Origin of the sequence: Nitrosovibrio sp. Nv6 (assembly GCF_900110495.1) — a bacterium.
Lineage (GTDB): Bacteria > Pseudomonadota > Gammaproteobacteria > Burkholderiales > Nitrosomonadaceae > Nitrosospira.
Window position 1 is genome coordinate 1 of record NZ_FODX01000005.1, and the last position, 115,343, is coordinate 115,343.

Sequence of the window (115,343 nt, forward strand, 5' to 3'; positions counted from 1 at the left end):
TATCGCCACCGCCAGCATGGTGATCAGTCCAAACTTGTACCACCTTGAGTCATACCACAGCGACATGTCGTAATCCCGACCGCCCGACTTCGCCTGGCTTGACGTTCCTAGTGTTGTTGCCATTATGTTTCCTCCTGCTTCTTTTGTGTTAATCAAGTACTGCGCTCCCAACCCGGCGAGTGGCTTCCTCCCTTCTTCCCGCCCGGCAGCAAGCTTCGCCCATCTCTTCTGCTACCAACTATCTGCTGCTACTGCAATCCTGTACCGCTTTGTACTTCAGTATCCTTACTCCAGATATCCTTCTACCTCGGTTATTGCCAAGTTGCCGCTCAACCTCGGTTGCTGCTAAATTGCTGCTCAGTTTCTTCTCAGTTCCTTTTGTACTTCTGAGTTTGCTGCTGAGTTGTTCCCAAGTTGTTTCTGCAATATTGGTACTATCAGTAACAATATTGGTACCACCAATTTTGTTGCTACCAGTACTTTACATACCCACAACCCCGCAAAGACTATCCCCGAAGATTCTCCAAGTCAAGCAGTTTGTCAGGTAACAGGCAGGGCAACTTCCGTGCCAGGTTTACTTCTCTTTTGCCTTTCAATGCCCAAACCTGATGAACGTTCTTTAACCCGTTGACCCATTGCTTCTTCTGGGAAAATTATTGTAATACAAAATCCATATTGTTAAAAAGGTTATGTTGGAAGAATATTCCAACTACGAGTGTCAAAATGGCCCGGATGAGTTGGATGATGAATTATCCTCACCAATTTTTCTGTTTCCATACACTGTTCGGAAAGTGCCGAACAATCCGCTAATGCCACCTCTTGCTGATCATATATACGGTATTAATCCGTTGAGGTTCACCGGCCATCTCGTTATTTGAATATACTAATGGCAGGGCAAATCCGATTGCCAGTGACTGAAGCCTTGCTACGGAGAATATTGCCAACCAGGGCGAGACAATATTTTTGGGCAAATCCTTAATATTAACCGGTGACTTGTAGTCAACCTACTTCCTCGGCTTATCGTGGCCGCTTCGCTCCATCTCCGACCGGACCGCTGCATTTCGGCTCACTTGTCGCTGCCGTAGGCAGCTATCTGGAAGCCAGGTCGCGCCATGGTGAGTGGCTCGTCAGGATCGAAAATCTGGATCCATTGCGCGAAGTTCCGGGGGTGTCAGGCGAAATCCTGAGCATACTTGATGCCATGGGAATGGAATGGGATGGTGATGTGGTCTATCAGAACAAGCGACACAAGTTATATAAGGCGGCGCTCGCTACACTTGAAAGGCAACATTTGATTTATACCTGCACCTGTAGTCGTAAGGAAATTGCCGATTCCACAATTATGGGAATAGATGGGCCGGTTTATCCAGGCACTTGCCGTGGGCGTTCCCTCCATAAGGGACGCCTTGGAGCGAAGCGTCTGCGAACGGATAACAAACCAATTGAATTTAATGATGCGTTGCAAGGCCGGGTTCGACAACGGTTGGAGAGTGCCATCGGCGATTTTGTATTGCAGCGCGCTGATGGCGTCTTTGCTTATCAATTGGCGGTGGTGGTGGACGATGCCGAGCAAGGGGTCACGCATGTGGTGCGCGGTGAAGATTTGCTCAGTTCTACTCCCCGCCAAATCTATCTGCAGCAGTTGCTGGGTTACCCGATTCCATCCTATTTGCATATTCCGGTAGCGGTTGACGCCCAAGGGACGAAGCTCAGCAAACAGACTTGCGCAGCGCGGCTTAATGCGTATGATCCAGTGCGGCAATTGATGAAGGCCATACGATTTCTGGGTCAAAGACCGCCGGCAGAGCTGATTAATGAGGACATTGCGTCATTCTGGAAATGGGCAACCGAAAATTGGAAGCAAGAGATGATTCCTCGGAAAACAGCGGAAATCTGCTGAAGACATCGAATTCGAGCCAAATGCGGCGACTGATTCAGACGGCGGTGTGCTACGCTGTTCCCCTGACTGTCTTGACTGCATAATAAATGAGCCATCTCGCAGCCTGTTGAGACGTAACGTCGTGTAGCACGCTGAAATCTCGAAAGGGCCAGCGATAATTGACCAAATACCGAACTGATCCGCATCGCGAAGGAAGCATCATGCCTTTTCTGCCATTTTACATACCTAGGCATAAGCAACTCAAAATCGTCATTGTAGGCGGTGGTTATGCGGGAGTCGCAGCATTAGTCACGCTCCTGCGTCATATGCCCGAAGCGCGAATCACCATAGTTGACCCCAAATTGCACCACCTCAAGATCACCCATCTACACGAAACTTTCAGATATCCGTTGGAGGATTTTCTGATATCGTTTTCCGCCTTGGAAAACCGGTTTGGTTGCCGCCATGTCTGTGGGAAGTTGATCCTGGACGAATATATTCTCCAGCAATGGCAGAATGACAGATTTCTTGCCGTCGACAATGAAATTCTGGAATTTGATTATCTCTTGATTGCTTCCGGTGCGCCGGTGGCGCGGATGGCTAAATCAGACAACATATTCGACCTGCACGATTTAATGACCACCCCGGGCTCCAGTCTTCTGAATGGTCGATTCAACGCAACTGACGAAAGTGAAAGAACCATATCGGTAATAGGCGGAGGCGCCACTGGAATTCAATTTCTTTTTGAAATTGCTCATTTTCTCAGACGGGGGAAAATCGAATGTAAATTGCGTTTAATTCATGGGGAGGACCGGGTACTTACACAGTTTCCGGCAGATTTTTCCATCTATACTCAGACGCGCATGGCTGATCTGGATATTGATTTCTACCCCGGTACCCGTTATTGTGGCCAGCAAACGGACGAAATTCTATTAGCGGAAAGTGAAACGGGCCGTCAATTCAACTTGCCATCAACGGTCTCGTTCCTGTTCGTCGGCAAAAAACCTGAAACGCTGTTTGACGCGAATGCATTCGGCCAGGTGATGGTCGAGCGGAGGCCGCTGCAGAATATTTTCACCGCGGGCGATTGTTCCATTTACAATGCTGCCGGTTCAAATACCATGACAGCGCAATCCGCTGTGCGCAAAGGAATGCTGGCTGCAAGAAATATCTTGCGTCATTCGGGTGCTCTTAAATTGCTTGAGCCCTATTTTCATCGGGATTTAGGCTACGTTGTCAGTCTCGGGCCGACCGACGCTGTAGGCTGGCTGGCACTGGAAGGTAACGTGGTGGGGGGTTTGCCTGCGCTGGTGATTAAGGAACTAGTGGAGGCTCAATATGATTTATTGCTGACAGGTATCGACACTTACCTCGTTTGACGTCACCTCCAGAAAAAGGTATACCGTGATCCGTTCAATGTTGCCCTTGTAGTTCAAAGAGCGATTTCGGTTAGCATCTTTTGAAACGGGACTTCAAGGCCTTTTGAGGATGGATGATACAACCAGTCCCTCCCGACACCATCTTTCGATCACATATTCGTAGAATTCCTGGTTGCGTTTTGCATCGCAAAACGCAACCAGTGCTTTTCCTTTAGCAGTCAGGAGAACATGGCCAAGATCAAGCTGGTTGTTCGCTTCCCTGGGAAATTGAATTTTCGTCGGCCTGCCAAAGTAAAACAGGCGAGTGTGTTTGCCGAACTTTCTTTTCACATATCCAGCTGCTTCCAGGGAAATCAGGCCAATCGCCTGCAGGTATTTTAAAACAGGCAAATTGATACCCTGCCTTGCATAAATTGGATGCTGCACATCATAAATCAACGGCAGCGGTTCTCCCTGAACCCATACAAACTGGCACAGAGATATAAAAAGCGCGACGTCTTTCTCATCAAGGGCAGGTGCGTCAATATTTTTATCTGGCACCATTCTGGGACTGGATCAATCAGGATTAATTTTCGAGCTCAAGCATTAACCTGCCTGATAAATCTATCAAGGCCGGGAGTGACAAAGCCGTTGCTAAGATTTATGACCACGACGCGAAAGTTCCTGATCCAGTTTCTCCAGAAAACTTATATTCTTTTTCCGCTGCTTGTCACCCTTGTACCAGGAAACGCACGCTAGAATTCCGAGCACGACCAGGAGCACGTTCGTAGCATTGGGCCCGCCAAAGAAAATATCGGTAAGACCCGTGAGAAATGCGAAAGCACCTACAAATCCCGTCCAATTCAGGAATTTATTTGCCCAGGTAGGCTCCTGACGTTTGATACACCAAGCGTGAAGCTTCTCCCGTATCGAAATAAGTTCCGCATCAGTCCAATTTGCCAGATCCATCAAAATAGCCCCATTTGAACTAAAGAGTTTCCTGAGCAGCAATTTGCCGGAAGCTAGAATGCGCTCAGGTTAATAAAGGTCATAAGTAAAGATTTTGAAAGTGGCCATTAATTGTTAATGGCGGATCAACTTTTTTTAAGCGGTGATATTGCTGATAGCTGCCAATAAGAATTATAAACTTATCGGATAAGAAAAAGCCGGGATAACCCGGCTCTTTTTTACTTCCGCTTTGCTTCTACAGTCACAACGTCTAGGACTCGGCTTTCGCGGATCCTGCAGTCACCTGCTCGGGACGATCCAATAATTCTACCAGCGCCATTGGCGCGTTATCGCCCTTTCGGAAGCCAAATTTAAGAATACGCAAATAACCGCCATTGCGCGTCTGATAACGGGGGCCCAGTTCACTGAACAATTTACCGACCATATCTCGATCGCGCAAGCGGTTGAATGCGAGACGCCTGTTCGCCAGTGATGGTTTTTTGCCTAGCGTAATCATTGGCTCAATTGCGCGGCGTAACTCCTTGGCCTTGGGTAAGGTTGTTTTAATAACCTCATGCCGCAACAGCGAATTGGTCATATTACGCAACATGGCCAGCCGATGACTGCTAGTGCGATTGAGTTTTCTTAATCCATTATGGTGCCGCATGACTTGTTTCCTTTTTACCTTTATCTAGATTGGAAGGTGGCCAGCTTTCCAGCTTCATGCCTAGCGTCAATCCACGCGACGCCAACACTTCCTTGATTTCATTCAACGATTTTCTGCCCAGGTTGGGCGTTTTCAGCAATTCCGTTTCAGTACGTTGAATCAAATCACCAATATAGTAAATATTTTCCGCCTTTAGACAGTTGGCAGAACGCACCGTAAGTTCAAGATCATCCACGGGTCGCAGTAACACCGGATCAATCTGAGGTAATTTTGGCTGTTCCACCGGTAGTGGCGTGCCCTTGAGGTCCGCAAATATAGAAAGCTGCTCCACCATTACTTTTGCGGCATACCGAATCGCTTCCTCCGGATCGACAACACCGTTGGTCTCGATATCCATAACCAGTTTATCGAGATCGGTACGCTGTTCGACACGCGCACTCTCCACCGCGTAACTTACGCGCCGCACTGGACTGAAAGAAGCATCCAGCAAAATGCTGCCAATAGCACGTCCTTCATTTGCCAATTGCCGCACTGTTCCCGGTACGTAACCGCGTCCCAATTCAACCTTGATCTGCATATCCAGTTTACCGCCTGCGGTAAGATGTGCTACCACATGCTCCGGATTAATAATCTCCACATCGTGTCCAGCTTCGATATCGCCGGCGGTAACCGTGCCTTCACCCTTCTTTTTAAGGATCAGGATGGCCTCGGTCCGATTATGCAGTTTCAGAACAATACCCTTGAGGTTAAGCAGGATATCAACCACATCCTCCTGCACGCCATCCAGAGCGGAATACTCATGTACCACACCGCTAATCTGGACTTCAGTCGGTGCAAATCCCGGCATTGACGATAGCAGAATCCGGCGCAGCGCGTTCCCCAGAGTGTGCCCATAACCGCGTTCGAACGGTTCCATGGTGATCTTGGCGTGCAACGGGGAAATATTCTGAACGTCGATAATGCGCGGCGTAAGAAATGTGTTACTTGGCATAGCCTGATCCTTTTGCGGAAAGCTTGGTAGTTGATTACTTGGAATACAGTTCAATCACTAACGATTCATTGATGCTTGACGGTAACTCCGATCGCTCCGGCTTGGCCTTGAATGTTCCCTTCAGGGCTTTGGCGTCCATCTCTATCCATTCTGGAAACGTGCGCTGCTCCGCAGCTTCCACCGCCGCTTTGATGCGCAGGTGTCCTTTTGCTTTCTCCGCGACCTCTATTACGTCACCCGGCCTGACTTGATAGGAAGGGATGTTGATTCTCCGGCCGTTTACCATAATGGCATTATGACGCACAATTTGACGCGCTTCCGAACGCGACGCACCAAAACCCATGCGGTATGAAACAGTATCAAGACGGCATTCCAGCAATTGCAGCAAATTCTCGCCGGTAATGCCCCTCTGCTTGTCAGCCAACTCGTAATTATTGCGGAACTGGCGCTCCAATATACCGTATATCCGGCGCAGCTTCTGCTTTTCACGCAGTTGCACCCCATAATCCGACAGTCGCGCGCTTTTCTGACCATGTTGACCGGGAGCATAATTTCTACGCTCAATCGCACATTTGTCGGTAAAACACTTCTCGCCTTTCAGGAACAACTTCTCCCCTTCTCGTCGGCATTGGCGACATTTAGGATCAAGATTTCTGGCCACTATCTACTCCCTTAAATACGGCGTTTCTTCGGTGGACGACAGCCATTATGCGGAACTGGCGTCACATCCGAAATACTGGTAATTTTAAAACCTGCTGCGTTCAATGCCCGCACTGCGGACTCCCGTCCCGGGCCAGGGCCTTTGATGCGCACTTCCAAATTCTTGACTCCACATTCCTGTGCGACTTTGCTCGCTTGCTCGGCCGCCACCTGAGCAGCGAATGGCGTGCTTTTACGCGATCCTTTGAAACCGGCTCCCCCTGAAGTCGCCCATGATAAGGCATTGCCCTGCCGGTCCGTGATAGTCACAATAGTGTTATTAAATGACGCATGAACGTGGGCAATACCCTCCGCTACGTTCTTCTTGATTTTCTTGCGTACCCGCGTGGCTGCTTTAACCATATTGAATTATTCCTTTTCGCTACCGTTCAGTTGGCTTGAATACTATTTATCGTGCCGCTGCCTTTCCACTCGACGCCCGAACTGCCTTGCGCGGACCTTTCCGCGTCCTGGCGTTGGTTCGGGTACGCTGGCCTCGCACAGGGAGTCCACGGCGATGACGCAACCCCCTGTAACAGCCAAGGTCCATCAAGCGCTTGATATTCATTGAAACTTCACGCCGCAAATCGCCTTCGACGGCAAACTTTGCTACGTTATCCCGCAGCTTGTCCATTTGAACGTCGGTGACATCCTTAATCTTCGTGGATGCGCCAATGCCAGATGCCGCACAAATCTCCCGCGCCCTGGCGCGACCTATGCCGTAAATCGAAGTCAATGCGATTTCGGCATGCTGATGATTTGGGATATTTACTCCAGCGATACGGGCCATACCATTTTCCTACGAAAATTTTGAATTATAACATCGAAAGTAGTGCTTATCCGACTATCCCTGGCGCTGCTTATGTCTTGGATCCGTGCAAATGACTCGCACTACCCGGTTGCGCCTGATAATTTTGCAATTACGGCATATCTTTTTTACTGAGGCCAATACTTTCATGTACGCTCCTTTCCCACTATTTAGCGCGAAACGTAATTCGCGCCCTACTTAAATCGTACGGCGTCAGGTCTACGGTTACCTTGTCACCCGGCAAAATCCGGATGTAATGCATGCGCATCTTGCCGGAAATATGACCCAGCACTATATGCCCATTTTCCAGCTTGACCCGGAACGTTGCGTTTGGCAGCGTTTCCAGTATCTCACCTTGCATTTGTATCGTTTCTTCCTTGGCCATCCTATCCTTGGTTGCAACTATCTTGCCGGCAATCCACCGCCGCCTTTGAAGTTAGTTTTCTTCAGTAAACTCTCGTACTGGTGCGACATGATATATGCCTGTACCTGCGCCATGAAATCCATGGTAACCACCACAATAATGAGCAGGGAAGTGCCGCCAAAGTAAAATGGCACGTTCCATTTCAAGATTAGAAACTCCGGCAGCAAGCACACGAGCGTCACATAAATCGCACCCGCTAAAGTAAGCCTTAACATAATGCGCTCAATATACCGGGCGGTCTGCTCACCAGGGCGAATACCTGGTATGAAAGCGCCGCTTTTTTTCAGATTCTCGGCAGTTTCCCGGGGGTTGAACACCAGCGCGGTATAAAAAAAACAGAAAAATATAATCATTGCCGCGTACATGATCACGTAAATCGGCTGACCCGGAGATAACGCCCCGCTCATATCCTTGAGCCAGCTCATCGACTCCCCAGTGGCAAACCATCCTGCCAGCGTGGCCGGAAATAATATGATGCTGGAAGCAAAGATCGGCGGAATCACGCCGGACATATTCAGTTTCAGCGGTAAATGCGAGCTCTGTCCGCCATAAACTTTTCGCCCAACCTGACGCTTCGCATAATTTACCAGTATCTTGCGCTGACCGCGCTCAACGAAGACGACGAAGGCTGTTACGGCCGTAGCTGCCACAAAGATTCCCAGTGCCACCAGAAAATGCATCGCTCCGGTTCGCACGAGCTCAAGCGTGCCCCCGATTGCGCTCGGGAGGCCGGCGGCAATGCCGGCAAAAATAATCAGGGATATACCGTTGCCGATACCACGCTCTGTGATCTGCTCACCCAGCCACATGAGAAATATCGTGCCGGTAACCAACGTTATTACCGTCGTCAACAGGAACATGGGTCCCGGTTCGATCACCAGTCCGGCCTGGGCCTGCAAGGCTATGGAGATGCCATAACCCTGTACGAGCGCCAATCCAAGGGTGCCATATCTAGTGTACTGGGTAATCTTTCTGCGTCCCGATTCGCCTTCCTTCTTCAGCGCTTCCAGGGTGGGAAATGCCACGGTGCCTAACTGCATGATGATCGAAGCCGAAATATACGGCATGATGCCCAAGGCAAAAATCGAAAAGCGAGAGAGAGCGCCCCCGGAGAACATGTTGAACATACCCAGAATGCCCCCTTGCTGCGACTCGAACAAGTCTTTCAGCACTACTGGGTCAATACCTGGCACCGGGACATGCGCCCCGATGCGGTAGACAACTAATGCGAGCAGTAGAAACCACAGCCGGCGTTTCAAGTCGCCGAGTTTCCCGGACAGTCCCCGTAGGGATTCGCTAGCGGCCAATATATGTCCTCTTGAGCTTATTCAACACTGCCACCAACAGCTTCGATGGCAGCTTTCGCACCTTTTGTTACCGCGATGCCCTGCACCTTTACAGCACGCTCGATCGTTCCCGAAAGTATCACCTTCACCGTCAACGCAGAACTGGGGATGACTCCCGCCTGCTTCAGTGCCAGCATATCGATGGCGTCTCCCGCCATCCGGTCCAAAGCCGACAGCCGCACTTCCACTGTGTCTTTTCTGGTCAGGGAAACAAAACCGCGCTTGGGCAAGCGGCGTTGCAAAGGCATTTGTCCGCCCTCGAAACCTACCTTGTGAAAGCCGCCTGCACGGGATTTTTGTCCCTTGTGCCCCCGCCCGGCGGTCTTCCCCAGACCCGAGCCGATTCCGCGGCCCACGCGCCGCCTGGAAGGATTGGCGCCAGCCGCCGGTTTAATGGAATTTAGCCGCATCTACGCCTCACTTTTTACGAGGTAATAAATGTTATTGATCATGCCTCGCACCGCCGGGGTATCTTCCAGCTCAACACTACTGTTAATCCCGCGAAGTCCTAATCCACGCGCGGTGGCTCTATGTGACTGTTTCGTGCCGATCAGGCTTTTGATCAAGGTTACCTTGACCTTCTTGTCATTACTCGTCATTTTTCCAATCCCATGATTTCCTCTACGCTCTTGCCGCGCTTCGCTGCAATTTCCGATGGAGTATTCATCGTTTCTAAACCGTGCAATGTGGCGCGCACGACATTATAAGGATTGGTCGAACCGATACACTTGGCAAGAATATTATGGACACCCATCACTTCAAATATCGCACGCATGGGACCGCCGGCGATGATGCCAGTACCTTCAGATGCTGGCTGCATATATACTTTGGCTGCGCCATGTCTGCCGATGACAGGATGGTGCAGTGTGCCGTTCTTGAGATTTACCTTGATCATCTTGCGGCGCGCTTCATCCATCGCTTTTTGTACCGCCACTGGCACCTCACGGGATTTGCCCTTGCCCATCCCTACACTGCCGTCTCCATTTCCAACCACTGTCAAAGCGGCAAAACCAAGGATGCGACCTCCTTTGACTACCTTGGTAACACGATTTATCGCTACCATTTTTTCCTTGAGCCCGTCTCCGCGATCATCGCCTTGCGGTATCTTTCCCTGCATCCGTCCCTGCATCTTAGCCATTGTCTTTCCTCACTCAGAATTTGAGGCCATTCTCACGAGCAGCGTCGGCCAGAGCCTTCACGCGCCCATGATATTTAAAACCTGAACGGTCGAATGCAACCGTCTCGATACCCAACCCCCTGGCCTTCTCCGCAACTCTCTTACCCACCGCCGCTGCCGCGCCAATGGTGCCACCATTGGTTATTTCCTTGCGAAGATCCGGTTCCAGAGTCGATGCGCTGGTCAACACCTTTGCGCCCGAACCGTCTATCAGCTGAGCATAAATATGGGAATTGCTGCGATGCACGGCTAAACGGACTACTTTCAATTCGACGATCTTCGCACGGGTTCGACGAGCACGGCGCAAACGGGATTCTGTTGGATTTGGCATATCTACCCTAATTATTTTTTCTTGGTTTCTTTCATGACGATTACTTCGTCGGAATAACGCACACCCTTGCCCTTATAGGGTTCCGGCTTACGATAGGCGCGTACATCCGCCGCCACCTGGCCGACCTGCTGCTTGTCCATTCCCTTGATAACAACTTCCGTTTGACTGGGAGTCTCAACTTTAACGCCCTCAGGCATTTTATGGCTGACCGGGTGTGAGAATCCCAACGTCAGGTTCAGGACATCATTCGCCGCCTGCGCGCGATACCCTACGCCGACCAGCGTCAGTTTTTTTTCGAAACCGCTGGTTACACCCTTGACCATATTGGCAAGCAGCGCTCGCGTTGTTCCGGACATTGCATTCGCCTGCTTGGAATCGTTGGCGGCTTTTACCAGTAAATTATCGCCCTCCCGCTCAATGGCGATGTCCGAAAAAAGATCACGTCGCAGTGTTCCCAGGGGTCCCTTAACAGACACCTCGGAAGCTGACAAGGTTACTTCAACATTTGCCGGGATTGGCACAGGATTCTTACCGACTCGAGACATTTTTATACCCTTACTTAATCCTTAGGCCACAATGCATAACACTTCACCGCCTACGCCACTGGCGCGGGCCTTACGTTCGGTCATTACACCTTTTGATGTCGATACTATCGCTACTCCAAGACCATTCATCACATTAGGCAGCTTGTCGCTGGCCTTGTAAATCCGCAAGCCAGGACGGCTGACACGTTCGATTTTCTCAATTACCGGACGGTTGGCATAATATTTCAGACTGATATCCAACACGGGCTTGCCATCAGCGTTATGAACAGCAAAATCCTCAACATAACCTTCTTCTTTCAATACCTTTGCGATGGCCGCTTTAAGCTTGGAAGCGGGCATTACAACGGATGCTTTTTCAGAACGCTGCGCGTTACGAATTCGCGTCAGCATATCAGCGATGGGGTCACTCATGCTCATCTAGGGATACCTCTAGAAATCCAATTTCCATAACAGACAAGTACGTATATGTCTGAAAGTTAAATTGCTCATAATGATCTGCTTTCATAATACGGCTGGGTTTCGTTCCATATTTCGGAGTTGAAACTCATCCGCAACAATTCGCTTCTTATCAGCTCACCAGCTTGCTTTGATCATGCCCGGAATTTCCCCGCTCATAGCGATATCGCGAAGTTTTCCGCGGCCCAGCCCAAATTTGCTGTAAACACCACGAGGACGGCCAGTCAATGAACACCGATTACGCAGCCGAACTGGACTTGCATTTCTCGGCAGCATTTGCAACTTGATCCTGGCAGAGTGACGGTCCTCATCGCTTGCATTGGCATCATTAATAATGAGCAGTAATTCAGCACGCCGTGCGGCAAACTTCTTCACTGTCTCCCGACGTTTCAGGTCCCGGTTAATTACAGCTACTTTAGCCATGCGACTCTCAATTTTTGAATGGAAATTTAAATGCTGCCAACAATGCCTTCGCTTCCGCATCGGTTTTTGCGGTAGTGGTTATCGTAATATTCATTCCCCTGAGCGCGTCGATTTTATCGTATTCAATTTCCGGAAAGATTATTTGTTCCTTCACGCCCATATTGTAATTTCCCCTTCCATCGAAGGCTCTGCCGGAAATGCCCCGAAAATCACGGATACGCGGGATCGCCACGCTCACCAGCCGGTCGAGAAATTCGTACATGCGAATGCGTCGCAGCGTCACCATGCAGCCAACCGGATAACCATCACGAACCTTGAAGGTAGCGATGGATTTTTTCGCTTTGGTCACCACCGGTTTTTGGCCGGCAATCTTTTGCATGTCACTTACCGCACTATCCATGATTTTCTTGTCAGCGACCGCCTCACCCACACCCATATTGAGCGTGATCTTCTGGATCCGCGGCACTTCCATCACAGACTTGTAGCCAAACTGCTCCATCAGCTGTTTCACTACGGTGCTGCGGTAATACTCTTGTAAACGAGCCATATATCTTCCCTTTACCTTCTCAGGCGTCAAGCAGCTCGCCGCTCGATTTGAAGTAACGAACCTTGCCCTTGCCTTCTAGTATTCTGAAGCCCACACGATCGGCTTTCCGCGTAGCGGGATTGTAAATCGCCACGTTTGAAACCTGAATGGGATTTTCCATCTCGACGATTCCGCCCGCCGTTCCCTTACTAGGATTAGGCCGCTGATGTTTCTTGACCTTATTGGCCCCCTCGATTACCACCAGATCAGCATTCACTATGCGTAAAACGGTGCCGCGTTTGCCCTTGTCTCTACCGGTAATGACGATTACGTCATCTCCTTTCTTTATTTTTCGCATATTCCACTCCTTATCGCATGCTTACAAAACTTCTGGCGCAAGCGAAACGATTTTCATGAAGCGTGCATTACGCAATTCACGCGTAACCGGGCCAAAAATACGCGTACCGATCGGCTCCAGCTTGGCGTTCAGCAGCACTGCAGCATTGCCGTCGAACTTGATCAATGAGCCATCGGTGCGCCGCACTCCCTTCGCAGTGCGGACCACCACGGCGTTGTATACTTCGCCTTTTTTAACTCGCCCCCGAGGCGCTACATCCTTGATGCTAACCTTTATAATATCGCCAATACCAGCATAACGCCGCTTGGATCCGCCCAATACCTTGATGCACATGATTGAACGCGCGCCCGTATTATCGGCGACTTGCAGAATCGATTGCATTTGGATCATTATTTACTCACTCTCTCCAACTTTTCCCGCCTAAGCCGAGGCATGGATAGTATTGGAACCCGTCCGGGTTATGATGCCGCCAGAACCAGCAGGCTGCAAAAAATTAAAGTACTGAAAAATGAAGAGGGCGAATTATAAGGTAACCTTGCAAAAAATGCAAGGTAGAAAAAATCTTCCAGTACCTACTCGCCACTGATCAAATGACTTGACTGCCCTTCTCTACCAACTTGACTACACGCCAGGCTTTTGTTTTAGAAAGAGGCCGGCACTCCTCAATTACCACCATATCTCCTGCATGAAATTCATTACTTTCGTCATGCACGTGATATTTTTTTGAACGAACCATAATCTTGCCATAGAGCGGATGCTTGACTTTGCGTTCGACCAAAACCGTGATGGTCTTATCCATTTTATCGCTCACTACTTTTCCACTGAGAGTGGCACTAACGGTGCGGTTTAAATTGGCTTCGCTCATGACTGCTTCGCCTTTTGGCTAAGGATGGTTTTTGCGCGCGCAATATCGCGCCGCACATTACGTAATTGAGAGGTGTTGCTTAACTGCTGAGTTGCGTGCTGCATGCGCAGACCAAATTGCGCCCTCAAAAGTTCCAATAGCTCCCGCTGCAGCTCCGCTGGATTCTTGGTCCTCAAGTCTTTGACTTTTGATTTCATGGTTAACCGCCCACCTGTCTTACAACGAATGTCGTCAGGATCGGCAGTTTGGAAGCGGCCAAACGAAAGGCCTGCCGCGCCAGCACTTCATCAACACCGTCCATTTCATACAACATCTTGCCCGGCTGAATTTCTGCCACAAAGTACTCCGGATTTCCCTTGCCATTACCCATACGAACCTCAGCAGGTTTATGGGAAATCGGCTTATCAGGAAAAATACGGATCCAGATGCGACCACCGCGTTTTATGTGCCGAGTCATCGCGCGCCGCGCGGCTTCAATCTGCCGAGCCGTTAACCGGCCGCGGCCAACCGCCTTGAGCCCATACTCGCCAAAACTGACTTTGGCGCCACGGGTGGCAACACCCTTGTTACGCCCTTTTTGCTGTTTGCGGTACTTCGTTCTAGCTGGTTGCTGCATCTTTCACTCCTGGCTTTACTGTCTTTCTGGTTGCAGACTTGACGGAAGTGTCCTCAGCCGTGATGTCAGGTTTCCTCGTTTTCGCTTCGGTTCTGGCATCAGTTCTTCCGGCAGGTTTTCTGGCTGGACGCCTGCCTTCAGGCTCACCCGTGGGGGCCGGGACTTGCGTTGCTGACCCTGCTGCCCCTGCCTGCTCACTCCGACCTATTACTTCGCCCTTGAATACCCATACTTTAATTCCGATCACGCCATACGTGGTCTTGGCTTCGGAAACACCGTAATCAAGATCCGCACGCAAGGTATGAAGCGGTACACGGCCTTCCCGGTACCACTCGGTACGAGCGATTTCGATGCCATTCAACCGCCCGGCGCTCATGATTTTGATACCCTGGGCGCCAAGACGCATAGCGTTCTGCATCGCGCGCTTCATGGCACGGCGAAACATGATACGTTTTTCCAGCTGCTGCGCAATGTTGTCCGCAATCAATTGCGCATCGATTTCGGGTTTTCGGATTTCCTCGATATTGACATGTACCGGCACTCCCATGAGCTTTTGCAGCACGCCTCGCAGAACCTCTATGTCTTCACCTTTCTTGCCGATTACCACGCCGGGCCGGGAGCTGTAAATGGTGATGCGCGCATTCTTGGAGGGCCGTTCAATAATCACGCGACCGACAGATGCATGCGCCAACTTCTTTTTCAGATATTCCCGAACCTTGATATCCTCGTTCAACATTCCAGGAAAGTTTTTTCCGTTGGCATACCATTTCGATGACCAGTTCTTCAGTACAGAAAGCCGAAAACCTGTCGGATTTATTTTTTGTCCCATAATGCCTGGTACGTCCTTATTTTTTGTTGCCAGCTTTGTCGCCGACAGTAAGAAGAATATGACAAGTCGGCTTTACGATACGATTGCCCCGCCCTTTGGCACGCGCGCTGGTACGCATCATTGAAGGTCCACGATCCACATAAATCGTGGATACCTTCAATTCATCTATGTCCGCCCCATCATTATGTTCAGCATTCGCAATTGCCGATTCAAGCAGCTTACGAATGATGACGGCGCCCTTTTTCGGACTGAACGCAAGCAGGTTAAGCGCCCGGTCCACTGGCAGCCCACGAATCTGGTCCGCCACGAGGCGCCCCTTTTGCTCGGATAATCTGACGCCACGTAATACAGCAGTTGTTTGCATAATTGAGTGTTCCTATTTCCTCGATCCCGTCGTAGCTTTCCTGTCGCCGGAATGACCCTTGAAAGTACGGGTGTGTGAGAATTCTCCAAGCTTATGTCCAACCATGTTCTCGGTAACATACACTGGAATATGCTGCTTGCCATTGTGCACTGCGATAGTCAAACCAATGAAATCCGGTAGAACGGTCGAGCGCCGGGACCAGGTTTTGATCGGACGCTTGTCGTTCGTTGCCCGCGCGGTCTCTACCTTCGCTATCAGGTGCAAGTCAACAAATGGGCCTTTTTTTACGGAACGTGCCATGACTCCTTATCCTTTACTTGAATAACGACGCCGTACGATCATACCGTCGGTACGTTTATTGGCGCGAGTACGGTAACCTTTCGCGGGTGTGCCCCAGGGGCTGACGGGATGACGCCCCGCAGCGGTTTTGCCTTCGCCACCACCATGAGGATGGTCTACAGGATTCATCACCACACCGCGTACCGTTGGGCGTATTCCGCGCCACCTCTGTGCACCTGCTTTACCAATCGATCGGAGATTATGTTCCTCGTTTCCGACCTCGCCCAAGGTGGCTCGGCAATTCACGTGTACTTTTCGAATCTCGCCCGAACGCAGGCGTAGCTGAGCATAGTCCCCCTCCCGCGCAAGGAGCTGAACGGATGTGCCAGCTGAACGAGCCAGTTGGGCGCCTTTGCCAGGCATCATTTCCACGCAGTGGATGGTGCTGCCCACCGGAATATTGCGTAACGGTAGCGCGTTGCCATTCTTGATGGGAGCATCCACTCCACTCATCAACTGCATGCCGGCAACAACACCGCTCGGTGCGATAATATAACGGCGCTCGCCATCAGCATAACAAAGTAGCGCCAGATTCGCGCTGCGGTTTGGATCATATTCCAGCCGCTCAACCCTGGCAACGATACCGTCCTTGTTACGGCGAAAATCCACAATACGATAATGTTGCTTGTGGCCGCCTCCCATATGACGTGTAGTAATCTGGCCTTTATTGTTGCGCCCGGCGGTATGATTTTGCTTCTCCAACAGCCTGGCATAGGGCTCGCCTTTGTACAAACCCGAATTAACGACCTTGACTACTGCGCGACGGCCCGGAGAGGTTGGCTTGACTTTAACCAGTGCCATTACTTGACTTCTCCTTGAGCAATTTCAGAAAAATTTATTTCCTGGCCAGCCTTGATGCTGACATAAGCTTTCTTCCAATTGCTGCGACGTCCCATGAAACGGCCAAAGCGTTTTTCCTTTCCCTTGACGTTCGCCACCTGCACGCTCTCGACCTCGATATTTTGCGCCTTCCACATCAGCTCAACAGCTGCTTTGATCTCGGGCTTCGTAGCGTCCTGCACCACTCGGAAGATAACGTGGTTATGCTTTTCAGCTACATATGTCGCCTTTTCCGATACTTGAGGCGACAATATCACTTGCATCAGACGTTCCGGGTTGAATGTTTGCGCACTCATGCAAGCAGCTCCTCCATTTTGGTCAACGCGCCGCGAGTTATCAGCACATTGGCAAAGCGCATAAGGCTGACCGGATCCGCGTGACCGGCTTCCACTATCTTTACGAGAGGCAGGTTGCGCGACGAAAAATAGAGATTCTCATCGATGCTATCAGTAATAATCATGACCTCATCCAATCCCATATCCTTCAATTTACTTGCCAGTGCCTTGGTCTTCGGCGCATCCACGGAAAAATTTTCCACCACTGACATCCGGTTTTCCCGGACCAACTGGGACAAGATAGCGCCGATACCGGCTCGATACATCTTGCGATTGACCTTGTGACTAAAATTCTCCGCCGGACTATTAGGAAAAATCTTGCCGCCGCCCCGCCATATTGGACTGGAGGCCATTCCGGCGCGTGCACGACCAGTACCTTTTTGCCGCCAAGGCTTGCGAGTGGATTTGGAGACATCCGAGCGTCCCTTTTGAGCGCGATTTGCGCTACGAGCATTGGCAAGATAAGCCGTCACCACCTGATGCACCAGGGCTTCGTTGTACTCGCGGCCAAAAAGGGAATCAGGAACAGAAACGCTCGCAGCTGACTGGCCGTTATTATCGATGAGTTTAAGTTCCATCAGGCACCCGCCTTTTTGCCTGATTTCGCAGCCGCTTTGGCATCAACCTTAACGGCGGGCTTCGCGCCGATCCTGCTGATCTTCAGGCTAGGATGCACTACCACGTCTCCACCTTTTGATCCCGGAATCGCGCCCTTGATGAGCAATAACCCGCGCTCGGCGTCAATCCGCAGCACTTCCAGATTCTGAGTAGTACGCTGTACGCTTCCGAGATGCCCCGACATGCGTTTTCCAGGAAATACACGGCCTGGATCCTGTGCCATTCCAATCGAACCCGGAACATTGTGTGATCTTGAATTACCGTGACTGGCACGGTTGGAGGAAAAGCCGTGACGCTTGATTACACCGCTATAACCCTTCCCGATGGAAACACCGGTCACATCCACTTTCTGTCCCGGCTGGAATATCTCCAATCCTATCACTGCGCCCGGCTTGAGGCTATCGATTACCTCCGGGGTGACGCGGAACTCCTTGAGCACATGGCCCGCCTCCACCGCAGCCTTGGCGAAATGCCCTGCCGAAGGTTTATTAACGCGAATGGCGCGACGTTTTCCGAAAGTAACCTGAATGGCGGAATAGCCGTCTGTGGCTGGCGTCTTGATTTGTGTAACACGATTGTTAGACACGTCAAGCACCGTGACTGGATGGCTATCGCCATCGTCGGTGAAAATACGAGTCATGCCAACCTTGCGGCCGACGAGCCCTAAACTCATTTTAATTACCCTTTTTAAAAGGTGCCGATTGCAATTGATCGGCAAAATTTACATTCATCTTGAATCAGAAGTCCACGTTATTCGCTGGGGGAACGATTAACCGAAGACTTGACTTCAAAAACTCATAGCTTTATTTCGACATCCACTCCGGCAGGCAGATCCAACTTCATCAGGGCATCAACCGTCTTATCGGTAGGGTCCATGATATCCATCAGCCGCAGATGGGTTCGAATTTCGAATTGGTCGCGCGAAGTCTTGTTGACGTGAGGAGACCGAAGCACGTCGAAGCGCTCGATACGGGTCGGCAGCGGCACGGGCCCCTTGACCACGGCACCCGTCCGTTTGGCGGTTTCAACAATCTCCATCGCTGATTTGTCTATCAATCGATAATCAAACGCTTTCAGACGAATACGAATTTTCTGGCTTTGCATAATCAAACCTCAGGTTGAGGATTCGGATTCCGAATTGACGATTCGATGCTGCTTGGCATTAAATCTTAAATCCTATCCTTGATCCTGTTATTACTCGATAATCTTTGCCACCACGCCTGCGCCGACGGTTCTGCCGCCCTCGCGGATGGCAAAACGCAGACCTTCTTCCATCGCAATCGGCGCAATGAGGTTTACCGTCACAGAGACGTTGTCCCCCGGCATCACCATCTCGGTCCCCGCCGGCAGTTCAATCGCGCCCGTGACGTCGGTGGTACGGAAGTAGAACTGGGGACGGTAGCCCTGGAAAAAGGGTGTATGACGTCCCCCTTCTTCTTTGCCCAGCACGTAAATCTCGGCGGCAAACTTGGTATGCGGGGTGATGCTGCCCGGCTTGGACAGAACCTGGCCTCGTTCGACTTCTTCGCGTTTGGTGCCGCGCAGCAATACGCCCACGTTGTCTCCGGCCTGTCCCTGATCCAGCAGTTTCCTGAACATTTCCACACCCGTACAGACCGTCTTGATTGTAGGCTTCAAGCCTACTATCTCGATTTCTTCGCCCACTTTGACAATGCCCCGTTCCACCCGGCCGGTTACGACCGTACCGCGCCCGGATATGGAGAAGACGTCTTCCACCGGCATCAGAAAGGTGCCGTCTATGGCACGCACCGGTTCCGGTATGTAGCTGTCCAGCGCATCCGCCAGCTTGTAGATGGAGGGCTCGCCTATGTCGCTCTGGTCGCCTTCCAGCGCCTTAAGGGCAGAACCGATGACAATGGGGGTGTCATCCCCTGGAAAGTTGTATTTGGAGAGCAGTTCGCGCACTTCCATTTCCACCAGTTCCAGCAGTTCGGCGTCATCCACCATGTCCGCTTTGTTCATGTAGACGATGATGTAGGGCACGCCTACCTGGCGTGCCAGCAGTATGTGTTCGCGCGTCTGCGGCATCGGCCCGTCAGCAGACGAAACCACCAGTATCGCGCCGTCCATCTGCGCTGCCCCGGTTATCATGTTCTTGACGTAGTCTGCGTGACCCGGACAGTCTACGTGCGCATAGTGCCGGCTCGTCGTCTCATATTCAACGTGCGATGTGTTGATGGTGATGCCCCGCGCTTTCTCTTCCGGCGCAGAGTCAATCTGGGCGTAACTCTTCGCCTCCCCTCCAAACTTCTTCGCCAGCACCATCGTGATCGCCGCCGTCAATGTGGTCTTGCCATGATCCACATGTCCTATCGTCCCTACGTTCACGTGCGGCTTCGTCCGCTCAAATTTGCTCTTTGCCATGATGATTCCTTTTACTTGATAACGGTTATTTCTTATTAATAATCGCTTCAGCTACGTTTTTTGGTGCTTCGGAATAATGCTTGAATTCCATGGTGTAAGTCGCGCGGCCTTGAGTCGCCGACCGCAGCGAAGTCGAGTAGCCGAACATCTCCGCCAACGGAACCTCAGCGCGTATTACCTTGAGGCCGGGCAAATCGTCCATGCCTTGAATCATGCCGCGCCGGGACGATAAATCGCCTACCACATTACCCATGAAATCAGCCGGCGTTTCTACCTCCACTGCCATCATGGGCTCCAATAGCACCGGACTGGCCTTGCGCATGCCATCCTTGAAGGCAATCGAGGCAGCCATCTTGAAGGCATTTTCATTGGAATCGACATCATGATAAGAGCCATCGAACAGCGTAACCTTGACATCTACTACCGGGAAGCCTGCCAGTACGCCATTTGGAAGGGTCTCTTGCAGACCTTTTTCCACCGCAGGGATATATTCGCGCGGAACGGTTCCGCCCTTGATTGCATCAATGAACTCGAAACCTTTACCCGCCTCATGTGGTTCCATCTTTAGCCAGACATGACCATATTGACCACGCCCGCCGGACTGCTTGATAAATTTGCCCTCGATCTCCACCTGTTTCTTGATAGCTTCACGATAAGCTACCTGCGGAGCGCCGACATTGGCTTCCACGCCAAACTCCCGCCTCATCCGATCAACAATAATCTCGAGATGCAGCTCCCCCATGCCGGAAATGATAGTCTGTCCGGATTCCTCGTCGGTACGCACCCGGAAAGATGGGTCTTCCTGGGCCAGGCGATTCAACGCAATGCCCATTTTTTCCTGGTCCACCTTGGTTTTCGGCTCTACCGCAACGTGAATCACCGGCTCCGGAAATATCATCCGCTCCAGCGTGATGACTTCGCTGGGATCGCATAGCGTATCGCCGGTAACCGCTTCCTTCAAACCTACCGCCGCCGCTATGTCTCCAGCACGGACTTCCTTGATTTCCTCGCGTTGGTTGGCATGCATTTGCAGCAATCTGCCAATTCGCTCCTTTCGTCCTTTAATCGGGTTGTAGATCGTATCGCCTGAAGCCACCACTCCGGAGTAAACACGAAAAAAGATCAATTGGCCAACATAGGGATCAGTCGCTATCTTGAATGCCAAACCGGCGAACGGCTCTTCGTCCTTTGCATGACGCTCCGCGTGTTCGCCATTTTCTTTCTCTCCATTGATGGATTCGATATCCACGGGCGAAGGCAAGTAGTCCAGCACGGCATCCAGCATGGCTTGCACACCCTTGTTCTTGAAAGCCGAGCCGCAAAGCATGGGTACGATCTCGTTGCTGATAGTGCGGATGCGCAGCCCCTGTTTAATATCCTCTGCGGACAGATCTCCTTCTTCAAGGTATCTGTTCATCAACTCTTCATTTGCCTCGGCGGCGGTTTCCACCATTTTTTCACGCCACTCCCTGGCCTTTTCAAGTAAGTCGGCGGGAATATCACGCTCCTCAAACCGCATTCCCTGGCTGGCGTCATCCCAGTAGATGGCCTTCATCTTGACGAGATCGACCACGCCCTCGAATTTATCTTCTGCGCCGATCGGCAATTGCACGGGTATCGGCTGAGCTTTCAGACGGGATTGTATCTGCTCGTAAACGCGCATGAAATTGGCGCCCGCGCGGTCCATTTTATTGACAAAAGCCAGACGCGGAACTTTATACTTGTTGGCCTGGCGCCAAACCGTTTCGGTCTGGGGCTGTACTCCGCCAACCGCGCAGAATACGGTGCAAGCTCCATCGAGAACGCGCAAGGACCGCTCTACTTCAATAGTGAAGTCAACGTGACCAGGCGTGTCGATAATGTTGATACGATGATCGGGATAATTATGGTCCATCCCTTTCCAGAAGCAAGTGGTAGCGGCGGAAGTGATGGTGATGCCACGCTCCTGCTCTTGCTCCATCCAATCCATGGTAGCTGCACCATCGTGTACTTCGCCAAGCTTATGCGACACGCCGGTATAAAACAGTATGCGTTCCGTGGTCGTAGTTTTGCCGGCGTCGATATGCGCCATTACGCCGATATTCCGGTAACGCTCTATGGGTGTTTTTCTTGCCACAATCATTAAACCTTAAAATTTTAACAGTCGGGGGGCTAAACACCCGAACGACTAAAGAAATGGTATTCTGGAAACAGCTCAGTCAGGAACCTGCGTTGCCACAGTCCATGTGCCGTTAAAACCGGTAATGTGCAAACGCCTTATTGGCTTCCGCCATGCGATGAACTTCTTCCCGCTTCTTGACCGCGCCGCCGCGGCCCTCGGCCGCTTCCGCCAACTCGCCGGCCAAACGGGCGCCCATGGATTTTTCAGCACGCTTACGGGCAGCGTCGCGCAGCCAACGCATTGCGAGCGCATTACGACGAATGGACCGTACCTCTACCGGGACCTGGTAGTTGGCCCCGCCAACACGACGGCTTTTTACTTCCACCATCGGGCGAACGTTGGATAGCGCCTGCGTAAATACGTCCACCGGGTCTTTGCCCGTTTTCTTCTGAATTTGATCCATCGCGCCGTAAATGATTCGCTCCGCCACCGATTTCTTGCCCCGCGTCATCAGTACATTGACGAACTTCGCCACCTCGGTATTATGGTACTTTGGATCCGGCAAAATCTCGCGTTTTGGAACTTCTCTCCGTCTTGGCATTTTCTGACCTTGGCGTAATTATTGGGCGTAAGTGAAAAAGGTTTCAGTTTGATTTCTTCGGCATCAGACGATCATCAGGCGATCAAGCGGCGTTTAAGCCGATTTCGGCCTCTTGGCGCCGTATTTGGAGCGACTCTGCTTGCGATCCTTTACGCCAGCGGTATCCAGACTGCCTCGCACCGTGTGATAGCGAACGCCAGGCAAGTCTTTAACACGGCCACCACGAATCAGGACTACCGAGTGCTCCTGCAGATTATGTCCCTCGCCACCAATATAACTGGATACTTCAAAACCATTCGTCAGACGAACCCGTGCGACCTTGCGTAAAGCCGAGTTGGGTTTTTTCGGCGTAGTGGTATAGACCCGGGTACATACTCCCCGCTTTTGGGGACTGTTTCCCAACGCCGGAACCTTACTCTTCACACGTCGTGCCGCACGAGGCTTACGTACTAACTGACTGATTGTCGGCATTTTATTTCCTAAAAAAACGGGGAATGGCGATATCGCTCCCCGCTGTCGCTATTAATTTTATGATTTCGGCTACGCCAGAGGGTTTTAACCAGGGGCGGCTAAAAAACAGCGAATTCTATGGGGTTTATCATGCCCTGTCAAGTTAAAGTCACTCTTGAACTCCTGTCGAACTCCTGTCCAAAAAGGCCCAAAATCGTCCGCTTCAAACTGATTTCCCTGGCATTTTCCCGGACTGCCTGACTTACTGACAAAGGGCGGCTACAGAAGGATCACTAGCGAAACATTTTTTTGTAATGAAACCACGACAGCACGATAGGAATTAAAACAGCCAACAATCGAACCCGCACGGGTAACTACGGTAGCTACCAAAATAGCGGTATCCGCCTATCCGACCAGGATCTTTTGGCAACGCAGCGCGGCTATCTCAAATATCCCGCAGCACTAGTCGGGTAGACCCGGGCACCTGCTTTCAGTTTTTTGAATTGCGTGAAACTGCCCGGATCAGTCGGCATTCAACGTCAGACAGAGGCAGCGCGGGTCTCCCGTCGCTTGGCGGTGAGTGCATGATTGCCCAACTTCTTCAATACTTCCCAAGCGGGACCGGGAAACTTGTGCAACTTTACCAGCACGTCCTCAAGCGCTTCCAGGAACCAATCCACATCGGTTTCGCTGATATTAAGAGGTGGGAGGATTTTCACAATAGGCATGGCGTGGCCCGCGACCTGCGTAAGGATATGATGATCATCCAGAAGCGGGAGAACAATTGCCTGAGCGAAAAGGTTTTCATCCATCTTGTTGACCATAGCCCAGGCCGCTCTGAGAGACATCGAATCCGGCTGGCCAAACTCAATGGCGATCATAAGGCCACGCTGACGCACCCCCTTCAAAAACTCGAAGCGCGGCACCATCGCCTCGATACCGTTTCGAAAGCGCGCACCAAGCTCGATGGCTCGTTCCATAAGCTTCTCGTCATCCAGGACACTTAGTGAAGCCAGACCTGCCGCCATCGCCATATTACCCATACCGAAAGTCGAGGCGTGGACAATCGCACGGTGCATGCTGTCGTAAACGCTGTCATAAACCGCACGGCGCGTAATGGTTGCGCCTACCGGAATGTAACCTCCGGAAAGGGCTTTCGAGAGACAGATGATGTCGGGTCGCAGGTCCTCAATCCAGTGGCTGGCCAGGAAACGTCCCGTCCGTCCCATGCCTGATTGAACTTCGTCGCAGATCATTAGCGTACCGTATTTCCGGCACAGATCCTGCGCGCCCAGCAGGTACTCGTTACTTGCAATATTAACGCCTTTACCCTGGATTGGCTCAAAGACGAAGGCAGCGACATCACCTACGGCAAGACGCGCCTCAAGACCGACGAGGTCGCCAAGCTTCACCTCCGAACTGCCCGGAAGCATTGGCTCGAAACCTCTTCGGAAACTTGCTTCTCCATTCAGGGACAAGGCGCCCATCGTGAGGCCATGGAAAGCTTTCGCAAGATGAGCGGTACAGGGCCGTCCGGTATAGCCACGGGCAAATTTGATGGCTGCCTCAATGGCTTCTGTTCCCGAGTTGCTGAAGTAAACAGTGTCCAGACCGGTCGACATGCGCCCTACCAATTCACGAGCCAGTACGGCAGCAAGCGGGGGGGCATCGAAACCCACCCATCCCGGAAAATCGGAGTCCAGCACCTGTTGTAATGCTTGGCGGATGGCGGGATGGCGGCGGCCAAAATTGAAGACCCCCCAGTTGGTCAGGAAATCCAGATAGCGTGTACCCGCCTCGTCCCAGAGATAAGGACCCTCGCCCCTTACCCAGGTGCGATTGAAACCAAGGGTCCTCAATACCTTGACAAATACCGGATTTACATGATCTTCGTATAGCTCGAAGTTTTTGCCACGGGTCTCGGCAATTATGGCGTTGATATCAATTGGCATAATTTTATCGCTCTTCCATCAGACGCCTGTATGACAGGACCACTGCCCTGCATGACAATGGCTGCTCCGGTCCGGCTACGTTAGACCGTGTATCCGCTATTTCTCATTTCTCCGACATCCTCCTCGCCAAGGTCCTGGTTCTCCGCGGTGATTGGCGACAGCCTCTGCTTCTTGCGGGTATTATGAAACGTCAGGCCGGTACCGGCGGGGATGAGTCGTCCGACGATGACGTTTTCTTTCAGGCCTCGCAGGTCATCCTTCTTACCCATAATGGCGGCCTCGGTCAGCACACGCGTGGTTTCCTGGAAGGAAGCGGCAGAAATGAACGAATCCGTGGAAAGCGACGCTTTAGTGATACCCAGCAGCATGTATTCGTATGATGCCGGTTTTTTATCCTCGATAACCGCCTGTTCATTTTCTGCCAGCATATCCGCCCGTTCCACCTGCTCACCCGGAATGAAACGCGTATCGCCGGCGTCCACAATTTGCACACGACGCAACATCTGACGTACGATGACTTCAATGTGCTTGTCGTTAATCTTGACCCCTTGCAGCCGATATACATCCTGCACCTCGTCAGTGATGTAGCGTGCAAGCGCTTCCACCCCTAACAGACGGAGAATATCATGCGGATCGGCGGGCCCATCGACGATACTCTCTCCCTTGTTGACGACCTGGCCGTCATGGGCGGTCACGTGCTTGTCTTTGGGAATCAGGTATTCATGGGACACCCCGTCCAGGTCGGTAATAACCAATCGTTGTTTACCTTTAGTATCTTTGCCGAAGGATACGATACCGGTGACTTCCGCCAGCACCCCGGCATCCTTCGGGGACCGGGCTTCGAACAATTCCGCAACCCGAGGCAGGCCTCCGGTAATGTCGCGGGTTTTCGAACTCTCCTGCGGAATACGTGCCAGCACTTCGCCTACACTCACCTGCTGCCCGTCCCGCACCGTAATAACCGACCCTATCTGAAAGGTGATACTGACAGATAAATTACTGCCCGCCAGACGCACTTCTTTGCCATCTTCATCCAGAAGTTTCACCATCGGTCGCAAGCCTTTGGTTTGCACCACACCGCGCCGCTTCGGATCTATTACGACAAGTGTGGACAAGCCAGTAACTTCGTCTATCTGCTTGGCCACGGTTACGCCTTCTTCCACGTTCTCAAAGCGAATTTTGCCGGCGTATTCAGTAATGATGGGACGAGTATGCGGATCCCAGGCGGCCAGCACCTGTCCCGCCTTCACTACTTCACCGTCACGAATCAAGAGCGTTGCTCCGTAAGGCGCTTTGTGACGTTCGCGCTCGCGGCCATTATCGTCATGCACCACTACTTCGCCGCTGCGGGAAATTGCTATGAGCTCATTGCGCGCGTTGGTGACATAACGCATGGTAGGCGAATAGCGGACAGTACCATTGGATTTGCTCTCGACCTGGCTTGCTACAGCCGTTCGAGATGCGGCGCCACCTATGTGGAACGTGCGCATGGTCAGCTGAGTACCAGGTTCACCTATTGACTGAGCAGCAATCACACCCACGGCTTCGCCCACATTTACCGGCGTACCGCGTCCCAGGTCACGCCCATAACATTGAGCACATAGACCATAACGAGTTTCACAGGTAAGCGGAGTGCGCACCTTAACTTCATCAATGCCCAGCGCTTCGATGGTATCCACGGCGCTCTCGTCAAGTAGGGCTCCTGCCGAATAAATCACCTCTTGATGCTCCGGATCAATGATATCGTTGGCGCATACTCGACCAAGTATGCGTTCACGCAGCGCCTCAATCACTTCTCCGCCCTCGACCAGCGCCTTAATTACGGCGCCGTTACTGGTCCCGCAATCGTCCTGCGTCACCACGAGATCCTGCGTTACGTCAACCAGCCGGCGAGTAAGGTAGCCGGAATTAGCGGTCTTCAGCGCCGTATCGGCCAGACCTTTACGCGCTCCATGCGTGGAAATGAAATACTGCAGGACGTTCAGTCCCTCGCGGAAATTGGCCGTGATGGGCGTCTCGATGATAGAGCCGTCGGGTTTGGCCATCAAGCCGCGCATACCCGCCAACTGACGAATTTGAGCGGCGGAACCGCGTGCACCCGAGTCTGCCATCATGTAAATCGAATTGAAGGATTCCTGCGTCAGCGGCTTGCCTTTCTTGTCCTTCTGTACTTCTGCAGTCAACGGATCGAGAACCGGCTCAACGCCTAGCTGATCCATCATCGCCTTGGCAACCTGGTCGCCGGCCCGGCCCCATATATCCACTACCTTGTTGTAGCGTTCGCCTTGAGTCACAAGGCCGGAAGTATATTGAACTTCAATCTCCTGCACTTCCTTCTCGGAGGAACTGATGATGTCGTCCTTCTGCGCCGGCGTGAGCATATCATCCAGACAGATCGAGATGCCGGCGCGAGTCGCGTAACTGAAGCCGGCATACATCAGTTTGTCGGCAAAGATTACCGTCTCGCGAAGCCCGCAGCGACGGAAGCTGGCATTGATGAGCTTGGAGATCTCCTTTTTCTTGAGCACTTTGTTAATCAGCGGGAAAGGCAGCCCCGCGGGGAGAATTTCAGACAGCAGCGCCCGTCCCACCGTGGTGTCATAACGGGTGACCTTCTCGCGGCGCTCGCCGTCCGCGTCCACCTCATATTCCCTGATCCGCACGGTGATTCTGGCATTCAATTCAATGATGCGGCTCTCATAAGCTCGCGATACCTCGCTCATGTTGGCAAAAAACATACCCTCGCCGCGAGCATTGATCTTCTCCCGCGTAGTGTAGTACAGCCCTAACACGATATCCTGCGACGGTACGATGATGGGTTCCCCATTCGCAGGTGACAACACATTATTGGTCGACATCATGAGCGTACGGCATTCCATTTGCGCTTCCAGCGATAGTGGCACATGTACCGCCATCTGATCACCGTCGAAGTCGGCATTGAACGCTGCGCATACCAATGGATGCAGTTGAATTGCCTTGCCTTCGATCAGCACCGGCTCGAACGCCTGAATGCCCAGTCGGTGCAATGTCGGCGCCCGGTTAAGCATTACAGGGTGTTCGCGAATGACATCTTCCAGTATGTCCCATACCACCGGAGTCTCATTTTCCACTTCACGCTTGGCCGCCTTTATGGTGCTGGCGATACCCATTATTTCGAGTTTGTTGAAGATAAACGGCTTGAATAATTCCAACGCCATTTTCTTCGGCAAGCCGCACTGGTGCAGTTTAAGTTGTGGACCTACCACAATCACTGACCGGCCGGAATAATCCACTCGTTTGCCCAGCAGGTTCTGGCGGAACCGTCCACCCTTGCCCTTGATCATATCCGCAAGTGATTTCAGCGGCCGCTTGTTGGCGCCAGTCATGGCTTTGCCACGACGGCCATTATCAAGCAACGAGTCCACCGCTTCCTGCAGCATGCGCTTCTCGTTGCGCACGATAATTTCCGGCGCTTTCAACTCAAGCAGACGCTTCAGGCGGTTGTTGCGGTTTATGACGCGACGATATAAATCATTAAGATCGGACGTGGCGAAGCGTCCGCCATCCAGGGGTACCAGCGGACGCAACTCGGGCGGCAGTACAGGCAGCACCGCCAAAACCATCCATTCCGGCTTGATGCCGGATTTGCTGAAAGCCTCCAGCACTTTCAAGCGCTTGGAGATCTTCTTCATCTTCGTTTCGGAGCCGGTCGTTCCCATCTCACGCCGGAGGTTATCGATTTCAACACGAATGTTCAGGTTGCCCAGCAAATCGCGTATGCCTTCCGCACCCATGCTGGCCCGGAAATCATCCCCGTATTCTTCTGTCTTGGCGCGATAGTCGTCGTCTGTCAGCAGCTGGCACCGCTGGAGAGGTGTCATGCCTGGATCGGTTACCACATAAGCCTCGAAATAGAGCACGCGTTCTATATCGCGCAAGGTCATATCCAGCACCATCCCCAGGCGCGATGGCAGCGATTTCAGAAACCAGATGTGAGCCACCGGCGAGGCCAGCTCGATATGACCCATACGCTCGCGCCGAACCTTCGACAGCGTAACTTCAACCCCGCATTTCTCGCAGATCACACCGCGATGTTTCAACCGCTTATATTTTCCGCAGAGACATTCATAATCCTTTACGGGGCCGAAAATTTTTGCGCAGAAGAGCCCATCCCGTTCCGGCTTGAAGGTACGGTAGTTGATGGTTTCCGGCTTCTTCACCTCACCATAGGACCAGGAACGTATTTTCTCGGGAGAGGCCAGACCGATCTTGATCGAATCGAACTCTTCTTTCTGGGTAACCTGTTTGAATAAATCAAGCAGTGCTTTCATTTGTCACTCCTGTTGATCAGGCGTCGATACAAAAAATTATCCGGTGAAAAAGCAGGGAAGAAAATATGTTTAATTGTTCGCACCTTTACATGAATTTACTAATGTCGATCCAAATCAATGTCCATCGCCAGCGATCGGATTTCCTTCACCAATACGTTGAATGATTCCGGCATACCCGCGTCAATCTTGTGATCGCCCTTGACAATGCTCTCGTACACCTTGGTACGCCCATTCACATCATCCGATTTGACCGTCAACATTTCCTGCAGGGTATAAGCGGCTCCATATGCTTCCAGTGCCCATACCTCCATTTCGCCGAAGCGCTGACCACCGAACTGGGCCTTGCCACCGAGCGGTTGCTGAGTTACCAGGCTATAGGGTCCGGTTGACCGCGCATGCATTTTGTCGTCCACCAGATGATGCAGTTTCAGCACATGCATGTAACCCACTGTAACAGAGCGGTCGAAAGCCTCGCCCGTTCTGCCATCATAGAGGGTCACCTGCCCGGATCGAGGGAGACCGGCGAGTTCAAGCATATCCTTGATTTCCTGCTCGGTGGCTCCATCAAACACAGGAGTCGCGAAAGGAACGCCGTCCTTGAGATTTTCCGCCAGATCCAGGATCTCCGCATCGGTAAGCGATGCAATATCCTCCGGCTTGCCGCTGGTGTTATAGATCTTCTCAAACAGATCCCGGATCTCGGCCGTCCGACTGCCGGCGCGCAGCATATCGCCGATCTTCCGTCCCAACCCTTTCGCCGCCCATCCAAGGTGGGTTTCCAGAATTTGGCCCACATTCATGCGCGAGGGCACGCCCAGGGGATTCAGCACCACGTCAACCGGCGTGCCGTCGGCCATGTAAGGCATATCTTCCACAGGCACAATTTTGGAAATGACGCCTTTATTGCCATGACGCCCTGCCATTTTGTCTCCCGGCTGCAAACGCCGCTTTACCGCAACATAAACCTTGACCATTTTCTGCACCCCGGGCGGCAGTTCATCGCCCTGGGTAAGTTTCTTTTTCTTCTCTTCAAAGGCCTCGTCAAACGCCCTGCGTTTCTGCGCCAGACCTTCCTCGATCTGTTCGAGCTGCCGGCTTGTCTCCTCGTCGGAAAGCCGGATGTCAAACCAGTGGTGCGGATCAACACTATCCAGATATTCCTTGGTAATGGGTGCGCCCTTGACGAGTTTCTTTGGCCCGCCAGTTGCAACCTTGCCCTTGAGCAAACGCTCGATACGCACAAATGCGTCAGCTTCCACGATCCGCATCTGATCAGCCAGGTCTTTCTTGTATCGCTTCAGCTCATCCTCAATGATCTGCTGCGCACGTTTATCACGCTCTATACCCTCGCGGGTAAAAACCTGCACGTCTATTACTGTTCCCGAGATGCCGGATGGCACACGCAGTGATGTATCCTTTACATCCGAAGCCTTCTCGCCAAAAATTGCGCGCAGCAGCTTTTCTTCAGGCGTCAACTGGGTTTCCCCTTTAGGGGTGACCTTTCCTACCAGCACATCGCCGGCTTCCACTTCGGCGCCAATATGAACGATGCCGGATGCGTCCAGGCGCCCGAGCTGCACTTCCGACAGATTCGAAATATCTCCCGTAATTTCTTCCGTTCCCAGCTTGGTATCACGGCTCACTACCGATAGCTCTTCGATATGGATGGACGTGAAACGGTCATCGGCAACAATACGCTCGGAGATGAGAATCGAATCCTCAAAGTTGAAACCGTTCCATGGCATAAACGCCACTAACATGTTTTGCCCCAGCGCGAGCTCACCCTGATCCGTGGAGGCTCCATCTGCTACCACGTCGCCACGCGCAATGACGTCTCCCACTTTCACGAGTGGACGCTGATTGATATTGGTGTTCTGGTTGGAGCGCGTGTACTTGATCAGATTGTAGATATCCACGCCTACTTCGCCGGCGCGTGTTTCGATGTCATGCACCCGCACCACGATACGGCTGGAATCAACATAGTCGACCACCCCGCCCCGCACAGCCTTTACCGCGGTTCCAGAATCTACAGCCACTACCCGTTCGATACCCGTACCGACCAGAGGCTTCTCCGCACGCAGGCAGGGAACCGCCTGCCGCTGCATGTTAGAGCCCATCAGCGCGCGATTGGCATCATCATGTTCCAGAAACGGAATAAGTGATGCGGCCACCGACACAATTTGCGCAGGCGCTACGTCCATGTACTCGATCCGGTCTGGCGTCGCCAGGGTAAATTCGTTCTTATGACGACAGGAAACGATGTCGTTGGTAAATCTGGCATCTCGGTCCAGTTCGGCGTTTGCCTGGGCAATTACATACTGACCTTCCTCAATGGCGGAAAGATAGTCAATTTCATCGGTTACACTGCCGTTTTTTACCTTGCGGTAGGGTGTTTCCATGAAGCCATATTCATTGGTCCGGGCGTACAGCGCCAACGAATTGATCAAACCAATATTCGGGCCTTCCGGTGTTTCAATCGGACATACCCGGCCATAATGAGTAGGATGCACATCGCGCACCTCAAACCCAGCCCGTTCGCGGGTCAACCCGCCTGGTCCCAGCGCGGACACTCGGCGTTTGTGAGTGATTTCCGATAGCGGATTGGTCTGGTCCATGAATTGGGACAGTTGACTGGAACCAAAAAACTCCCGCACCGCCGCCGATACCGGTTTTGCATTAATCAGGTCATGCGGCATCAGGTTATCCGACTCAGCCTGACTGAGACGTTCTTTCACCGCTCTTTCAACCCGCACCAGGCCGGAGCGGAACTGATTTTCCGCCAATTCACCAACCGAGCGGACGCGACGATTGCCCAGGTGATCGATATCGTCTATCTCGCCGCGGCCATTGCGCAGCTCGACCAGAATCTTGATCACAGCAATAATGTCCTCATTCGACAATGTGGTCGACCCGTCCAATTCGGTCTTGCCCACACGGCGATTAAACTTCATGCGGCCCACTACTGAAAGATCGTAGCGTTCGGGCGCATAAAATAGTCCGTGGAACAATGCTTTGACTGCCTCCTCGGTAGGGGGTTCACCAGGACGCATCATGCGGTAGATGGCAACCTGCGCAGCCATCTGGTCCGTAGTCTCGTCTATTCTCAGCGTTTGCGAGATGTATGCGCCCTGATCAAGATCGTTTGTATAAATGGTGTGAATCTGTTCTATATTCGATTCATTCAGTTTGGCGAGCAGAACTTCTGTAATCTCATCGTTGGCAAGCGCCAGAACTTCACCTGTTTCCTTATCCACCACATTATGGCCCAGCACCCGCCCCAACAGAAAATCTTCCGAAACCGCGAGCTTATCTATACCCGCCTGCTGCATTTCCCGGACATGCTTTACAGTTATGCGTTTGTCTTTCTGGACAATTACCTTGCCGCTTTTGGAGACGATATCGAAGCGCGCCGTATCACCACGCAGTCGTTCCGGTATCAGTTCAAACAGAATACCTTTCTGAGACAGGTGGAAGGCATCAAACGAAAAGAAACCTTCCAGAATTTGCTCCGGCGTATAACCTATTGCTTTGAGCAACACAGTAATTGGCATTTTCCGGCGCCGGTCGACGCGGAAGTAAAGATAATCCTTGGGGTCGAATTCGAAATCAAGCCAGGAACCGCGGTACGGGATAATGCGCGCGGAAAAAAGCAATTTCCCGGATGAATGTGTTTTACCCCGGTCATGCTCGAAAAATACACCCGGGGAGCGGTGCAATTGAGACACAATCACGCGCTCGGTACCATTTATGACGAATGAACCTGTGTTGGTCATGAGCGGAATCTCACCCATGTAGACTTCCTGCTCCTTCACCTCCCGCACGGTCGGCTTGGAAGCTTCCTTATCCATGATCGTCAACCGCACTTTCGCGCGCAGCGGAGAAGCATAGGTCAGGCCGCGTTGCTGGCATTCCTTGACATCGAACGGGGGCGCGCCAAGTACATAATTGACAAAGTCGAGGCGGGCATTCTTGGAGTGACTCTCAATCGGGAAAATCGACATAAACGCCGCCTGCAATCCCTCAGTGGCGCGATGATCAGGCTCGACTTGAGCTTGCAGGAAAGCTGCGTAAGATTCGATTTGAGTAGCGAGAAGAAAGGGGATCGGCAAAACGCTCGCGCGCTTTGCGAAACTCTTACGAATACGTTTTTTCTCGGTAAACGAATAGCTCATGGAATCTCTCCGGGAGGTCAGAAGACAGATGGATAGAAAATTGGAGCAGAGTACCTGATTTTAGCTACCGTGCTGAGTGTTCTGCCGCACAAAAAATGCGGGAATCCAAACGTTAAAAAAGCCAGAACTGACAGCATTTTTCATGCTGTCAGCTGGTCTCATTGCTTTATTTTTATTTAATCTCGGCAGTTGCACCGGCTTCAGCCAGTTGTTTCTGAATGGCCTCAGCATCGGCTTTGGCAATTCCTTCCTTGACCGCTTTGGGTGCGCCGTCCACCAGATCTTTCGCCTCTTTCAGACCCAGCCCGGTAACGGCACGTACCACCTTGATCACATTAACCTTGCTTTCACCCACGGTTGTGAGCATGACGGTAAATTCAGTTTGCTCCTCCGCCGGAGCAGCAGCAGCACCGGCAGCGGGCGCTGCCGTCGCTACTGCCGCGGCGGCAGCGGAAACGCCGAATTTTTCTTCCATTTCCTTGATCAGCTGGGAAAGTTCCAGCACGGTCATATTTGCAATCGATTCCAAAATTTCTGCTTTGGCTACAGCCATGATTTTCTCCTGATAATTAATGTATTACGGTTTCAAAGTTACTCGAAAACCGGATTAAGCGGTTTCTTTCTGATCGCGAATGGCGGCAAGGCCTCGGACAAAACGAGTTGGCACTTCGTTGAGTGTCCGAACAAAGTTGGCGACAGGCGCCTGCATCGTACCCAGCAACTTTGCAAGCAGCTCTTCGCGACTTGGAAGAGAAGCCAGGTTCGCGACGTCCTTGCTTGACATGACCAGATTGGCCATGGCACCAGCTTTGATTACCAGCTTGTCGTTGCTTCGGGAAAACTCATGCAGCACTTTTGCCGCCGCGACTGGATCACTTCCAATGCCATAAGCCAGGGGTCCCACCATATGCTCGGAGAGACCGGAAAATGGCGTATCCGTCACAGCCCGGCGGGCAAGCGAGTTTTTTAGCACCCGGAAATATATCCCGGATTGACGCGCTTTGGCCCGCAACTGGGTCATGTGCCCGACTCCAAGCCCACGGTACTCGGCAATGATGATAGCCTGGGCTTTCGCCACTTGAGCACTGACGTCAGAGACTACCGCTTTTTTCTCTTCTAAATTTAGACTCAAGGCAAGTTCTCCATCAGTTAAAATGCGATGCTGAGCTATGGTATCGTAGGTATTGAGGAAGCTGATAAAACTGAAAACTCCGCTCAAAAACTCGCAACCGGACTCAGTACCGCGAACCGGCGACCTTAAATCAGGAGTTAAATCTTTTCCTGTTCTTGGGCACGCCATCTGCGCGGGGTGCTAGAGATAGATGGTGGAAAGCGAAAGCGAAGCTGATAAAAGGCGTCGCTCATACTTTTTCCATTTCAATTTTGCAATTAAGTTATTCAGTAGTGACTTACTCGGACTCAGCCAGCAAACCGACTTGCGGCTTATCGCCCTTGGCCTGTCATTACGTAACAACCCCAGCGGTCTTTGATAACCCACCGGATTGACAGGATATGTCTCTCCGATGGCCCAAAGTCTTATAAATGCTTTTCTTTACAAATATTCCGCACAATCCGTTAAATGCTTACCGCATGCTGGTCTGATCAACCCGGACCCCGATGCCCATGGTGCTGGAGACCGATATCTTTTTCAGATAGACTCCTTTGGATGCGGCGGGCTTGGATTTATTGAGCGCATCCAGCAGCGCCTGCAAATTTTGTATCAATGCATCTACAGTGAAGGACGCCCGTCCGATAGTGCACTGAACGATCCCTCCCTTGTCGGCACGATACTGCACTTGTCCTGCTTTGGCATTCTTTACCGCACTCGCAACATCCGGCGTCACTGTGCCCACCTTGGGGTTGGGCATCAGGCCGCGGGGGCCGAGTATTTGCCCCAATTGCCCCACGATACGCATGGCATCGGGGCTGGCGATGGCTACATCAAAGTCGATATTGCCTCCTTTGATCTGTTCGGCCAGATCTTCAAACCCGACGATATCGGCGCCCGCTGCGAGCGCCTCCTTAGCCTTGTCACCCTGGGCAAATACCGCCACACGCACAGTTTTGCCAGTACCCGAGGGCAGCACCACTGAACCGCGTACCGCCTGGTCGGATTTTTTTGCGTCAATACCCAAATTGACAGCCACATCAATTGACTCGTCAAATTTCGCCGTGGCTGTTTCCTTGATGATCTTGAGCGCATCCTGCAGGGGATAGAATTTACTTCGATCAGCCTGACCGGTAATTGCCTTGAAACGTTTGGATACATGCGCCACGTTATACGCCCTCCACTTCTATACCCATGCTATGGGCGCTGCCGGCAATCGTGCGAACCGCAGCGTCCATGTCTGCCGCCGTCAGATCGGGCATCTTTATTTGTGCAATTTCTTCCGCCTGCTTCCGGGTCAATCGGCCTATTTTATCCGTGTGGGGCTTGGGGCTACCCTTGCCGACTCCCGCTGCTTTCTTTATAAGCACGGTCGCAGGCGTGGTTTTCATGATAAAGGTGAAGCTCTTGTCGGCATAGGCGGTAATGACAACCGGCACGGGCAGCCCAACTTCCATTTTCTGAGTCGCGGCATTGAATGCCTTGCAAAACTCCATGATATTAAGTCCCCGCTGACCAAGTGCGGGACCTATCGGCGGGCTAGGATTGGCCTTGCCTGCCGGCACTTGCAATTTGATGTAGCCGACTATTTTCTTTGCCAAAATAATTCTCCTCTCGGGTACTAGTGAACGTGATTACGCTCTCCCCGGTTAACAACAAACACGCGGCGCTTCCAATACTGCCGGAGCCCGCTCTACCCACTACTCAAGCTTTTTCAACCTGGCTGAAATCCAGTTCCACCGGGGTGGGGCGGCCAAAAATGGAAACCGATACCCTGATTTTGCTTTTGTCATAATTGACATCTTCCACGTTGCCATGGAAATCCGTGAATGGACCTTCCTTGACGCGTACTGCCTCGCCCGCTTCAAAAAGAACCTTCGGCTTGGGTTTCTCGACCCCTTCCTGGATCTGATGGAGAATATTCTGAACTTCCTTCTCGCTGATAGGCGTCGGCTTCATGGCTGAACCCCCAATAAAGCCCGTGACCTTGGCGGTATTTTTTACCAGATGCCATGTCTCGTCAGTCATCTCCATCTCGACCAGCACATAGCCAGGAAAAAATTTCCTTTCGCTGAGATTTTTCTGACCACCTTTCATTTCAACGACTTCTTCTACTGGAACCAGTATCTGCCCGAACTTGTCCTGCATTCCGGCGCGATTGATTCTCTCCTTCAATGCGCGTTGCACGCTCTTCTCAAACCCGGAGTAGGCATGAACCACATACCATTTCTTGTCCATCACCCCTCCTGTCCCATCAGATATTTCACGGCCAGCAATAACCCCGCGTCTACCATCCATAAAAAGAGGGCCATTACCACAACGAAAGCAAAAACAATGCCGGTAGTCTGCATCGTCTCCTTGCGGGTTGGCCATACGACTTTCCGGGTTTCTTCAGACGATTCTCTGCTGAACGCATAAAATTGTTTGCCTTGGGTGGTGAACCAGACCACTACCGACGCCAAAACAATACCTCCCAGTACCGAAAGAACGCGAATTACCATCGCACTATCGCTCAGGTAATAGAAACCGGCGATACCCGCGATCAACAGCAGAAGCGCGAATCCCAACTTGATCTTGTCCACTACTCTATCCCACTCTGCCTTTAATGCTTTCAGTAAATGAAGCGGTGCGGAGGCACGATTATGCAAATTGCAACCTAGGCCCGTGATTTGATCTCAATATATCGATGGTACGCGAAGCTTTGCTTCCCCTCGAAAAGCATGATCTGGACGACATGCCTGGGGCTGGCAGGCCAGGAGGGCATCGAACCCCCAACCTTCGGTTTTGGAGACCGACGCTCTGCCAATTGAGCTACTGGCCTGTATTTCTAAGTATGAATGCAACGCTTCAACGCTTGAAATGGATGCTCGGCGACATTACTCGATAATCTTTGCCACCACGCCTGCGCCGACGGTTCTGCCGCCCTCGCGGATGGCAAAACGCAGACCTTCTTCCATCGCAATCGGCGCAATGAGGTTTACCGTCACAGAGACGTTGTCCCCCGGCATCACCATCTCGGTCCCCGCCGGCAGTTCAATCGCGCCCGTGACGTCGGTGGTACGGAAGTAGAACTGGGGACGGTAGCCCTGGAAAAAGGGTGTATGACGTCCCCCTTCTTCTTTGCCCAGCACGTAAATCTCGGCGGCAAACTTGGTATGCGGGGTGATGCTGCCCGGCTTGGACAGAACCTGGCCTCGTTCGACTTCTTCGCGTTTGGTGCCGCGCAGCAATACGCCCACGTTGTCTCCGGCCTGTCCCTGATCCAGCAGTTTCCTGAACATTTCCACACCCGTACAGACCGTCTTGATTGTAGGCTTCAAGCCTACTATCTCGATTTCTTCGCCCACTTTGACAATGCCCCGTTCCACCCGGCCGGTTACGACCGTACCGCGCCCGGATATGGAGAAGACGTCTTCCACCGGCATCAGAAAGGTGCCGTCTATGGCACGCACCGGTTCCGGTATGTAGCTGTCCAGCGCATCCGCCAGCTTGTAGATGGAGGGCTCGCCTATGTCGCTCTGGTCGCCTTCCAGCGCCTTAAGGGCAGAACCGATGACAATGGGGGTGTCATCCCCTGGAAAGTTGTATTTGGAGAGCAGTTCGCGCACTTCCATTTCCACCAGTTCCAGCAGTTCGGCGTCATCCACCATGTCCGCTTTGTTCATGTAGACGATGATGTAGGGCACGCCTACCTGGCGTGCCAGCAGTATGTGTTCGCGCGTCTGCGGCATCGGCCCGTCAGCAGACGAAACCACCAGTATCGCGCCGTCCATCTGCGCTGCCCCGGTTATCATGTTCTTGACGTAGTCTGCGTGACCCGGACAGTCTACGTGCGCATAGTGCCGGCTCGTCGTCTCATATTCAACGTGCGATGTGTTGATGGTGATGCCCCGCGCTTTCTCTTCCGGCGCAGAGTCAATCTGGGCGTAACTCTTCGCCTCCCCTCCAAACTTCTTCGCCAGCACCATCGTGATCGCCGCCGTCAATGTGGTCTTGCCATGATCCACATGTCCTATCGTCCCTACGTTCACGTGCGGCTTCGTCCGCTCAAATTTGCTCTTTGCCATGATGATTCCTTTTTTTAAAGCACTTTTTCTATATTAACGCCTATGGAGCCCATGGCCAGGATTGAACTGGCGACCTCTCCCTTACCAAGGGAGTGCTCTGCCACTGAGCTACATGGGCAAGCACCTTTCTGCCTGAAACCCGCCCTGAAACAAAAAACCTGCAATACTCTGCTCTGCCGATACTTTTAACTTTTCTTCCGCCCGAATCTGGAGCGGGTGAAGGGAATCGAACCCTCGTCGTAAGCTTGGAAGGCTTCTGCTCTACCATTGAGCTACACCCGCATCTCACAATCGACTGATTGAAGTAATCAATCAGCGTATCAGAGAAAAGGCATCGCGCACCACCCAACCTGCGCGCCCTTCGCCACCTAAAACCAGGCTCGTCAGGGTCACGGATATTATAGCGCCCGCGCCCCCCGGAGCTCCGGCACATATGATCACCCTGATTTGGTGGAGGGGGAAGGATTCGAACCTTCGAAGGCAGAGCCGTCAGATTTACAGTCTGATCCCTTTGACCGCTCGGGAACCCCTCCGAACGAAACTGCTAATTGTGAATGGTTAGGATATATAAGTCAACGTCCATTTAAGGGTTTTTACTTGCCAACCGCAAATCTCCCGCATAGCGGGATGGCGATTTCATTCAGCTATGACTGAAGATTTTCAAATTGACAGCGGGATCTCTTCGCCCGGGATAATCGGTGCGTATCAGTGCGTAGATCCTTGACGCAATCCTAATAGCTCAACATCGAAAATCAATGCCGCATTCGGTGGAATTACGTTACCCGCGCCCCGTGCGCCGTAGGCCAATTCCGGAGGAATAATCAAAGTGCGTTCCCCACCCACTTTCATGCCGGCAACACCCCGGTCCCAACCTTTAATTACGCGTCCCGCGCCGAGGAGAAATGAAAACGGGGTGCCACGATCGCGAGAGCTGTCGAATTTCGCCCCCTTTTTATCAGGAGCACTTGCATCGTAAAGCCAACCGGTATAATGCACTTCAACTGCCTTGCCGATGGTTGCTTCTTCCCCGGTTCCTACTTTGGTATCCTTCTTTATGAGTTCGGTCACGCTGGACGCTCCTTGCCTGGTTTCGGAAAATGCTATTTGGGGCAATAGAACCATGCCCAGTATCAATACGCTCAAATTGATCAGTGTGTTTACTTTAGACATGATGACCTCGACAATTAAATAAAATTTGCCCGCACCCAAACGTTTATATTATACCGGTCACCTGCATCACCGCGATAAAAGGATTATCAAATTTAAGAACCCTGGATAAATCAGAACAAACCTATCCCCATGCAAGAGCACCTGAACGAAGAGATGCGCCGCAAGCCCCACAGTCCTTTATTGCGGCTACATGATTCGCGCGTCGCACGCTCTCTGTACCTGGCGGCAGGATTCGCTGCCCTTATACTGGCAGTCGCAGGTATAGTGCTGCCGGTGCTGCCTACGACCCCTTTTGTGCTGCTTGCCGCGGCTTGCTTCGCGCGCAGCTCAAAACATTTTCACGACAGGCTCCTGGCCAACCGCATCGCCGGCCCGATTATCCGCGAATGGGTCGAGCACCGCAGCATTCCTCGCCGGGTCAAGCGCTGGGTATACCTGCTGCTGGCGCTGTCATTCGGCAGTTCCATCCTGATGATGCCGTCGGCCGCACATCAGGCCATGCTGGCCGTGCTGGGTATAGTCCTGGTTGCGTTTATCTGGCGCATACCTGTGAGAGATTCTCATACCAGACCCTGACACGAGTTATCGCAACTCATATTCACCTATGCCCGGCTGGCGCAGATCGTTTGCCCATGAGAACGAAGGGCGGAGTTCCGCCTGGCCTGATGCGCTTGCGGTGACCCGATACTGATCTTACTGTGAGGCGGCCTGTGGTTCAGCCACAAAGATCTCGACACGGCGGTTTTTTGCTCTGTTTGCCGGAGTATCGTTGGCAACAATAGGTTCACGGGAACCACGCCCGTCAACACTTATACGATTTGAAGAAACACCCTGGTTTACCAGGTAATCACGCGTGCTGGCTGCACGGTTGAGCGATAGTGGATTATTCACCGCATCGCTACCCGAACTGTCCGTATGCCCGATAATCGTTACCCGGGTACCCGGATTATTGCTCAGGCTTGTCGCGAAGCTGTCCAATATCTGTCTGAAATTGGATTTGATTTCCGCTCGGCCGGTATCAAACGAAATATCGCTTGGGATATCCAGCTTCAGGCGATTATCAAACGTTTTTACCACTTCGACCCCCGTACCCGCGGTAGCTTGTTCCATCTCCCGCTTCTGCTCTTCCATTCTTCTGGACCATACATTTCCGGCAATAGCACCGACACCGGCGCCAGCCGCCGCACCGATTGCCGCACCTTTGCCTTTACCCGCAATCGCGCCAATTATTGCGCCCGTGCTTGCGCCAATCCCTGCGCCGATAGCTGTATCTCTGGTTCTGGTGCTCTGCGTTTCAGGTGAACTGGCACAGCCACCCAATGTCAAGACCATCGCTATGGAAATAACGGATAATTGGTTACGCATGATTTTCTCCTGATTGTTGTTAGGGTGGTAGCAGCAATTTCTTGATTTTACTCGTATTAACTTTAGCAGAGGCGTTAACAGATGCAATATTCAATATTCGCAGTCAGAATGTACAGCCGATGTCGGAAATTGGCAGCGTTGGAATATAATCGTTCCGGCAGACAAGAGGATTTTTTATCCCCCGTGTGACTTGAAAATATTTTCCATTATCCCCTGGGATGATGCATGGCGTGCAGGCGCTTCAACCGCTCGCGGGCCACGTGGGTATAAATTTGCGTGGTGGAGATATCGGCATGGCCCAGCAGCAATTGTACGACGCGCAGATCAGCGCCGTGGTTGAGCAGGTGCGTGGCAAAAGCGTGGCGTAACGTGTGCGGCGACAATGGGGTGGCGATACCAGCCTGCCGCGCATAGCGTTTGATCAGATACCAGAAAGCCTGGCGTGTCATGGCCGAACCACGGGAGGTAACGAACAGGGCGTTACTCAATCTCCCACCCAACAAGCTGGACCGGATTTCTTTAACATAGCGGCTTACCCACTCCAGTGCCTCTTCACCCAAGGGCGTCAGGCGTTCTTTTCCGCCCTTGCCTATCACTCTTACAACGCCCATGTTCAGGCTGATTTGTGCGCTCTCGAGACTGATGAGTTCGGATACGCGCAATCCGCTGGCATATAACACTTCGAGCATGGTGCGGTCACGTAATCCCAAAGGGGCGCCCACATCTGGTGCGTTAAGCAGCGCTTCCACATCCGCTTCGGTCAGACTTGCAGGCAAGCTGCGGGGAAGCCTCGGCGCATCTATGTTGAGGCTGGGATCAACCCGAATTTTTCCCTCGCGTAGCAGAAAACGGTAGAAACGCTTCAGGCTCGACAGCTCCCGGCTGGTAGTGCTGGCCTTGACCCTGACGGAAACCTTATGGGCGAGAAAAGTGAGCAGATCGGAATGAGTCGCGGCTATCAGGATGTTATCGTACTGCTTTTGCTGTTTTTGCTTTGCAAGCCACTGGCCGAACTGCTCCAGATCGCTGCGGTAGCTTTCCAGCGTATTATACGAAAGGCCATCTTCCAGCCATAATGAATCACAGAACGCATCCAGCACATCCGAACCAGGCTCAGACCCCCTCATGCCGCAATAACCAGCGCTTGATCGTGAGCGGATTTCCGTCGCTTGCGTTCATAAAACCTCCCAGCCCGCCATTTTTGGCAATAACGCGATGACAGGGTATGACAATCGGGAGCCGGTTGGCGCCGCATGCCTGTCCCACTGCACGCGGAGCGGAATGCAATTCTGTAGCGATGTCCGCATAACTGCGGGTTGCGCCATTTGGAATATCCTGAATGGCGCGCCATACCCTGCGCTGGTGAATGGTACCTCCAATGTGCATTGATAAGTCAAATACAAAACCCGGGTCGGCCAGATACGCCTGCAATTGATTGCAAACTTCCTTGGCCAGAGGAGTTTTCGGAGCAAGCGGCGGCGTATCGAGAGGGAGGTATTCGATATCTGTCAGCCAGTCTTCCTCGATCCGAAGACCTAGGACAGCAAACGGAGTGGCAATCTTCGCCTGATAGGCGTCTGCCAATTTTGCTTTGGGAACAACCTTCGATTTGATCATGACAGCATTTTGTCCGCTTAATCAGCACCCGCGCTCACCGCTGGTTAACGCAAGGAATTCCGCCGGGCAGGTTTTCATCCAATTGTGTCCTGTCCACTTTGACTTTATGCGAACAGTCCGGCGATAATCGGTCATTATCCGATTTGAACAACCTGGCGGCAAGACCCTAGTGAAGGAGCAAGCGGTGAAATTTAGCATAAAAAGCGGGAACCCTGAGAAGCAGCGCAGTGCGTGCATCGTCGTGGGCGTATTCGAGCCACGCAAATTGACAAAAGCCGCCGAAGCGATTGACAGGATCGCCGATGGGTATATCAAAGGCATATTGCGTAGCGGCGACATGGAAGGCAAGGCGGGCTCTGCACTGGTGCTGCATGGCGTACCGAATACCTTGTGCGAGCGGGTTCTGCTGGTAGGGCTTGGCAAGGAACAGGAATTCAGCGATAAAACATATCGCGATGCGGTACGCACTACTTTCAAGACATTGCACGAAACCGGCGCTACGGACGCGACGCTTTTCTTGACGGAAGTTGATGTAAAAAATCGTGACACTGCGTGGAAAGTCTCACAGACCGCAATCGTCGCGATGGAGAGTGCTTATCGCTTCGATCGGCTCAAAAGCAAAGTCGAAGACAACAAACCGCATCTGCGCAAAGTCACCCTGGCCACCATGAATATGAGCCCCGGCGCGGAGTTGACCGCCAGCGAAGAAGCGCTGCAGCAGGGACTCGCTATCGCCGACGGCATGAATCTGGCCAAAGATCTGGGAAATCTTGCGCCCAACATCTGTACCCCAACCTATCTGGCGGAGCAGGCGTCGGATATTGCCAGGACTCATAAGCTCAAAGCCACTATCCTGGAGCAGAAGGACATGGAAAAGCTGGGCATGGGGGCATTGCTGGCGGTTGCCCGCGGCAGCCGCCAGCCCGCCAAGCTGATCGTACTGGAATACTGGGGGCAAGCAAAAGGGGAGAAAAAGGAGAAAAAGGGAAAGCCTGTTGTGCTGGTGGGCAAGGGCGTCACTTTTGATACTGGCGGCATTTCCTTGAAGCCCGCGGCGGAAATGGATGAAATGAAGTACGACATGTGCGGCGCAGCCAGCGTACTTGGCACGATTACAGCAGTTGTGAAAATGGGCCTGCCGATCAACTTGATCGGCATCATTCCGACCACCGAAAACATGCCCGGTGGCAACGCTACCAAGCCTGGTGACGTCGTTACCAGTATGTCAGGGCAAACTATAGAAATTCTCAATACCGATGCTGAAGGACGGCTAATCCTTTGTGATGCGTTGGCATATGCTGAGCGTTATGAACCGGAAACCGTAATCGATATTGCCACCCTTACCGGCGCCTGTGTCATTGCGCTCGGCCATGTCGCTTCGGGTCTGCTCAGCCCTGATGAAGAGCTGGCGGAGGAACTGCTGGACGCCTCCACACGTGCCGCGGATCGCGCGTGGCGCCTGCCCTTGTGGGATGAGTACCAGGAGCAATTGAAAAGTAATTTTGCCGATATGGGCAATATTGGGGGACGCGCGGCCGGAACCATTACCGCTGCCTGCTTTCTGTCGCGTTTTACCAAGAAATATCGATGGGCCCACCTGGATGTAGCGGGAACCGCCTGGAAATCCGGCAAGGAAAAGGGCGCGACAGGCCGGCCCGTGCCGCTGCTAACGCAGTTTCTAATAGGACGAGCCAGGAAAAAAACGCCTCCTGGAAATAAACCGGCATGACGGAAATCGACTTCTACTCTGGCGGCGACAAACTTCACACTGCTTGCCGCCTTGTCGCCAAGGCAGTGCGCAAGGGCCTCAAGGTAATGATTTACACGTCGGACACATCAATTGTCGAGCGGCTCGATAAGCTGTTGTGGACTTTTTCCTCGATTGATTTCATCCCTCACTGCCATGCGGACGACAAGCTGGCTGATATGACTCCGGTCATACTTGCCGACAAGGCTACGAAACTTCCACATGATGACGTGTTGCTCAACCTCGACGTTGAAAGCCCGTCTTTCTTCAGCCGCTTCAAGCGTTTGATCGAAATAGCTGGAACTACACCAGAAGATACGGAGGCGGCACGCAAGCGCTACCGCTTCTACCAGGACCGGGGATACCAAATCCGCCATCACAACCTGGGAGCAGCGTAATCAACACAGGCTCAAAAACAGGATCTCAGGCACTCTTCAAGCTGGAATTTCACCCTCCTCCATCTCACGTATTTCTCAAATCCGGGGACTTTCATGACAAATAACAGCGATGAAGCGCCGTCAGAACCCGAGTATGATGAAATCCTGCGCAAGCTGGACGCCTTGTTACGCAAGCACCAGAGCAGGTCTTCCGCCTCCGCACCGGTTGAAGCAAATGATGGCTTGGGTTCTCTTCCACCCTCCTTTTCCGGAGCACTGGATCAGACATCACTGAGCGCGGCCGATAATATACCTACGCTTAATGAAATAGTATATGTGACACCACCTATGCTATCACCACAGTCTGATATTACCCTCCTGCTGGAGCAAGTCCTGGATTCCGCGCTCAAGGACGCTGGGATTGATCTGGAAGCCGGAGCACGCAAAGCATTGGTCCAGGCGCTGGAATCCCACTTATTCGGTCTTTGATCGCGTTGTCAGCCATCGCCCGTATCGAAATTCATAACTTTCAAAGAGCTCCCGCAATTCCAGAATAAGTATCTCCGAGTCCACAATAGTCCTGCCGCCTGTCTCTGCGCCTTCCGCTATAATTGCCGGTTTCCGGCCATCCCGATCAGTATCCATGCAACTCGAAAAAAGCTTTAATCCCCGCGAGATCGAAGGCCGCTGGTATTCGCGATGGGAATCCGCCGGCTATTTCAAATTCATGCCCGGCGAAACAGCCGCGGGCACAGTTCCCGCCTATTGCATTATGCTGCCTCCGCCCAACGTAACTGGCACGCTGCATATGGGGCATGCTTTTCAGCACACTTTGATGGACGCGCTGACGCGTTATCACCGCATGTGCGGCGACAATACCCTCTGGCAACCAGGTACTGACCATGCCGGGATTGCTACCCAGATCGTAGTGGAACGCCAACTGGATCAACAAAACATCGACCGCCGCGATCTGGGACGCGAAGAATTTCTCAAGCGGGTGTGGCAATGGAAGGCGGAGTCCGGCTCTACCATTAGCCGGCAGATGAGGCGATTAGGTGCCTCCTGCGACTGGTCGCGCGAACGCTTCACCATGGATGCGGAATTATCCCGAGCGGTTACCGAGGTTTTTGTGCGGCTTTATCGCGATGGCCTCATCTATCGCGGCAAACGCCTGGTGAACTGGGACCCAGTGCTGCAAACCGCCGTTTCCGATCTGGAAGTGGTATCGGTGGAGGAAGATGGATCTCTCTGGCATATTTTGTACCCGCTCGAGAAGGAGAATAAGGCAGGGATGGATCCGGAGGAAACGGAGCCAGAAGGATTGATTGTCGCCACGACCCGTCCCGAAACCATGCTGGGCGATATGGCAATCGCGGTGCATCCGGATGATGCGCGATACCGGCACCTGATAGGACGCCATGTGCGTCTTCCCTTGTGCGAACGAAGCATTCCCGTAATTGCCGACTCCTATGCCGATCCGGAATTTGGTACAGGTTGTGTAAAAATCACCCCTGCCCATGATTTCAATGACTATCAGGTAGGACAACGACACAAACTCGTTCCGCTCAACATCCTTACACCGGATGGAAAGATCAATGATCTTGCGCCTGCGGAGTATCAGGGGCTGGATCGTTTCGACGCCCGCAAGAAAATTATCGCGGATCTGAAAGCGCACGGTCTCCTGGTTGAAACCAGGGCCCATAAACTGATGGTGCCGCGCGGCGACCGGACCCACGCAGTGATCGAGCCTATGCTTACCGATCAATGGTATGTTGCAATGGAAGGCATGGCGAAGCGTGGACTGGAAGCAGTGGCGGGCGGCGGGGTTAAATTCATTCCTGAAAACTGGAGCCACGTTTACAACCAATGGCTGGAAAACATTCAGGACTGGTGCATTTCTCGCCAACTATGGTGGGGACACCGCATTCCGGCCTGGTATGACGATGAGGGCAACATCTACGTAGCTAAAACCGAAAAAGACGCGTACGAGCAGTATTTCGAGCATCTGAAGAATGATGCCGGGCGCCAACTCACACGCGACAAGATTCTGGTTTTTAATACACTTGTTGAAATCTCCGAGGAGATTGAGCAAGTCGTAAAGTATTGCGGAATTCCTCCTCTGCGCCAGGATGAAGATGTTCTCGATACCTGGTTTTCGTCCGCCCTATGGCCATTTTCCACGCTCGGCTGGCCCGAGGAAACATCGGAACTGAGGACGTTTCTGCCGACCTCGGTTCTGGTCACCGGCTTCGACATCATTTTCTTCTGGGTAGCACGCATGGTGATGATGTCGCTCTATTTCACCGGCAAGGTGCCGTTCGAGGAGGTATATATAACGGGCCTGATACGCGATGCGGAAGGCCACAAGATGAGTAAATCCAAGGGAAATGTGCTGGACCCGCTGGACCTCATCGACGGCATCGCCTTGCCGGATCTGATTTCCAAGCGTATCACCGGCTTGATGAATCCCGGACAGGCCGAATCTATCGAAAAAATCACGCGGAAACACTTCCCCGAGGGTATTCCTGCGTTCGGCGCCGATGCCCTGCGTTTTACGTTCGCCAGTCTCGCCTCCCATGGCCGCGACATAAAATTTGATATGCAGCGCTGCGAGGGTTATCGCAATTTCTGTAACAAGCTGTGGAATGCGACCCGATATGTGCTGATGAACTGTGAAGGCAAAGATACGGGGTTGACAGAATCAAAACCATTGGAATATTGCGATGCTGATAACTGGATCATCAGTCGCTTGCAAATGGCAGAAAGCACGATAGCCCAGGCTTATCGCGATTACCGCTTCGATACCGCGGCACGGGAAATCTATGAATTTGTTTGGGATGAGTATTGTGACTGGTATCTGGAGTTCGCCAAGGTACAGTTGAATAACGGCAATGACGCAGTACAGCGCGCCACCCGCCGCACCCTCGCACGGGTATTGGAAACCATATTGCGGCTTGCCCATCCCATCATTCCCTTCATTACTGAAGAATTGTGGCAGAGCATCGCCCCGCTTGCCGGCACGCAAGGCGCGAGCATCATGTTGCAGCCGTATCCCAAAGCTGATCTAGGGAAAATAGATGAAGACGCAACCCGCCGTATCGTTGCACTCAAGGAAATGATCAATGCCTGCCGGACGCTGCGCGGCGAAATGAATTTGTCTCCAGCACTACGGGTTCCACTGCTGGCTGCGGGCAATGAGCAAACTCTTACCACCTTTTCCCCCTACCTCACAGCGCTGGCTAAATTATCAGGCCTTGAAATCATGCAGGACAGCTTGCCTCATGCCGAAGCGCCGGTAGCGATCGTCGGCGAATTCAGGTTGATGCTGAAAATTGAGGTAAATATTGATACGGAACGCGCCCGGCTGATCAAGGAGATTGCTCGTATTGAAGGCGAAATCACCAAGGCGGAAATCAAGCTGACCAATGGCAACTTTGTCGAACGTGCTCCGGCCAGGGTGGTGGACCAGGAAAAAGAACGGCTGGCCAATTTTTGTGCGACGCTTGGGAAACTGAAAGAGCAACTACTGAAACTGGACAACTTGAAACCTTTAGACGGGCTCCCAAGCTAACCAGAAGGGCTATCCGGCGCGTTTTTACAGGACCGATGCGGCAAGGCCGGGGAAACCGGGGATGCGAATGGTCCCTTACGATAAAGGCTGAGGAGAAAGGGCTGGCAAGTCCCGTTGCTACCAAGCATTCCTCCCCCACCTCATTGGGTCACAGCAGAAGCGGGCACTCACCCCAATGCGCTTCCCAGCGTCGCCGTTTTGGAAGCCGGCTACGATCATTAATGGGCCCCTTATAATCATCCCCAGCACTTTCTGCATGTCCAACTCACAGGCTCCCGGCCCGTGACCTGGAGTAAAAAGTTCAAGTATGGTGCCTGGCTGCGCTATAATGCCGAACCATTTAAATCCTCTCACTCTCTGCCGCACCGGCTAAGTTTTTATAAAAAGGGGGAATAATCATAATTGTTCTATTAGGCGGCCCCGGCGCGGGAAAAGGGACGCAGGCCAGCTATATCAAGGAATATTTCGGCATTCCTCAGATTTCCACGGGAGACATGCTGCGCGCGGCCGTCAAGGCGGGGTCCGACCTGGGCGTCATGGCCAAAAAGATCATGGACGAGGGCGGACTTGTTTCCGATGACATCATTATCAGCCTGGTAAAGGCTCGCATCGCGCAGCCGGACTGTGAACGAGGTTTTCTCTTTGACGGTTTTCCTCGTACCATTCCCCAGGCGGACGCAATGAAGGCTGCGGGCGTACCAATCAACTTCGTGATTGAAATTGACGTGCCCGATGAAGAAATCATCGTGCGTTTGTCGGGCCGGCGCGTGCATCCTGCTTCGGGCCGTATTTATCACATGACATTCAATCCACCCAAGACGGATGACAGGGACGATGTAACAGGCGAGCCGCTGATACAGCGTGATGATGACAAAGAGGAAACCGTAAGGAAACGGCTCGAAATTTATCACGCCCAAACCAAACCATTGGTAGAATACTATGCCAGATGGTCAGCTAGTGGCGGAATCGGCGCCCCCACGTATGTAAAAATAGCGGGGACCGGTTCGGTGGAAAACATCCGCGACGCCATTTTCGCGTCGCTGAAATAACTTCAGTCAAAACTCCTGGCGGGCTCAAGCTTCATGGTATCACCGCCGTTTTAATTCGCGAACAGAGCAATGCCGAAGCGGCAGGAGTTCCAATATTGCCGTGTGAATGATGGCGCGCCCGACTTTAGCGCCATGGGAGAAAGTGCGCGGGCGTATTGGCTAGTGCAATAAAAGGAAGAAAGGATTTAGATAATCAGGGGAGAAAAATGGCAGCAAAAAATGCTTTTTATGCTCAGTCCGGCGGAGTTACCGCCGTCATAAATGCCTCTGCCGCCGGCGTCATCGAAACCGCGCGCCAGCAAGAGGGAAAGATAGGCAAGATTTATGCGGGCCGCAACGGTATCATTGGCGCCCTTACCGAAGATCTGATCGATACGGGCGAAGATTCCGACGCGGCGATCCGGGCCTTGCGACATACTCCGTCAGGCGCGTTCGGGTCTTGCCGCTACAAGCTGAAGAGTCTTGAACAAAACCGGCGAGAGTACGAGCGTCTGATCGAAGTATTCAAAGCACATAATATCGGTTACTTCTTCTATAACGGCGGAGGTGACTCAGCTGACACCTGCCTCAAGGTCTCCCAACTGGCCGGTACCCTGAGCTACCCCATCCAGGCCATCCATGTACCGAAAACGGTAGATAACGACCTTCCCATCACAGACTGCTGCCCGGGCTTCGGCTCAGTCGCGAAATACATCGCGGTATCCACCCTGGAAGCAAGCTTTGACGTAGCCAGCATGTGTGCAACATCGACCAAGGTATTCGTGCTGGAAGTGATGGGTCGCCATGCCGGGTGGATCGCAGCGGCGGGAGGTTTGGCGTCCAGCAGCGACGGTGAAATTCCGATCGTCATCCTCTTTCCCGAGATCGCTTTCGACAAAGCGAAATTTATCGCCAAGGTGGACAGTTATGTCAAACAATTCGGCTACTGCTCGGTAGTGGTATCCGAAGGCGTGAAGGGAGATGACGGGAAATTTCTCTCCGACCAGGGAGTTCGCGACGCTTTCGGGCATGCGCAGCTTGGCGGCGTAGCGCCTGTTGTGGCAAACATCGTCAAGGAGGAGCTCGGGCTGAAATACCACTGGGGCGTAGCGGACTATCTGCAACGGGCTGCGCGTCATATCGCATCCGAAACCGATGTGGAGCAGGCTTATGCAATGGGCAAGGCTGCGGTGGAGTTCGCCGTCCAGGGGCACAATTCGGTAATGCCCACGATAGAGCGCATTTCGAATAAGCCATACAAGTGGAAAGTCGGCATGGCGCAGCTTTCTCAAGTCGCCAACGTTGAAAAGATGATGCCCGAGAATTTCATCAGCGAAGATGGTTTTGGCATCACCGACAAATGCCGCGAGTATCTCGCGCCGCTCATCCAGGGAGAAGATTATCCCCCTTACACGGATGGGTTACCGAACTACGTGCGGCTGAAGAATGTCGCAGTGGCGAAAAAACTCGGCGACTTCACGATTTGAATCCCTTCAGATCTGACGTAATTGAAAGCGCATAAGTAGTATTGGCAGCATTGTTTACTTGATGTTTGGATACACCAACGGATGCTTCACGCGGAATTCCGCGATTGGAATTCCCGGTAGGTGTTCTTGGATAATCCGACTTTAACTGGAGATTTAAATGGCTACTGGTTTAATCATCGCAATTGGCTGTGCGATGGCTGCGCTCCTCTACGGAGTGGTTTCGATAAGATGGATTGTGGCTTTGCCAACCGGCAACGAACGCATGCGCGATATCGCCGCTGCGATCCAGCAGGGTGCTTCGGCTTATCTGAATCGCCAATACACCACCATCAGCATAGTGGGCGTGATTCTGCTGATGGCCATTTTCATGGCACTGGGCTGGCAAACCGCAGTGGGCTTTGCCCTCGGTGCATTCCTGTCCGGCCTCACCGGATATATCGGCATGAACGTGTCTGTGCGCGCCAATGTACGTACTGCGGAAGCTGCTCGTCAAGGACTCAACGCCGCGCTTGATGTGGCATTCAAAGGCGGAGCCATCACTGGCATGCTAGTGGTGGGCCTGGGTCTGCTAGGCGTGGCCGGCTACTTTGCGGCGCTTACCGGCATGGGTGCTACCCAGGCGGAGGCAACTCATGCATTGGTCGGCGTGGCCTTCGGCAGTTCGCTGATTTCCATTTTTGCCCGTCTTGGCGGCGGTATTTTCACGAAGGGCGCCGACGTCGGCGCCGACCTCGTGGGCAAGGTCGAAGCCGGCATCCCTGAGGATGATCCGCGCAACCCGGCGGTGATTGCTGATAACGTCGGAGACAATGTCGGAGACTGTGCCGGTATGGCTGCGGACCTGTTTGAGACTTACGCCGTTACCATTATCGCGACCATGCTGCTCGGCGGGTTGCTCATCACCGACGCTGGCCCGAATGCGGCGCTCTATCCGCTGGTGCTGGGCGGAGTCTCGATTATTGCCTCCATCATCGGCTGCTACTTCGTCAAGGCGCGTGAGGGCGGCAAGATCATGAATGCGCTTTATCGCGGGCTGGCGGTCGCCGGCGGACTGGCGGCACTCGCCTACTATCCCATCACTACCATAATGCTGGGCGACGGCGTAATGATTGAGGGCAAGCTGGTTTCATCGACAAATCTGTATCTCGCCGGGTTGGTCGGCCTGGTCCTTACCGCTGCCATGGTCTGGATTACCGAGTATTACACCTCCACCGAGTACAAGCCGGTGCGGCATATCGCTGAAGCCTCCAGCACCGGCCATGGCACCAACGTGATTGCGGGCCTTGGCGTTTCCATGAAATCCACCGCGGCCCCGGTGCTGGTCGTTTGTCTCTCTATCTGGTGCACATATGAGTTGGCAGGACTATATGGCATTGCCATTGCTGCCACGTCCATGCTGTCAATGGCCGGAATTATCGTGGCACTCGACGCCTACGGTCCGATTACCGACAACGCCGGGGGCATCGCGGAAATGGCTGGCCTGCCGTCAGAGATACGGGATATTACCGATCCGCTGGATGCCGTGGGCAACACCACCAAGGCGGTGACAAAAGGTTACGCCATTGGCTCTGCCGGTCTGGCTGCGCTGGTGCTGTTTGCGGATTACACCCATGCGCTCGCCAGCGGCGGCAAATCGGTGAGTTTCGATTTATCCGACCACATGGTGATCATCGGTTTGTTTCTGGGTGGGATGGTTCCCTACCTGTTCGGCGCCATGGCAATGGAAGCGGTCGGCCGTGCCGCGGGGTCCGTAGTGGTGGAAGTGCGCCGTCAGTTCAAGGAAATTCCCGGCATCATGGAAGGTACTGCCAAACCGGATTATTCCAGAGCAGTGGACATGGTAACAAGGGCGGCTATCAAGGAAATGATCCTTCCTTCGTTGCTGCCGGTAGCCGTGCCTCTGCTTGTCGGCCTCCTGCTTGGTCCGGTAGCCTTGGGCGGCGTTCTGATTGGCGCCATCATCACGGGTATTTTTGTGGCAATTTCCATGACCGCCGGGGGCGGAGCCTGGGATAATGCCAAAAAATACATTGAAGACGGCAACTTCGGCGGAAAGGGCTCTGAAGCACATAAAGCGGCCGTCACAGGCGACACGGTCGGCGATCCCTATAAGGATACCGCCGGTCCCGCGATCAATCCGCTCATCAAGATCATGAACATCGTCGCGTTACTGGTCGTACCGCTCCTGTAAATTTGCACCTCCCAAAAGCACGCCTGGCAGTTCCGGCGTGCTTTGTTTTTTTCGGAGATTAAATCTCCTTCATGTATCATCTGCACTCAATCTTTCCCCGATTCCAATATTCCTTATGAATAACAAGATCAGTCTCACTCTTGCTGACGCCAAAATCGTCGCTGCGGCGGCGGAAGCGGAAGCCGGACGCAACAACTGGCCGGTTGTGATTGCCATTGTTGACGACGGCGCTCACCTGATTAGCCTGCTGCGCCTCGACAACGCACAATTCGGGAGTATTGATGTCGCAATCCAGAAGGCACGTGCCGCCATTGCTTTTCGTCGCCCTACCAAGGTGTGGGAAGAACATATTACTGATGGTCGCATGCGTTATCTCGGCCTGCCCGGAACCCTGCCGATTGAAGGAGGCTTGCCCATCGTAGTGGATAGCCAGTTCGTAGGCGCTGTGGGGGTAAGCGGTGTGAGATCCCATGAGGATGCGCAAATTGCACAAGCGGGATTGGATGCGCTGCTGGGAAAGACCTGAAAAAAAGCTGTTTTTTGCCAGGCCCGGTTACTACATGGGCTCCGGTGGGGCAGAAACAATGATTACCGGAATCAGCCTGGTCTCGGTGGTCCGGGATGAAAATCGCGACCAGACGCGTGCGCTGTCTGGCTGCAACTCCCGGTTTCTCTTCCATCGCGCCACCGCATACTGCACAATGTAGTGTGAGATCGGTGTTTCCCGCGTTCTCGTAAACCCTTCTCCGCACCGTCGCCTCCCCTTTTCTCATCGTCGCTATCCAACTTGAGGCTGAGTTAAGGTAGGATTGGGCTGCAAATCGATGAATGCCCTTACTGAGCCCTCAGGATTATATGAATAACTCGGAGCTTCAACAAAAAACGTTTCTTCTCATGTTGATTGCCGTCTCCGTGGCATTCGTCTGGATTCTCTTGCCATTCTACGGCGCGGTATTCTGGGGCTCGGTTCTTGCCATTATATTTACCCCGTTTTATCGCCGGTTGCTGGCTGTCATGAAACATCGCCGAAACCTTGCCGCGATCACCACTCTATTGCTCTGTCTAATTGTGGTGATTCTCCCGATTACAATAATGACAATTTCAATGCTGCAGGAAGGCGTAGTTGTCTACCAGAGGATTCGATCAGGAGAATTGAATTTCGGCGCATATTTTCAACAGATCATGAACGCCTTACCGCCCTGGCTAGTCAATCTGCTGGACCGCTCCGGACTCACAAATATTTCCGAACTGCAGGAGATGCTGTCAACCGGCGTTTTGCAGGGCAGTCAATTTGTCGCAATGCACGCGCTTAGCATCGGCCAGAATACTTTTGAATTCGTTGTCAGTTTCGGCATCATGCTGTACCTGCTTTTTTTCCTGCTGCGCGACGGCGCCGCGCTCTCGTCGAAGATCAAGCAAGCCATACCGCTGAGCATGGAGCATAAGCGGCATCTGTTCGGAAAATTCACTACTGTTATTCGCGCCACGGTAAAAGGCAACGTTGTCGTTGCCGCAATTCAGGGCGCACTGGGTGGCGTGATGTTTTCGTTTCTCGGCATTCAGGGAGCACTGCTATGGGGCTTCGTGATGGCCTTTCTTTCCCTGATACCAGCGGTTGGAGCCGGGCTGATATGGTTGCCGGTCGCAATCTATTTTCTGGTTACCGGCGCTATTTGGCAGGGCGCTGTCCTCATCGGCTTCGGCGTGTTTGTAATTGGGCTCGTCGATAACCTTTTACGACCCGTACTCGTCGGGCGGGACACCAGAATCCCCGACTATGTGATCCTCATCTCCACGCTCGGAGGCCTCGTTCTTTTCGGCCTTAACGGTTTCGTTATCGGGCCGGTCATCGCAGCGCTGTTCATTGCTGCATGGGATCTCTTTTCTTCGTCGACGGAAGCACCCGTGGATTGACCGGAACGCGCGCCTTGGCTCGTGTTGGAGTCAAACAGTACGTACATCAAGTCCGTATATCAAGTCCTCGAAAACCGCATCTGGAGCCGGACCGCCCAAGCGAATATGCGATCCCCCAATAACCATCTGGCGGCGACGGACATCTTGGAATCGAGAGGGAGCGCATGCCTTACGGGGGGATTGGAGGCGGTAACAGCGTCGACGACCGCCTTCGCGATGATTTCCGGGCCGGGCGCCTTGGGTTCTCCGGCGACCAGGTTACGCACACCGGCAAGAAGCCTTTCGTAGCCTGGGGGGTGCTCAACCGCCTCCAACGTTCTTAACTGATTAGGAACGAACTCCGTCTTTATCAAGCCGGGTGCAATGAGCACAACATCGATCCCGAACTCCATCACTTCACCGCGCAGGGCATCAGTCAGCGCCTCAATGGCATACTTCGAAGCGGCGTACCAGCCGAAGCCAGGAACGGATATCCTGCTCAATATGGAAACGATATTGACAATACATCCTGATTTCTGCTTTCGCATATGCGGAAGCACCGCCTGCATGAATCGCGCGTAGCCAAAAACATTGACCTCGAATTGTCTATGGGCCGCCTCCATGGAAACACATTCGATTGCGCCGAGCTGACAGAATGCGGCATTATTCACCAGCACATCAATCCTTCCCTTGGTCGATATCACGTGACTTACCGCCCTATGAACGGCTTCTTCATCGGTAACGTCCAACTGGATCGGCTCTATATGGTCAGACCGTATCTGTTCCAGTCTGTACATGCGGCGCGCCGCGGCAAATACGTAATAACCGTTTTGGGCGAGAAGCTCCGCCGTGGCCCTTCCGATACCGCTGGACGCGCCGGTAACCAATGCAATTCGTTGAGTCATATCTTCGCTCCTTTTATGATTGCCATTCGTTTAGCTTTTTATACATAATGAACGAGTATTAGAAAACCTCTCAACAGACTGTCAAGGAACGCTCGCTAATAACTGCTGGCAAATGGGCTTTACCCGAAGATTTCCTCAGGTGAAACACAACGTATCGTTATGTGCGAATTCATCCTCTAACACTACTTTATAGCATCAGGCAATTCAGCACGCCGGTTTTAATCTCGGAGAAATCCGGCCAATTGCAAGCAGTAAGGAGAGAAATATGAAAACTACATTGATCACAGGAGCCAACCGGGGGATCGGGCTGGAATTTTGCAGGCAATACGCCGCAGATGGGTGGCGTGTTTTTGCGGGCAGCCGCCACCCGCAAAAATCAGATGAACTCAACGCGTTGGCGGCCCGTTATCCAGGTCAGGTTACGGTGCATGCGCTTGATGTTGCGGATCATGCCCAGATCGAAAAACTGGCGCAGTCACTAGCCAGTGAACCCATCGATCTGCTGCTTAACAATGCCGGCGTTTATACCGGCTCTCATGCAGGCGGCACTTTCAGTAATGCGGACTACGAGGCCTGGGAGTATGCATTTCGCATCAACACAATGGCTGCCCTGAAGATGGCCCAGACCTTTGCGCCGCAAATTGCCCGAAGCAGCCACAAGATAATCGTGACTATCAGCAGTAAAATGGGCAGCATTGCGGATAACAGCGGCGGCGGCAGTTATATGTACCGTTCCAGCAAGGCGGCGGTAAATATGGTTGTTAAAACGCTTGCTATCGACCTCAAACCTGCAAGCGTCATTGCGGTGGTATTCCATCCCGGCTGGGTAAAGACAGATATGGGAGGCCCGAAAGCATTGATCTCGAGATCTGAGAGTGTCTCCGGCATGCGCCACGTCATCAGCGGACTCACGCTGGCAGATTCCGGTAAATTCATCGCTTATGACGGCCAGGCGATTCCATGGTAACCGCTCGGCCTGCTATTTTGGGCCATGGCCAAGTAGCGAACCTGACAGGTGGAGGATGCCTGGAGCTTCGGCCAGTCCGCGCCGCAATCGAATCAATCCAGTTAAACCTGATTAATCCGGACGGTTCACCCAAGCTACCTTATTCAACAATTACGGCCGTCCCACTAGCCGAAACCATCAGCATCCCGTTGTCTTTTCCCATTATCTCGTAATCGATATCAATGCCGATGACGGCGTTTGCGCCAAGATCCTGCGCGCGCTGCCGCAGTTCTTCCAGCGCAATCTCCCGTGCCCGCTGCAACTCTTTCTCATAGGTTCCAGAACGTCCTCCCACCAGGTCGCGGATTCCCGCAAACAGGTCCTTGAACAGGTTGGCGCCGAGAATTGCTTCCCCGGCGATGACGCCACAGTATTTCGTGATGCGCTTTCCATCAATGCTCGGGGTAGTGGTAAGTTGCATATTCCTCCATCCAAAGTTTCGTCAATAAAAAACCTGATGACTTTTCATTGCCAATCACAATAATAGTTCGTTCATGACTGCACCTGTCATTCGCTATGGCGTGTTTGGTTTCGGCCTCTTGCGAAGCTTCTTCAACGGGCGTTTTCCCAGTGTTCCCTGTGCTCCTTGCGTTCCCTGTGCCCCATCACGGGGTTTGAATTGCTCAGCAGGCGCAGGGACCGGCTTGCGCCGAACATTCCGCTCGGAAGTTATTGCCCGGTTGATGGGCGTAAGCGTAATCTCAAGCTCATTGATCTCATCCCACTGGGCTTCGGTGCGTTGCCTCTCAGGAATCGCAAGAAGCTTTTGCAGGCGGTCATAAGAGGGGGTCGGTTCAGGTTTATCCATGGTATATTATTGCGACGCTTCTGATAATTATTATCATTTATAATATGATTATGACTGGTCCCGCTGTTGATATGGAGTAAATAATAATGTCGAACGCCCGCTTCAACCATTATCTTACCGTAATGTTTTGTTGTGTCACCCTGTTTGCCGCCAGCGCATCTCGCGCTGAGCAGGTCGTTGTCTATTCCGCCCGGATCGAACAACTCATCAAGCCCATGTTCGACGCTTTCACAAAAGAAAGCGGCATCGACGTAAAATTTGTCACGGATAAGGAAGGCCCCCTGCTCGCTCGCCTCAAGGCGGAAGGAAAAAACACTCCCGCCGACATGCTGATCACCTCGGACGCGGGCAACCTGTGGGAGGCTGCGCGGGAAGGATTGTTGCGCCCCGTCGAGTCAAAAACGCTGGAAGCCAATATTCCCGCCCATCTGCGTGATCCACAGAAACAGTGGTTTGGTTTGTCGGTACGCGCTCGCACTATTATATACAACACAGACAAAGTGAAGCCCTCGGATCTTTCTACCTACGAAGCGTTGGCCGAGCCCAAGTGGAAGGGACGGCTGTGCCTCCGTACTTCCAAGAAAGTATACAACCAGTCGCTGGTGGCGATGATGATTGCTGAGCACGGCGAGGCGAAGACCGAACAAATCGTGAAAGGTTGGGTGGATAATCTGGCCACTGATCCTCTGTCCGATGACACCAAAGCAATGGAATTTGTCGCCGCGGGCAAATGCGATGTCACCATTGCAAATTCCTATTATTATGGCCGCCTGATGGAAAAGAACCCTGCACTGCCACTGGCGATTTTCTGGCCTAATCAGGAAAGCAGCGGCGTGCACGTAAATATCTCCGGTGCAGGTGTTACCAAATATGCCCGTCATCCAGACGCTGCAGTCAAATTGCTGGAATTTCTGTCGTCGGAGAAAGCGCAAAACCTGTTCGCCGACGTAAACATGGAATATCCGGTCAACCCAAAAGTGAAAATCGATCCGGCGGTAGCCGCCTGGGGGACCTTTAAACAGAATACGATAAATGTGAACAAAGCGGGAGAGTTACAAGCCGAAGCGGTAAAGCTGATGGACCGTGCTGGCTATCGATAGGCGCTGAACCTGAACGCGGCAGCTGATCGCCTTTTTTTCGCTTGGCATCATGACTCATAAATTTTTTTCGTTACATGACCTTCAGCTTTTCGGCGAAATCGCTACCAGGCGAAGTGCGTATGCCCCTTTCCGTCAACTGCCGGATTTAGGTTAAAGTGCGTGAAAGATGAGGCGCTTCACCCAACGGAGAATGAGACAGGCACGAGAAAAGCTTTTTTCGGCTTCTCGACTTCCACTCAGCGTACTTCAACAGGTTGGCGCCTGATCCCATTCTTAGTTGCCGCTTTAGTGCTGGCGCCCATCGGCACGGTCGTCTCATCACTTTTTGCTCCAACTGGCGATGTCTGGGAACATCTGGTTGAAACGACACTGGCCAGCCTGCTGGTCAACACGTTCTGGCTCGCTCTGGGGGTGGCGTCCGGCTCCGCCCTGATAGGAGTAAGCCTGGCATGGTTCACGGCGGTTTGCGAATTCCCTGGCCGCAAATTCTTTTCCTGGGCGCTATTACTACCGCTCGCCATTCCCGCCTATGTCACCGCATTCGTCGCACTGGGTCTATTCGATTATATTGGCCCAGTGCAAACAGCGCTGCGCGCTTGGCTAGGGTCGGATTTGCCCTGGTTTCCGAATGTGCGCAGCAGGCTGGGTGTCATCGTTGTCATGGTTCTGGCCTTTTATCCGTATGTGTATCTGCTGACACGCAATGCATTTCTCACTCAGGGCAAACGCTCTCTGGAGGCTGCGCAATCGTTGGGCTTGAATCGCACGCAAGGATTTTTCAAGCTGTCGCTGCCCATGGCGCGTCCATGGATTGCAGGCGGCACGATGCTGGTGCTGATGGAAACTCTGGCTGATTTTGGCACGGTAGCCGTCTTCAATTACGACACCTTCACCACCGCCATTTATAAAGCCTGGTTCGCCATGTTTTCCTTGCCTGCAGCCTCTCAGCTCGCCTCGTTGCTGATTGTGATCGTCTTCGCCATGATCGTCCTGGAACAACAATTCCGTTCGCGCATACGCTATGCCGAAGTCAGGCAGAGTGCAAGGGCCGACCGCATTCCACTCACCGGCTGGCGTGGATGGGCCGTCGCTGGCTTTGCCTCGGGCGCGCTGTTTTTTGCATTTCTCTTGCCAGTGATGCAACTGAGCATTTGGGCGGCGCGTGTTTTCGCACGTGCCTTCGACCAGCGATACCTGGAATTTCTCTGGCATTCGCTGCTGCTATCCGCTTTCGCCACCGTACTCACCTGCTCCGTCGCGCTACTTGTGGTCTACGCGGCACGACGTCATTCTGATCCGGTTACTCGCGCTGCGGTGCGCATTTCCACTATCGGCTATGCTTTGCCTGGCGCCGTTCTGGCAGTTGGCGTTTTCATTCCGATAGCGTGGCTGGATAACCAGTTGAGCGAAATGGCTATGCAACTGTTTCATATAGAGACAGGACTGCTCATCCAGGGCACTCTCGTCACCATGCTGATCGCCTATATGACGCGTTTCCTCGCAGTAACCCACAGCCCCATCGACAGCGCCATGCAGCGTATCACGGGCAGCATAGACGAGGCCGCCCTGGGACTTGGCTTGAGCGGATGGGCCGCGCTGCGCCGCGTACACCTGCCTATTCTGAAAGGCGGGATATTCACGGCCGCCACGCTGGTTTTCGTGGATGTAATGAAGGAAATGCCCATCACCCTGATGACCCGACCCTTCGGTTGGGATACCCTTTCGGTGAGAATTTTTGAAATGACTTCGGAAGGCGAATGGGAACAGGCTGCGCTACCCGCAGTGGCTCTGGTGGTGGCGGGTCTGCTCCCCCTGATATTTTTTGTGCGGCAAACTGAAAGATAATTTTAACTTAAGGCAATGAACGCGCTGCTTGAGCTCAGGAATATCCGGCATGCCTATGGCCTGCAAAGGGTGGTGAACGATTTATCGCTTATACTGAAAAAAGGCGCGATCGGCTGCCTGCTGGGCCCCAGCGGATGCGGTAAAACGACTGTATTAAGATGTATTGCCGGGTTTGAATCGGTTTCGGCTGGCGCAATTTTACTCAACGGCGTCATGATAAGTAACGCAAGTTTCTGTTTGCCGCCCGAACAGCGCCATATCGGCATGGTATTTCAGGACTATGCATTGTTTCCTCATTTGACAGTCCAGGCCAATATTGGCTTTGGCCTCCATCGCATGCAAAAAACGGAGCGCGCGGGACGTATTGCGGAAATGCTGCAGACCGTCGGCCTTACCGACGTGTCGGAAAAATACCCTCATCAGCTGTCGGGAGGCCAGCAGCAACGCGTAGCCCTCGCGCGAGCGTTAGCTCCACGGCCCGATTTGCTGCTGCTGGATGAACCTTTCTCCAACCTGGACGTGACCCTGCGCGGGCGTTTGAGCGTGGAAGTACGCGAGATTCTCAAGAGTCAGAACGCCACCGCTATTTTAGTGACGCATGACCAGGACGAGGCTTTTGCAATCGCGGATGAGATCGGCGTCATGCATCTTGGCGAAATCCAGCAATGGGATACCGCGTATAACCTCTATCACAAGCCCGCCAACCGGTTTGTCGCAAATTTCATTGGCCAGGGGGTTTTTCTCCCCGGCAAGATGCTCGACCCGAGCCATGTTGAAATCGAGCTTGGAACGCTGGCAGGAGTTATCCCTCATCAATGCATTCAGGATTGCCAGCTATGCCGTGAGGGAAATTCAGTGGATGTGCTGATTCGACCGGATGACATCGTGCATGATGATGACAGCCCGCTTCGAGCAGCGGTGATAAACAAGGCTTTCCGTGGCGCCGATATCATGTACACCTTGCGCCTGCCCGGCGGTAGCACTGCACTATCACTGGTACCCAGCCATCACAATCACGCCATAGGCGAAAAAATAGGCATCAGGCTGGAAACAGATCATGTTGTGGCATTCAGCCGATCCGCATCGTAGCCGCTGCCCCTATTTGTAATGGCTCGCGTTTGAAGTCAGCCGGGCTCGCATTTTGACGCTTTTTTGGGTTTAGCTTAACTGCAAATAACGGAGCGCTCATGCTCATGCTATCTGCAAAAGAGCTTGCATCTACCGGCACCGTAGATGTTGAAGAGCGGGAATCGGGTGCCGGCCGCCGCGAAGACGAACACCAGCGAGGCAGGCCGAGGCGACAAACGCCACCCCAGCGGAAGGCACCGGGTACGCGGCGCGGTGCGGTCTGGCGGCAGTCGACATGCTCATGGCACAACAGCGCCTTGCAGCTTCGTCGTAGGCCGTCTGGCTTCGACCGTCGCTATACTGTCTGGCCACCGTCGACAACGATGGCGCTCCCGACGACGAAGCTAGCCGCATCCGAACACAACCATACAACCGTCGCAGCGATCTCCTCGGGCCTACCCGTTCTCCCCACCGATTCCTGCGCAATCACCGCCTGCCGTCCCTCAGCGGTCGCACCACTGAATCGATCCATCATCGGCGTGTCGATGATCCCCGGGCACACGGCGCTGATACGGATGTTCGACTGCGCGTAGTCGAGAGCCGCCGACTTGGTCAAACCAACCACGCCGTGCTTCGCGGCGACATAGGCCCCGCCCCCTTTGAAACCTCTAATCCCAGCGCCCGAAGAGGTGTTTACGATGGCGCCGCCCCCTTGCTCGAGCATCAATGGGATTTCATGCTTCATGCACAGAAACACACCCCGCAGCGTCCACAGCAGCTTCAGCGTTGCACCAGGCTTGAATATCCTTGATCTTGCGTGGTGGTAGCGATCCGCTAGTCAGACAGGGTAAAGCCAAATCTGTTGCGGACCAGAAGCTGCACGCAATGGAACAGGTAATAACGTATCTACATTACATTACAATATATGAGAGAGAGCGATGCAGGATGCGCACTACGACCCCGAGAAGCCGCGAGTTAAATCAGGATACCCAGCGAACGCCAGGAAAGCAGCAAGATAGGCTATGTTATGTATTCACATCCGGTTGGGGCAGTACCCCGCTACTGCTGATCTAATGAATACCAGAAGCGGACCGGCAGATCAAGGTGTATTGTGATCTTGCCTTCGATGCGGGAGATGAAAGGCTTCGAGCTAGTAAGGCAATACTGTCGCAGGGCCACGACCATGTCGCCATTGCGACATGGTCGACCGTGTTATTACCGGCCGCCTGTTCCGATCAGCCATTAAATTTTGGAACTGGAAACAGGTGCGCTCCTGGCAGAGCAACCGAGTTGGTACGAGATGTCATTCTTCGAACTGGTTGGTCTGTTATGTTGCCAATACAGTGCGCACCTACGCCTTATAGAGGACTACGGAACTTCAAATCTGATCGTTGGAGTCTGATCCGACCCTGGCATTATTCTTGAGGTTTCGCCCACTCGGTATTTCCGCTGAAGCGGTATCACCGCGCTCGGCGAGTTCCAAGGCCATTTTCTGGTGAAAAGCCGCCTGCTTCATGGTTTCCTCCGCAGTTCGCTCGTATTTATGCAATAAAGCCAAAGTATGCGATTGCTTGTCTTGTGCCTGCCTGCCATAAAGATAGCTTTTTTCTTCATAGTGCTGAAGCAGTTTCTTTTGCTCCTCCGCCTTTACCAGCATTTCTTTGGCGGTACGTTGATATTGCTTCACCAATTTATCATGGTCGGCATAGGTTCTCGCATTCGTTGCAGCCGTACGAATATTGTCATTCTGCGCTTCCATAGGACCCATTTGCGCGCAGGAAGCCAATAGGCCAAGCATAGCCAAGATTCCAACAAATGTTCCCGATTTTGTTTTCATAATAGTAATGAACCCAAATAGAATGAGAGTAGCTTCATCCTAACTCAGTCCATACTATTGAACTATTGGGGAAACCCTGGTTTTTAACTAAGGGAAACCCTTATGTAACATTTATATGTCGGAAGTGGCTAATAGAATGTTGATAATATTGGGGACCCGGCGGCTGTATAAAACCGCTCAGAAAGAATTCCGGCCCTGACATAAAACGTATGGCAGCGTTCATTATTGCGCTTTCGTCCAATGGGTGGCATAACGTATCAAATCGGCGCCGTCTTTCAAGTTCAATTTGGTACGAATGTTGAAGCGATGCGTTTCGATAGTTTTAATACTGCGGTTAAGCAACTTGGCAATTTCCTGACTGCTATGTCCGGATCCAATCAAATGCAGTACCTCAAACTCACTGGGGGTCAGACTGTTAATCAACGGTTCAGGCTTCGAGTTTCCGGTCGCGACCCGATTCAACAGCCTGGCGTGCATCGGCTTGCTCAGATAAATATTCCCCTTTAACACCTCGCGGATAGCGGTTACCAGCACTTCACCCGGCTCCTGCTTCATCACGTAGCCGCGCGCGCCAGCCCGCAAAGCGCGTTCGGCATACACGCCTTCGTCGTGCATGGAGACGACGAGTACGGGTAATGCCGGAACCTGGACGTGCATGCTTTTTATGACCTCGAAACCGGAGAGGGTCTTGAGAGACACGTCCATTAACACGATGTCGGCCTCATGTCCCGCTTTGAGTGCGGCCAGCGCCTCCTCGCCGTCGCCCGCCTCGGCAAATACCTCCATATCCGGCTCTAGATTGATGAGCATCGCCATGCCGTGCCGCAACATGGCGTGATCGTCGACCAGCATTACTTGTGCTTTCAAGGCTGACATAGCGGGAAGCTCCTACCCTGTTCGCATTTCCAGCCGCATTTCCAGCCGCACTTCCATTCCCCCTTCGGAGTGCGACAGAAATTCCAATATCGCGCCAAGCTGCCTGGCACGATATTGCATGATTTTAATGCCCATTCCGGGCGATGCTCCGTATTTCGTGTTAAAACCGGCAAAGCCGCCGCCGTCATCGCGTATCGACAGGCAGAGCTTTCCTCCCTCGGAAACCAGCGAAATTGTCACGTGTTGCGCGCGGCCGTGGCGTATTGCATTATTGGTAGCTTCCTGGGCAATCCGGTAAAGATTAAGCGAGAGATTCTTATCCTTGATAATGACTTCATTTTTGCATACGAAATCACAAGTAATCTTATAAGTGATTGAAATTCTCGATGCAAACGCCCGCAACGCACCCATCAGACCATTGGTCTCCAGTTCAAATGGAAGCAGCCCCTGAGCAAGCTGCTTGCATTGCATCACGGCGATCTGCGCCTGGGTTGCGATGGAAGCTGCGACGGTTGCCGCATCCACACTCCCCGATGCGGATATTTTTTTCTCCAGCGCCTTGGCTTGATAACCAATCGAAGCAATCTGCTGGCCGAGATTGTCGTGCAATTCCTGACCAATCGAACGCTGGTGTTCTTCTGCAATGGAAACCAGCGTCTGCTCCAGACGCTTGCGATCAAGCCAGCTCTCCAGATCACTCGCGACAGCGTCGATAAGCCGCTGCTCTTCCGGCACCAGGAATGGTTTGTCCTCGGGATAGAAGACACACAACCGGCCGCAGGGTTTGTTGTTGGCCTTAATCTCCGATTGCAGCTCGTGCGTACGATACCGGCCATGATTCTCGGAAGTAAAGCGCCTGCCATCGAGCTCGATCATCGCGGTAGCAATTTCCGGGAATTGCATGGCCGGAATCAGGTGCTCAAAAATCTGCTGACAGACATTATCCACCGACAATTCCAGCCCCATGCCATGGCGGATCTCGTAGAGACACGTAATTTCTTTCAGACGCTCGCGCAGCGCCTCATCGATCTGCTTGCGCTCGAACCACCTCTCCAGATCACTGGCGACAGCGTCGATGAGCCGCTGCTCTTCCGGCACGAGGAATGGTATATCTTCGGGATAAAAGACACATAACCGCCCGCAGGGTTTGTTGTTGGCCCTGATCTCCGATTGCAGCTCGTGCGCAGGACCTTGGCCGTGATTCTCGGAGGTGAAGCGACTGCCATCGAGTTCGATCATGGCGGTAGCAATCTCCGGAAATTGCATGGCCGGTATCAGGTGTTCGAAAATCTGTCGGCAGACATTCTCCACCGATAATTCCGGCCCCAGGCCGCGGCGAATCTCATATAGGCAGGTGATTTCCTTCAGACGCTCGCGCAGTGCCTGACCTGCGCTTGCAGGCTCATCCATAGAAGGATGAGCTGCGTCCGCTTGGTTTTTTTCCTGGCTGATCATTGAAGACTTCATCATTCGTTTGCAGCGGCACGAGCAGTGCTGGAAGATGCTAAAACATGAAATCCAAATCGGCAAGCGCTCTTATTGCAAAGTCAAATTTCTCGCCGCACGTATTTCCGCTGCCAGTTGTAATACTGACATCGCGTAATTCACGCTGCGGTTATAACGGGTAATGACAAAGAAGTTATTGAAACCCAACCAGTGCTCGTTCCCGCCTTTGTTCTCCAGCTCGATCAGCGTCACTTGACGGTCGCCAGATATAGGCGCTTGCGGCGCGACACCCAATTTTCTCATTTCCTTGACTGTATAGAACGGCTTGCTCCCCGAGTACACAGCCTGACGATAGTCTTCACCGTTAACCAGCGCGGGAACCGCTACCGTCTGTTCCGTTTCCCAGCCATAGCTCTTCAGATAATTCGCGACGCTGCCAATGGCATCTGCCGTGCTACGGGATAAATCGGCTTTACCATCATTATCAAAATCCACCGCATATCGGCGATAGCTGCTGGGCATGAATTGTGGGATACCGATAGCACCGGCATAAGAACCCTTGATGTTCAGTATGTCTGCACGCTGTTCCCGTCCCATCAGCAGATATTGCTCCAACTCGTTGCGGAAGAATTCGGCGCGCTTCGGATAATCAAACGCCAGCGTAGTAAGTGCGTCCAGCACGCGATGCCTGCCGCTCTGTACGCCATAATTTGTTTCGATACCGATCACCGCGGCGATGATTTCCTCGGGAACGCCGAATTCTCTGCGCGCCCGCTCCAGCACTATGGCATGACTATCCCAGAAGGCAACGCCGTCAGTAACACGCTGAGGTGTCACGAGGAGCGGCCGGAACTCATGCCACGGCTTTGAAGTAGCCGGCTTGGAAATCGCATTGATTATCGACGGCTGAAACTGCGCTGCACGGAGGACCTGCTCAAGTTCAGTCTGGGTAAATCCGTGCCGTTCCACCATCTCACCGATAAAGGTTTCGATGTCCGGCCGCAGCTGCGCCGGCGCGGCGGTGGAACCCGTCGCACCGATCGCGGCACATCCGGCGAGTGCCAGAAGCCCAAATGCATACAGGCGCAACCATCTGATTTTTCCGGACAAGAAAGCGCGGACAACCACCGGCCTCTTGCCACTATCGATACGCACGATCAAAAACCGGATAGATATTTCCCTGAATCTTTTCAATAAGCTCATCGCTTTCTCACTCCCGCTCAGCTTCTTTCACTCCTCATTGGCTTCTTCACTCCTCGTCACCCCATTCCCGCCATCCCTTGAGCAGCGGGAAATATAGTCCCCGCCTCACCGGCCGCCCATCGAGCATGCGCATAAGCGCGGCGTACCGGTCGAGTTGAATACGGTAGCGCTCCTGTTCACGGCTGAGAAATCCTTCCAGGTCTGCGCCTTCATGGCTGCTGGTTTTGTAATCCACGACCCAGCGCCGACCATCCGCATCGCGAAAAGTGCGATCGATAACGAGGTCCATATATTCTCCCCCGACAATCGTTGTCATGCGCAGTTCACTGCGAGCGTCCTGCTGTGGACCAAGCAGCCATTGCCCGCGCGGATCGCTCACCGCATGGACAAGCGCTGTCATCACGCGCTTGATTGCCGCGTCCATATCGCTCCCGTTATTGACCATACCGCACGCAAGCAGTTGACGCCTGAAAGTGTCGCGCAAAACCTGAATCCGTTCCACGTTCCAGTTCGCCACCCCGTCCTCGGCAATACGCTGCAACCAGCGATGTACAACGTTTCCGATAAGACGCGCCGTTTCGCCAGCCCACGAATATTCTACATCTCCCTGGGCTGGCGCGATTTTCACCTCAGCCTTCCACTGTACAGGTGGGGGGGCGACAGGCAGCGCCCAGTCGGATACAAGGCGCCGCAGCGACTGATCGATCATATATTCTCTTCCTTTCCTCTGTGCGCTGCCATCTTCGTTGCCATCTTCTTTACCATCCGTGTTGGCAATCGACATATCCGAAGATATTGCTCGTGCCGCGGCTTCTGCATAGACCGGTTCGACCACGGGCCAGATTTTGCTCAGCAATGTTTTTCGCGCGGGCGGCTTCAGTTCAAACCCGCCCTCCTGTCCATGAGCAATACCCGCACTGCCAAGCAGATGCAGGCGCTGCCGCGCGCGTGTCGCGGCCACGTAGAGCAGACGCCCGTCCTCAAGATCAGCTTTTTCGTCATCCAGTTTTTCCAGCCAGGAATAGATGCGATCGGCGTCCGCTCCGGTTTCCTGAATCGGTGCAAGCAACAAGTCCTTACCTTCGTTTTCTCCTTCCCTCTCTCCAGCAAGCGACTCACCCCGTAAATGCTCCATCCACATGAAGAGTTTCTTGTCATTACTGCGCGAGGAACGGCCCAGGCCAGGCACGATGACGCAATCGAACTCCAGCCCCTTGGCCTTGTGAATGGTCATGATCTGTAACGTTTCGTCGGCTTTCACGTCGGGTAATGCGAAAAGCCTGGCGAGTCCTTCCTCCAGTGCAGCCAGGCTGAGAACTCTCCCGGTATTTTCGTACGCTTCAAGGTAGTCAAGATAGGCTGCGGCGTCTTCCGAGTCTGTTGCATCATTTAGGCACGCGGGACCTCCCAGCGCAAGCCATGCTGCCTCAACAGTCGACCGCAGAGACTGGCGACAGCGATTGGCCATACACACCTTCAGCACTTCACGCACACGCAGCAAGCGGGCATGCCCATCGGAGGAGATCCGTGCCGTGCATGCATCATCGTTGATCAATTCCCACACTGTCCGGTTGCCTGCCCCCGCGGTACTTTCTCCCCTGGTACTTTCTCCCCCGCTTCCTGCTGCATTGACAGCAGCCACATCATCCGTATCGTCGGAGGCGGGCTCCGCTTGCGTTGAAGCGAGCGCGTGCATGTCCAGAAGCGTGAGCCCGCACCATGGCGCGCGCAGTAGCGCGAGCCATGCCACTCGGTCCGCCGGATGCGCTAGCGCCCGCGTCAGGGCCAGCAGATCCTGCACAACCTGGCGGTTGCCCAGTCCTTCGATTTCAATCGCGCGAAAACGTATTCCTGTTTCCTTGAGCCGGGGGACGATCTGGTTGAGATGGCTGCGGTTGCGCACCAGGATTGCGGTTGTCGAGGAGGGATCAGCGTTCCGCGCTTGCATGGCAATCTCTACCACTTTTACCGCCTCGGCGGCATGGTCATCATCGAAAAACGGGTGTACGCTGACCGCCGCGCCGTCAAGCAAGCTGTGCATTGCAATGGACGGTGTATAACGCACGGCGCCAATCGAGATATTCTCCCGCTCTGGCATCACCTCCGCGAACGTGTCGTTGACCCAATCCACGATGCCGCGCTGCGAGCGAAAATTGGTGGAAAGGGAAACCGGGTGCAGTATGACGTTGCCAATTCCGCCGGCACGGGCGCGAAGGAATAACCCGACCTCGGCCTCGCGAAAACGATAAATGGATTGCATGGGGTCGCCAACGGCCAGCAAACTGCGACCATCCTCCGATTCCCATCCTGCGGTAAGTTTCGCAACCAGCTCATATTGACTGATCGACGTATCCTGAAATTCATCTATCAACAAATGCCGGATACGATAGTCGAGCGCGAGAGCAAGATCAGTAGGCATCTCGGATTCGCCGAGTGCTCGCAGCGCGCCTTGCGCGACCTCGGTAAAGTCAACCTTGTTGCATGACTGAAACACAAGCTTGAGCTGTCCCGCCGCCAGCGGCAGCAGTTGCGTGATCGCGCCGAGTACTTCCCATTGCTTTTCGGTATAAGCCGGCGGCGGCAACAGACGAACTTCGTGCAGCGCCTGGCGAAGCGCGCCCTCATCATTTGCGGACAACAGCGAGACGAGTGCACACGCCCTGTCTTTCCATACCTTCGCGATGTCTTTACTGGCTTTGGCCTTGCCAGGCGGAAATCCATCTCTTACGGTATGCTGCTTGCGCCACGAGCCGTCTTTTGTGAGCAGCAGTTCGGCGATGGCGTGCCAGCAGCCGACGTCCTGCTCTCCGTCGCCAGGCATTCTGCTGAGCCTGCCGAATTGCTCGTACCCGGCAAAAGCCGAACCCCTGTCGTTATCCGCCAAGTTGTCAGCCACATACTGCACAATCTCAACCGTTTCGTCTTGCATCGAGGCTGGATATGACGTGCACAAGCGCTTAAGCGCGTCCTGCCGCGTGTTCTTCAACGCGGCTTCCAGCTCATCGCGGTCTCTGCCATGAATATGGCGCAGCCATTGGTCGCGCCGCGCGAGCATTTCAACGAGCAATGTTTCGACCCGTGCCACGTCGTTATCGAGATGTTCCAGCAAGCGCTGCATATTCTGCGCCTGGGCGTCTCCCCCCTCGACCAGATCGATGGTTGCACGCGCCGCTTGAAGGTATAAATCGGACGCGTCCTCGACGGTTTCCGGCTGTGAGCCGAACGCCGATAACATGGGCATCTGGCGCGTAAGCGAGGCGCATAATGAATCGAATGTTTGAATACGCAAACGTGCCGGATTATCGAGAATATGCCAGCCAGCGTGACTATCGCGCCGCAAGACTGCTTCAGCGAGCTCGCGAGTTAGTCTTCCATGCTCGGTCTCCTGTCCGGTTTGGGGTCTTACGGACGGATTAAATTTTTTGTCGGCCTGCGCAAGCGCCGCCATCAGACGTTCCCGCATCTCCGCAGCGGCTTTGCGCGTGAATGTAATCGCAATAATCTCTTCCGGCTCTTCGACAGTCGCAAGCAGCGTGAGATAGCGCTGAATCAGAAGGCCGGTTTTGCCCGATCCGGCTGGCGCCTGAACAATAAAAGAACGCGTGGGATCGAGGGCACGGCGGCGCTCATCAAAGTCCGGCACGATGTCGGACGCAAGGTCAGGCGCAAGTTCAGCCGTAGGAACCGGCGTATTCAGCATGGACGAGGCGTTGCTCACCCCCCGCCTCCCTGCTCTGTAAACTCGCCCCCTGCCCGTTCATGAATCCGGCAGAGCGACCGCACGTCACAGTTGCGGCAGGTATGTGGATATTTCTTGGGATCGACTTTCGCATGGCCCGCAATGAAATCGACAGCGAGGCGCTCAAGCGTCGCGCCCCAGGCTGCGACGAGGCCCTCCCATGAGCCGTATGCATCGCCGTGGCGTGACTCTGAAAACGCCTTGGCGCCGGGCAGCAGATCGCTGTCGCGCACAAGCAGAGTGAACCGCATCTCGCCTGTCTTGACCTGCGCAAATGCGACTGCCACGGCATCCGGCTCGGCAGCTACAAGATACAGGGGCAATTGCGGTTCCTCCGGACGATCGCCAAGCATGGTGCTCACCGATGGAGCCCGCGTCTTGTAATCGATAACAAGGCGGCGCCCGTCACCGAGTTCATCTACCCGGTCGAGCCGGGTCGCCAATGCAAGCCCGCCTATGTCGATGTTGCGTTTGTCTTCAATCGCCACGACCGTGAAGTCATCGCGCTTTTTGTCTTCGTTGAGCCATTCCCGCCCTAGGCGCATCAGGCGCCGTTGCTCAATCGCTGCTAAACGTCCTATAGCTGGACGATCGCGCTGAATGCGTGCGACTGCGGCTTCCGCGGCACGCATAAGTACCGCTTCAAGGTCTTCATCACTGATGGTATCGAGCGCACTTCTGGTCTTGAGTCGGCCCCATGCCTGGGCGAGTACATGATGCACCAATGTGCCGCGCTCCATTGCATCCAGTCCCGGGCGAGGCGCTCTAACGCCTTCCGCGCCCAATCGATGCACCGCCAATGCTCGAAATGGGCAGACCGCCTGATCTCTTATCACCGCCATGCCGCCCGTAACGCCTTTGGCACTGTCCATACGCATCGGTGGCGCTTCGTCATCTCTCAAGCGCTCAAGCCGGCGTGCATCATGGATAAAATCATGGTGGCTGGCATAATCAGGCAACACAAGCTTGCAAACAACAATATCCGCTATCAACGGGCTGGGCGAGAGTTCGCGCGTATCGTGGTCGCCGCCATGCCGCGGATGACTCAAAATAACCTCTTTCGCCGCCGTCAGCCATGCGTCAGTGAGCCGGCGCGCGAGTTCGAGAGACGAATCCGCCGAGCCTTGGGGTAACCGCTCGGCTCGTTGTAGTTCGATTGGCAGAAACGGATTCGGTCGTGGCTGCGGCGGCCATGCTTCATCAGATAACCCCATAACCCAAAGATGATCGAACGCCATGCCCGCGGCCTCGAAAACCCCCAGTATCTGGATGGGAACATCCGGCGTCTCGGGTTGAAACAGCGTATCGGCCGCCATATGGCGCAAGCGCGACAACGCTTCGCCGTAGCCGGTATGTTGCATGACGTTGTCAATGACAGCGAAATCGGCAAGCACTTCCTGCCACTTTTTGACTGTCTGATATTCAACTGAATCCAGGTCGCGCTCGCCGGGAAAACCTACGATCCGGAGGACTTCCAAAATCGCTCTGGCCAGCATTGAGGGCGCTTGTGAACCGAGCAGCTTCGTCTTGCGAAATTCGTCATAAACAGACAAGCGGCTCACAAGGACCGGACAGTTTGTACTGCCCGGTTCACGCTCGATCAGGGCGAGCAATCGTTCGAGCGTAATCATGGGCGCCGCGCGTTTGCGTAGCTGGGCGTCGAGCCGGGCACGATGGATCATCTCGGTCTCGCCACCTCCGATGAAAGGTGAGCGGAGCAAAATGCTTGCGCGTTCAAACTCGATTTCCCCCGCACCCAGTTCGAGTATGAGGAACGCGGCGTTTACCAGAGGATACGAGGTCAGAGCCAAACCCAGCGATGCATTGAACGGTGGAATGCGCCCTGCCGTACCTGGTAATGATCGCTGAACGTCCGGCTCCATCACGGAGTTGAATATCCGCATGATCGTACTTCGATGCTCTGAAAATCCTGGAACCACGACACCGATGCGAACCTGGCCGTCGGCTTCGATTCGCTCTCGTGCCCATACTGCCGCATGGTAAATCTCCTCGCTGCGGTCATCATATGCCACACGCCGGATGGGGTTGCTCGACTCGGGTGGCGATGCGCCCTGAGACGGCGGAGCAAGCATTACTTCACAACCATACTCCTCGAGCTTGATCAGTAACGCTGCCAACTGGGGTGTGACAATATCGAAACCGTAGCAAATCAGGCGCTTCGGTTTGCTCACTTCCGGATACTGGCATAACTCCGATACCAGATCGTGAAGCCGCGCGCGGTCGATCTGGCGCGCTCGGGCGGTTATTTGCTCGTAAAATTGCGACCAATCACGAAATGCTCTGCCATCTTCGTTCAGCGGAAAGTTCCTGAGTCGTGGAATGAGGTTCCAAGCGTGAGCGAGCTGCCACGCTTCCCGGGCAAGCCGCGCGGCTTCCGCAACAGAATGCAGGACCGCGCCCGCTGCCGAATGGGAAATGGCCTTCTCCCACAACACCTGCTCCTGAGCAGGCGTAAGCAGAATGGGTAAATGAGGCGCTCCATCGGAGTAAAGCGCGTCCTCGTAGAGACGTTCGACGAATGCGGTGACCGGCAGAATATCCGCGGAATCCCAGACAGATACTCCCTTGACAGTCTGAACCCTGTCGAACTCGCGCTTCAGTGCTGTCGCGAGCCGACGGTTGGGAGTAACAATCGTCATGACATCGATTTTTATACCGAGGTCATAGTCCGCAAGAATCTCACTGAGAAGAATTTGTGGAAAATTCAGAATGGGTGACATGCGGCAAAAAGCGACCGCTGCCGGATCAGCGTTCGAGTTTGTCCAGTTTTTCTGTTACCTTTGCCCAGTCGTCCGCATCTGCCAACGCGTCCTTTTTCTCAATAATGGGTTTCCAGGCTTTGGATAATTCGGCGTTCAGTGCAGTGAAATGCTGTTGATCCGTGGGCACATCGTCCTCGGAGAAAATTGCCTCCACTGGGCACTCAGCCACGCATAAAGTACAATCTATGCATTCGTCCGGATCAATCACCAAAAAATTGGGCCCTTCGCGAAAGCAATCCACCGGGCACACATCCACGCAATCTGTGTATTTGCATTTAATACAACTTTCGGTTACTACATAGGTCATGATGGATCCTTGCTGGGCTCTTTTGAGAATTCTCAATTTTACCAGAAATTTTACGAACGCCGCTATAACTCTACAACCCAAACCAGGCTGCCAGTATGGGTTTGAGCCGAAAATCAGGCTTGAATAGGAACACCGGAACTCTAGCCATACAATGATGACGTCCCGTATCGCCTTGATCCTGCTTACTGCATTGCGCGGCTCGTGTATGCAATTCTGCCTGTTGCCGCCGCGCTGTCGGCAATTATCCCGGCACGGCGTTTTGCTTTTGGATTAATTGCCAAAGAAATAAACACTTCCCCAGCCATCACCGGCCACTCCAGTATCAGCGTCACAGCCTGCATGATTTTTTCGAAGCCCTCCTCCGACTGCGAAACGGAATAACAGGGTTGCGCCCTTAATTCCACCGGAGATGAAACTTTCAGCTCAATACTCCCCGCCAGTGCATCGTCTTCCAGTGTTATGCCGGTCATGGCGAATAATTCAAGCGGCTCACCGAAACCACAAGGAATTTCATCCTGATAAATATAGCGCCCGCTCCAGCCGTCACAACTCGGCATGGCCAGATTGATCTCGGTACTGAATATGCCTTGGGCTTCGTCTGCGAAAAGATACGACACTTGCAGCTGATTATCTGCAAGCCCGATGCTCTTTTTTACGTGAAGCGAAAATGCTTCCGCCTGGCAAAGCATATCATCAGCGGCCAACGCTTCATGCTCATAGCTTATAAATCCCCCATTCAAACGGTCTACGAACAACCCCCGCGCATGGTCATCAGCCACTAAATCCAAGGCATCTATTTTATGCTTGAAACTGACTCGCTCGTGCGCCGAAGCGATACCGGTGCCGCCGTGCCCATGTGAGCCGTACACACTTTGATCAATTTTTTGATAATAATGTTCCGTCTGGCGCTGCAATGTATCGCCAAAATTATGCTTCAATACATAGGAATCCAGTTCGCAAACACTGGCGCCCCCATCCAGCTTCAACACGGCCTGAATCACGCCGTTCTGTAAATACATTTCCTCCGTCCCGTCAAGATCGGTATCTTCCAAAAATCGTGCCGGGCGCGGCCCGTACGCATCGAGCATCGCTTCCAGTTCCACAATTGCCCTGAATACCGCCCGGCGCAAATGGGGCAAATACAAGCCCCCGAACAAACCGTGCCAGTATGCATCATTGGCCTGGGACTCATAGAGCTTATCCCTCATGGCGTTGCTCTGTTGTGGCTGTGGCAGCGATGCGAACCGCGTGGAAAGGCCCAACATGCGTTTGTGCATCCAGTTGGATTCAGGATAACGAGAAAAGAAATTTTTCCAGATTCCGCCGCGCAGGAACGCCTTATTGTCCTCATACCATCCAGACGCCTTCCCCTGCCGCACCAGGTGCGCATAAATATTGGCGGGCTCGGCAGGGAGAGTCCATTCGTTCATTTCAATATAGGAAGTGGTTGGCAGATACACTACACCGCGGGTTCTTCCAGCAATATGGTAATCGCCGTAGTGCTGGGTGCGAATCATGGGCGAGGCCAGCACATTTTGAATAAAGCTCTCCAGCCAGCCTTTTCCATACACCCACTCGTAAGTCTCCGGCCAAATGCCAAATTTTTCGATATCATCAAAATAGACCGCCGCATTGCCATGTCCGGGGGCGCTGTTCCCAGCGAGAGACTCGATATAAGCTACCGCGTCCTCAGCCGGCGAAAACGGCAACCGGTAGCGCAATGCTTCGGAAATGGGAAACAGATCGAGTTTACGTCCGTCCTCCTCGGTAGTGAAATAGCCGTCCAGTTCCGCCAGGGTTTTGCCGGCACAGAGAAAATGGTAATCGTCCACGATAACGTAGCGGATACCGCAATCCGCTAACGCCGGAACAACGGTTGTTTCCCACACGCGTTCCGTCAGCCACGCACCTCGCGGTCGTTGCCCCAGCTTCCTCTCCAGCTTATCGGAAAACGTCTGGATCTGTCCGATCCGGTCACGATTGGGAATGGCCGCCAATACTGGCTCTGTATCCCCTGCACCAAATAGCTCGACCTGTCCGCGCGCCACCATTTTCCTCAGCAATGCCATGTCTTCGGGATAGTGATAAATCAGATAGTCCAACAGCCATCCGGAAATATGCATTGCAAAACAGAATTCCGGGTAGCGATAAAGTGCTTGCAGGAAGGGTTTATAGCAGCGCATGTGGGCATCGGCAAGAACCTCTGGGAAGTTACCGACCGGCTGGTGAGCGTGAACGCCAAAAAGCAGCGAGATGGGCCGGGTCATCGATACCCCTCGAGAAAAAAACTTAGCCAAGAATTTGCGCAGATCCCAACCAACATAACGTCGGCGCCGATCAAGCGAACCGCATCATAGCTATATCCCTCTCGTCACGAAACGGCCATTTCAGCGAGAGAGATGTGGCCGAAACCGTTTCGGCTTGCTTAAGCAATAAAGATATCAGTTGGAAAATAGTCAGTCGGGGCTGATAAGCGCCATTTGGGATCCTGAATAAATCCCTAAACCCCTGTAGCGCTCATTTGCCCGCCGGACAGCAAAATTACGAATGCTCAGAAGTTCGCTACGAAGCGCGCCGCATGGCGCCACCCAACTCATGAGCGTCTCCACCCTGGCTGATAGGTTCGCGTACGGTTTCGGGTACCGGCAATTTCAGCAGGCCGTATAGATTAGCCAGATTATCGCGGAACAACTGGTCGAAACTCGATACCACATATGGCGGATTATAATCGCCTAGCCACCAGAACCAGTCAGAGCTTTCGCAGGAAGCCAGCTGCCGCTCGGCTTTAGCCTTTTCCTCATCAGTCAGACGGCCGCTTTGCATAACAAGGTCATAACTGTGCTTGGCCGCACAGAGCAGATCCCAGGCGCAATTTTTGTCCCGATCGCCTATCCAGGTGGAAAATGATCCGTATACCCAACTGCCCGCCGCCAGTACCGGCAAAGTGACAACGTCGACTTGCTTTGCGGTGGCAAGATAGTCCTGATAAGTGGTAACCCGGATCGAATCGTGGTTTTCGAGAATTTCATAAAGATCGTTGAGAAAATAATATCCGTTGTAGGGGTAATATTCCCAGGCATTTTCGCCATCGAGGATTACGCTCACCACCGGATTCTCACCCGGAGTCGCATTACGGCCAATGTCCTCGAGAGAGTGCACCAAATGCTCCGCAGCGTCACGCCCAAACCATTTCGAGTATTCGAAGCCGATCATGTCCGACAATTTCTCGTCGCGAAAGAAGCATGTGACACCGCCGGCCCCGCCCTCTACCCGATATGGGCGGTAAAGATAGCGCCCTCGTTCAGGCAGGGGTTCGGGTGCATTCGACATTTGTAAGCTATTGGCCAGCACACCCTCCCCGCTGGCGCTCCATTGACAGCCGTGGTCGGCCAGAATTTCCAGTAATGGCGCGGAGATTGCGCCTTCCGCAGGCCATATCCCGCGGGGGGTAATACCAAAGCGGCGCACATGACTTTCGATGGCTGAATCCAACTGACGCGCCACACGGCTTTTTCCCCCCGGATAAATGGTTTCCATTGGCAAATTCGAGCCGGGCTCGCTATCACGCGCGGACGAAAAATCGATCAACAGCGGCGCAAGCGGATGGTAATGCGGTGTGGTGGAAAGTTCGATCTGACCTGATTCAGCCAGCTTGCGATAGCGGGGAATCAATCCCTGTATCAGTTCCCCAATCACATCGAGCAACTGCTTCCGATCGGCGTAGCTGAAACCCCTGCCTTGCGTCATCAGTCTCACCACGGCCTCATTGTCCCTACGCACGCTCTCACCGGTCCATGCAAGGTGGTACCAGACGAGCAGGTCCGACAAATACTGGCCTGAAAGATAAGCCAGCTCGGCCTCGCCACGTTCCCGCAACGCCTCGTGCATATCGTGCAAGCGTTTATACGCGGGATAGGGCTGCATCATGGTCACATGATTGCTGCGGAAGCAACTGTCAAATGCTCGCAGACGATCTCTTGTGGAGACCTGTTCCAGATCGGGCGTGGCCAGCAAACGCAAGAGCGGATCCCGTAGTTGCCCCATGGCGAACTGCGCCGCATAATCCTCCAGCTGATCCAGTAGCACCGGCACAAAATTAACCACCGCCTTCATGGAGGGATGTGCTTCCAAATGGGATACCATGTCGCTGTAATCCTTGATGGCATGCAGATACACCCATGGCAGCATAAACTCGCCAGTTTCGTAATTGCGGTAATCCGGCTGGTGCATATGCCACAGCAGGATAAAGTTCAATGGTTGCATTATCTTGACCTGATGGAAAGGAACTCTGAAAGCTCCGTGCGACTGCGACGCTCTTCGTTTATACCCTGGCTATCTTGCCGCCCCTCATTCCTCACCTGACATAATGTATTTTCTGTCCGAGCATTTCCGGAGTGATAAGAGTAATACCATTTTCAGTGACATGAAACTGCTTACGATCTTCTTCCGGGTCAAATCCCACGGTCAGACCAGGGGGAATCAAACAGTTCTTGTCCACCACTGCCCGTCTCAGTCGGACGTGCCGGCCGATATCCACATTGGGCAGTATCACCGAGTCTTCAATACTGCTATAGCTGCGTACCTGTACATTGGAAAACAATAAAGAACGGCGCACCGTTGACCCGCTGATGATGCAACCGCCGGAAACCATGGAGTCCAGTGCCTGGCCCCGCCGATCGTTGTCATCGAAAACAAACTTGGCGGGTGGCAGCTGTTCCTGATGAGTCCAGATCGGCCAGTCCTGATCATATAAGTTGAGATCAGGTGTGACGTGAGTAAGGTCGAGATTCGCCTCCCAATACGCATCAACCGTACCCACGTCCCGCCAGTATGGCACACCTGACACCATGTTGACACAGCTGTCAAGAAATCGGTGAGCGAATACCCGGCGGCGAGGTACCAGATACGGAATCAAATCCTTCCCAAAATCATGCGACGAGTCTTTGTCATCATGGTCATGAATCAGCTGTTCGAACAGGAACGATGCTTTGAACACATAGATGCCCATGCTTGCAAGCGCGTACCCGGGCTTACCGGGTATGGAAGCAGCCGTGGCGGGCTTCTCCGCGAAACTGGTGACACGCAGATCCTCGTTCACGCTCATGATACCGAAAGCATTCACTGTCTCCAGGGGCACATCAACGCATGCGACAGTCATGTCAGCGGATTTCTCAACGTGATCGGCCAGCAGCTTGCTATAGTCCATTTTGTAAACGTGATCGCCGCCCAGGATCAGCACGTACTCCGGATTATGAACGCGAAGTATGTCGATATTCTGATACACCGCATCGGCGGTTCCCTGGTACCAGGTTTCCTCGATTCGCTGCTGAGCCGGCAGCAACTCAACAAATTCATGGAATCGCCCATCCAGGAAACCCCATCCATGCTGGATATGACTGATCAGACTCTGCGACTTGTACTGAGTAGCGACGCCAATACGGCGAATCCCGGAGTTAACGCAATTGGAAAGCGGAAAATCAATAATGCGGAATTTGCCGCCGAAGGGCACCGCGGGCTTTGCGCGCCAATCCGTTAACTGCCGCAAGCGGCTGCCGCGGCCGCCTGCCAGAATCATTGCTATCGAGTTACGCGTAATCTGACTGTGGAAGCGCAGGTCAGCCTCTCCTTTCATCTGGAAAACCCTTGAATAAGTCTTGCGTGGAGCGCTATTTCCGCTATTTCATTTGCCCTCAGAGCGGCAAATCGGATGATTATAATGCGCGAGGCGAAGATCGTAGCTTACTATTGTACGACAAGGGATGCCAGGAAGTGCAACCCTTGAACGCGGGATATTGCCGCAACCTCAAGAAGCTTCCCGTTTCATCCCCATATCCGTGCAGTGCGATGTTTTCTACCGCCAGGTTTGATCATTCACGATCCTGCCCCCCTTGGCCTTGCGCGAGCTATAATCGCCGCATGCATCCCGATCTGATAAAACAAGGCATGCCTGTCGAGGTCAACCCACTGCTGGAAGCGCTGTTGGCCGCACGGCTGCATGATCCTTTCAGTTACCTGGGTGCCCGCATTGAGCATAATTATAGCTTGGTGCGGGTATTCTATCCGTATGCCAGAAAGGTATGGGTTGATACAGGAGGCAGTTTTGAGCCGATGACGCGCATGCATCCCGTCGGAGTTTTCGAATGGCGCGGCGCCGCTTTACCGCCCCTCCCGTATCTCTTGCGTGTCGAAGATGGCAACGCGGGACCGGAGGGACCGGTATACGAAACCTATGACCCCTATGCTTTTCTGCCGCAAATCTCCGATTATGACCTGTATCTGTTTAATGAAGGCCGATTGCGCCAGGCTTATCGTACGTTAGGCTCCCATGCCATGGAGAGCCACGGTATCGACGGTGTGCTTTTCTCTGTATGGGCCCCTAACGCCGAGCGTGTCAGCGTCGTGGGCAGCTTTAACCGATGGGACGGGCGGATGCATCCGATGGCGGTTCACGGTTTTAGCGGGGTGTGGGAATTATTCATTCCCGGTATTCCGCCAAATTCACTCTACAAGTACGAAATACGCAACCGCGATAGTGGCGCGGTCCTCCTCAAAACCGACCCCTACGCCACACATTATGAGCTAAGACCCAATAATGCGGCGCGTACGCCAGATTTGGGCGAGACAATCTGGGAGGACGCCGAGTGGATGGCAAACCGGAGAACAAGAGATTGGCTACAGGCCCCGCTGAATATTTATGAAATTCATGCCGGATCCTGGAAACGGCATCCTGACGGACGCTTCTACTCTTACCGCGAACTTGCCGGGCATTTGATTCCCTATGTACGGGACATGGGCTACACCCATATCGAGTTGATGCCTGTTTCCGAGCACCCGCTTGACGAATCCTGGGGTTACCAGACCACCGGCTATTTTGCCGCCACCAGTCGCCATGGCTCACCGGATGACTTGAAATTTTTCATTGATGCCTGCCATCGGGAAGATATCGGCGTAATTCTCGACTGGGTGCCGGCGCACTTTCCACAAGATATATTTGCCTTATCCCGATTTGACGGCAGCGCACTATATGAACACGAAGATCCGCGCATGGGGCTGCATCAGGATTGGGGTACGCATATTTTCAATTTCGGGCGCAACGAGGTGAAATCGTTTCTACTGTCGAGCGCTCATTTCTGGTTATCCGAGTTTCACATGGACGGATTACGGGTGGACGCTGTTGCGTCCATGCTCTACCTGGACTATTCACGAAAGCAGGGCGACTGGTTGCCCAACAGATATGGCGGCAGGGAAAATCTGGAAGCCATCGATTTTCTGCGCGAACTGAATATCATGGTGCACGAGGAATTCCCCGGCGCATTGACACTGGCGGAAGAATCCACCTCATGGCCAGCCGTATCCCGTCCTGCCCATCTTGGCGGCCTTGGGTTCTCCATGAAATGGAATATGGGCTGGATGAACGACACGCTATCCTATATGAGGAATAATCCGGTTCATCGCCGTTTCCACCAGGACCAGCTCACGTTCGGCCAATTGTATGCCTACAGCGAAAATTTTGTGCTGCCGTTTTCGCATGATGAGGTGGTGCATGGCAAGGGATCGCTGCTAGGCAAAATGCCGGGGGATGCCTGGCAGCAATTTGCAAATGTGCGTCTATTGTTTACCTACCAAATGACTTATCCCGGTAAAAAACTTAATTTCATGGGAAACGAATTCGCTCAGGGACGTGAATGGGACTCCAGGCGAGAACTGAATTGGGATCAGCTACAACACGAACAACACCGTGGCGTAAAGGCGGCGTTGCGCGACCTCAATCACTTGTACAGCAGTATCCCCGCACTGCACGAACGCGATTTTTTACCTGAGGGTTTCGCATGGATAGACTGTCACGACGCTGACAACTCCGTTATCAGCTATTTGCGCTACGCATGCGATGGCTCATTTGTAGTGGTGATACTCAATTTTACACCCGTGCCTCGCGGGCGCTACCGTATCGGCGTTCCTGCCGGAAGCGCATATAACGAGATATTCAACAGCGATTCCTCGTATTATGGCGGCAGTAATCTGGGTAACATGGGCGTCATCGATACGACAGGCAAACCGTGGATGGGGCGGCCCGATTCAATCGTTGTCAACCTCCCGCCACTTGCAGGGATCATTCTTTCGCTCGAAATATCGAGTGGTACACCGGTGCTGGCGGATGCGATGGATAAGGTTCGCACTTGACCATAACGGGAACGCGACCGGGAAGCCATTCCTGCAAATGAAGTAACGCTGGATGGAAACCTGAAGTGTAAATGCACCCGAGCGCTTCACGTTTTCGCTCCCCCGCCGGACAGCAGCAAAATCAATGTAGAAAATATAACCAGCAGATTACCATGCCACTTGCTTCATCACATTACGACCCACGCGTTCTGTTTGTTACGCCGGAAATTTATCCTTTAAACAAAACCGGAGGCCTGGGTGATGTGAGCGCAGCGTTACCTGCAGCGTTGCGAGAATTGGCCGTAGATGCACGGATACTTATTCCGGGCTATCCACAAATACTGGCGGGACTCAAAAACAAACAAAAGATAGCCGAATTCGCCGCTCGGCCTCCATTCCCGCCATCGACCCTGCTATCCGCAAAGCTGGCGGTGGATGCGTCCACACGCGTTCCCATATTCGTCATTGACTGCCCCGCGCTTTACCGGCGCGAAGGCGGACCCTATGCGGATGCAGCCGGCCGCAACTGGCCGGACAATGCATTGCGTTTCGGCCTTTTCTCAAAGGTTGCCGCGACGCTGGCTAGCGATGCGAGCCCGCTCGTCTGGCGCGCACAGGTTGTTCACTGCAATGATTGGCAAAGTGGCCTGGCGCCCGCATATCTACATTTTCACAAAGGCAAAAAAGCGGCATCCCTGATGGCAATTCACAATCTCGCGTTTCAGGGGGTTTTTCCACCTGAAACCGTAACTCAACTGGGTCTACCCGTCGAAAGTTTTCATATAAACGGCGTGGAATACTATGGAGGCATGTCGTTTCTAAAGGCCGGGCTCTATTATTCCCGCCACATCGCTACCGTAAGTCCCACTTACGCCAGAGAAATTCAGACGGCGCCGCTTGGTTTTGGCATGGAAGGCCTCCTGGCCGGGCGGCATGCGCATATCAGCGGTATTGTCAATGGCATTTCCGCGGAGTGGAATCCCGCTACTGATCCTGATCTTGCAAAGAATTACACAGTTGCCAGCCTGGCGGCGAAAAGCGCCAATAAAACGGCGTTACAGCAGCAGCTAGGGCTGGCTGTCGATCCCGACATTCCGCTGTTTGGCTCCGTCAGCCGGTTTACTTTCCAGAAAGGTTATGACCTGTTGCGGCAAGTCGCCGCTCAGTTAATTGAAATGCCGGCGCAACTGGCGCTTTTGGGCAACGGCGAAGCCATGCTGGAGCAGGAGTTGACCCGGCTGGCAAAAAATCACCCTGGGAAAATTACGGTACGTATTGGATTTGACGAAAAACTTGCGCACTTGATAGAAGCGGGTGCGGACAGCTTCTTGATGCCTTCCCGCTTCGAGCCTTGCGGACTGAACCAGATGTATAGCCAGCGCTATGGAACGCCTCCGTTAGTTCATGCTACAGGCGGCTTGCTTGATACGGTTGTCGATTGCACAACAGAAACGTTGGCCGACGGAAGCGCCAGCGGATTTTTGTTCCACGACATGACTCCCGTCAGTTTTCTCAGCGCTATCCGGCGTGCCATTGCTGCCTACCATGATAAATCCATCTGGCGCCAATTAATGCGAAATGGCATGGCCAAGGATTTCAGCTGGCGCTCGAGCGCGGATGCGTATCGAAAAATCTACCTGTCGCTACTCCCCTGATCTATAATAAGAAGTCTGAATAACCTGTCCATGAACACAGGCTGCTCCAACCTGATGGAAAGTGGTTATGCCTATAGCCAAATCATCATGCCCATTTCAAATGGATGCGTCAGCAGAGGCTGATGGGGATAAGCGCGAATGTAATAGTCCAGCCTACCGCATAAATCGGGGACAAGATTCAATGCGAACAGATGTTCTCCCGATTCTTCCATGCCCGTAAACTCAAATCTGAAATGTTTGTACTCATATGCGCTACTCTTCTTGAACTGACGGCCGACCAGCAATTCCACTACCACATCCTCAGGCTGTAAACCGTTCAGCCGCATAGCGACATCGAAATGTAGCGCATCGCCAAAGTTGATACGTTTGAGGGGCGTATCCAAACGGCGAATTGTTACGCCTCCCCATGCCCTTCTCACAAAATCTTTCCAGACAGCGATTTTTTTCGCGCCGCTGAAATTGTCGTCAGAATAAAGCGCTCCCTGCCTGCTGGCGGGCACATAAAAGTTCTTGATGTACTCGGTCACCATGCGGGTGGCATTGTAGCGCGGCAGGAGCGACATCATGGAGTTTTTGGCCATTTTCACCCATCCTGGCGAGTAACCCAATTTATCGCGACTATAATAGAGCGGAACCACATGGTCCTGCAGCGTTTCGTAAAAATCCTTACTCTCTTCCTTGTCGCGGAGCGACGGCGACATATTCTCCGGCCCCGGTTTGATAGCCCAGCCATTCTTGCCGTTATAGCCTTCTCCCCACCAACCATCCAGTACACTCAGGTTGAGCGTCCCGTTTATACCTGCCTTCATGCCTGAGGTACCGCTTGCCTCCAGCGGATATATTGGACTATTGAGCCACACGTCCACCCCGGAAACCAATCGGCGCGCAAGACGTAAATCGTAGTCTTCGACCAGCAGAAGTTGCCCTTCAAATTCCGGTAGACGCGCGATCTGGCTGACACGCCGGATCAGATCCTGTCCCGGAACGTCGGCGGGATGTGCCTTGCCTGCGAAAATCAGCATAACGGGACGGTCGCGCTGAAGCAGGATTCTTCGCAACCAGTCGAGGTCCTCGAATAGCAGCGTCGCACGCTTGTAGGTGACAAAGCGACGGGCAAAACCGAGTGTCAGTATATTTGGATTGATGGGGTCGGCGAATCTGAGCAAGCGATCAAGATGCGCTTCAGAGCCATGATTCCGGGAATTCTGGGTGCCAAGACGAGCGCGTATGCCATAAAACATCTGCGACTTCAGCGTTTGCCGCACACTCCAGAACAAGTGATCCGGTATCGCTTCAATACGTGACCAGTACTCTTCATCACACATATTGCTGCGCCACTCATGGCCGAGATAGCGATCGAATAAATCAGTCCATTCCTGAGCCAGAAAAGTGGGTACATGCACACCGTTTGTGATGTAGGCCATCGGGTTTTCTTCCGGCTCGATCTGAGGCCATAAATCCTTACATATGCGTGCTGATACGTCGCCGTGTATCTTGCTTACTCCGTTATGAAAACGTGAACCGCGAACGGCAAGGCCAGTCATATTGAATTCGTGATTGCCCGGGACGCGTCCCAACTCCATGAACATTTCCCGGGTAATCTTGAGTTCACGGTAAAACTCCTCAAAATATGCTAACATCATATCATCACTGAAGTGATCGTGACCTGCAGGCACCGCCGTGTGGGTAGTGAAAACGGTACTCGCCGCCACTGCCTCCAGCGCGCTGGCTAAATCCAGCCCCTGCTGTACCAGATCATGCATGCGTTCCAGCATCATGAATGCCGCATGGCCTTCGTTGATATGCCATATCGTCGGCTTAATTCCCATTTCTCGCAGCGCGCGGGCGCCGCCAATGCCGAGTATGATTTCCTGCTCAATCCGGTTTGCCCTGTCGCCGCCGTAGAGCTGATGGGTTATATCGCGGTCGCCCACGGAATTTTCCGGCAAGTCGGTATCAAGCAGATAAAGCGTGACATGGCCTATTTTCGCCCGCCAAACCTTCACCACCACTTTGCGTTGCGGCAACGCCACTTGGACTCGCACTTCCGCCCCATCGTCGCGTAGCACGGGCGTCACGGGCAGGTCTTCAAAATCCGAATCGGTATACGCAACCTGCTGATTGCCGTGGTTGTCTATTGTCTGGAAGAAATATCCCTGTCGATAGAGCAAGCCTACCCCGACCATTGGCAAGCGCAAATCGCTTGCCGCCTTGCAATGGTCGCCCGCCAGAATGCCAAGACCGCCCGAATAGATTGGGAAGCTTTCGTGGAAACCGAATTCGAAACAGAAATACGCCACTTGATCTGCGGGATGCAAACCGCTGGTACTGCCGTTCCGGATGGGTTCGGAATGATAGGAATCGTAAGCCGATAGAATGCTGTTGTAATGAGCCAGAAAAACCTGGTCTTCCGCGGCTTTCAGCAACAGTGATTCATCCACACGCTTGAGAAAGGCTTTCGGATTATGCTCTACTGCTCCCCAAAGGCTGGGATCGAGGCGAGAAAATAGCGAGCGCGTAGAACGGTCCCAGCTGTACCAGAGGTTATTGGCCAGCTCCTCTAGGCGTGCCAGGCGGGCTGGAATTTTTGGGTTGACAGCGATCGTAAATACGGTGCCGGAGGACATACGCAATTTTTCCTTGATAGGCATGGAATGGTGACATCAAACCGGGGAGAGCATTTCTTATTCTGCTTTAATCCGTTCTATGCTCGGATAAAATGCTCGCGATAGTATTTTATCTCAGCTATGGAATCATAAATGTCCGCCAGCGCCTCATGCTTGCATTGCTTTGTGAGACCTGCGCAAATTTCCGGTTTCCAGCGCTTCACCAATTCCTTGAAACTGCTTACGTCCAGATTGCGATAATGGAAATACGCTTCCAGTTGCGGCATCCAGCGGACCAGAAAACGCCTATCCTGACAGATTGAATTCCCGCACATAGGAGAGATTCCAGCTGGGACATGGCCCTGCAGAAATGCGATCATGCGTGCTTCCGCCTCGGCTTCATCCAGTCGTGACGATCTCACCTTATCTACAAGGCCAGACCTGGCATGGGTAGACTTGTTCCAGTTATCCATCCCATCCAGCACTGCTTCCGTCTGATATAAGACCAATACCGGCGCTTCCGCCAGGACATTTAATTGAGAATCGGTTACGACCAGTGCGACCTCCAGGATATGATCAGTCTCCGGGCTCAGCCCGCTCATCTCCATATCTATCCAGATGAGGTTATTGCTGTCTTGTGCCATAATTGAATCGCTTTCCTGAATTTTTGACATGTAATTGTGTCATAACACCTCTGACCCGTCATCTTTCATCACCTTTATCGGCTGCGGGACTCCAGCGAGACATCGTCATCATGCATACTTTCACAGCCATCTTTCTCGCTGCCCTGATAATCACGGTTTTAACACGAACTTGGCTTGCAACCCGGCACATCAGATACATTCTCGCCCATCGCGACCGGGTACCCGAGAATTTTTCTTCTCAGATCAAGCTGGAGATACACCAGAAGGCGGCCGATTATACGTGTGCGAAGACCCGGCTGGGATATGTCAGTCTATCAGTGGAAACCGCGCTTTTACTGATATTCACGCTGGGCGGCGGATTGAATGCCCTTGCAGCGTTCTGGTCAGATTGGTTGAGCGATCCGCTGGTACACGGAATGGCACTCATCATCAGCGCCGCCCTGCTGATGAGCGTGGTGGAAATTCCTGTAAGTTATTATCGGACTTTTGTTATTGAACAGCAATTCGGTTTCAACAAGATGACGCCACGGATGTATTTCGTCGACCTGGTCAAGCGAATTGCGTTGGGCGTGTTACTCGGCGTGCCGCTGCTGTTCGGCATCTTGTGGCTGATGGAGAAAATGGGATCGTATTGGTGGTTTTATGCCTGGCTGGCATGGATGGGTTTCAACCTGGTTGTCCTCGCTATTTTCCCGACCTGGATCGCGCCCATTTTCAACAAGTTCACGCCACTTGAGGACGCGGCGCTCAAGGAACGCATTGAACAACTGATGCGGAAATGCGGTTTCAAATCCAGTGGTCTATTCGTAATGGACGGCTCGCGCCGCAGTAATCACGGCAATGCCTATTTTACCGGCTTCGGCAAAACCAAGCGGATCGTTTTTTTTGACACTTTGCTTTCTCGCCTGGATATAACCGAAATTGAAGCGGTATTAGCGCATGAACTGGGACATTTCAAGCGCCATCACGTTATCAAACGTATTGCCTGGACTTTTGCCATGAGCCTGATATTTTTATGGGCGCTGGGCTACCTGATGCAGCAGCCCTGGTTTTACCAGGGGTTGGGCGTCTCCGTTTCGTCGGTACCCTCGACAGCGATGGCACTGTTACTGTTTTTCCTCGTTATGCCTACGTTCACTTTCCTGTTCCAGCCATTGGCGAGCCTGTATTCCCGCAAGCATGAATTCGAGGCTGACAAATATGCGGCAGACAATGCTTCGGCGCCCCATCTCATACACGCGCTGATAAAACTCTACAAGGATAACGCCTCAACGCTTACTCCCGATCCCCTGCACTCGGCGTTTTATGATTCCCATCCGCCTGCGGCGATGAGAATAGCGCGGCTGGAAAACCTGGCGCATAATTGACGTTTTTTGAGCACCATCGCGAATATATCAACCGGATCGGTCGGGAAATTGCCATAAACGGCATGGATCACAAGGGCTGAGAGCCTATGTATACCGCGCAAGGCATCTTTCGATAAAATTTGGATTAACCATTTAACACTGACCAGCAGGAGTGCCAATGAACATCACCGCCAATGATCTCGCAACGAAACGGTGCAAACCGTGCGAAGGCAATATGCCACCACTTTCTCCCGCCGAAATAACAGTGCTGATGCAGCAACTCGAAGGATGGGAGTTTTTCGATAAGGTAATTCGAAAGGACTACAGTTTCAAAAATTACTACCAGACCATGGCTTTCGTCAACGCGGTCGCATGGATCTCCCATCGGGAAGATCATCATCCGGACATTGCGGTCGGGTACAATAAATGCAGCGTCGAATATACTACGCATGCGATCAGCGGCCTGTCCGAGAATGATTTTATTTGTGCCGCGAAAATAGACACTTTGTTCGAGATTTGAGAACAACCTGCCGCTCCCCAAATACATCGCCGATCCGTGGAGAGATAGTTGCCGCATTTGGCAAGCATTTTCTCGTCAAAACCGCAACTGACATAGCTCTCGAATGTGTGTTGCGGGGAAAAAAAGGAGGCGCGGCGTGCGGCGACCAAGTAGAAATTCGGCTGACAAGCCCCACGCAGGGTGTGATTGAATCTATCCTGCCACGCAGCGCGTTACTGTACCGCAGCGACACCTCCCGGCAGAAGGTCATTGCTGCCAACGTTACGCAGATAATCATCGTGGCGGCGGCGGTGCCTGCTTTTAGCGAGGAATTGATAAACCGATGTCTCGTTGCCGCCGAAAGTCAGCGTATCAAGGCGCTGATCGTACTTAATAAAACTGACCTGGCTGAGCCTGCACGCGCCGCATTTGCAACACTTTCGCTCTACGGGAGGCTTGGCTACTCCCTGCTACAGCTCAGCGCGAAGACGGATGTTAAACCCCTTCTGCCCTATCTGCACGGCCATCTCAGCGTATTAGTGGGTCAATCCGGAATGGGGAAGTCGACTATCATCAATGCGCTTGTTCCGGCCGCTGAGCGGGCCACCGCCGAAATTTCCCCGACGCTCGATACGGGACGCCACACTACCACGCACGCACGACTCTATCATCTAGATGAAATCAGCGGCATTATCGATTCCCCCGGCGTGCAGCAATTCGGCCTGCAACATATGAGTAGTGAGGAAGTCGCGTGGGCATTCATGGAATTTCATCGCTACCTTGGCCAATGCAGATTCAACAATTGCCGTCATATTGGCGAACCTGGCTGCGCCTTGCTACAAGCGGTGCAGGAAAAAAAAATAGACGCGCGCCGCCTGGATTTCTATCGCAAGCTCATCATGTCGCTGACCCCCTCTGTCGGCGCATTTTCCAGCGCCCGCCAGAAAGTTCAGCACTAGAATCTTCGTACCGACTGCTTTCGAGTTCCCTTTAACATCGCACTGGAGCGCGGTTTCCACAGGGCTTTGCTCTGCCCCTGAGTGATCCATCAAAACCGTGAAGCGTTAGCACGCTTATAGCTTATTTGAAGTTGACCTGCTCATGCGATTAAGACGCTGAGATCCGATATGAATGGTTAAGAATATCGCTTCCCCGGTGCACGATCCAGATAAAAAACCAGGTTCCTCGTCCGCGGCAACGGACGGAGAACCTGGCTTCCGTTTCTTCAGCAATCCGCTCGGTTAGCTGCCGCCAACTGACTGCGTTGTTGTTTCGCCAACTTTCTGTTTTTTGACTTTCCTTCCAGCGAGTGGATGACTGGAGAACGGTTCGAATCGCTCGAAACCTTTGACAGTTACCGCGCCGCCGGCCTCGACATATTGCTCTTCGAAATGTTCAAGAAATTCCATGAAAGTATGATCGACCAACGTAGCCTGACCAAAATCAAGAACCACTTCTTTGCCGGGTTTGAATCGGCTAAGCACCTTCTTGAAACCGATCAGATTGGAAAATATGGCCGCGTCCTGAACGTTCATATAGTATTGCGTTTCGCTTTCCTTCAACTGATAACGGGCCTTGAAAATGTTACCTAATGAAGCCCCGTTTACGATATGAAAGACAAACTTGACTGCGATACCCGCAGCAATACCGACAAGCAGATCAGTGGCAACCGTGGTCCCAATAGTGACCAGGAAGATGGTCAGTTGCTCGCTGCCGATTTTGTAAGTCTTGAAAAACAAGCCAGGCGAAGCAAGACGATATCCCACAAAGACCAGCATGGCCGCGAGGGCGGTGTTGGGAATCATCTCAATTACCGGAATCAGCAATAGCATCGAGATGAACAAGCAGAAGCCGTGAAAGAAATTGGCCCAGCGGGTGCGGGCGCCGAAAGTAACGTTCGCAGAGCTACGCGCAACTTCCGATATCATCGGGGATCCGCCAACAACAGCCGCAAGAGTATTACCCGCTCCGACGGCAATCAGGTCCTTGTTGAAATTCGACTGACGTCTCCACGGGTCAAGGCCGTCGACAGCCTTTACAGTAAGGCAGGACTCAAGGCTTCCGACAAGAAGAAACATGATCACGTACTTCCAGAAGACGCCGGTTCCTATCATGGAGAAATCAGCGTTGTAGCCGATCTCGGACCAGAAATCACCGATTTGCACTAGGATATGGGCGGGCTGCGTCGTCTTGAAATCCAGAACTATCGCTGCGGGAATCGCGATCAGCAGCACGACCATGGGTGCCGGAATTTTTTTAACGATCGGATTTTTTATCAGCGGCATGCCAAATAAAACCAGCAGACTGAGAAGCCCGACTATTGCAACGGGCCCATTAGGATTCATGATTGACGCAGGGATCTCCGCATACAGCCTCACAGGGCCCATTCCCGCCAGTGTCGCCGGGTCTATTCCCAGCAGGATGTGAGCCTGTTTGGATATGATGATAAGCCCGATGGCGGCCAGCATTCCATGCACAGCGGATAATGGGAAGAAATCGCTCAGCGAACCCGCCTTCATGAAACCGATGACAACCTGAAGGGCACCCGCTACCACCATGACTCCCAGAGCCATTTTCCACCCCTCTGGTCCGCCGCCAACCTGGGCTACGCAGCCTGCTACGATCGTAATCAAACCGGCCGCTGGACCCTTGATGGTGAGCTGAGAACCGGCAAAAAACGTAACCACCAAGCCTCCGATCATCGCGGTAAGCACACCCATCGCCGGCGGAAAATCACCGGCTTTGGCGATACCAAGACTGAGCGGCAGCGCCAGTAGGAAAACAAAGAACCCGGCCATGAAATCGTACCGGAAGTTCTCTAACATACCGGGCAGGCCGTCTTTCGGAATTGTCAATTTAGCAGTAGAACTAGTCGTAGAACTCATCAGAGGTTGCTCCCATTCGTTTGGATTTTAATGTCCCAATTAAAAACACGGGTTTAATAATATTTTGCACTTGCTTTTCGTGTTTGATACGTTCGGCGCATTCTGCCGGACAGGATTTATCCCGAAGGGTTGAAATACGCCAAACCTGGTGTTGTTAAGCTCCCAAAAATAAATGTCCCGGCAATGAACCGTCTCCGCAGTAATGCGGCCGCCCGTACAATCCCCATCGCTCTTTGGACATATGTCAGGTTTTCTACGGTAGGATTCATATTTCTCTCCCTTGCATGGAGCCAAACATTAAAACAAACACTTCCATCATTCGACCCTGCGATTCGCGCGCCCCCTCTTCCAATCGCACTGGCTATTTAAACTTGAGTACCATGCTCGCTTGACACGTCACTCACTGCTACGCTACTGGGTGGAGCAGGAGTCAGGGAATCTGCCACAAAGATAACCAGCTTACCTGTTATATCCGGAACAGGACCCCGTTCTCCTCTTTCATCAGTCCGTGCCCCCAGCGAAATTTGCAGGGCCGCGTTCTTTGCGTGATCGACATAGATACACGGCACCTACGGGACTGCTGTACCTTAATCCGCTTAACTTAGCCATTGTCCACATCATGAATTTTTCAGTGGAACGGCATGATAAGTTTTGACGTGAGGCCCGAGGTAAATTCGGGAGTAGATTCTTACCAGCGAGAGCCCCACTATGATGAAGCTCAGAGCAAGAATGATCGCAAACACGATCTGATCTGTGTGAATATGAGTGAAAATCAAATCTATCCCCAGAAATGATGGGGTAATGGGGAAACCCATCAACCCTAAACACGCAAGCAGGAAAATGAAAGCCTGACCAGAGTATTCGAACACATGACCCTGACCCTGAGGGTCCTTCAGATCCACCCCCTGCTCGAGTGACTTCAGTTGTGCCAGACACGCGTATCCCACAAGGCCTGAAAGGAGGATGCCACTTATATAAATGACGATCTCCCGCGTCGTCACTTCGTCGTAAAACGAGATGGCGAGCGCGATCCAGAGATGATTCATGACGACAAAGTACCAGCTCAACTGGGGACTCATTCTTTCTGAGAAAGACTTCAGCACGACGATCAGTGCGATGAAGGCAAATAGTGTCGGCAGGAATTGCTGGACTCCGGCCGGTAGAGATTGCTCGTAGAACAGGCAGGCGAGGCCGGCGAGGAAAAATGCGGTAGCGATAACGAAACCGACAGTTCCGGATAGCACCAGGTTCAGCTTCCTGCCGATCCATTTCACAGGGTCCCAGAAGAAGAAATACATGAACGAATCGAGGTTGAACTCCTTCACGCTCAGCATATAGGCCGCGTACTCGACTTGCTTGGATGTGGAGTGCTTGTCGATGTATTCCCTTGGAACAAAGTTGTAGAACTGGTCGCGAAGCAGGAAGGTCACAGCCGATGGCGAAACCAGAAGCTGATACGTCCGCAAGAATGCATTTCCCGCCGAATGGAGCAAGGCAAGATCATAAAACCCTAACGCCACTTCCACGAAAATGATGCCGATCTGCGCCACCGAAGAGTAGGCAATCTGCGTCTTGATCGAGGACTGTACGCGTGAAATAAGGGTCGCGACTACGGCGGTGGCCACACCAAGAAGAATCACAAGCGCTACCACAACAGGCTGGTTCTCCCAGAATGGGAACGTTCTCAAGAGCAGAAAGACCCCTAAGTGAACCGAAAGCGAGCCATAGAAGATCGCACTTGATGGAGTTGGTCCTTCCATTGCCCTGGGCACCCAGGAAGAGAACGGGAGTTGACCCGATTTCACCGCGGCGGCCAGTAGAAGCATCAACCCAATCAGAATCCCCAGCGTCGAGTCGCTCTCTAGAGTCTGAGCAACCAACTCCGGTTGCATCAGCTTCGAGAACGTGATGTTCTCATGCCATAGATGATGGCTCATCCAGATGACCAGGATCAGACCCATATCTGCGACGCGGAACACCGTGAATACCTTGAGCGCATTTTTTACCGGCAGGAAACGCTCCCTGTAGAACCCGATCAGGAGGAAGGACGTGATTCCCAGAATTTCCCAACCGATGAAGAGCGTCTCGAAATTACCTGAGAAAATAATGGTGTTGTAGCCGATGTAAAAGAACAGGATGGTGTTGAAAAACCGCTTATAGCCCCTTTCGCGATGAAGGTACCACCTGGAGTAGACGGTAACCAGAAAGCAGAGGAAGGAACCGACGAACAGGTAAACCGCGGTGATTTTATCGAAATAGAATGAAATGAAAAACTTGTAACTTTCCGTGTCATACAGGATGAGCTCAATTGTCTGGAACGTCGGGTGGCCGTCGATCAGCCAGAGGACCAGGAATACCCAGGCCAAAACCATGTGCGAACCGACAGTGAAGTAGGCTATCCACGAAATGGCATCCTCATTCCTTTTCGGCATGAGCATGGTGAGCGTAAACCCGATCAACGGGATGAATATGAATAGCCCAAGCAGTGAGGTTAGCAGCGTCGTCATTTTTTTGCCTTCTCCTTCTTCTCGATAAAGTAGACAGGTAAATTCTCTTGAACCGCATCCAGGGTTTCGATCGATTCCGCTTTCTTAGCCCGTTCCATCAACGCGTTCAGATCCGATACGGTTTCCAGATCTTTCAACAGGGGCTTGTAAATCTTCGAGAAATCACCGTCCTTGTATAGCCAAAGCTCACCTGTGTCCGGATGCAGCGCCACGCAATGCACCCAGTTGTTCTCGTAGAAGGAATAATTCGCCGCAGCGGCCTTGAGTACCTTCAACGCGACTTCCGGGTAGTGCTCGATGATAACAAGGAGACGTACGGGATCGTGCACTTCGATCATCTGGCTGGGGAGGCCTGTCCTCAAATCGCCATCCGCGCCGTTGGCCACGCCGATCAGGCCCATCACATTGTGCGGCAGCTTGGTACCAGCGCCCATTTTGTGATTGTCGGTACGGGAGAAAAAGTATTCGAGGTCAATCCCGCCCATAACCGGTGCAATCGGCCCCATGGATACTGCCAGAAACTTGCCGTCGGGATCGGTCCGGTAGTCATAGCTGCTCGTGGACGCTCGCCGGTCCAGGAAGAGGTTTTCCGAAATACTCCGCCTGCCGATAATGCTGACCGCGTTCGTCGCATGATTGAGCTCCGGCCGGGGTTCGAACAGGGAAACCGCTCTCCTGCGGATTTCCTCATGAATCTCCTTCGGGCTCATTTTGGTATCGATGGACACCAGCCTTCTGGACCGCTCCTTCGCGTGGAGATCGAGCGCTTCGTCGATGACAAGCGAATTTCTCCTGTGTCTGGCGGCGTTTTCCTCGGAGAGAATATCTTCATCGAAGAAGGCGACTTCGTCACGCGTGGTGTCGTGCAGACCCGGGAGGAACTGGGTTTCGGGTGGGATAACGACGCCCCGCTCCTTGAGCGCTTCCCTTACCTTGGGATGGTTGGCCATGTAACAGAACGTCCTGGCATTCACCGATCCGGGCCGGCCACCGCAGGCGCCACAGTCATAGGCGGTATAATGAGGGTTGTTTACGCTGGATGCGCCGTGGCCGATCATGTAAACGATGGGAGCGAAGGTTTTATCTACCCCGTTTAACCCCGTACTGGTCAGGACACCCTGGACGCGCTGGACCATCTCATCGATAGTGTAGCCAATCTGCAATCCGTTTTCCTTGTCGTTCGGGTCCTTGTTTTCGATGGTGAGACTCGCGTTCCTGTCCACGTGTAGATAAGAGGAGGCCATGGCCGGCATCGCGCCGGGCTTGAATACATTCAAGGCCAGTCTCAGGGCCGACACAAACCCGATGGTTTGGGAGATAAACCAGCCCTGGAAAAGCAAATGCGTGAGCTTGGAAAAATGCACTTCCTTCTTCATTTTCTGCTTGCTACCGATTTCCTTGACGAGAAACTTGGGGAAGACCGGCGCGGGACAGCATTTCGTGTAGAACTTGCCGTTCTCGGGCTGATAATACAGCTCGACGTTAAAAAATCCGGCGGTGGTAAACGTTTCGCAATCCGGATCAACTTGTTCGAGGTACCGGCGGAACGATGTTAACCGGTCATCGATGCAGAAGAACGTCTGGAAACTTCTGTTTTCGATCTTTCTTTCCCAGGTCTTGTCCTGCAAAGCTATTCCAGCCAACACCTGGTCGTAGTACGTCCACTCAAAAGCATCGTGCCAAAGGGAAAGAACAGTATCGACCTCAGCCTCGGGCACATCGTCGAACAACGGTTGAGGCCGCTCTTCCAGAATGCGGGCAATGGGTTGCCAGCTTTCGCCGAAATAGGAATCGAGCGCGTCGATCTCAAGCAAAAGCTCGAAGATAATCAGGTCGTGAACCGTGATATTCTTCGGGTTCAGGAGAGAGGCGGGCTGGGCCTCGACTGTAGACACCATGCCCGACCAGCCTGGGTGCGCAAACTGCTGGTCAAACAGATACTGCGTATAGAGGGTTTCATCTCCCACCAGGAGCTTGAGCAGATCCTCCATCTTGTGGTTTCCAGACACCAAAAGCTTTTTAGCTCTCTTCGTCTTGAAGAAGCTGGTAAAGCTCTTTTCCTCCATTTCCTTTATGGCGGCGAGAAAACCCTTGTGTCCGATTGGAAAGCCCCATATTGAGATCCCCTGATCCAGAAAGCTGCACAGGATTCTGAACAAAAGCGGGTGAACCATCAGATCTAGATCAATAGGATAATGGCGCTTCCAGTTCGCCCTCAGTTTACCTATTCGGGGGGAAACGGAATCGTCATATTCCTTGTTAAAAACTTTATCCATCCACTCGTCAAGGTGCTCGGAACCTTTCCTTTCCGAGATGACGCGCTCAAGAATATCCTTGCGGATGCGACCGGCTTCGTACAGGTCTCTGTATTCTCTGAGTTGAAGTGAGGGAAAATATCCGAATATTTTTTTTGCGCGTCGCGCGCCGTCGTAAAACTTGTCGTTCTGGAATGCGTGTAATGTATTATGATGAATAAAGTCTTTCAGCGGAGCCTGGCAGGGCAAATAGTGCTGCAGGTCATGAATCGCTTCCGCTTCATTGAAAGAAGAAGTTGGAGCCTCTGCCTGGGTTTCGGCCAGTTCTACGTGAACCGCACTGATGTCCGCTCGCTTGTCTAGACTAACCGGTGCGCTGACTGCAGCTGCGGCGGCACCGGAAGCCACGAACTGTTTTGGAGAATCCGTCACCAACTCGATTCTCTTTCCCTCTTTTTGCATATTTCCACCTTTATCTATCGCTGCTGGCATAATTTTGGCTCCTCTTCTTTATGACGCCTTCTAGGCTATCTATCAATGGTTTCTCCCCTCTAAGAGGGGATCCAAGACCTTCGGAACATGAAACACAACATATCGCCTCTTCTGAACACCGGTTCAAACCCGGCTCCCGGTCATACCGTCTTCCAGTCGTACATACTCCGCTTCGGTCTGCTACTACGCTCCCCAACAATTCGGTTACTGACTGCCTGAGTACATTACCTAACTGCAAGATGAGCTGTAATCTGATCAAAACAAAAGCAATTCATTCGACCTAAAAGACAGAGGAATTTACTCAGGTATTAAAATTAGCACAGCTTATGTGAAGAATTCGTGAAGACCGTAATATTGCAATCAGGACACTTGAACGGCCGTTCCCATAGGTAACCCGCGAAGGACGGCAGGACTGGAGCAAGACGGAGTTATTGGCGCGTTGCAGGATATAGAATGAAAACAAGGCAGAGACAGCGTGCAGTTGCCGACCGCGGAGGTGCTCGTTCCGCAAAAGCCGCCCTCGCGCCTTCCGCCAAAATTGGGAGATTTATTCAGAGGCTCGCCGGAAAAACGCGCGGAAAACGGGAATGATCAGGGAAAAACGATATGAAAGGTTGCGCCGCAACCCGGCGTGCTTTCAACTTCGATGCGCCAGCCATAGTGGTCGCAGATGCGCTTTACTATTGCAAGCCCTATCCCGAGACCCTCACCTTGAGTTGATCCGCGGAAGAAGCGCTCGTAAAGAAGAGGCAGGTAGGTAGGCTCGATGCCAATGCCCGAATCGGAAATCGACAGCCGGTTGCCGCTGAAATTCACCCGTATGAAGCCGCTGTTTGTATATTGCACGGCATTGCGAAGCAAATTCACCAGCGCGGTATGAAGGGCTTGCCGGTTCAAGGTGAGGACAGCCTTCGGCTCAACTGCAACTTCAAAGGTGAGATGCTTCCGATAGATTTCGCCGCATACGGGTTCTGCCGCATCGTAAACGCATTCTGCGAGCGCAACAGGCTCCATAATGCCCAGAGCCTGCTCGCGCGCGAGAAACAGCAAAGCCTGCAATTGCTCGCCCATGCGAGTCGCCGCGGCCTCGATCATGCCAATGCGCGCGCGCGCTCGTTCGGAGAGGTTTGCCTCTGTGACAAGCAGTTCGCAACTCGTCAGGACAGTGGTGATGGGGGTGCGCAGCTCATGACTTATGTTGGCGGTAAACTCCTGCTCGCGTCGGAGCATACGTGTGATGCGGTTCTGATAGTCGTCAAGCGCGCGGGCAAGCTGTGCCACTTCCTCATCCTGGCCTGGCTGGGTAAGGGTTGGCCCCTGCGCATCGCCAGGCGCAAGATGCCTTACCTGCTCGGCGAGGTCAGTGACTTGTTTGACGAGCACGCCTGCCAGCAGATACCCCACTACGAGCGCAACGCCCACTACCGATATGAGGGATAAAACGATGAGCAGCCTCAGCTCCCGCTGCCGCTGCTCGTGAAGCCCGACTTCATACGCGACGAGAAACTTGACCCCGTCGACATGATGTACCGCAACGCGAACCTCCTCAGGGCCGCGGAACACCTTGTGGCGCCTATAATTGAGCCCCTGCAGGTGGGAAGGGAGCCGGGATTCTTCCGCGGGCTCATGGATGATGTACTTCTCAAGATTGGACCCCTCTTGAGGGACGAAATCGGTGCTCTCGCGATAGCGCTGGAGCAGATGGTCCATCTCGGTTTCAATGATCTGCTCAATGTGCGCTTCCTCGATATCGTCGGAAGCGATATAAAGACTGACCCCCAGGGTGCCGACAACTACTATGCAGAATATTGCAAACGCCAGCGCAACGCGAAGGCGTAAACCACGCTTAAGTCCGGGCACGGGTGGCCAAGCGATAGCCGAGACCATGAACCGTTTCGATGGGATCATAGCCACCAGCCCGGGTCAGCGCCCGCCGCAGTTCGTGCATATGACTTCGCAGCGTATCGCTGGTTTCCTGAACATCTCCCCATACTTCCGTTTCAAGTTCTTTCCGGCTGAAAACCCGTCCGGGCTCGCCCATCATTACTGCAAGCAGTCCGATGCACTTGGGTGGCAATTTGACGCTGGCGCCAGCGAAGCGAATCGACAGTGTTTTTGGATCGAATGAAAGATCGTCGGTTTCCAGCGTGCGGCTGGTAACCTTGCCTTTTCTGCGTTTGTGCATGGCAACCAGACGTGCTTCAACTTCTTTCAGTGCGAATGGCTTGACCAGATAATCGTCAGCTCCGCAGTCAAAGCCTTTCAGCTTGTCCTCCAGCGTATCGCGCGCGGTCAGCATCAGCACTGGCGTATCGAGATTGGCTTCCTGACGAAGCTTTCGGCACAGCGTAATGCCATCCGCACCAGGCAGCCCGATGTCAAGCAGAATGCCGTCGAATTTCTGAGTAACCGCAAGATGAAGACCGGTGATGCCGTCCGCCGCTGCGTCGACTCCGTGGCCCCGGGCTTCCAGGAAATCGTAAAGGTTACTGGCTATCGCCGGATCGTCTTCGATAATTAGTATATGCACGAGAAGATGCCCCACAAAAAGAATTTGCGCAAAACACTACGCGCACTGCGAAAAATCTATGATTGGAACAATTACCCATTCCTATACGCCTGGTTGCCCAATTCTTCTATCCGTCAATATCAGCCTGGTGGTATTTACGACTGATGGCATGGACCGCCTCCACGAGCGTCCGTGCATTCTCCGGCGGTGTAAACTGGGAAATGCCATGACCAAGATTGAAAACATGGCCGTTGCCTTTGCCGTAACCGGAAAGGATTTTCTCCACTTCGGCAACGATCACTCCCGGCGTGGAAAACAATACCGCAGGGTCGAGATTTCCTTGCAGGGCGACCTTGTCACCGATGCGCTGGCGCGCTCCGGCGATATCCACGGTCCAATCCAGGCCGACTGCGTCACAACCGCTGTTGGCGATGCTTTCGAGCCACAGTCCCCCGCCCTTTGTAAAGACAATGCTCGGAATGCGTTCAGCACCATGCTCGCGCTTCAGTCCTGCCAGTATCTGGCTGATATAACGGAGGGAAAATTCCTGATAAGCGGCATGCGACAACGATCCACCCCAGGTATCAAAAATCATTACCACTTGGGCGCCGGACTCGATTTGCGCGTTGAGATAGGCGGTTACCGCCTGGGCGTTGATATTGAGAATGTGATGCAGCAAATCCGGCCGCTGGTATAACATCGTCTTGATCTGACGGAAATCCGTGCCGCCGCAACCCTCCACCATATAGCATGCGAGCGTGAAGGGACTGCCGGAAAAACCGATCAGTGGAATCCGGTTATCCAGCGTCCTGCGGATTTGTGAAACCGCATCCATCACGTAACGTAAGTGCACCGCCGGATCAGGCACCGTAAGCGCCCGAATTTCCCATTCCTCTCGCAGAGGCCGCTCGAATTTGGGACCTTCGCCGTCCGCGAAATAGAGTCCCAGCCCCATTGCATCAGGAATCGTCAGAATGTCCGAAAATAGTATCGCGGCGTCCAGCGGGAATCGCGCAAGGGGTTGCATCGTAACCTCAGTGGCGAAATCGGGATTCTTGCACAACGCAAGAAAGCTGCCTGCGCGAGCGCGCGTCTGATTGTATTCCGGCAGGTAGCGCCCCGCTTGGCGCATCAGCCACACGGGCGTGTATTCGGTAGGTTGTCGCAGCAGAGCCCGCACCAGAGTATCGTTTTTTAATCTTGTCATTCGCTTCTATTTAACCCCGTGAATTCCGCAAAGGCCAGCGGATGGCAACGGCCAGGCCCATTGCGTGTTTTGACTTTTCTGACAGTGTAAGGCGTTGCAGACACGCCCGAAACCGCCGAACTTCCAAATCGTCTGATTTTACCAGCGATTGGCCTTCGGGTACATGATCACGGCTGAAACCGAAACCGGGACGATTGAGAATGTCATCCGTTTCATGTTTGTCGGATCCGTCCGGTATGGGGAAATTTCTGGCCAATTCTGGCTAAACGTCCTCGATGGGCGAGATTGTGAAGATCGACTGGCTTATTCAGAACTTACCGCGAGTCACGGAATTGTGACAACAATGCGCCCTGCTCAATTCTCTTCGATGGCAAACAGCCGACGGTATTCCCGGATAGCGTAGCGGTCTGTCATGCCTGCGATATAGTCGGCAATTGCCTGATGCTCATCCTGAAGATATTTCGACTGGAATACGGGAGGAAGCAAGCGGATATCCGAGTTGAACGCATTGAAGAGCATTTCGAGAGTATGGCGCGCCTTCGCGCTCATGCGGGCCACCTTATAGTGCCGGTACAGATAGTCGCGCAGAAATTTTTTCAGTTCCTGCTGCTCCTGCCAGATTTCCTTGCTGAAGCCGATCAGGGCGGGCGCCGCCCGCACGTCGGACAAACTGTCCGGACGGGCGTCTGCGATGTTCATTTCGCTCTGCCTGATCAAATCCCCCACCAGGGTATTGATCATGCGCCGAACCGTTTCATGAACCAAACGCCGCCCCGAGATCTGGGGGTAATGCTTTTTGGCCATGGCCAGGTGCCGGGCAAATATTCCCACTTCTTCAAGTTGCGCCTGGGTAATGAGCCCGGACCGCAGGCCGTCGTCCACATCGTGATTGTTATACGCGATTTCATCCGCAAGATTAGCTAATTGTGCTTCCAGCGAAGGCCGTTGGTCCACAAGAAAACGTTCACCCACATCCCCGAGTTTGCGGGCGTTTTTCTTTGCGCAATGTTTGAGAATGCCTTCACGGGTTTCAAAGCACAGATTCAAGCCGTCAAATGCGCCGTAATGCTCTTCCAGCACATCCACTACTCGCAGAGACTGGAGATTGTGCTCGAAGCCGCCGTGGTCTTTCATGCAATCGTTGAGCGCATCCTGTCCCGCATGACCGAACGGTGTATGGCCCAGGTCGTGCGCCAGAGCGATGGCTTCAACCAGGTCTTCGTTAAGATGCAGATTGCGCGCAACCGAGCGGCCGATTTGCGCCACTTCCAGGCTGTGCGTCAAGCGCGTGCGGAAAAGGTCTCCCTCGTGATTGACGAAAACCTGGGTCTTGTATTCAAGCCTCCGGAATGCGGTCGAATGGATGATGCGGTCCCGGTCGCGCTGAAATGGAGTACGCCCTTGAGACGACTCTTCGGCGATACGACGTCCGCGCGAATTCGCCGGCGATACTGCGTAAGGCGCCAACTCATGCATCGGCAGTGCATTCCGAAAGCATGTTTCGGAGGACCTCCGAGGGCACATCGGAACGAACCACTGCTTCGCCAATACGTTTCAGTAAAACAAAACGCATCTTTCCTGCCTCGACTTTCTTGTCCAACCCCATCAGGTGCAAATATTTTTCCGGACCAAGATTGGGGGCAACCACGGGAAGACCGGCCCGGAGGTAAATTTTTCGGATTCGCTCAACATCAGCCTCTCCGATCATGTGCAGGCGACGTGACAATTCAGCCGCCAGTATGGTGCCTGCCGCTACTGCCTCGCCGTGAAGCCACCTGCCGTAGCCCATCGCATTCTCGATAGCGTGGCCGAATGTATGCCCGAGGTTCAGTAATGCGCGGACACCACTCTCATGCTCGTCAGCTTCCACAATTTCGGCTTTATGCAGACAGCTTCGCCGTACTGCTTCGATCAATATCTCTCTATCCCGTGCCAGAAGCTTAGGCATGTTTGATTCGAGCCATTCGAGAAAGGCGGAATCGCGGATCAGGCCATACTTGATTATCTCGGCAATACCCGCACGCAGCTCTTTGTCGGGCAATGTGTCAAGTGTAGACGTATCTATGAGTACCACTCGGGGCTGGTAAAAAGCGCCGATCATATTTTTGCCAAGCGGGTGGTTGATACCTGTCTTGCCGCCGACCGAAGAGTCGACCTGCGCCAGAAGCGTGGTGGGAACCTGAATAAAGGGCACACCACGCAGATACGTGGCCGCAGCAAAGCCGGCCAGGTCGCCGACCACTCCGCCACCCAGCGCGACGACGAGCGTGTGGCGTTCACAGCGATGAGCGAGAAGTGCATCGAAAATCAGATTCAGTGTTTCCCAGTTCTTGTACTTTTCTCCGTCGGGCAGGATGATCGGAACGGAAGTCACCCCATGACTCTCCAACATCCCGCGAAAACTTTCCAGATACAAAGGCGCTACTGTGGTGTTCGATACGATCGCAACCCGCTTTCGCGGCAAATGCCGCAGAACAAGGCCTGGTTGATTCAAAATACCGTTGCCGATATATATCGGATAACTTCGCTCATCAGACGCAGAGGTGAGATTGACCGTAATTGTTTGCATTTTATTATGGGCCTGGAAAAGCTCCCGTTAGCCGTTTATCGGAATCTGACAGGCAAGGGCGGGTTAGCCGCAGTGTGCGAAAAAAGTGTAACGCTCGTGGTTTTCATCACCACGGCTTCACTACCACCAGTATCACCACCCCAATCAGAATCAGCACTGGAATTTCATTGAACCAGCGATAATAAACGTGCCCGTGCCGATTGCGATCGTGTTTGAAATCGGCGAGTAGCCTGCCGCAGTACAGATGATATCCGATCAGCATCGCCACCAGTGCGAGCTTGGCATGGAGCCAACCGCCCGAAATACCATACCCCAGCCAGAGCCACAGGCCGAAGACGACAGTCAACATGGCACTTGGCCCCATGATGCCATAATAGAGCTTGCGTTCCATCACCTTGAAACGCTCGATACCCGGCAAGTCCTCACTCGTGGCGTGATAGACAAAAAGACGCGGTAAATAAAACAGTCCGGCGAACCACGCCACCACGAAAATGATGTGCAGAGACTTGATCCAGAGCATTTATTTTTTGAATCCTGGCGATCAATCAATTGATTAGGCGCGGAGGCGCAATGCCGCGTCGTGCGCAATGCGGCATACTCGACGCACCCATCAAATAAACATGGATATTTGACGAGTACTTAACTATCATCATCATACATTTACCTGTGGAGGCGAGATGAACATTGATTATAAAGGATACAGCATTATTACTGCGTCAGAACTCGACGACGGCACCAATCTCTGGAACGGCCGTTACAGGATCCTTGATGATAACGGCATAGTCGTTTACGAAAGCTTCGTCGAACCTTTGCAAGATCAGGAAAAGGCGCATGAGGCTGCTAACGTGGAAGCCCGGGCATGGATTGACAGGCGATAATTGATGTGGCCGAACCGGGCAAGACCCTGAAACTGCCCAGCTCGACTCGATTGAGCGTCATCTCGACTGAACGATTCGCAGACAAGATAATCAGCAAATTGGCCCTGCCGGTGAGAAGGTTCTGTCCGCTTCACCGCTTTTCGTTGCCGCCATAGCCGAAAATTCCGGCATCGCCCCGCGCAGACTCATCGCCAGACTCAGCGCCAGATTTGAATATGGCACAAGACATGAAACAAGAGTTGGTTTTAAACGGCGACAACCTCAAGATCGGGTTCTATCGACCTCAACATATTCTGAATGCCCCTCAACGTACCCGAGATTGAGCTGGGGCAGGTGCCGCATGCGCCCTGGTAATGAACGCTAAGCCTGTTACCATCGAGGCCGAGCACGTGGAGATCGCCACCGTCATTTTGCAGGTACGGCCGTACCTCCTCATCGAGCAACGAGTTGATGATTTCGAGGCGCTGCTGATCCTCGGGACTTAGACCCGCAATTTCAGCGGTTGCCGCGGCAACTGTGGCGGCTGTTTGCGTATCCGCGGCCGGCGCTGCCCGGATCGGATCAGCGACTTCGCGCGCCAAGTCCTGCCAGTCGGCGCCGCCGTCCTGGGTAACCGTTATCCAGCGGTCGACATAAAACACGTTTGTGACATGATCAATGTCGAACAGCGCAGCGGCAAGGGGATCGTCTTGCGCCTGCTCGGCATTGTCGTATGAGCGCGTCACCCCCCAGGTCAATGGTTCCTTCAGTATGAACTTCAGTGCATTCCGATTGGGGGTGCCCTCTATTTCAGCTATTTTTGGCATTTTCTGCTTCTCCAGAGATGTTTTAGGCATCGCCTATCGCGGCGTGCATCGGATCATCCTCGGCCTCGGTCGAGGTAGTGGTAACAGAATTGAGCGCCGCGTGCAGCGTATGCCAAGGCAGAATTGCGCACTTTACCCGTGTGGGCAGATCCCGTACCCCGGCGAACACAGTGAGCCGACCAAGGTGGTGCTCAGCGTCGAGATTGAGCGTGCCGGTCGCCATGTCACGGAATTCCTTGATAAGCGTTTCCGCATCCGCCCGTGTTTTGCCTTTCACAACGGTTGTCATCATTGAGGCTGATGCCTTGCAGATCGCACAGGATTCACCCTGGAACGCGATGCTGGCAATGTGTTCTCCTTCGAGATTGAGTGCAATATCGAGGTGATCGCCGCAGAGTGGATTATGACCCACCGCATAATGGCTTGCATGATCGAGCGCGCCGTAATTACGGGGCTTCTTGTTATGGTCGAGGATGACCTCTTGATAGAGTGATTTCGAGTTCATTAGGTGAAAAATTTTTGGACGGTGCGAATGCCTGCGATAAACGTATCAACCTCAGCCATTGTATTATAGAACGCAAACGAGGCACGCGTCGTCGCCGGCACCTTGAGGCGCAGCATCACCGGTTGCACGCAATGGTGACCGGTGCGAACGGCGACCCCTTCCTGATTCAGGAGCGTACCGATGTCGTGCGGATGCACCCCTTTGACCTCGAAGGAAACCACTGCGGTTTTCATTGGAGCAGTGCCAATAATGCGCACGCCCGGCATATGAGACATCTGTTCAGTGGCATAATTGAGCAGCTCAAGCTCGTAAGCGGCGATTGCGTCCATACCGATGGCGGATAGGTAATCAACCGCGGCGCCGAGCCCGATCGCGGCGGCAATCGGCGGTGTACCGGCCTCGAATTTGTGTGGGATGGAATTGTAGGTGGTTTTTTCAAACGTCACCGACATGATCATATCCCCGCCGCCTTTGAACGGCTGCATGCGCTCAAGCAGCTCAGCCTTGCCGTAAAGGATGCCTATGCCTGTGGGGCCGCACATTTTATGGCCTGAAAAAGTGTAGAAATCGCAGTCGAGATCCTGCACATCTACACGCATATGCGGCGCTGCCTGGGCGCCATCGATCAGTACCGGCACTCCGCGGGCATGCGCAAAGGCGATCATTTGTTTTATCGGGTTGATCGTGCCGAGCGCATTGGACACGTGCAGCACACCGACGAATTTAGTGCGCTCGTTGAAGAGTCCTTCGTATTCATCAATGAGAAGCTCACCGGCATCATTGATGGGCACCACGCGGATCTTCGCACCCTTCTCTTCCGCCAGCATCTGCCAGGGAACGATGTTTGAATGATGCTCCAATGTGGTCAAAATGATTTCGTCGCCGACCCCAATGAATTTTCGGCCGTAACCGTGCATTACCAGATTGATCGAATCTGTTGTGCCACTGGTGAAGATGACTTCCCTGTCTTCGCCCGCGTTGATGAAACGCTGCAATTTGCGGCGCGAGTCCTCATATTCCGCAGTGGCCGTTTCAGATAAATAGTGCACACCGCGATTGATGTTGGCATGCTGGCTCGTCTGGTAACGCACCAGGCGGTCGATTACCGGTTGCGGCATCTGGCTGGATGCCGCATTGTCAAGATAGACCAAAGGCTTATTCTCAACCTGGAGCTTGAGAATCGGAAATTCGGCGCGAATGGCTTCAACATCGAATATCGAAGCGAATTGCGGTTTCAAAGTGGAATCTATGATCTTCATAGGTCAGCTTCTTTTGGTTTGCTCGAACACCGTTCGCTCAAGCCGTTGTTTGAGCGAAGCAACAGGAATGCGATCGATAATTTCAGCACCGAACGCATAGGTCAGCAGATTGCGCGCCGCAATCTCGGATAGCCCGCGGCTCTTTAAATAAAATAGTTCCTCAATATCGAGCTGGCCAACGGTTGCTCCGTGCGCGCACTTGACGTCATCCGCGAAAATTTCGAGCTGTGGCTTGGTATCGACGCGCGCCTTCGCACTCAACAGCAGATTGCGGCTCGACTGAGTGGAATCGGTGCACTGTGCTCCCGAACGTACCATGATCTTGCCGTTAAACACAGCGTGCGCCGCGCCATCAACGATGCATTTGTGTAACTGACGGCTGATACCATTGGGCTGCGCATGATCTATGCAGGTATGCGTGTCGGCAAGTTGGCGCCCGGAGATCAGTGCCAACCCGTCAATAGCACATTCGGCGCCCTCGGCCGCAAGGCGTGCATTCAGGTCATAGCGCGAAATCCGCGCGCCAAGCGCGACGCTGACTGATCGATAGCGGCTGGCATGCGCCAAGGATACCGCACAGTGCCCAATATGAAATGCCTGGGGGCTGTCGCGCTGAATCCGGACGTGATTAACCTGAGCATTACCTTCAAGCACGATTTCGGTCACCGCATTGGTGACATAAGCTCCTTCTTGCAACGTAACGTAATCCTCGACGATTGTCACCGCACTGCCGGATTCGGCAATCAGAAGACAACGCGGATGGCTTGCCACCTCCGGTTGCGTGGCGATGAATAACACATGCACGGGTGCATCGACCGCAGCATTGCGCGGCGCGACGACCAGCGCCCCATCATGCAGGAACGCCGTATTGAGCGCGGCGAACAGGTTGTCCTGAAACCCCGCGTGGCGGCCGAGATGCGGCTCTATTACCGTTCCATGCGAGGATACGGCCGTCGACGACAGATCGGTGACCGTCAAGCCAAGGTCTCTCGCCTTGTCAGGTTGCGTGGAAAACTGCGGCATATACGCGCCATCGACAAACACGAGCCTAATTGCCGCTTCGTCCAGATAAAAACCCTCTACGTCGGCGGCTTGCAATGTCGAAACAGCACGAGCGGGCTGGAACGAAAGCTTGGCAAGTGGAGAAATATCGGTAAAGCGCCAATCCTCGTCCCGTGTGGTTGGCAGCTTGAGCGTACCGGCACGGTCCACCGCACTCGCCCGCAACTGATTAAACCATGCCAACGGACTTGGCGGCAGTTGCGGCTGCCCCTGAAGAAGGCTTTCGAGATAGCTGCTGCTGGTAACCATGCTCATATTCAGGCCTCGGCCTCGGCCTCGACCGCGGCACGGTGCTCGGCGCCTACCCAATCGTAGCCACGTGTTTCGAGATCGAGCGCGAGTTCCTTGCCGCCGGTCTTGATGATCCGGCCCGCCTGCATCACGTGCACGAAGTCCGGCACGATATAATTAAGCATCCGCTGATAATGTGTCACCAATACGATTGCATTGTCCTTGGTCGCGAGCTTGTTTACACCATTTGTGACGATCCGAAGCGCATCGATATCAAGCCCGGAGTCGGTCTCATCGAGAATAGCCAGCCGGGGCTCAAGCAGCGCCATTTGCAATATTTCGTTCCGCTTCTTCTCGCCCCCGGAAAAACCTTCGTTGACGCCGCGGTCCAGAAAATCCGGATTCATGTCCAGCAGTTTCATTTTCTCACGCACGAAATCCTCAAACTCGAGCGGGTCAAGCTCATCCTTGCCATGCTGTGCCTGCACCGTGTTGTACGCGAGGCGCAGGAAATGACTATTCGAGACGCCGGGGATCTCGATAGGATACTGAAATGCGAGGAACAGGCCGGCACGCGCGCGTTCTTCCGGTTCGAGATCAAACAGATTGTGGCCTTCGAACGTTATTGAACCGCCGGTGACCTGATACGCATTATGGCCTGCAAGCACCTTTGCGAGCGTGCTTTTGCCCGAACCGTTCGTTCCCATGATCGCGTGCACTTCACCGCTTCTTACTGTCAGATCTATGCCCTTGAGTATCTCGATGCCGTTAACGGTCGCCCGCAACCCGCGTATTTCAAGCAATACCTTGCTGTCCTGATGAATCATCCGACACTCCCTTCAAGCTTGAACTCAAGCAGTTTGGTCGCCTCGACCGCAAATTCCATCGGCAATTGCTGAAATACATCCTTGCAGAACCCATTGATAATCATCGATACCGCTTCCTCGTTGCCTATGCCGCGTTGGGCAAAATAGAACAATTGATCTTCACCGATCTTTGATGTGGATGCTTCGTGCTCGACCTTGGCCTGCTGGTTACGAACCTGTATGTAAGGAAAGGTATGAGCCCCGCATTTGTCGCCGATCAGCATCGAATCGCATTGTGAATAATTGCGCGCACCAGCTGCAGTAGGCGCAATCCTGACCAGCCCACGGTAGCTGTTATTGGAATGACCGGCTGAGATGCCTTTGCTGACGATGGTGCTGCGCGTATTTTTCCCAATGTGGATCATTTTGGTGCCGGTATCGGCTTGCTGGTAATGATTGGTGACAGCCACCGAATAGAATTCTCCCACCGAATTTTCGCCTTGCAGGATGCAGGAAGGATATTTCCAGGTAATTGCCGAACCGGTCTCGACCTGAGTCCATGAAATGCGCGAATTGACACCTTTGGCCAAACCGCGCTTGGTAACAAAATTGTAGATACCGCCCAGGCCATTCTCATCCCCCGCATACCAGTTCTGCACCGTCGAGTACTTGATGTCGGCATTATCGAGCGCGACCAGTTCGACCACCGCGGCGTGCAATTGGTTGGTATCGAATTTAGGCGCGGTGCAACCTTCAAGATAGGAGACCGACGACCCTTCCTCGCCGATGATCAGCGTGCGCTCGAACTGTCCCGATTCCTCCGTATTGATGCGGAAGTACGTGGACAGATCCATGGGGCATTTGACGCCTTTAGGGATAAAGCAGAATGTCCCGTCGGTAAAAACCGCCGAGTTGAGCGCGGCGTAGTAATTATCTCCCACGGGCACCACTGTCCCGAGATACTGCTTCACCAGTTCCGGATACATCTGGACAGCCTCGGAAATCGAGCAGAAAATAATACCGACCTCGGCAAGTTTCTGCTTGTAAGTCGTCGCCACCGACACGCTGTCGAATATCACGTCGACCGCGACGCCTGCCAGTGCCGCCCGCTCGTGCATCGGTACCCCCAGTTTCTCAAAGGTGCGCAGCAACTCGGGATCGACCTCGTCCATGCTGTTCAACTTCTTTTTCGGCTTTGGCGCCGAGTAGTAGCTGATAGCCTGAAAATCGATCTTCGGATATTTAACGTTCGGCCACTTCGGCTCTTCCATCTTGAGCCATTGCTCATAGGCTTTGAGCCGAAAATCAAGCAGCCAGGCAGGCTCGTTCTTTTTGGTGGAAATGAGCCGGATAATATCTTCGTTAAGCCCTTTTGGCGCAATATCCGACTCGATTTCGGTAACAAAACCGTGCTTATAAGGCTGATTGACCAGATTTTGTAATACTGCACTCATGAGTTGCTCCAATATCGTTTGTGTCGAAGATAAATCCGTGAACTTCGCTATTCCCGCTATTCCAGGCGCCGCCCCTGTCTCTTCGTGTTGACCTTTGACAGCTAAACGCTGGCGGGTTCTTTCAAGCTGAAGCTTTCACCGCAGCCGCATGTATTGTCGACGTTGGGATTCTCGAATTTGAATGACTCATTAAGTCCTTCCCTGACAAAATCAACACGCGAACCATCCAGAAATGGCAGAGTGCCGGCATCAACCACTACATTAGCATTATACGATTCGAACATCTGATCGCCTGCACGAACTTCGTCAGCATAGTCGAATGTATAGGCGAACCCGGAGCAGCCGACCTTCTTCACGCCGACGCGCAACGCCAATCCTTTACCGCGCTTCTCAAGCTGCTTCCGGATCTGTTTTGCTGCGTTTTCGGTCAATGTTATTGCCATTACATTCTCCGATTACCGTTCACGATGATCATGATCGAAAATAGTCTTTCGCAGTGGCGATGGGGATCAGGCCGAAAATGCGGCACGTTCCCGTTCGGGCGCCGCCTTTTCAGGCATTACCTTTCGCATATCCAGCATTTGCACAACGCCATTTTCCCTTGCTTTCTGTTCATCACTTCTTGCTTTCTGTTCATCAACCAGTTGCTTCAGCGTCACTGCGCCTAAATGGTCGAAAATAAGGTCATTGAGTTTTACCCACAAGTCGTGAGTCATACATTTCTTGTCATTATGACAATTTTCCTTTCCGTTACATTGGGTAGAGTCGATAGGCTCATCAACTGCAAGGATAATCTCGGCAATGGACACTCGTGCCATGTCTTTGGAAAGGCAGTAGCCACCTCCTGGGCCTCGTACGCTGTCGACAAGCCCGCGTTGCCGCAGCTTGGCGAACAATTGCTCAAGATAAGATAGCGAAATTTGCTGACGCTGACTGATTTCCGCGAGCGTCACCGGACGAGTGCTGTGCTGCATCGCAAGATCCAACAGCGCCGTTACCGCAAACCGTCCCTTCGTTGTTAGCCTCATGATAAACTCCTCTTAACTTTCGATTCAAATGAAATAGAGATATTGATCATAAACTCATTCAGCCAATACCATTCAGCCAATACCAATACATGACTGATTTAGTCAACTATAAGATACCCGATCTATTTAGTCAACTATAAAGAGAAAAATGATTCAGCAATGGATGAGCCTATTTATCCTGCTCTGCCTGTATCGGTCGCGTGCGAGAGAATGCAGCCGAAACGTCGATACATGCGCGCTCAGTTGATGCTCAGTTGATACTTGAAGGGCGACCTCGAGGAGACAGGCAGGCAAAAATGACGCAGACAAGGACAAGCCAATAATTTCAAGCTCCTGATCCGAAAAATTAGCCTGAAAAACTGGAAAGAAGAAATGCGAGAACAAACTGAAGGGGTCTGCTACGATCAACCACGGCGGCGGAGTTCCATATGGGCTTTGATCAATTCAATTGCCTGCCAGCGAAATTGATCGCCCTGCATATCCTTCACCCACATATGCAACAGGCCGATAAAGAATAGATGGGTATCCATGGCTAACTTAGCGGCATCGTGAGAAATATGAAGTTGCTCCTGCACTTTCGCACGCTCGTAAACCAGCCGCAATTTTTCAGCGATGCCGGAACAGTTACATAAAATTTGCTGCAAGACAGTAGCGAATTCATCCACATATTCACACTTGATCATCATGATTTCGTAAATCTGGCGCGTTTCGACGCTATCAATCAACACCTGGATGGTGCCGCACAAAAAATTTTCTATACAAGTCAGCGGATCTTCTGAACCTTCAATCAGGAGCGTATCATCCATGCGGTCAATCAGCGGCAGGAATACCTGCTCCCGCATAGCCTGAATCAAATCGATTTTATTGCTGAAGTGCCAGTAAATCGCGCCGCGCGTGACCCCCGCCTGCGTTGCGATGTGTTCCATCGTGCTGCGGCTGACACCGCGGGCCAGAAATACCTGGCGCGCCGCTTCAATAAGGCGCTGCCGGGTTAACTCCGCGTTTTCCTTTGTTTTTCGAGCCATTGTCCGTGAAATATTACTTTTTAATTCACTATTTACATTGAGCATCTTTGGTTTATAATTTACATACATACACGAATGTATGCAAGCGTTTCGTTTAAGCTTTTTCGTTTTCCTTTCATGAGCATGGAGTTAGAGATGTCGGCTGCCAGCCAATATAAGAATAAGCTTGGCGATTTGCTAGGGATTTTCTGTTCGAAAACAGGCATCGTGTTGATTATAAGTGCTGCTGCAAGTTTCGGATTGGCTGGCTGCGGCAAGAATGATCCGGCAGCTGATCAACCCCGGGCAGGAATGGCGCTTCCTGTCACCGTAATCGAAGTGCATCCTACCAGCGTCCCGATCAGTGCAGAAGCGGTTGCGCAAACCGAAGGCTCCAGGGAAGTCGAGATACGTCCGCGCGTAGGCGGCATCCTGCTGCAGCGCCTGTATGAGGAGGGGGCCGCGGTAAAAGCAGGCCAGCCGATGTTCCTGATTGATCCCATACCGTATCAAAACGCCCTGGCGGAGGCAAAAGCGCAACTTGCCGAACAAAAAGCCCGCATCATGCAGACCGAGCGAGAAGAAAACCGCTTGCGCGATCTGCTCGATACCCAGGCCATCAGCCAGCGGGAATACGACAATGCCGTATCTGAAAACGCCATTGCAAAAGCCGCGTTACAGACGGCCGAAGTTCGCGTACGCGACGCCGAGATTAATCTCTCCTATACCAAAGTGGTCGCACCGGTCGACGGCATATCGGGTCGCCGTCGATTTTCCGAAGGAGCACTGGTGGAGGCCCATAACAGCCTTTTGACCACCCTCGTTCAGCTAACACCCATATGGGTGCGCTTCAGCCTTTCCGACAGCGAACTCGCGCAGATCGGCGGCCCTCTGAATGAACACAGGGTGCGGCAGGTAGCGCTTATTCTGCCGGATGGCACGGAGTATGAAAAAAAGGGGGACCTGAATTTTGCCGCCAGTCAAATCGATCCGTCGCTCGGTACACAGCAATTGCGCGCCACTTTCGATAATAGTGATCAACGCCTGCTGCCAGGGCAGTTTGTACGGGCGCGCGTCATAACAGGCCAACGTGACGGCGTTTTTCTCGTGCCCCAGGTTGCGGTACAGACGTCCGATCTGGGCAAAAGCGTATATGTAATCAATGAAAAAAATGAAGCGACGATACGGCCGGTGGTGGCGGGTCGCTGGATCGGCAAAGACTGGGTAATTCTCGAAGGACTGAAGGCTGGTGATAAAGTCATTGTCGACAACATCATCAAGCTTCGTCCGGGTTCGCTTGTGTCACCTCATGCACCAGCCGAAACGTCCGAGGCGGCGCCAACAGAATCCCCCGCTCAGTCCAAACCCGACCAGCAGACCTAAGCGGGAATCTCATGACCAGATTCTTCATTACCCGTCCGATTTTCTCGTCGGTAATATCCATTATCATCGTTCTGGCCGGCTTGGCCGCCGCCATGCAACTACCCATCGCGCAGTATCCCCAGATTGCGCCACCCACCGTTTTGATTACCGCCACCTTTCCTGGCGCCAGCGCGGAAACCCTGACTAAAACCGTTGCAGCCCCAATTGAAGAGCAATTGAGCGGCGTCGATGACCTTTTGTATTTCAGCTCGAGCTCCGACTCGAGTGGCACACTCACCATCACCGCTACTTTTGAAGTCGGCACGGAGATTGACCAGGCGACTTTCAACGTAAGTAATCGTGTGAATATCGCCTTGCCGCGGCTGCCAGAGGAAGTCCGGCGGACCGGCTTGAGAATAGAGAAGCGTTCCAATGATATCCTGCTGGTTTTCATGCTGATCTCAAAGGAGAAAGGCAAGTACGATCCCCTGTTCCTGAGCAATTACGCGACGCTTAATGTGCTTGATGAGCTAAAACGCACCAAGGGCGTAGGTGATGCGATAGTTTTCGGAGCACAGGATTACTCGATGCGTATCTGGCTTCGCCCCGACCGCATGGCGCAACTGGGGGTGGCCACGACGGATATCGCCGCTGCGATACAGACGCAAAACGCGCAATATGCAGCAGGAAAAATAGGCCAGGAGCCGGTGCCCGATGATCAGCAACTGGTTTATACCGTTAACGCCAAGGGCCGGCTGCTGGAGCCCGAGCAATTCGGTAACATCATTCTGCGCGCCGACGGCCCTGAGGGCGTTCTCTACCTCAGGGATGTTGCCCGGATCGAACTTGGCTCACTGAGTTACGACGTGCGGACCGCGCTTAACGGCCAGCCTGGCGCAGGTATCCCCATCTTCCTGCAGCCTGGCGCGAATGCACTGGATACCGCAGACGCACTCATGGCCAAAATGGACGAATTGAAGCAGCGTTTCCCGGAAGGAATGGACTATGTCGTACCTTACGATACCAGCAAATTCGTTAAAGCGTCCATGTGGGAAGTGGTCAAGACACTTGGCGAGGCGATGGTGCTCGTCGTGCTCGTCGTATATCTTTTTCTGCAAAGCTGGCGTGCCACGCTGATTCCCATTATTGCCGTACCCATCTCCCTGATTGGTACCTTTGCCGGGTTGTGGGTGTTCGGTTTTTCCATCAATACGCTCACACTGTTCGCCATGGTGCTGTCTATCGGGATTGTGGTGGATGACGCAATTGTGGTCCTGGAAAACATCGAGCGTTTGATGGATGAGGAAAAATTATCCCCGCTCAAAGCCGCTATCCGGTCCATGGAGCAGGTCGCGCG

The 115,343-nt window shown here is 53.1% G+C and carries 107 protein-coding genes and 4 tRNA genes (1 of these 111 running past the window's edge); 24 read left to right on the top strand and 87 right to left on the bottom strand.

The window, feature by feature from the left end; translation table 11 throughout:
- Window positions 1–988: 988 nt before the first annotated feature.
- Window positions 989–1,900 (top strand): tRNA glutamyl-Q(34) synthetase GluQRS, encoded by a 912-nt coding sequence (gene gluQRS / locus BMX66_RS10920; protein WP_090882107.1) that lies wholly within the window; start codon window positions 989–991, stop codon window positions 1,898–1,900.
- A 200-nt stretch (window positions 1,901–2,100) separates the two neighbouring features.
- Window positions 2,101–3,258, top strand: a complete 1,158-nt coding sequence (locus tag BMX66_RS10925; RefSeq protein ID WP_090882109.1) for an NAD(P)/FAD-dependent oxidoreductase — start codon at window positions 2,101–2,103, stop codon at window positions 3,256–3,258.
- A gap of 93 nt (window positions 3,259–3,351) precedes the next feature.
- On the opposite strand, the gene BMX66_RS10930 is transcribed toward BMX66_RS10925, so the two are convergent.
- The 50 genes from BMX66_RS10930 to BMX66_RS11175 form a co-directional block, all read right to left on the bottom strand.
- Window positions 3,352–3,801 carry a DUF2806 domain-containing protein gene (locus tag BMX66_RS10930; RefSeq protein ID WP_090882111.1) on the bottom strand — a complete coding sequence of 150 codons (450 nt, stop codon included), beginning with the start codon at window positions 3,799–3,801 and terminating at the stop codon, window positions 3,352–3,354.
- A gap of 90 nt (window positions 3,802–3,891) precedes the next feature.
- Window positions 3,892–4,206 carry a hypothetical protein gene (locus BMX66_RS10935; RefSeq protein WP_090882112.1) on the bottom strand — a complete coding sequence of 105 codons (315 nt, stop codon included), beginning with the start codon at window positions 4,204–4,206 and terminating at the stop codon, window positions 3,892–3,894.
- A gap of 250 nt (window positions 4,207–4,456) precedes the next feature.
- The gene (gene rplQ / locus BMX66_RS10940) at window positions 4,457–4,852 is read right to left on the bottom strand and encodes a 50S ribosomal protein L17 (RefSeq protein ID WP_090882114.1); all 396 of its coding nucleotides are present in this window, start codon (window positions 4,850–4,852) and stop codon (window positions 4,457–4,459) included.
- On the bottom strand, window positions 4,839–5,843 hold the full coding sequence (gene rpoA, locus BMX66_RS10945; protein WP_090882116.1) for a DNA-directed RNA polymerase subunit alpha: 1,005 nt from the start codon (window positions 5,841–5,843) through the stop codon (window positions 4,839–4,841). The genes rplQ and rpoA overlap by 14 nt, the downstream gene beginning before the upstream one ends.
- Window positions 5,844–5,877: 34 nt before the next feature.
- Window positions 5,878–6,504, bottom strand: coding sequence for a 30S ribosomal protein S4 (gene rpsD / locus BMX66_RS10950; RefSeq protein WP_090882118.1), 627 nt, complete (start codon window positions 6,502–6,504; stop codon window positions 5,878–5,880).
- An 11-nt stretch (window positions 6,505–6,515) separates the two neighbouring features.
- Window positions 6,516–6,905, bottom strand: a complete 390-nt coding sequence (rpsK, locus tag BMX66_RS10955; RefSeq protein WP_090882120.1) for a 30S ribosomal protein S11 — start codon at window positions 6,903–6,905, stop codon at window positions 6,516–6,518.
- 46 nt (window positions 6,906–6,951) lie between these two features.
- Window positions 6,952–7,332 (bottom strand): 30S ribosomal protein S13, encoded by a 381-nt coding sequence (gene rpsM, locus BMX66_RS10960; RefSeq protein ID WP_090882122.1) that lies wholly within the window; start codon window positions 7,330–7,332, stop codon window positions 6,952–6,954.
- A gap of 54 nt (window positions 7,333–7,386) precedes the next feature.
- A complete protein-coding gene (rpmJ, locus tag BMX66_RS10965; protein WP_074633734.1) occupies window positions 7,387–7,500 on the bottom strand; it encodes a 50S ribosomal protein L36 in 114 nt (37 codons plus the stop codon).
- 16 nt (window positions 7,501–7,516) lie between these two features.
- On the bottom strand, window positions 7,517–7,735 hold the full coding sequence (gene infA, locus BMX66_RS10970; protein WP_011380144.1) for a translation initiation factor IF-1: 219 nt from the start codon (window positions 7,733–7,735) through the stop codon (window positions 7,517–7,519).
- A 17-nt stretch (window positions 7,736–7,752) separates the two neighbouring features.
- The gene (gene secY, locus BMX66_RS10975) at window positions 7,753–9,081 is read right to left on the bottom strand and encodes a preprotein translocase subunit SecY (RefSeq protein WP_090882124.1); all 1,329 of its coding nucleotides are present in this window, start codon (window positions 9,079–9,081) and stop codon (window positions 7,753–7,755) included.
- A gap of 17 nt (window positions 9,082–9,098) precedes the next feature.
- Window positions 9,099–9,530, bottom strand: coding sequence for a 50S ribosomal protein L15 (gene rplO / locus BMX66_RS10980; RefSeq protein ID WP_090882126.1), 432 nt, complete (start codon window positions 9,528–9,530; stop codon window positions 9,099–9,101).
- Window positions 9,531–9,719, bottom strand: a complete 189-nt coding sequence (gene rpmD / locus BMX66_RS10985; RefSeq protein WP_090882128.1) for a 50S ribosomal protein L30 — start codon at window positions 9,717–9,719, stop codon at window positions 9,531–9,533.
- Window positions 9,716–10,258, bottom strand: coding sequence for a 30S ribosomal protein S5 (rpsE, locus tag BMX66_RS10990; RefSeq protein ID WP_090882130.1), 543 nt, complete (start codon window positions 10,256–10,258; stop codon window positions 9,716–9,718). Before rpsE ends, rpmD begins: the two co-directional genes overlap by 4 nt.
- Window positions 10,259–10,271: 13 nt before the next feature.
- Window positions 10,272–10,628: a 50S ribosomal protein L18 gene (gene rplR, locus BMX66_RS10995; RefSeq protein WP_090882132.1), complete on the bottom strand. Its 357-nt coding sequence runs from the start codon at window positions 10,626–10,628 to the stop codon at window positions 10,272–10,274.
- Between the two features lie 11 nt (window positions 10,629–10,639).
- Window positions 10,640–11,173, bottom strand: a complete 534-nt coding sequence (gene rplF / locus BMX66_RS11000) for a 50S ribosomal protein L6 (RefSeq protein ID WP_090882134.1) — start codon at window positions 11,171–11,173, stop codon at window positions 10,640–10,642.
- A 21-nt stretch (window positions 11,174–11,194) separates the two neighbouring features.
- Entirely contained in the window at window positions 11,195–11,590 is a 396-nt protein-coding gene (rpsH, locus tag BMX66_RS11005; protein WP_090882136.1) for a 30S ribosomal protein S8, read from the bottom strand.
- Between the two features lie 156 nt (window positions 11,591–11,746).
- Window positions 11,747–12,052, bottom strand: coding sequence for a 30S ribosomal protein S14 (gene rpsN, locus BMX66_RS11010; RefSeq protein WP_090882138.1), 306 nt, complete (start codon window positions 12,050–12,052; stop codon window positions 11,747–11,749).
- Window positions 12,053–12,059: 7 nt separating this feature from the next.
- Window positions 12,060–12,599 (bottom strand): 50S ribosomal protein L5, encoded by a 540-nt coding sequence (rplE, locus tag BMX66_RS11015; protein WP_090882141.1) that lies wholly within the window; start codon window positions 12,597–12,599, stop codon window positions 12,060–12,062.
- Between the two features lie 19 nt (window positions 12,600–12,618).
- Entirely contained in the window at window positions 12,619–12,936 is a 318-nt protein-coding gene (gene rplX / locus BMX66_RS11020; RefSeq protein ID WP_090882143.1) for a 50S ribosomal protein L24, read from the bottom strand.
- Between the two features lie 21 nt (window positions 12,937–12,957).
- On the bottom strand, window positions 12,958–13,326 hold the full coding sequence (gene rplN, locus BMX66_RS11025) for a 50S ribosomal protein L14 (protein WP_090882145.1): 369 nt from the start codon (window positions 13,324–13,326) through the stop codon (window positions 12,958–12,960).
- Between the two features lie 196 nt (window positions 13,327–13,522).
- The gene (rpsQ, locus tag BMX66_RS11030; RefSeq protein WP_090882148.1) at window positions 13,523–13,801 is read right to left on the bottom strand and encodes a 30S ribosomal protein S17; all 279 of its coding nucleotides are present in this window, start codon (window positions 13,799–13,801) and stop codon (window positions 13,523–13,525) included.
- Window positions 13,798–13,998: a 50S ribosomal protein L29 gene (gene rpmC / locus BMX66_RS11035; protein WP_090882149.1), complete on the bottom strand. Its 201-nt coding sequence runs from the start codon at window positions 13,996–13,998 to the stop codon at window positions 13,798–13,800. The genes rpsQ and rpmC overlap by 4 nt, the downstream gene beginning before the upstream one ends.
- Window positions 13,999–14,000: 2 nt before the next feature.
- Window positions 14,001–14,417, bottom strand: a complete 417-nt coding sequence (gene rplP / locus BMX66_RS11040) for a 50S ribosomal protein L16 (protein WP_090882151.1) — start codon at window positions 14,415–14,417, stop codon at window positions 14,001–14,003.
- Window positions 14,401–15,246, bottom strand: a complete 846-nt coding sequence (rpsC, locus tag BMX66_RS11045) for a 30S ribosomal protein S3 (RefSeq protein ID WP_090882153.1) — start codon at window positions 15,244–15,246, stop codon at window positions 14,401–14,403. The genes rplP and rpsC overlap by 17 nt, the downstream gene beginning before the upstream one ends.
- Before the next feature lie 16 nt (window positions 15,247–15,262).
- Complete coding sequence (gene rplV, locus BMX66_RS11050; protein ID WP_025042203.1) at window positions 15,263–15,610, bottom strand: 50S ribosomal protein L22; 348 nt, start codon at window positions 15,608–15,610, stop codon at window positions 15,263–15,265.
- A gap of 12 nt (window positions 15,611–15,622) precedes the next feature.
- Window positions 15,623–15,910 carry a 30S ribosomal protein S19 gene (rpsS, locus tag BMX66_RS11055; RefSeq protein ID WP_090882155.1) on the bottom strand — a complete coding sequence of 96 codons (288 nt, stop codon included), beginning with the start codon at window positions 15,908–15,910 and terminating at the stop codon, window positions 15,623–15,625.
- Window positions 15,911–15,916: 6 nt separating this feature from the next.
- The gene (rplB, locus tag BMX66_RS11060; protein WP_090882157.1) at window positions 15,917–16,750 is read right to left on the bottom strand and encodes a 50S ribosomal protein L2; all 834 of its coding nucleotides are present in this window, start codon (window positions 16,748–16,750) and stop codon (window positions 15,917–15,919) included.
- Complete coding sequence (rplW, locus tag BMX66_RS11065; protein WP_090882160.1) at window positions 16,750–17,085, bottom strand: 50S ribosomal protein L23; 336 nt, start codon at window positions 17,083–17,085, stop codon at window positions 16,750–16,752. The genes rplB and rplW overlap by 1 nt, the downstream gene beginning before the upstream one ends.
- Window positions 17,082–17,702 carry a 50S ribosomal protein L4 gene (gene rplD / locus BMX66_RS11070; RefSeq protein ID WP_090882162.1) on the bottom strand — a complete coding sequence of 207 codons (621 nt, stop codon included), beginning with the start codon at window positions 17,700–17,702 and terminating at the stop codon, window positions 17,082–17,084. The genes rplW and rplD overlap by 4 nt, the downstream gene beginning before the upstream one ends.
- On the bottom strand, window positions 17,702–18,415 hold the full coding sequence (gene rplC, locus BMX66_RS11075; protein WP_090882164.1) for a 50S ribosomal protein L3: 714 nt from the start codon (window positions 18,413–18,415) through the stop codon (window positions 17,702–17,704). Before rplC ends, rplD begins: the two co-directional genes overlap by 1 nt.
- A 122-nt stretch (window positions 18,416–18,537) precedes the next feature.
- Window positions 18,538–18,846 carry a 30S ribosomal protein S10 gene (rpsJ, locus tag BMX66_RS11080; RefSeq protein WP_004180980.1) on the bottom strand — a complete coding sequence of 103 codons (309 nt, stop codon included), beginning with the start codon at window positions 18,844–18,846 and terminating at the stop codon, window positions 18,538–18,540.
- Window positions 18,847–18,936: 90 nt separating this feature from the next.
- A complete protein-coding gene (tuf, locus tag BMX66_RS11085) occupies window positions 18,937–20,127 on the bottom strand; it encodes an elongation factor Tu (protein ID WP_090882166.1) in 1,191 nt (396 codons plus the stop codon).
- 25 nt (window positions 20,128–20,152) lie between these two features.
- On the bottom strand, window positions 20,153–22,243 hold the full coding sequence (gene fusA, locus BMX66_RS11090) for an elongation factor G (protein ID WP_090882421.1): 2,091 nt from the start codon (window positions 22,241–22,243) through the stop codon (window positions 20,153–20,155).
- Window positions 22,244–22,358: 115 nt separating this feature from the next.
- Complete coding sequence (gene rpsG / locus BMX66_RS11095; protein ID WP_090882168.1) at window positions 22,359–22,829, bottom strand: 30S ribosomal protein S7; 471 nt, start codon at window positions 22,827–22,829, stop codon at window positions 22,359–22,361.
- 93 nt (window positions 22,830–22,922) lie between these two features.
- Window positions 22,923–23,300 carry a 30S ribosomal protein S12 gene (rpsL, locus tag BMX66_RS11100; RefSeq protein ID WP_090882170.1) on the bottom strand — a complete coding sequence of 126 codons (378 nt, stop codon included), beginning with the start codon at window positions 23,298–23,300 and terminating at the stop codon, window positions 22,923–22,925.
- A gap of 518 nt (window positions 23,301–23,818) precedes the next feature.
- A complete protein-coding gene (locus BMX66_RS11105) occupies window positions 23,819–25,231 on the bottom strand; it encodes an aspartate aminotransferase family protein (RefSeq protein WP_090882172.1) in 1,413 nt (470 codons plus the stop codon).
- An 80-nt stretch (window positions 25,232–25,311) separates the two neighbouring features.
- Complete coding sequence (gene rpoC, locus BMX66_RS11110; protein WP_090882174.1) at window positions 25,312–29,541, bottom strand: DNA-directed RNA polymerase subunit beta'; 4,230 nt, start codon at window positions 29,539–29,541, stop codon at window positions 25,312–25,314.
- A gap of 98 nt (window positions 29,542–29,639) precedes the next feature.
- Window positions 29,640–33,713 carry a DNA-directed RNA polymerase subunit beta gene (gene rpoB, locus BMX66_RS11115; RefSeq protein ID WP_090882176.1) on the bottom strand — a complete coding sequence of 1,358 codons (4,074 nt, stop codon included), beginning with the start codon at window positions 33,711–33,713 and terminating at the stop codon, window positions 29,640–29,642.
- A gap of 172 nt (window positions 33,714–33,885) precedes the next feature.
- Window positions 33,886–34,266, bottom strand: a complete 381-nt coding sequence (gene rplL, locus BMX66_RS11120) for a 50S ribosomal protein L7/L12 (RefSeq protein ID WP_090882178.1) — start codon at window positions 34,264–34,266, stop codon at window positions 33,886–33,888.
- Window positions 34,267–34,320: 54 nt separating this feature from the next.
- Window positions 34,321–34,845 carry a 50S ribosomal protein L10 gene (gene rplJ / locus BMX66_RS11125; RefSeq protein ID WP_090882423.1) on the bottom strand — a complete coding sequence of 175 codons (525 nt, stop codon included), beginning with the start codon at window positions 34,843–34,845 and terminating at the stop codon, window positions 34,321–34,323.
- 451 nt (window positions 34,846–35,296) lie between these two features.
- Entirely contained in the window at window positions 35,297–35,989 is a 693-nt protein-coding gene (rplA, locus tag BMX66_RS11130) for a 50S ribosomal protein L1 (protein ID WP_090882179.1), read from the bottom strand.
- A gap of 1 nt (window position 35,990) precedes the next feature.
- Window positions 35,991–36,422, bottom strand: coding sequence for a 50S ribosomal protein L11 (gene rplK / locus BMX66_RS11135; protein WP_090882181.1), 432 nt, complete (start codon window positions 36,420–36,422; stop codon window positions 35,991–35,993).
- A 103-nt stretch (window positions 36,423–36,525) separates the two neighbouring features.
- Window positions 36,526–37,059, bottom strand: coding sequence for a transcription termination/antitermination protein NusG (nusG, locus tag BMX66_RS11140; RefSeq protein WP_090882183.1), 534 nt, complete (start codon window positions 37,057–37,059; stop codon window positions 36,526–36,528).
- Window positions 37,059–37,403, bottom strand: a complete 345-nt coding sequence (gene secE / locus BMX66_RS11145) for a preprotein translocase subunit SecE (RefSeq protein ID WP_090882184.1) — start codon at window positions 37,401–37,403, stop codon at window positions 37,059–37,061. Before secE ends, nusG begins: the two co-directional genes overlap by 1 nt.
- 163 nt (window positions 37,404–37,566) lie before the next feature.
- A tRNA-Trp gene (locus BMX66_RS11150) sits at window positions 37,567–37,642 on the bottom strand.
- A 55-nt stretch (window positions 37,643–37,697) separates the two neighbouring features.
- A complete protein-coding gene (gene tuf, locus BMX66_RS11155; protein ID WP_090882166.1) occupies window positions 37,698–38,888 on the bottom strand; it encodes an elongation factor Tu in 1,191 nt (396 codons plus the stop codon).
- Window positions 38,889–38,931: 43 nt separating this feature from the next.
- Window positions 38,932–39,006, bottom strand: a tRNA-Thr gene (locus BMX66_RS11160).
- A gap of 90 nt (window positions 39,007–39,096) precedes the next feature.
- A tRNA-Gly gene (locus BMX66_RS11165) sits at window positions 39,097–39,170 on the bottom strand.
- A 166-nt stretch (window positions 39,171–39,336) separates the two neighbouring features.
- Window positions 39,337–39,421 (bottom strand) — tRNA-Tyr (locus BMX66_RS11170).
- 172 nt (window positions 39,422–39,593) lie between these two features.
- Window positions 39,594–40,058, bottom strand: coding sequence for an FKBP-type peptidyl-prolyl cis-trans isomerase (locus BMX66_RS11175; protein ID WP_090882425.1), 465 nt, complete (start codon window positions 40,056–40,058; stop codon window positions 39,594–39,596).
- Between the two features lie 129 nt (window positions 40,059–40,187).
- On the opposite strand from BMX66_RS11175, the gene BMX66_RS11180 reads away from it, so the two are divergent.
- The gene (locus BMX66_RS11180; RefSeq protein ID WP_090882187.1) at window positions 40,188–40,634 is read left to right on the top strand and encodes a YbaN family protein; all 447 of its coding nucleotides are present in this window, start codon (window positions 40,188–40,190) and stop codon (window positions 40,632–40,634) included.
- A 117-nt stretch (window positions 40,635–40,751) separates the two neighbouring features.
- Here BMX66_RS11180 and BMX66_RS11185 read toward each other — a convergent pair whose 3' ends face one another.
- The 3 genes from BMX66_RS11185 to BMX66_RS11195 all read right to left on the bottom strand — a co-directional run bounded on the left by BMX66_RS11185 (window position 40,752) and on the right by BMX66_RS11195 (window position 43,040).
- Complete coding sequence (locus BMX66_RS11185; protein WP_090882189.1) at window positions 40,752–41,423, bottom strand: YiaD family glycine zipper/OmpA-like lipoprotein; 672 nt, start codon at window positions 41,421–41,423, stop codon at window positions 40,752–40,754.
- Window positions 41,424–41,629: 206 nt separating this feature from the next.
- A complete protein-coding gene (gene xerD / locus BMX66_RS11190; RefSeq protein ID WP_090882191.1) occupies window positions 41,630–42,550 on the bottom strand; it encodes a site-specific tyrosine recombinase XerD in 921 nt (306 codons plus the stop codon).
- Window positions 42,537–43,040, bottom strand: a complete 504-nt coding sequence (locus BMX66_RS11195) for a methylated-DNA--[protein]-cysteine S-methyltransferase (protein WP_090882193.1) — start codon at window positions 43,038–43,040, stop codon at window positions 42,537–42,539. Before BMX66_RS11195 ends, xerD begins: the two co-directional genes overlap by 14 nt.
- A gap of 184 nt (window positions 43,041–43,224) precedes the next feature.
- Between BMX66_RS11195 and BMX66_RS11200 the strand changes: the two genes are divergently transcribed.
- The 9 genes from BMX66_RS11200 to BMX66_RS11250 all read left to right on the top strand — a co-directional run bounded on the left by BMX66_RS11200 (window position 43,225) and on the right by BMX66_RS11250 (window position 55,355).
- Window positions 43,225–44,769 (top strand): leucyl aminopeptidase, encoded by a 1,545-nt coding sequence (locus BMX66_RS11200; protein WP_090882427.1) that lies wholly within the window; start codon window positions 43,225–43,227, stop codon window positions 44,767–44,769.
- Window positions 44,766–45,185: a DNA polymerase III subunit chi gene (locus BMX66_RS11205; protein WP_090882195.1), complete on the top strand. Its 420-nt coding sequence runs from the start codon at window positions 44,766–44,768 to the stop codon at window positions 45,183–45,185. Before BMX66_RS11200 ends, BMX66_RS11205 begins: the two co-directional genes overlap by 4 nt.
- Window positions 45,186–45,278: 93 nt before the next feature.
- On the top strand, window positions 45,279–45,653 hold the full coding sequence (locus tag BMX66_RS11210) for a hypothetical protein (RefSeq protein ID WP_090882197.1): 375 nt from the start codon (window positions 45,279–45,281) through the stop codon (window positions 45,651–45,653).
- Between the two features lie 154 nt (window positions 45,654–45,807).
- Window positions 45,808–48,735, top strand: a complete 2,928-nt coding sequence (locus tag BMX66_RS11215) for a valine--tRNA ligase (RefSeq protein WP_090882201.1) — start codon at window positions 45,808–45,810, stop codon at window positions 48,733–48,735.
- 395 nt (window positions 48,736–49,130) lie between these two features.
- Window positions 49,131–49,784, top strand: a complete 654-nt coding sequence (gene adk, locus BMX66_RS11225; RefSeq protein ID WP_090882205.1) for an adenylate kinase — start codon at window positions 49,131–49,133, stop codon at window positions 49,782–49,784.
- Window positions 49,785–49,990: 206 nt separating this feature from the next.
- Complete coding sequence (locus BMX66_RS11230) at window positions 49,991–51,250, top strand: 6-phosphofructokinase (RefSeq protein ID WP_090882207.1); 1,260 nt, start codon at window positions 49,991–49,993, stop codon at window positions 51,248–51,250.
- A gap of 157 nt (window positions 51,251–51,407) precedes the next feature.
- Window positions 51,408–53,441 carry a sodium-translocating pyrophosphatase gene (locus BMX66_RS11235; RefSeq protein ID WP_090882209.1) on the top strand — a complete coding sequence of 678 codons (2,034 nt, stop codon included), beginning with the start codon at window positions 51,408–51,410 and terminating at the stop codon, window positions 53,439–53,441.
- Window positions 53,442–53,556: 115 nt separating this feature from the next.
- Entirely contained in the window at window positions 53,557–53,967 is a 411-nt protein-coding gene (locus tag BMX66_RS11240) for a GlcG/HbpS family heme-binding protein (RefSeq protein WP_090882211.1), read from the top strand.
- 329 nt (window positions 53,968–54,296) lie between these two features.
- On the top strand, window positions 54,297–55,355 hold the full coding sequence (locus BMX66_RS11250; RefSeq protein ID WP_090882429.1) for an AI-2E family transporter: 1,059 nt from the start codon (window positions 54,297–54,299) through the stop codon (window positions 55,353–55,355).
- A gap of 59 nt (window positions 55,356–55,414) precedes the next feature.
- On the opposite strand, the gene BMX66_RS11255 is transcribed toward BMX66_RS11250, so the two are convergent.
- Window positions 55,415–56,239, bottom strand: a complete 825-nt coding sequence (locus BMX66_RS11255) for an SDR family NAD(P)-dependent oxidoreductase (RefSeq protein WP_090882215.1) — start codon at window positions 56,237–56,239, stop codon at window positions 55,415–55,417.
- 265 nt (window positions 56,240–56,504) lie between these two features.
- Here BMX66_RS11255 and BMX66_RS11260 point away from each other — a divergent pair, with 265 nt between their 5' ends.
- Window positions 56,505–57,206, top strand: a complete 702-nt coding sequence (locus BMX66_RS11260; RefSeq protein WP_090882216.1) for an SDR family oxidoreductase — start codon at window positions 56,505–56,507, stop codon at window positions 57,204–57,206.
- Between the two features lie 139 nt (window positions 57,207–57,345).
- Here the strand turns inward: BMX66_RS11260 and BMX66_RS11265 are convergent, their stop codons facing one another.
- Both BMX66_RS11265 and BMX66_RS11270 read right to left on the bottom strand, forming a co-directional pair.
- The gene (locus BMX66_RS11265; protein ID WP_090882220.1) at window positions 57,346–57,666 is read right to left on the bottom strand and encodes a heavy metal-binding domain-containing protein; all 321 of its coding nucleotides are present in this window, start codon (window positions 57,664–57,666) and stop codon (window positions 57,346–57,348) included.
- A 93-nt stretch (window positions 57,667–57,759) separates the two neighbouring features.
- Window positions 57,760–58,053: a hypothetical protein gene (locus BMX66_RS11270; RefSeq protein ID WP_090882222.1), complete on the bottom strand. Its 294-nt coding sequence runs from the start codon at window positions 58,051–58,053 to the stop codon at window positions 57,760–57,762.
- Window positions 58,054–58,139: 86 nt separating this feature from the next.
- Between BMX66_RS11270 and BMX66_RS11275 the strand changes: the two genes are divergently transcribed.
- The 3 genes from BMX66_RS11275 to BMX66_RS11285 all read left to right on the top strand — a co-directional run bounded on the left by BMX66_RS11275 (window position 58,140) and on the right by BMX66_RS11285 (window position 62,087).
- Window positions 58,140–59,153 (top strand): Fe(3+) ABC transporter substrate-binding protein, encoded by a 1,014-nt coding sequence (locus BMX66_RS11275; RefSeq protein WP_090882224.1) that lies wholly within the window; start codon window positions 58,140–58,142, stop codon window positions 59,151–59,153.
- Between the two features lie 159 nt (window positions 59,154–59,312).
- Window positions 59,313–60,998, top strand: coding sequence for an ABC transporter permease (locus BMX66_RS11280; RefSeq protein ID WP_090882226.1), 1,686 nt, complete (start codon window positions 59,313–59,315; stop codon window positions 60,996–60,998).
- A 15-nt stretch (window positions 60,999–61,013) separates the two neighbouring features.
- Complete coding sequence (locus tag BMX66_RS11285; RefSeq protein ID WP_090882228.1) at window positions 61,014–62,087, top strand: ABC transporter ATP-binding protein; 1,074 nt, start codon at window positions 61,014–61,016, stop codon at window positions 62,085–62,087.
- Between the two features lie 334 nt (window positions 62,088–62,421).
- On the opposite strand, the gene BMX66_RS16155 is transcribed toward BMX66_RS11285, so the two are convergent.
- The 11 genes from BMX66_RS16155 to glgC form a co-directional block, all read right to left on the bottom strand.
- Window positions 62,422–62,811, bottom strand: coding sequence for an SDR family oxidoreductase (locus BMX66_RS16155; protein WP_090882230.1), 390 nt, complete (start codon window positions 62,809–62,811; stop codon window positions 62,422–62,424).
- 633 nt (window positions 62,812–63,444) lie between these two features.
- On the bottom strand, window positions 63,445–63,864 hold the full coding sequence (locus BMX66_RS11295; protein ID WP_255398923.1) for a hypothetical protein: 420 nt from the start codon (window positions 63,862–63,864) through the stop codon (window positions 63,445–63,447).
- 261 nt (window positions 63,865–64,125) lie between these two features.
- Window positions 64,126–64,779 carry a response regulator gene (locus BMX66_RS11300; protein WP_090882233.1) on the bottom strand — a complete coding sequence of 218 codons (654 nt, stop codon included), beginning with the start codon at window positions 64,777–64,779 and terminating at the stop codon, window positions 64,126–64,128.
- A 12-nt stretch (window positions 64,780–64,791) separates the two neighbouring features.
- Entirely contained in the window at window positions 64,792–66,249 is a 1,458-nt protein-coding gene (locus BMX66_RS11305) for a sensor histidine kinase (protein WP_255398924.1), read from the bottom strand.
- Window positions 66,250–66,315: 66 nt separating this feature from the next.
- Window positions 66,316–67,428 (bottom strand): lytic murein transglycosylase B, encoded by a 1,113-nt coding sequence (gene mltB / locus BMX66_RS11310; RefSeq protein WP_090882239.1) that lies wholly within the window; start codon window positions 67,426–67,428, stop codon window positions 66,316–66,318.
- A gap of 46 nt (window positions 67,429–67,474) precedes the next feature.
- Window positions 67,475–71,146, bottom strand: coding sequence for a UvrD-helicase domain-containing protein (locus tag BMX66_RS11315; RefSeq protein ID WP_255398925.1), 3,672 nt, complete (start codon window positions 71,144–71,146; stop codon window positions 67,475–67,477).
- Window positions 71,143–73,908, bottom strand: a complete 2,766-nt coding sequence (locus tag BMX66_RS11320) for a PD-(D/E)XK nuclease family protein (RefSeq protein WP_090882241.1) — start codon at window positions 73,906–73,908, stop codon at window positions 71,143–71,145. The genes BMX66_RS11315 and BMX66_RS11320 overlap by 4 nt, the downstream gene beginning before the upstream one ends.
- Before the next feature lie 25 nt (window positions 73,909–73,933).
- Window positions 73,934–74,257 carry a ferredoxin FdxA gene (fdxA, locus tag BMX66_RS11325; RefSeq protein WP_090882245.1) on the bottom strand — a complete coding sequence of 108 codons (324 nt, stop codon included), beginning with the start codon at window positions 74,255–74,257 and terminating at the stop codon, window positions 73,934–73,936.
- A gap of 182 nt (window positions 74,258–74,439) precedes the next feature.
- Window positions 74,440–76,524: an alpha-amylase/4-alpha-glucanotransferase domain-containing protein gene (locus tag BMX66_RS11330; RefSeq protein WP_090882247.1), complete on the bottom strand. Its 2,085-nt coding sequence runs from the start codon at window positions 76,522–76,524 to the stop codon at window positions 74,440–74,442.
- 295 nt (window positions 76,525–76,819) lie between these two features.
- Window positions 76,820–78,520 carry a glycoside hydrolase family 57 protein gene (locus BMX66_RS11335; protein ID WP_090882249.1) on the bottom strand — a complete coding sequence of 567 codons (1,701 nt, stop codon included), beginning with the start codon at window positions 78,518–78,520 and terminating at the stop codon, window positions 76,820–76,822.
- Between the two features lie 91 nt (window positions 78,521–78,611).
- A complete protein-coding gene (gene glgC / locus BMX66_RS11340) occupies window positions 78,612–79,889 on the bottom strand; it encodes a glucose-1-phosphate adenylyltransferase (protein WP_090882251.1) in 1,278 nt (425 codons plus the stop codon).
- 311 nt (window positions 79,890–80,200) lie between these two features.
- On the opposite strand from glgC, the gene glgB reads away from it, so the two are divergent.
- Window positions 80,201–82,438, top strand: coding sequence for a 1,4-alpha-glucan branching protein GlgB (gene glgB, locus BMX66_RS11345; protein WP_090882433.1), 2,238 nt, complete (start codon window positions 80,201–80,203; stop codon window positions 82,436–82,438).
- A gap of 152 nt (window positions 82,439–82,590) precedes the next feature.
- Entirely contained in the window at window positions 82,591–84,072 is a 1,482-nt protein-coding gene (gene glgA / locus BMX66_RS11350; RefSeq protein WP_090882253.1) for a glycogen synthase GlgA, read from the top strand.
- 71 nt (window positions 84,073–84,143) lie between these two features.
- On the opposite strand, the gene glgP is transcribed toward glgA, so the two are convergent.
- Together glgP and orn are read right to left on the bottom strand one after the other, a co-directional pair.
- On the bottom strand, window positions 84,144–86,699 hold the full coding sequence (gene glgP, locus BMX66_RS11355) for an alpha-glucan family phosphorylase (protein WP_090882255.1): 2,556 nt from the start codon (window positions 86,697–86,699) through the stop codon (window positions 84,144–84,146).
- Window positions 86,700–86,776: 77 nt separating this feature from the next.
- Window positions 86,777–87,322: an oligoribonuclease gene (gene orn / locus BMX66_RS11360; protein WP_090882435.1), complete on the bottom strand. Its 546-nt coding sequence runs from the start codon at window positions 87,320–87,322 to the stop codon at window positions 86,777–86,779.
- 110 nt (window positions 87,323–87,432) lie between these two features.
- Here orn and BMX66_RS11365 point away from each other — a divergent pair, with 110 nt between their 5' ends.
- From BMX66_RS11365 to rsgA, 3 genes are all read left to right on the top strand, one after another.
- A complete protein-coding gene (locus BMX66_RS11365) occupies window positions 87,433–88,689 on the top strand; it encodes a M48 family metallopeptidase (RefSeq protein WP_090882257.1) in 1,257 nt (418 codons plus the stop codon).
- 157 nt (window positions 88,690–88,846) lie between these two features.
- Window positions 88,847–89,188 (top strand): 4a-hydroxytetrahydrobiopterin dehydratase, encoded by a 342-nt coding sequence (locus BMX66_RS11370; RefSeq protein ID WP_090882259.1) that lies wholly within the window; start codon window positions 88,847–88,849, stop codon window positions 89,186–89,188.
- The gene (gene rsgA, locus BMX66_RS11375) at window positions 89,185–90,126 is read left to right on the top strand and encodes a ribosome small subunit-dependent GTPase A (RefSeq protein WP_255398926.1); all 942 of its coding nucleotides are present in this window, start codon (window positions 89,185–89,187) and stop codon (window positions 90,124–90,126) included. Before BMX66_RS11370 ends, rsgA begins: the two co-directional genes overlap by 4 nt.
- Before the next feature lie 282 nt (window positions 90,127–90,408).
- Here the strand turns inward: rsgA and BMX66_RS11380 are convergent, their stop codons facing one another.
- The 9 genes from BMX66_RS11380 to hemJ form a co-directional block, all read right to left on the bottom strand.
- Complete coding sequence (locus tag BMX66_RS11380; protein WP_090882261.1) at window positions 90,409–92,052, bottom strand: SulP family inorganic anion transporter; 1,644 nt, start codon at window positions 92,050–92,052, stop codon at window positions 90,409–90,411.
- Between the two features lie 617 nt (window positions 92,053–92,669).
- Window positions 92,670–94,559: a proton-conducting transporter transmembrane domain-containing protein gene (locus tag BMX66_RS11385; protein WP_090882263.1), complete on the bottom strand. Its 1,890-nt coding sequence runs from the start codon at window positions 94,557–94,559 to the stop codon at window positions 92,670–92,672.
- Window positions 94,556–97,306, bottom strand: coding sequence for a YbcC family protein (locus BMX66_RS11390; protein ID WP_090882265.1), 2,751 nt, complete (start codon window positions 97,304–97,306; stop codon window positions 94,556–94,558). The genes BMX66_RS11385 and BMX66_RS11390 overlap by 4 nt, the downstream gene beginning before the upstream one ends.
- Before the next feature lie 591 nt (window positions 97,307–97,897).
- Window positions 97,898–99,193, bottom strand: coding sequence for a sensor histidine kinase (locus BMX66_RS11395; protein ID WP_090882267.1), 1,296 nt, complete (start codon window positions 99,191–99,193; stop codon window positions 97,898–97,900).
- Window positions 99,153–99,836, bottom strand: a complete 684-nt coding sequence (locus BMX66_RS11400; protein ID WP_090882440.1) for a response regulator transcription factor — start codon at window positions 99,834–99,836, stop codon at window positions 99,153–99,155. Before BMX66_RS11400 ends, BMX66_RS11395 begins: the two co-directional genes overlap by 41 nt.
- Window positions 99,837–99,942: 106 nt before the next feature.
- Complete coding sequence (gene hemE / locus BMX66_RS11405) at window positions 99,943–101,022, bottom strand: uroporphyrinogen decarboxylase (RefSeq protein ID WP_090882269.1); 1,080 nt, start codon at window positions 101,020–101,022, stop codon at window positions 99,943–99,945.
- 354 nt (window positions 101,023–101,376) lie between these two features.
- Window positions 101,377–102,498: a deoxyguanosinetriphosphate triphosphohydrolase gene (locus tag BMX66_RS11415; RefSeq protein ID WP_090882271.1), complete on the bottom strand. Its 1,122-nt coding sequence runs from the start codon at window positions 102,496–102,498 to the stop codon at window positions 101,377–101,379.
- The gene (aroB, locus tag BMX66_RS11420; RefSeq protein WP_090882273.1) at window positions 102,491–103,591 is read right to left on the bottom strand and encodes a 3-dehydroquinate synthase; all 1,101 of its coding nucleotides are present in this window, start codon (window positions 103,589–103,591) and stop codon (window positions 102,491–102,493) included. Before aroB ends, BMX66_RS11415 begins: the two co-directional genes overlap by 8 nt.
- Window positions 103,592–103,697: 106 nt before the next feature.
- Window positions 103,698–104,111, bottom strand: a complete 414-nt coding sequence (hemJ, locus tag BMX66_RS11425) for a protoporphyrinogen oxidase HemJ (RefSeq protein WP_090882275.1) — start codon at window positions 104,109–104,111, stop codon at window positions 103,698–103,700.
- A gap of 157 nt (window positions 104,112–104,268) precedes the next feature.
- On the opposite strand from hemJ, the gene BMX66_RS11430 reads away from it, so the two are divergent.
- Window positions 104,269–104,469 (top strand): hypothetical protein, encoded by a 201-nt coding sequence (locus BMX66_RS11430; protein ID WP_090882277.1) that lies wholly within the window; start codon window positions 104,269–104,271, stop codon window positions 104,467–104,469.
- 245 nt (window positions 104,470–104,714) lie between these two features.
- Here the strand turns inward: BMX66_RS11430 and BMX66_RS11435 are convergent, their stop codons facing one another.
- The 9 genes from BMX66_RS11435 to BMX66_RS11475 form a co-directional block, all read right to left on the bottom strand.
- The gene (locus BMX66_RS11435) at window positions 104,715–105,275 is read right to left on the bottom strand and encodes a NifU family protein (RefSeq protein WP_090882278.1); all 561 of its coding nucleotides are present in this window, start codon (window positions 105,273–105,275) and stop codon (window positions 104,715–104,717) included.
- A 22-nt stretch (window positions 105,276–105,297) separates the two neighbouring features.
- On the bottom strand, window positions 105,298–105,780 hold the full coding sequence (gene sufU / locus BMX66_RS11440; protein ID WP_090882280.1) for a Fe-S cluster assembly sulfur transfer protein SufU: 483 nt from the start codon (window positions 105,778–105,780) through the stop codon (window positions 105,298–105,300).
- Complete coding sequence (locus BMX66_RS11445) at window positions 105,780–107,039, bottom strand: aminotransferase class V-fold PLP-dependent enzyme (RefSeq protein ID WP_090882282.1); 1,260 nt, start codon at window positions 107,037–107,039, stop codon at window positions 105,780–105,782. Before BMX66_RS11445 ends, sufU begins: the two co-directional genes overlap by 1 nt.
- A gap of 3 nt (window positions 107,040–107,042) precedes the next feature.
- The gene (gene sufD / locus BMX66_RS11450) at window positions 107,043–108,356 is read right to left on the bottom strand and encodes a Fe-S cluster assembly protein SufD (protein ID WP_177168780.1); all 1,314 of its coding nucleotides are present in this window, start codon (window positions 108,354–108,356) and stop codon (window positions 107,043–107,045) included.
- 2 nt (window positions 108,357–108,358) lie between these two features.
- Window positions 108,359–109,159 (bottom strand): Fe-S cluster assembly ATPase SufC, encoded by an 801-nt coding sequence (sufC, locus tag BMX66_RS11455; RefSeq protein WP_090882286.1) that lies wholly within the window; start codon window positions 109,157–109,159, stop codon window positions 108,359–108,361.
- Window positions 109,156–110,592: a Fe-S cluster assembly protein SufB gene (gene sufB / locus BMX66_RS11460; RefSeq protein ID WP_090882288.1), complete on the bottom strand. Its 1,437-nt coding sequence runs from the start codon at window positions 110,590–110,592 to the stop codon at window positions 109,156–109,158. The genes sufC and sufB overlap by 4 nt, the downstream gene beginning before the upstream one ends.
- A gap of 101 nt (window positions 110,593–110,693) precedes the next feature.
- Window positions 110,694–111,035, bottom strand: a complete 342-nt coding sequence (locus BMX66_RS11465; RefSeq protein WP_090882290.1) for a HesB/IscA family protein — start codon at window positions 111,033–111,035, stop codon at window positions 110,694–110,696.
- A gap of 66 nt (window positions 111,036–111,101) precedes the next feature.
- Entirely contained in the window at window positions 111,102–111,620 is a 519-nt protein-coding gene (locus BMX66_RS11470) for an Rrf2 family transcriptional regulator (RefSeq protein WP_090882292.1), read from the bottom strand.
- A gap of 404 nt (window positions 111,621–112,024) precedes the next feature.
- Window positions 112,025–112,645, bottom strand: coding sequence for a TetR family transcriptional regulator (locus tag BMX66_RS11475; RefSeq protein WP_090882442.1), 621 nt, complete (start codon window positions 112,643–112,645; stop codon window positions 112,025–112,027).
- A 135-nt stretch (window positions 112,646–112,780) separates the two neighbouring features.
- On the opposite strand from BMX66_RS11475, the gene BMX66_RS11480 reads away from it, so the two are divergent.
- Together BMX66_RS11480 and BMX66_RS11485 are read left to right on the top strand one after the other, a co-directional pair.
- The gene (locus tag BMX66_RS11480; RefSeq protein ID WP_090882444.1) at window positions 112,781–114,007 is read left to right on the top strand and encodes an efflux RND transporter periplasmic adaptor subunit; all 1,227 of its coding nucleotides are present in this window, start codon (window positions 112,781–112,783) and stop codon (window positions 114,005–114,007) included.
- An 11-nt stretch (window positions 114,008–114,018) separates the two neighbouring features.
- A protein-coding gene (locus BMX66_RS11485; protein WP_090882294.1) for an efflux RND transporter permease subunit crosses the window boundary here: on the top strand, window positions 114,019–115,343 show its 5' portion. It continues 1,792 nt past the right edge of the window; only the first 1,325 of its 3,117 coding nucleotides appear in the window; its start codon is at window positions 114,019–114,021; its stop codon lies off the right edge, out of view.

Coding starts and splice junctions, on each gene's coding strand:
- BMX66_RS10925 (WP_090882109.1), top strand. CDS start 2,101: ATGCCTTTTCTGCCATTTTACATACCTAGGCATAAGCAACTCAAAATC.
- BMX66_RS10930 (WP_090882111.1), bottom strand. CDS start 3,801: ATGGTGCCAGATAAAAATATTGACGCACCTGCCCTTGATGAGAAAGAC.
- BMX66_RS10935 (WP_090882112.1), bottom strand. CDS start 4,206: ATGGATCTGGCAAATTGGACTGATGCGGAACTTATTTCGATACGGGAG.
- rplQ (WP_090882114.1), bottom strand. CDS start 4,852: ATGCGGCACCATAATGGATTAAGAAAACTCAATCGCACTAGCAGTCAT.
- rpoA (WP_090882116.1), bottom strand. CDS start 5,843: ATGCCAAGTAACACATTTCTTACGCCGCGCATTATCGACGTTCAGAAT.
- rpsK (WP_090882120.1), bottom strand. CDS start 6,905: ATGGTTAAAGCAGCCACGCGGGTACGCAAGAAAATCAAGAAGAACGTA.
- rpsM (WP_090882122.1), bottom strand. CDS start 7,332: ATGGCCCGTATCGCTGGAGTAAATATCCCAAATCATCAGCATGCCGAA.
- rpmJ (WP_074633734.1), bottom strand. CDS start 7,500: ATGAAAGTATTGGCCTCAGTAAAAAAGATATGCCGTAATTGCAAAATT.
- infA (WP_011380144.1), bottom strand. CDS start 7,735: ATGGCCAAGGAAGAAACGATACAAATGCAAGGTGAGATACTGGAAACG.
- rplO (WP_090882126.1), bottom strand. CDS start 9,530: ATGCGGCTAAATTCCATTAAACCGGCGGCTGGCGCCAATCCTTCCAGG.
- rpmD (WP_090882128.1), bottom strand. CDS start 9,719: ATGACGAGTAATGACAAGAAGGTCAAGGTAACCTTGATCAAAAGCCTG.
- rpsE (WP_090882130.1), bottom strand. CDS start 10,258: ATGGCTAAGATGCAGGGACGGATGCAGGGAAAGATACCGCAAGGCGAT.
- rplR (WP_090882132.1), bottom strand. CDS start 10,628: ATGCCAAATCCAACAGAATCCCGTTTGCGCCGTGCTCGTCGAACCCGT.
- rplF (WP_090882134.1), bottom strand. CDS start 11,173: ATGTCTCGAGTCGGTAAGAATCCTGTGCCAATCCCGGCAAATGTTGAA.
- rpsH (WP_090882136.1), bottom strand. CDS start 11,590: ATGAGCATGAGTGACCCCATCGCTGATATGCTGACGCGAATTCGTAAC.
- rpsN (WP_090882138.1), bottom strand. CDS start 12,052: ATGGCTAAAGTAGCTGTAATTAACCGGGACCTGAAACGTCGGGAGACA.
- rplE (WP_090882141.1), bottom strand. CDS start 12,599: ATGGCTCGTTTACAAGAGTATTACCGCAGCACCGTAGTGAAACAGCTG.
- rplX (WP_090882143.1), bottom strand. CDS start 12,936: ATGCGAAAAATAAAGAAAGGAGATGACGTAATCGTCATTACCGGTAGA.
- rplN (WP_090882145.1), bottom strand. CDS start 13,326: ATGATCCAAATGCAATCGATTCTGCAAGTCGCCGATAATACGGGCGCG.
- rpsQ (WP_090882148.1), bottom strand. CDS start 13,801: ATGAGCGAAGCCAATTTAAACCGCACCGTTAGTGCCACTCTCAGTGGA.
- rpmC (WP_090882149.1), bottom strand. CDS start 13,998: ATGAAATCAAAAGTCAAAGACTTGAGGACCAAGAATCCAGCGGAGCTG.
- rplP (WP_090882151.1), bottom strand. CDS start 14,417: ATGCAGCAACCAGCTAGAACGAAGTACCGCAAACAGCAAAAAGGGCGT.
- rpsC (WP_090882153.1), bottom strand. CDS start 15,246: ATGGGACAAAAAATAAATCCGACAGGTTTTCGGCTTTCTGTACTGAAG.
- rplV (WP_025042203.1), bottom strand. CDS start 15,610: ATGCAAACAACTGCTGTATTACGTGGCGTCAGATTATCCGAGCAAAAG.
- rpsS (WP_090882155.1), bottom strand. CDS start 15,910: ATGGCACGTTCCGTAAAAAAAGGCCCATTTGTTGACTTGCACCTGATA.
- rplB (WP_090882157.1), bottom strand. CDS start 16,750: ATGGCACTGGTTAAAGTCAAGCCAACCTCTCCGGGCCGTCGCGCAGTA.
- rplW (WP_090882160.1), bottom strand. CDS start 17,085: ATGAGTGCGCAAACATTCAACCCGGAACGTCTGATGCAAGTGATATTG.
- rplD (WP_090882162.1), bottom strand. CDS start 17,702: ATGGAACTTAAACTCATCGATAATAACGGCCAGTCAGCTGCGAGCGTT.
- rplC (WP_090882164.1), bottom strand. CDS start 18,415: ATGAGTTTAGGGCTCGTCGGCCGCAAGGTTGGCATGACTCGTATTTTC.
- rpsJ (WP_004180980.1), bottom strand. CDS start 18,846: ATGCAAAGCCAGAAAATTCGTATTCGTCTGAAAGCGTTTGATTATCGA.
- tuf (WP_090882166.1), bottom strand. CDS start 20,127: ATGGCAAAGAGCAAATTTGAGCGGACGAAGCCGCACGTGAACGTAGGG.
- rpsG (WP_090882168.1), bottom strand. CDS start 22,829: ATGCCAAGACGGAGAGAAGTTCCAAAACGCGAGATTTTGCCGGATCCA.
- rpsL (WP_090882170.1), bottom strand. CDS start 23,300: ATGCCGACAATCAGTCAGTTAGTACGTAAGCCTCGTGCGGCACGACGT.
- BMX66_RS11105 (WP_090882172.1), bottom strand. CDS start 25,231: ATGCCAATTGATATCAACGCCATAATTGCCGAGACCCGTGGCAAAAAC.
- rpoC (WP_090882174.1), bottom strand. CDS start 29,541: ATGAAAGCACTGCTTGATTTATTCAAACAGGTTACCCAGAAAGAAGAG.
- rpoB (WP_090882176.1), bottom strand. CDS start 33,713: ATGAGCTATTCGTTTACCGAGAAAAAACGTATTCGTAAGAGTTTCGCA.
- rplL (WP_090882178.1), bottom strand. CDS start 34,266: ATGGCTGTAGCCAAAGCAGAAATTTTGGAATCGATTGCAAATATGACC.
- nusG (WP_090882183.1), bottom strand. CDS start 37,059: ATGGACAAGAAATGGTATGTGGTTCATGCCTACTCCGGGTTTGAGAAG.
- tuf (WP_090882166.1), bottom strand. CDS start 38,888: ATGGCAAAGAGCAAATTTGAGCGGACGAAGCCGCACGTGAACGTAGGG.
- BMX66_RS11175 (WP_090882425.1), bottom strand. CDS start 40,058: ATGTCTAAAGTAAACACACTGATCAATTTGAGCGTATTGATACTGGGC.
- BMX66_RS11180 (WP_090882187.1), top strand. CDS start 40,188: ATGCAAGAGCACCTGAACGAAGAGATGCGCCGCAAGCCCCACAGTCCT.
- BMX66_RS11185 (WP_090882189.1), bottom strand. CDS start 41,423: ATGCGTAACCAATTATCCGTTATTTCCATAGCGATGGTCTTGACATTG.
- xerD (WP_090882191.1), bottom strand. CDS start 42,550: ATGAGGGGGTCTGAGCCTGGTTCGGATGTGCTGGATGCGTTCTGTGAT.
- BMX66_RS11195 (WP_090882193.1), bottom strand. CDS start 43,040: ATGATCAAATCGAAGGTTGTTCCCAAAGCAAAATTGGCAGACGCCTAT.
- BMX66_RS11205 (WP_090882195.1), top strand. CDS start 44,766: ATGACGGAAATCGACTTCTACTCTGGCGGCGACAAACTTCACACTGCT.
- BMX66_RS11210 (WP_090882197.1), top strand. CDS start 45,279: ATGACAAATAACAGCGATGAAGCGCCGTCAGAACCCGAGTATGATGAA.
- BMX66_RS11215 (WP_090882201.1), top strand. CDS start 45,808: ATGCAACTCGAAAAAAGCTTTAATCCCCGCGAGATCGAAGGCCGCTGG.
- BMX66_RS11230 (WP_090882207.1), top strand. CDS start 49,991: ATGGCAGCAAAAAATGCTTTTTATGCTCAGTCCGGCGGAGTTACCGCC.
- BMX66_RS11235 (WP_090882209.1), top strand. CDS start 51,408: ATGGCTACTGGTTTAATCATCGCAATTGGCTGTGCGATGGCTGCGCTC.
- BMX66_RS11240 (WP_090882211.1), top strand. CDS start 53,557: ATGAATAACAAGATCAGTCTCACTCTTGCTGACGCCAAAATCGTCGCT.
- BMX66_RS11250 (WP_090882429.1), top strand. CDS start 54,297: ATGAATAACTCGGAGCTTCAACAAAAAACGTTTCTTCTCATGTTGATT.
- BMX66_RS11255 (WP_090882215.1), bottom strand. CDS start 56,239: ATGACTCAACGAATTGCATTGGTTACCGGCGCGTCCAGCGGTATCGGA.
- BMX66_RS11260 (WP_090882216.1), top strand. CDS start 56,505: ATGAAAACTACATTGATCACAGGAGCCAACCGGGGGATCGGGCTGGAA.
- BMX66_RS11265 (WP_090882220.1), bottom strand. CDS start 57,666: ATGCAACTTACCACTACCCCGAGCATTGATGGAAAGCGCATCACGAAA.
- BMX66_RS11270 (WP_090882222.1), bottom strand. CDS start 58,053: ATGGATAAACCTGAACCGACCCCCTCTTATGACCGCCTGCAAAAGCTT.
- BMX66_RS11275 (WP_090882224.1), top strand. CDS start 58,140: ATGTCGAACGCCCGCTTCAACCATTATCTTACCGTAATGTTTTGTTGT.
- BMX66_RS11285 (WP_090882228.1), top strand. CDS start 61,014: ATGAACGCGCTGCTTGAGCTCAGGAATATCCGGCATGCCTATGGCCTG.
- BMX66_RS16155 (WP_090882230.1), bottom strand. CDS start 62,811: ATGAAGCATGAAATCCCATTGATGCTCGAGCAAGGGGGCGGCGCCATC.
- BMX66_RS11295 (WP_255398923.1), bottom strand. CDS start 63,864: ATGCTTGGCCTATTGGCTTCCTGCGCGCAAATGGGTCCTATGGAAGCG.
- BMX66_RS11300 (WP_090882233.1), bottom strand. CDS start 64,779: ATGTCAGCCTTGAAAGCACAAGTAATGCTGGTCGACGATCACGCCATG.
- BMX66_RS11305 (WP_255398924.1), bottom strand. CDS start 66,249: ATGATGAAGTCTTCAATGATCAGCCAGGAAAAAAACCAAGCGGACGCA.
- mltB (WP_090882239.1), bottom strand. CDS start 67,428: ATGAGCTTATTGAAAAGATTCAGGGAAATATCTATCCGGTTTTTGATC.
- BMX66_RS11320 (WP_090882241.1), bottom strand. CDS start 73,908: ATGTCACCCATTCTGAATTTTCCACAAATTCTTCTCAGTGAGATTCTT.
- fdxA (WP_090882245.1), bottom strand. CDS start 74,257: ATGACCTATGTAGTAACCGAAAGTTGTATTAAATGCAAATACACAGAT.
- BMX66_RS11330 (WP_090882247.1), bottom strand. CDS start 76,524: ATGACCCGGCCCATCTCGCTGCTTTTTGGCGTTCACGCTCACCAGCCG.
- BMX66_RS11335 (WP_090882249.1), bottom strand. CDS start 78,520: ATGCAACCATTGAACTTTATCCTGCTGTGGCATATGCACCAGCCGGAT.
- glgC (WP_090882251.1), bottom strand. CDS start 79,889: ATGAAAGGAGAGGCTGACCTGCGCTTCCACAGTCAGATTACGCGTAAC.
- glgB (WP_090882433.1), top strand. CDS start 80,201: ATGCCTGTCGAGGTCAACCCACTGCTGGAAGCGCTGTTGGCCGCACGG.
- glgA (WP_090882253.1), top strand. CDS start 82,591: ATGCCACTTGCTTCATCACATTACGACCCACGCGTTCTGTTTGTTACG.
- glgP (WP_090882255.1), bottom strand. CDS start 86,699: ATGTCCTCCGGCACCGTATTTACGATCGCTGTCAACCCAAAAATTCCA.
- orn (WP_090882435.1), bottom strand. CDS start 87,322: ATGGCACAAGACAGCAATAACCTCATCTGGATAGATATGGAGATGAGC.
- BMX66_RS11365 (WP_090882257.1), top strand. CDS start 87,433: ATGCATACTTTCACAGCCATCTTTCTCGCTGCCCTGATAATCACGGTT.
- BMX66_RS11370 (WP_090882259.1), top strand. CDS start 88,847: ATGAACATCACCGCCAATGATCTCGCAACGAAACGGTGCAAACCGTGC.
- BMX66_RS11380 (WP_090882261.1), bottom strand. CDS start 92,052: ATGAGTTCTACGACTAGTTCTACTGCTAAATTGACAATTCCGAAAGAC.
- BMX66_RS11385 (WP_090882263.1), bottom strand. CDS start 94,559: ATGACGACGCTGCTAACCTCACTGCTTGGGCTATTCATATTCATCCCG.
- BMX66_RS11390 (WP_090882265.1), bottom strand. CDS start 97,306: ATGCCAGCAGCGATAGATAAAGGTGGAAATATGCAAAAAGAGGGAAAG.
- BMX66_RS11395 (WP_090882267.1), bottom strand. CDS start 99,193: ATGGTCTCGGCTATCGCTTGGCCACCCGTGCCCGGACTTAAGCGTGGT.
- hemE (WP_090882269.1), bottom strand. CDS start 101,022: ATGACAAGATTAAAAAACGATACTCTGGTGCGGGCTCTGCTGCGACAA.
- BMX66_RS11415 (WP_090882271.1), bottom strand. CDS start 102,498: ATGCATGAGTTGGCGCCTTACGCAGTATCGCCGGCGAATTCGCGCGGA.
- aroB (WP_090882273.1), bottom strand. CDS start 103,591: ATGCAAACAATTACGGTCAATCTCACCTCTGCGTCTGATGAGCGAAGT.
- hemJ (WP_090882275.1), bottom strand. CDS start 104,111: ATGCTCTGGATCAAGTCTCTGCACATCATTTTCGTGGTGGCGTGGTTC.
- BMX66_RS11430 (WP_090882277.1), top strand. CDS start 104,269: ATGAACATTGATTATAAAGGATACAGCATTATTACTGCGTCAGAACTC.
- BMX66_RS11435 (WP_090882278.1), bottom strand. CDS start 105,275: ATGCCAAAAATAGCTGAAATAGAGGGCACCCCCAATCGGAATGCACTG.
- sufU (WP_090882280.1), bottom strand. CDS start 105,780: ATGAACTCGAAATCACTCTATCAAGAGGTCATCCTCGACCATAACAAG.
- BMX66_RS11445 (WP_090882282.1), bottom strand. CDS start 107,039: ATGAAGATCATAGATTCCACTTTGAAACCGCAATTCGCTTCGATATTC.
- sufD (WP_177168780.1), bottom strand. CDS start 108,356: ATGAGCATGGTTACCAGCAGCAGCTATCTCGAAAGCCTTCTTCAGGGG.
- sufC (WP_090882286.1), bottom strand. CDS start 109,159: ATGATTCATCAGGACAGCAAGGTATTGCTTGAAATACGCGGGTTGCGG.
- sufB (WP_090882288.1), bottom strand. CDS start 110,592: ATGAGTGCAGTATTACAAAATCTGGTCAATCAGCCTTATAAGCACGGT.
- BMX66_RS11465 (WP_090882290.1), bottom strand. CDS start 111,035: ATGGCAATAACATTGACCGAAAACGCAGCAAAACAGATCCGGAAGCAG.
- BMX66_RS11470 (WP_090882292.1), bottom strand. CDS start 111,620: ATGAGGCTAACAACGAAGGGACGGTTTGCGGTAACGGCGCTGTTGGAT.
- BMX66_RS11475 (WP_090882442.1), bottom strand. CDS start 112,645: ATGGCTCGAAAAACAAAGGAAAACGCGGAGTTAACCCGGCAGCGCCTT.
- BMX66_RS11480 (WP_090882444.1), top strand. CDS start 112,781: ATGTCGGCTGCCAGCCAATATAAGAATAAGCTTGGCGATTTGCTAGGG.